Source organism: Campylobacter sp. CNRCH_2016_3089 (assembly GCF_025772505.1).
Lineage (GTDB): Bacteria > Campylobacterota > Campylobacteria > Campylobacterales > Campylobacteraceae > Campylobacter_D > Campylobacter_D lari_D.
On record NZ_JAKMSF010000008.1, the window covers coordinates 1 to 104,681 of the forward strand.

Annotated in this window: 116 protein-coding genes, 3 tRNA genes and 1 pseudogene; 55 read left to right on the forward strand and 65 right to left on the reverse strand. The window is 28.8% G+C overall.

All coding sequences use genetic code 11. The annotated features are described in order from the left end of the window. Positions 1-22: 22 nt before the first annotated feature. The 22 genes and pseudogenes from L8W69_RS06300 to L8W69_RS06405 all read right to left on the reverse strand — a co-directional run bounded on the left by L8W69_RS06300 (position 23) and on the right by L8W69_RS06405 (position 19,200). Positions 23-394, reverse strand: a complete 372-nt coding sequence (locus L8W69_RS06300) for a hypothetical protein (RefSeq protein WP_263666696.1) — start codon at positions 392-394, stop codon at positions 23-25. After that, positions 394-2,139 carry a radical SAM/SPASM domain-containing protein gene (locus L8W69_RS06305; protein WP_263666698.1) on the reverse strand — a complete coding sequence of 582 codons (1,746 nt, stop codon included), beginning with the start codon at positions 2,137-2,139 and terminating at the stop codon, positions 394-396. The genes L8W69_RS06300 and L8W69_RS06305 overlap by 1 nt, the downstream gene beginning before the upstream one ends. Next, on the reverse strand, positions 2,139-2,774 hold the full coding sequence (locus tag L8W69_RS06310; RefSeq protein WP_263666699.1) for a hypothetical protein: 636 nt from the start codon (positions 2,772-2,774) through the stop codon (positions 2,139-2,141). Before L8W69_RS06310 ends, L8W69_RS06305 begins: the two co-directional genes overlap by 1 nt. Before the next feature lie 10 nt (positions 2,775-2,784). Then, positions 2,785-4,851 (reverse strand): hypothetical protein, encoded by a 2,067-nt coding sequence (locus L8W69_RS06315; RefSeq protein WP_263666700.1) that lies wholly within the window; start codon positions 4,849-4,851, stop codon positions 2,785-2,787. A 1-nt stretch (position 4,852) separates the two neighbouring features. Further along, positions 4,853-5,038, reverse strand: a complete 186-nt coding sequence (locus tag L8W69_RS06320; RefSeq protein WP_087685567.1) for a hypothetical protein — start codon at positions 5,036-5,038, stop codon at positions 4,853-4,855. After that, the gene (locus L8W69_RS06325) at positions 5,025-5,423 is read right to left on the reverse strand and encodes a hypothetical protein (protein ID WP_039625773.1); all 399 of its coding nucleotides are present in this window, start codon (positions 5,421-5,423) and stop codon (positions 5,025-5,027) included. The genes L8W69_RS06320 and L8W69_RS06325 overlap by 14 nt, the downstream gene beginning before the upstream one ends. Continuing rightward, positions 5,420-6,436: a DUF5309 domain-containing protein gene (locus L8W69_RS06330; RefSeq protein ID WP_263666701.1), complete on the reverse strand. Its 1,017-nt coding sequence runs from the start codon at positions 6,434-6,436 to the stop codon at positions 5,420-5,422. Before L8W69_RS06330 ends, L8W69_RS06325 begins: the two co-directional genes overlap by 4 nt. 88 nt (positions 6,437-6,524) lie before the next feature. Next, complete coding sequence (locus L8W69_RS06335) at positions 6,525-7,742, reverse strand: hypothetical protein (RefSeq protein WP_263666761.1); 1,218 nt, start codon at positions 7,740-7,742, stop codon at positions 6,525-6,527. A 141-nt stretch (positions 7,743-7,883) separates the two neighbouring features. Continuing rightward, positions 7,884-10,169, reverse strand: a pseudogene (locus L8W69_RS06340) (hypothetical protein); the annotation flags it as partial. Positions 10,170-10,897: 728 nt separating this feature from the next. After that, entirely contained in the window at positions 10,898-11,923 is a 1,026-nt protein-coding gene (locus L8W69_RS06345; RefSeq protein WP_257402304.1) for a hypothetical protein, read from the reverse strand. Between the two features lie 63 nt (positions 11,924-11,986). After that, positions 11,987-12,346: a hypothetical protein gene (locus L8W69_RS06350; protein WP_039625757.1), complete on the reverse strand. Its 360-nt coding sequence runs from the start codon at positions 12,344-12,346 to the stop codon at positions 11,987-11,989. A gap of 13 nt (positions 12,347-12,359) precedes the next feature. Next, positions 12,360-13,001: a hypothetical protein gene (locus L8W69_RS06355; protein WP_263666702.1), complete on the reverse strand. Its 642-nt coding sequence runs from the start codon at positions 12,999-13,001 to the stop codon at positions 12,360-12,362. Continuing rightward, the gene (locus L8W69_RS06360; protein WP_047208152.1) at positions 12,991-13,197 is read right to left on the reverse strand and encodes a hypothetical protein; all 207 of its coding nucleotides are present in this window, start codon (positions 13,195-13,197) and stop codon (positions 12,991-12,993) included. Before L8W69_RS06360 ends, L8W69_RS06355 begins: the two co-directional genes overlap by 11 nt. Next, positions 13,194-14,690, reverse strand: a complete 1,497-nt coding sequence (locus L8W69_RS06365) for a hypothetical protein (protein ID WP_263666703.1) — start codon at positions 14,688-14,690, stop codon at positions 13,194-13,196. The genes L8W69_RS06360 and L8W69_RS06365 overlap by 4 nt, the downstream gene beginning before the upstream one ends. Beyond that, positions 14,680-14,943 (reverse strand): hypothetical protein, encoded by a 264-nt coding sequence (locus L8W69_RS06370; protein WP_039625751.1) that lies wholly within the window; start codon positions 14,941-14,943, stop codon positions 14,680-14,682. The genes L8W69_RS06365 and L8W69_RS06370 overlap by 11 nt, the downstream gene beginning before the upstream one ends. Then, positions 14,933-16,225, reverse strand: coding sequence for a terminase large subunit domain-containing protein (locus tag L8W69_RS06375; protein ID WP_257402308.1), 1,293 nt, complete (start codon positions 16,223-16,225; stop codon positions 14,933-14,935). Before L8W69_RS06375 ends, L8W69_RS06370 begins: the two co-directional genes overlap by 11 nt. Beyond that, the gene (locus L8W69_RS06380) at positions 16,216-16,593 is read right to left on the reverse strand and encodes a DNA-packaging protein (protein ID WP_257402309.1); all 378 of its coding nucleotides are present in this window, start codon (positions 16,591-16,593) and stop codon (positions 16,216-16,218) included. Before L8W69_RS06380 ends, L8W69_RS06375 begins: the two co-directional genes overlap by 10 nt. Next, positions 16,583-16,969, reverse strand: a complete 387-nt coding sequence (locus tag L8W69_RS06385; protein ID WP_263666704.1) for a RusA family crossover junction endodeoxyribonuclease — start codon at positions 16,967-16,969, stop codon at positions 16,583-16,585. The genes L8W69_RS06380 and L8W69_RS06385 overlap by 11 nt, the downstream gene beginning before the upstream one ends. Next, positions 16,966-17,631 carry a hypothetical protein gene (locus tag L8W69_RS06390; protein WP_263666705.1) on the reverse strand — a complete coding sequence of 222 codons (666 nt, stop codon included), beginning with the start codon at positions 17,629-17,631 and terminating at the stop codon, positions 16,966-16,968. Before L8W69_RS06390 ends, L8W69_RS06385 begins: the two co-directional genes overlap by 4 nt. Before the next feature lie 7 nt (positions 17,632-17,638). Next, positions 17,639-18,631, reverse strand: a complete 993-nt coding sequence (locus L8W69_RS06395; protein ID WP_263666707.1) for a hypothetical protein — start codon at positions 18,629-18,631, stop codon at positions 17,639-17,641. Positions 18,632-18,844: 213 nt separating this feature from the next. Next, positions 18,845-18,982, reverse strand: coding sequence for a hypothetical protein (locus L8W69_RS06400; RefSeq protein ID WP_263666709.1), 138 nt, complete (start codon positions 18,980-18,982; stop codon positions 18,845-18,847). Beyond that, positions 18,979-19,200, reverse strand: coding sequence for a hypothetical protein (locus L8W69_RS06405; protein ID WP_220701497.1), 222 nt, complete (start codon positions 19,198-19,200; stop codon positions 18,979-18,981). Before L8W69_RS06405 ends, L8W69_RS06400 begins: the two co-directional genes overlap by 4 nt. 149 nt (positions 19,201-19,349) lie before the next feature. Between L8W69_RS06405 and L8W69_RS06410 the strand changes: the two genes are divergently transcribed. The 6 genes from L8W69_RS06410 to L8W69_RS06435 are packed head-to-tail and all read left to right on the forward strand — an operon-like array spanning position 19,350 to position 23,050. Next, a complete protein-coding gene (locus L8W69_RS06410) occupies positions 19,350-20,051 on the forward strand; it encodes an XRE family transcriptional regulator (RefSeq protein ID WP_263666711.1) in 702 nt (233 codons plus the stop codon). Further along, complete coding sequence (locus tag L8W69_RS06415) at positions 20,048-20,455, forward strand: hypothetical protein (protein ID WP_263666712.1); 408 nt, start codon at positions 20,048-20,050, stop codon at positions 20,453-20,455. Before L8W69_RS06410 ends, L8W69_RS06415 begins: the two co-directional genes overlap by 4 nt. After that, entirely contained in the window at positions 20,437-21,084 is a 648-nt protein-coding gene (locus L8W69_RS06420) for a hypothetical protein (protein WP_257939470.1), read from the forward strand. The genes L8W69_RS06415 and L8W69_RS06420 overlap by 19 nt, the downstream gene beginning before the upstream one ends. 15 nt (positions 21,085-21,099) lie before the next feature. After that, complete coding sequence (locus L8W69_RS06425; RefSeq protein WP_257939471.1) at positions 21,100-21,528, forward strand: protein-export chaperone SecB; 429 nt, start codon at positions 21,100-21,102, stop codon at positions 21,526-21,528. Between the two features lie 6 nt (positions 21,529-21,534). Further along, a complete protein-coding gene (locus L8W69_RS06430) occupies positions 21,535-22,185 on the forward strand; it encodes a DNA/RNA non-specific endonuclease (protein ID WP_263666713.1) in 651 nt (216 codons plus the stop codon). Then, positions 22,178-23,050 carry a hypothetical protein gene (locus tag L8W69_RS06435; RefSeq protein ID WP_263666715.1) on the forward strand — a complete coding sequence of 291 codons (873 nt, stop codon included), beginning with the start codon at positions 22,178-22,180 and terminating at the stop codon, positions 23,048-23,050. Before L8W69_RS06430 ends, L8W69_RS06435 begins: the two co-directional genes overlap by 8 nt. Positions 23,051-23,112: 62 nt before the next feature. Here the strand turns inward: L8W69_RS06435 and L8W69_RS06440 are convergent, their stop codons facing one another. Together L8W69_RS06440 and L8W69_RS06445 are read right to left on the reverse strand one after the other, a co-directional pair. Then, positions 23,113-23,553 carry a hypothetical protein gene (locus L8W69_RS06440; protein WP_263666716.1) on the reverse strand — a complete coding sequence of 147 codons (441 nt, stop codon included), beginning with the start codon at positions 23,551-23,553 and terminating at the stop codon, positions 23,113-23,115. 102 nt (positions 23,554-23,655) lie between these two features. Further along, positions 23,656-23,877, reverse strand: a complete 222-nt coding sequence (locus L8W69_RS06445) for a hypothetical protein (RefSeq protein WP_257402322.1) — start codon at positions 23,875-23,877, stop codon at positions 23,656-23,658. Between the two features lie 162 nt (positions 23,878-24,039). Here L8W69_RS06445 and L8W69_RS06450 point away from each other — a divergent pair, with 162 nt between their 5' ends. The 13 genes from L8W69_RS06450 to L8W69_RS06510 all read left to right on the forward strand — a co-directional run bounded on the left by L8W69_RS06450 (position 24,040) and on the right by L8W69_RS06510 (position 31,438). Then, positions 24,040-24,315 (forward strand): hypothetical protein, encoded by a 276-nt coding sequence (locus tag L8W69_RS06450; protein ID WP_214135326.1) that lies wholly within the window; start codon positions 24,040-24,042, stop codon positions 24,313-24,315. A gap of 603 nt (positions 24,316-24,918) precedes the next feature. Then, entirely contained in the window at positions 24,919-25,122 is a 204-nt protein-coding gene (locus L8W69_RS06455; protein WP_039625728.1) for a hypothetical protein, read from the forward strand. After that, a complete protein-coding gene (locus L8W69_RS06460) occupies positions 25,122-25,373 on the forward strand; it encodes a hypothetical protein (RefSeq protein WP_214115094.1) in 252 nt (83 codons plus the stop codon). Before L8W69_RS06455 ends, L8W69_RS06460 begins: the two co-directional genes overlap by 1 nt. Then, positions 25,363-26,223: a lambda-exonuclease family protein gene (locus L8W69_RS06465; RefSeq protein WP_263666719.1), complete on the forward strand. Its 861-nt coding sequence runs from the start codon at positions 25,363-25,365 to the stop codon at positions 26,221-26,223. Before L8W69_RS06460 ends, L8W69_RS06465 begins: the two co-directional genes overlap by 11 nt. Before the next feature lies 1 nt (position 26,224). Further along, positions 26,225-26,941 (forward strand): hypothetical protein, encoded by a 717-nt coding sequence (locus L8W69_RS06470; protein WP_074692789.1) that lies wholly within the window; start codon positions 26,225-26,227, stop codon positions 26,939-26,941. After that, complete coding sequence (locus L8W69_RS06475; protein ID WP_263666721.1) at positions 26,925-27,620, forward strand: hypothetical protein; 696 nt, start codon at positions 26,925-26,927, stop codon at positions 27,618-27,620. The genes L8W69_RS06470 and L8W69_RS06475 overlap by 17 nt, the downstream gene beginning before the upstream one ends. Positions 27,621-27,631: 11 nt before the next feature. Then, positions 27,632-27,814 carry a hypothetical protein gene (locus L8W69_RS06480; RefSeq protein WP_263666722.1) on the forward strand — a complete coding sequence of 61 codons (183 nt, stop codon included), beginning with the start codon at positions 27,632-27,634 and terminating at the stop codon, positions 27,812-27,814. Continuing rightward, a complete protein-coding gene (locus L8W69_RS06485) occupies positions 27,811-28,485 on the forward strand; it encodes a hypothetical protein (protein WP_263666723.1) in 675 nt (224 codons plus the stop codon). Before L8W69_RS06480 ends, L8W69_RS06485 begins: the two co-directional genes overlap by 4 nt. 671 nt (positions 28,486-29,156) lie before the next feature. Then, complete coding sequence (locus L8W69_RS06490) at positions 29,157-29,597, forward strand: hypothetical protein (protein ID WP_263666724.1); 441 nt, start codon at positions 29,157-29,159, stop codon at positions 29,595-29,597. A 54-nt stretch (positions 29,598-29,651) separates the two neighbouring features. Next, a complete protein-coding gene (locus L8W69_RS06495) occupies positions 29,652-30,131 on the forward strand; it encodes a hypothetical protein (RefSeq protein ID WP_263666725.1) in 480 nt (159 codons plus the stop codon). Beyond that, positions 30,128-30,544: a YopX family protein gene (locus L8W69_RS06500; RefSeq protein ID WP_263666726.1), complete on the forward strand. Its 417-nt coding sequence runs from the start codon at positions 30,128-30,130 to the stop codon at positions 30,542-30,544. The genes L8W69_RS06495 and L8W69_RS06500 overlap by 4 nt, the downstream gene beginning before the upstream one ends. Positions 30,545-30,588: 44 nt before the next feature. Beyond that, the gene (locus tag L8W69_RS06505) at positions 30,589-31,248 is read left to right on the forward strand and encodes a pentapeptide repeat-containing protein (protein WP_263666727.1); all 660 of its coding nucleotides are present in this window, start codon (positions 30,589-30,591) and stop codon (positions 31,246-31,248) included. A 10-nt stretch (positions 31,249-31,258) separates the two neighbouring features. Further along, positions 31,259-31,438, forward strand: coding sequence for a DNA-binding protein (locus tag L8W69_RS06510; RefSeq protein ID WP_039625719.1), 180 nt, complete (start codon positions 31,259-31,261; stop codon positions 31,436-31,438). On the opposite strand, the gene L8W69_RS06515 is transcribed toward L8W69_RS06510, so the two are convergent. From L8W69_RS06515 to L8W69_RS06530, 4 genes are all read right to left on the reverse strand, one after another. After that, on the reverse strand, positions 31,431-32,642 hold the full coding sequence (locus L8W69_RS06515; protein WP_263666728.1) for a tyrosine-type recombinase/integrase: 1,212 nt from the start codon (positions 32,640-32,642) through the stop codon (positions 31,431-31,433). The genes L8W69_RS06510 and L8W69_RS06515 overlap by 8 nt on opposite strands. 182 nt (positions 32,643-32,824) lie before the next feature. After that, positions 32,825-32,901, reverse strand: a tRNA-Arg gene (locus L8W69_RS06520). 42 nt (positions 32,902-32,943) lie between these two features. Then, complete coding sequence (locus L8W69_RS06525) at positions 32,944-33,960, reverse strand: sensor histidine kinase (RefSeq protein WP_263659366.1); 1,017 nt, start codon at positions 33,958-33,960, stop codon at positions 32,944-32,946. Positions 33,961-33,962: 2 nt separating this feature from the next. Next, positions 33,963-34,814, reverse strand: coding sequence for a DUF234 domain-containing protein (locus L8W69_RS06530; protein ID WP_263666729.1), 852 nt, complete (start codon positions 34,812-34,814; stop codon positions 33,963-33,965). Between the two features lie 58 nt (positions 34,815-34,872). Between L8W69_RS06530 and L8W69_RS06535 the strand changes: the two genes are divergently transcribed. Further along, positions 34,873-36,138: an aminotransferase class V-fold PLP-dependent enzyme gene (locus L8W69_RS06535; RefSeq protein ID WP_263666730.1), complete on the forward strand. Its 1,266-nt coding sequence runs from the start codon at positions 34,873-34,875 to the stop codon at positions 36,136-36,138. On the opposite strand, the gene L8W69_RS06540 is transcribed toward L8W69_RS06535, so the two are convergent. The 6 genes from L8W69_RS06540 to L8W69_RS06565 form a co-directional block, all read right to left on the reverse strand. Continuing rightward, positions 36,139-36,897, reverse strand: coding sequence for a basic amino acid ABC transporter substrate-binding protein (locus L8W69_RS06540; RefSeq protein WP_263666731.1), 759 nt, complete (start codon positions 36,895-36,897; stop codon positions 36,139-36,141). Positions 36,898-37,087: 190 nt separating this feature from the next. Continuing rightward, on the reverse strand, positions 37,088-38,251 hold the full coding sequence (gene ftsW, locus L8W69_RS06545; RefSeq protein ID WP_220566762.1) for a putative lipid II flippase FtsW: 1,164 nt from the start codon (positions 38,249-38,251) through the stop codon (positions 37,088-37,090). A gap of 69 nt (positions 38,252-38,320) precedes the next feature. Further along, complete coding sequence (locus L8W69_RS06550) at positions 38,321-39,127, reverse strand: adenylosuccinate lyase (protein WP_133319278.1); 807 nt, start codon at positions 39,125-39,127, stop codon at positions 38,321-38,323. A gap of 18 nt (positions 39,128-39,145) precedes the next feature. Then, positions 39,146-39,865 (reverse strand): arginyltransferase, encoded by a 720-nt coding sequence (locus L8W69_RS06555; protein WP_263666732.1) that lies wholly within the window; start codon positions 39,863-39,865, stop codon positions 39,146-39,148. Next, complete coding sequence (locus tag L8W69_RS06560; protein ID WP_012661304.1) at positions 39,865-40,125, reverse strand: hypothetical protein; 261 nt, start codon at positions 40,123-40,125, stop codon at positions 39,865-39,867. The genes L8W69_RS06555 and L8W69_RS06560 overlap by 1 nt, the downstream gene beginning before the upstream one ends. Further along, positions 40,122-41,564, reverse strand: coding sequence for an acetyl-CoA carboxylase subunit A (locus L8W69_RS06565; RefSeq protein WP_220566761.1), 1,443 nt, complete (start codon positions 41,562-41,564; stop codon positions 40,122-40,124). The genes L8W69_RS06560 and L8W69_RS06565 overlap by 4 nt, the downstream gene beginning before the upstream one ends. Before the next feature lie 118 nt (positions 41,565-41,682). On the opposite strand from L8W69_RS06565, the gene L8W69_RS06570 reads away from it, so the two are divergent. Next, positions 41,683-41,759 (forward strand) — tRNA-Arg (locus L8W69_RS06570). 1 nt (position 41,760) lies between these two features. Here the strand turns inward: L8W69_RS06570 and L8W69_RS06575 are convergent. The 5 genes from L8W69_RS06575 to folD all read right to left on the reverse strand — a co-directional run bounded on the left by L8W69_RS06575 (position 41,761) and on the right by folD (position 46,746). After that, positions 41,761-42,519 (reverse strand): CorA family divalent cation transporter, encoded by a 759-nt coding sequence (locus L8W69_RS06575; protein WP_220566760.1) that lies wholly within the window; start codon positions 42,517-42,519, stop codon positions 41,761-41,763. Further along, positions 42,513-43,634 (reverse strand): tRNA guanosine(34) transglycosylase Tgt, encoded by a 1,122-nt coding sequence (tgt, locus tag L8W69_RS06580; protein ID WP_220566759.1) that lies wholly within the window; start codon positions 43,632-43,634, stop codon positions 42,513-42,515. The genes L8W69_RS06575 and tgt overlap by 7 nt, the downstream gene beginning before the upstream one ends. Before the next feature lie 89 nt (positions 43,635-43,723). Then, positions 43,724-44,890, reverse strand: coding sequence for a pyridoxal phosphate-dependent aminotransferase (locus L8W69_RS06585; protein ID WP_263666733.1), 1,167 nt, complete (start codon positions 44,888-44,890; stop codon positions 43,724-43,726). A gap of 162 nt (positions 44,891-45,052) precedes the next feature. Further along, a complete protein-coding gene (gene lepB, locus L8W69_RS06590; protein WP_220566758.1) occupies positions 45,053-45,901 on the reverse strand; it encodes a signal peptidase I in 849 nt (282 codons plus the stop codon). Further along, positions 45,898-46,746 carry a bifunctional methylenetetrahydrofolate dehydrogenase/methenyltetrahydrofolate cyclohydrolase FolD gene (folD, locus tag L8W69_RS06595; RefSeq protein WP_133319286.1) on the reverse strand — a complete coding sequence of 283 codons (849 nt, stop codon included), beginning with the start codon at positions 46,744-46,746 and terminating at the stop codon, positions 45,898-45,900. The genes lepB and folD overlap by 4 nt, the downstream gene beginning before the upstream one ends. Before the next feature lie 81 nt (positions 46,747-46,827). Here folD and L8W69_RS06600 point away from each other — a divergent pair, with 81 nt between their 5' ends. The 7 genes from L8W69_RS06600 to L8W69_RS06630 are packed head-to-tail and all read left to right on the forward strand — an operon-like array spanning position 46,828 to position 52,672. Next, complete coding sequence (locus L8W69_RS06600) at positions 46,828-47,172, forward strand: c-type cytochrome (RefSeq protein WP_263666734.1); 345 nt, start codon at positions 46,828-46,830, stop codon at positions 47,170-47,172. Continuing rightward, a complete protein-coding gene (gene hemL, locus L8W69_RS06605; protein WP_263666735.1) occupies positions 47,169-48,446 on the forward strand; it encodes a glutamate-1-semialdehyde 2,1-aminomutase in 1,278 nt (425 codons plus the stop codon). The genes L8W69_RS06600 and hemL overlap by 4 nt, the downstream gene beginning before the upstream one ends. Further along, positions 48,443-48,721, forward strand: a complete 279-nt coding sequence (locus tag L8W69_RS06610; protein WP_039641170.1) for an AtpZ/AtpI family protein — start codon at positions 48,443-48,445, stop codon at positions 48,719-48,721. The genes hemL and L8W69_RS06610 overlap by 4 nt, the downstream gene beginning before the upstream one ends. Next, positions 48,705-49,190 (forward strand): hypothetical protein, encoded by a 486-nt coding sequence (locus L8W69_RS06615; protein WP_263664733.1) that lies wholly within the window; start codon positions 48,705-48,707, stop codon positions 49,188-49,190. Before L8W69_RS06610 ends, L8W69_RS06615 begins: the two co-directional genes overlap by 17 nt. Next, the gene (locus L8W69_RS06620; protein ID WP_133319290.1) at positions 49,184-50,380 is read left to right on the forward strand and encodes an MFS transporter; all 1,197 of its coding nucleotides are present in this window, start codon (positions 49,184-49,186) and stop codon (positions 50,378-50,380) included. Before L8W69_RS06615 ends, L8W69_RS06620 begins: the two co-directional genes overlap by 7 nt. After that, positions 50,370-52,379 (forward strand): flagellar hook-length control protein FliK, encoded by a 2,010-nt coding sequence (locus tag L8W69_RS06625; RefSeq protein WP_263666736.1) that lies wholly within the window; start codon positions 50,370-50,372, stop codon positions 52,377-52,379. The genes L8W69_RS06620 and L8W69_RS06625 overlap by 11 nt, the downstream gene beginning before the upstream one ends. 2 nt (positions 52,380-52,381) lie before the next feature. Continuing rightward, positions 52,382-52,672: a FlhB-like flagellar biosynthesis protein gene (locus L8W69_RS06630; RefSeq protein ID WP_133319292.1), complete on the forward strand. Its 291-nt coding sequence runs from the start codon at positions 52,382-52,384 to the stop codon at positions 52,670-52,672. On the opposite strand, the gene L8W69_RS06635 is transcribed toward L8W69_RS06630, so the two are convergent. After that, on the reverse strand, positions 52,647-53,456 hold the full coding sequence (locus L8W69_RS06635) for a phosphatidylserine decarboxylase (protein WP_263660591.1): 810 nt from the start codon (positions 53,454-53,456) through the stop codon (positions 52,647-52,649). The genes L8W69_RS06630 and L8W69_RS06635 overlap by 26 nt on opposite strands. Further along, complete coding sequence (locus L8W69_RS06640) at positions 53,457-54,587, reverse strand: metallophosphoesterase (RefSeq protein ID WP_263666737.1); 1,131 nt, start codon at positions 54,585-54,587, stop codon at positions 53,457-53,459. Between the two features lie 70 nt (positions 54,588-54,657). Here L8W69_RS06640 and abc-f point away from each other — a divergent pair, with 70 nt between their 5' ends. Genes abc-f through L8W69_RS06675 form a run of 7 tightly spaced genes read left to right on the forward strand, consistent with a single transcriptional unit; the run spans position 54,658 to position 61,397 of the window. Further along, entirely contained in the window at positions 54,658-56,595 is a 1,938-nt protein-coding gene (abc-f, locus tag L8W69_RS06645; RefSeq protein ID WP_263666738.1) for a ribosomal protection-like ABC-F family protein, read from the forward strand. Positions 56,596-56,648: 53 nt separating this feature from the next. After that, positions 56,649-57,836: a M48 family metallopeptidase gene (locus tag L8W69_RS06650; RefSeq protein ID WP_263666739.1), complete on the forward strand. Its 1,188-nt coding sequence runs from the start codon at positions 56,649-56,651 to the stop codon at positions 57,834-57,836. Beyond that, positions 57,836-58,636, forward strand: coding sequence for a HemK/PrmC family methyltransferase (locus L8W69_RS06655; protein ID WP_263666762.1), 801 nt, complete (start codon positions 57,836-57,838; stop codon positions 58,634-58,636). The genes L8W69_RS06650 and L8W69_RS06655 overlap by 1 nt, the downstream gene beginning before the upstream one ends. 30 nt (positions 58,637-58,666) lie before the next feature. Next, entirely contained in the window at positions 58,667-59,134 is a 468-nt protein-coding gene (locus L8W69_RS06660; protein ID WP_133319299.1) for a DUF4149 domain-containing protein, read from the forward strand. Between the two features lie 33 nt (positions 59,135-59,167). Next, positions 59,168-59,917, forward strand: coding sequence for a flagellin (locus L8W69_RS06665; RefSeq protein WP_263666740.1), 750 nt, complete (start codon positions 59,168-59,170; stop codon positions 59,915-59,917). Between the two features lie 38 nt (positions 59,918-59,955). Beyond that, positions 59,956-60,831, forward strand: a complete 876-nt coding sequence (cmoB, locus tag L8W69_RS06670; protein WP_220566748.1) for a tRNA 5-methoxyuridine(34)/uridine 5-oxyacetic acid(34) synthase CmoB — start codon at positions 59,956-59,958, stop codon at positions 60,829-60,831. A gap of 2 nt (positions 60,832-60,833) precedes the next feature. Continuing rightward, entirely contained in the window at positions 60,834-61,397 is a 564-nt protein-coding gene (locus L8W69_RS06675) for a hypothetical protein (RefSeq protein WP_318529608.1), read from the forward strand. Here the strand turns inward: L8W69_RS06675 and L8W69_RS06680 are convergent. After that, positions 61,377-61,562: a hypothetical protein gene (locus tag L8W69_RS06680; protein ID WP_263660584.1), complete on the reverse strand. Its 186-nt coding sequence runs from the start codon at positions 61,560-61,562 to the stop codon at positions 61,377-61,379. The two genes, L8W69_RS06675 and L8W69_RS06680, sit on opposite strands and share 21 nt — an antisense overlap. A gap of 8 nt (positions 61,563-61,570) precedes the next feature. Continuing rightward, a complete protein-coding gene (locus L8W69_RS06685) occupies positions 61,571-62,095 on the reverse strand; it encodes a thermonuclease family protein (protein WP_133319304.1) in 525 nt (174 codons plus the stop codon). Positions 62,096-62,148: 53 nt separating this feature from the next. On the opposite strand from L8W69_RS06685, the gene L8W69_RS06690 reads away from it, so the two are divergent. Beyond that, entirely contained in the window at positions 62,149-63,417 is a 1,269-nt protein-coding gene (locus L8W69_RS06690; RefSeq protein ID WP_263666741.1) for a M20/M25/M40 family metallo-hydrolase, read from the forward strand. Positions 63,418-63,550: 133 nt separating this feature from the next. After that, entirely contained in the window at positions 63,551-64,945 is a 1,395-nt protein-coding gene (locus tag L8W69_RS06695) for an anaerobic C4-dicarboxylate transporter (protein WP_263666742.1), read from the forward strand. 33 nt (positions 64,946-64,978) lie between these two features. Here the strand turns inward: L8W69_RS06695 and L8W69_RS06700 are convergent, their stop codons facing one another. The 4 genes from L8W69_RS06700 to L8W69_RS06715 all read right to left on the reverse strand — a co-directional run bounded on the left by L8W69_RS06700 (position 64,979) and on the right by L8W69_RS06715 (position 69,117). Continuing rightward, the gene (locus L8W69_RS06700; RefSeq protein WP_263666743.1) at positions 64,979-66,835 is read right to left on the reverse strand and encodes an aryl-sulfate sulfotransferase; all 1,857 of its coding nucleotides are present in this window, start codon (positions 66,833-66,835) and stop codon (positions 64,979-64,981) included. 21 nt (positions 66,836-66,856) lie between these two features. Then, positions 66,857-67,594 carry a protein-disulfide oxidoreductase DsbI gene (dsbI, locus tag L8W69_RS06705; RefSeq protein WP_263666744.1) on the reverse strand — a complete coding sequence of 246 codons (738 nt, stop codon included), beginning with the start codon at positions 67,592-67,594 and terminating at the stop codon, positions 66,857-66,859. Between the two features lie 13 nt (positions 67,595-67,607). After that, a complete protein-coding gene (locus L8W69_RS06710; protein ID WP_263666745.1) occupies positions 67,608-68,270 on the reverse strand; it encodes a thiol:disulfide interchange protein DsbA/DsbL in 663 nt (220 codons plus the stop codon). Between the two features lie 196 nt (positions 68,271-68,466). Beyond that, positions 68,467-69,117 carry a thiol:disulfide interchange protein DsbA/DsbL gene (locus L8W69_RS06715; protein WP_220566742.1) on the reverse strand — a complete coding sequence of 217 codons (651 nt, stop codon included), beginning with the start codon at positions 69,115-69,117 and terminating at the stop codon, positions 68,467-68,469. Between the two features lie 169 nt (positions 69,118-69,286). On the opposite strand from L8W69_RS06715, the gene L8W69_RS06720 reads away from it, so the two are divergent. Next, positions 69,287-69,667: a YbgC/FadM family acyl-CoA thioesterase gene (locus L8W69_RS06720; protein ID WP_087699453.1), complete on the forward strand. Its 381-nt coding sequence runs from the start codon at positions 69,287-69,289 to the stop codon at positions 69,665-69,667. Here L8W69_RS06720 and L8W69_RS06725 read toward each other — a convergent pair. Genes L8W69_RS06725 through L8W69_RS06735 form a run of 3 tightly spaced genes read right to left on the reverse strand, consistent with a single transcriptional unit; the run spans position 69,645 to position 71,943 of the window. Then, the gene (locus L8W69_RS06725) at positions 69,645-70,862 is read right to left on the reverse strand and encodes a hypothetical protein (RefSeq protein ID WP_263666746.1); all 1,218 of its coding nucleotides are present in this window, start codon (positions 70,860-70,862) and stop codon (positions 69,645-69,647) included. The genes L8W69_RS06720 and L8W69_RS06725 overlap by 23 nt on opposite strands. Beyond that, the gene (locus L8W69_RS06730) at positions 70,859-71,470 is read right to left on the reverse strand and encodes a uracil-DNA glycosylase family protein (RefSeq protein ID WP_133319311.1); all 612 of its coding nucleotides are present in this window, start codon (positions 71,468-71,470) and stop codon (positions 70,859-70,861) included. The genes L8W69_RS06725 and L8W69_RS06730 overlap by 4 nt, the downstream gene beginning before the upstream one ends. Beyond that, a complete protein-coding gene (locus tag L8W69_RS06735) occupies positions 71,470-71,943 on the reverse strand; it encodes a GNAT family N-acetyltransferase (protein ID WP_263660624.1) in 474 nt (157 codons plus the stop codon). Before L8W69_RS06735 ends, L8W69_RS06730 begins: the two co-directional genes overlap by 1 nt. 141 nt (positions 71,944-72,084) lie before the next feature. Between L8W69_RS06735 and rpmH the strand changes: the two genes are divergently transcribed. From rpmH to L8W69_RS06790, 11 genes are read left to right on the forward strand one after another with little or no spacing between them, the layout of a single operon-like run. After that, complete coding sequence (rpmH, locus tag L8W69_RS06740; RefSeq protein WP_012661270.1) at positions 72,085-72,219, forward strand: 50S ribosomal protein L34; 135 nt, start codon at positions 72,085-72,087, stop codon at positions 72,217-72,219. Continuing rightward, a complete protein-coding gene (gene rnpA / locus L8W69_RS06745) occupies positions 72,216-72,542 on the forward strand; it encodes a ribonuclease P protein component (protein WP_082018444.1) in 327 nt (108 codons plus the stop codon). The genes rpmH and rnpA overlap by 4 nt, the downstream gene beginning before the upstream one ends. Continuing rightward, positions 72,530-72,913, forward strand: a complete 384-nt coding sequence (gene yidD / locus L8W69_RS06750; RefSeq protein ID WP_039664776.1) for a membrane protein insertion efficiency factor YidD — start codon at positions 72,530-72,532, stop codon at positions 72,911-72,913. Before rnpA ends, yidD begins: the two co-directional genes overlap by 13 nt. Then, complete coding sequence (gene yidC, locus L8W69_RS06755; protein WP_263666747.1) at positions 72,877-74,460, forward strand: membrane protein insertase YidC; 1,584 nt, start codon at positions 72,877-72,879, stop codon at positions 74,458-74,460. Before yidD ends, yidC begins: the two co-directional genes overlap by 37 nt. Continuing rightward, on the forward strand, positions 74,444-75,289 hold the full coding sequence (locus L8W69_RS06760; protein WP_133319314.1) for a Jag N-terminal domain-containing protein: 846 nt from the start codon (positions 74,444-74,446) through the stop codon (positions 75,287-75,289). Before yidC ends, L8W69_RS06760 begins: the two co-directional genes overlap by 17 nt. Next, on the forward strand, positions 75,286-76,614 hold the full coding sequence (gene mnmE, locus L8W69_RS06765) for a tRNA uridine-5-carboxymethylaminomethyl(34) synthesis GTPase MnmE (RefSeq protein WP_263666748.1): 1,329 nt from the start codon (positions 75,286-75,288) through the stop codon (positions 76,612-76,614). The genes L8W69_RS06760 and mnmE overlap by 4 nt, the downstream gene beginning before the upstream one ends. A gap of 13 nt (positions 76,615-76,627) precedes the next feature. Then, complete coding sequence (gene purL / locus L8W69_RS06770) at positions 76,628-78,805, forward strand: phosphoribosylformylglycinamidine synthase subunit PurL (protein ID WP_263666749.1); 2,178 nt, start codon at positions 76,628-76,630, stop codon at positions 78,803-78,805. A gap of 2 nt (positions 78,806-78,807) precedes the next feature. After that, positions 78,808-79,575 (forward strand): DnaJ domain-containing protein, encoded by a 768-nt coding sequence (locus L8W69_RS06775; protein ID WP_133319317.1) that lies wholly within the window; start codon positions 78,808-78,810, stop codon positions 79,573-79,575. Then, positions 79,575-81,107: a bifunctional phosphoribosylaminoimidazolecarboxamide formyltransferase/IMP cyclohydrolase gene (gene purH / locus L8W69_RS06780; RefSeq protein WP_263666750.1), complete on the forward strand. Its 1,533-nt coding sequence runs from the start codon at positions 79,575-79,577 to the stop codon at positions 81,105-81,107. The genes L8W69_RS06775 and purH overlap by 1 nt, the downstream gene beginning before the upstream one ends. A 15-nt stretch (positions 81,108-81,122) precedes the next feature. Further along, positions 81,123-82,715 carry a methyl-accepting chemotaxis protein gene (locus tag L8W69_RS06785; RefSeq protein ID WP_263665645.1) on the forward strand — a complete coding sequence of 531 codons (1,593 nt, stop codon included), beginning with the start codon at positions 81,123-81,125 and terminating at the stop codon, positions 82,713-82,715. Between the two features lie 17 nt (positions 82,716-82,732). Beyond that, positions 82,733-83,146, forward strand: a complete 414-nt coding sequence (locus L8W69_RS06790) for an META domain-containing protein (RefSeq protein WP_263666751.1) — start codon at positions 82,733-82,735, stop codon at positions 83,144-83,146. A 10-nt stretch (positions 83,147-83,156) separates the two neighbouring features. Here L8W69_RS06790 and pyrF read toward each other — a convergent pair whose 3' ends face one another. Genes pyrF through L8W69_RS06820 form a run of 6 tightly spaced genes read right to left on the reverse strand, consistent with a single transcriptional unit; the run spans position 83,157 to position 87,825 of the window. After that, entirely contained in the window at positions 83,157-83,840 is a 684-nt protein-coding gene (gene pyrF, locus L8W69_RS06795) for an orotidine-5'-phosphate decarboxylase (RefSeq protein ID WP_220566733.1), read from the reverse strand. Next, positions 83,837-84,235 (reverse strand): transcription antitermination factor NusB, encoded by a 399-nt coding sequence (nusB, locus tag L8W69_RS06800; RefSeq protein WP_263664753.1) that lies wholly within the window; start codon positions 84,233-84,235, stop codon positions 83,837-83,839. Before nusB ends, pyrF begins: the two co-directional genes overlap by 4 nt. A 1-nt stretch (position 84,236) precedes the next feature. Continuing rightward, positions 84,237-84,707: a 6,7-dimethyl-8-ribityllumazine synthase gene (gene ribE / locus L8W69_RS06805; protein ID WP_012661257.1), complete on the reverse strand. Its 471-nt coding sequence runs from the start codon at positions 84,705-84,707 to the stop codon at positions 84,237-84,239. A 12-nt stretch (positions 84,708-84,719) separates the two neighbouring features. Next, the gene (gene kdsA / locus L8W69_RS06810; RefSeq protein ID WP_263666752.1) at positions 84,720-85,523 is read right to left on the reverse strand and encodes a 3-deoxy-8-phosphooctulonate synthase; all 804 of its coding nucleotides are present in this window, start codon (positions 85,521-85,523) and stop codon (positions 84,720-84,722) included. A gap of 18 nt (positions 85,524-85,541) precedes the next feature. Next, complete coding sequence (locus L8W69_RS06815; protein ID WP_133319324.1) at positions 85,542-86,903, reverse strand: uracil-xanthine permease family protein; 1,362 nt, start codon at positions 86,901-86,903, stop codon at positions 85,542-85,544. After that, positions 86,893-87,825: a DMT family transporter gene (locus L8W69_RS06820; RefSeq protein ID WP_263665649.1), complete on the reverse strand. Its 933-nt coding sequence runs from the start codon at positions 87,823-87,825 to the stop codon at positions 86,893-86,895. Before L8W69_RS06820 ends, L8W69_RS06815 begins: the two co-directional genes overlap by 11 nt. 99 nt (positions 87,826-87,924) lie before the next feature. Here L8W69_RS06820 and der point away from each other — a divergent pair, with 99 nt between their 5' ends. Genes der through L8W69_RS06845 form a run of 5 tightly spaced genes read left to right on the forward strand, consistent with a single transcriptional unit; the run spans position 87,925 to position 94,405 of the window. Then, a complete protein-coding gene (der, locus tag L8W69_RS06825; protein ID WP_263666753.1) occupies positions 87,925-89,310 on the forward strand; it encodes a ribosome biogenesis GTPase Der in 1,386 nt (461 codons plus the stop codon). Beyond that, positions 89,294-89,791, forward strand: a complete 498-nt coding sequence (locus tag L8W69_RS06830; protein WP_263666754.1) for a shikimate kinase — start codon at positions 89,294-89,296, stop codon at positions 89,789-89,791. The genes der and L8W69_RS06830 overlap by 17 nt, the downstream gene beginning before the upstream one ends. Then, complete coding sequence (gene trpS / locus L8W69_RS06835; RefSeq protein ID WP_263662350.1) at positions 89,788-90,747, forward strand: tryptophan--tRNA ligase; 960 nt, start codon at positions 89,788-89,790, stop codon at positions 90,745-90,747. The genes L8W69_RS06830 and trpS overlap by 4 nt, the downstream gene beginning before the upstream one ends. Before the next feature lie 11 nt (positions 90,748-90,758). Then, entirely contained in the window at positions 90,759-91,994 is a 1,236-nt protein-coding gene (serS, locus tag L8W69_RS06840; protein WP_263666755.1) for a serine--tRNA ligase, read from the forward strand. An 8-nt stretch (positions 91,995-92,002) separates the two neighbouring features. Continuing rightward, positions 92,003-94,405 (forward strand): tetratricopeptide repeat protein, encoded by a 2,403-nt coding sequence (locus L8W69_RS06845; RefSeq protein WP_263661582.1) that lies wholly within the window; start codon positions 92,003-92,005, stop codon positions 94,403-94,405. 102 nt (positions 94,406-94,507) lie between these two features. Here the strand turns inward: L8W69_RS06845 and L8W69_RS06850 are convergent. The 7 genes from L8W69_RS06850 to secA form a co-directional block, all read right to left on the reverse strand. After that, positions 94,508-94,582, reverse strand: a tRNA-Asn gene (locus L8W69_RS06850). Between the two features lie 67 nt (positions 94,583-94,649). Further along, complete coding sequence (locus L8W69_RS06855; RefSeq protein WP_133319331.1) at positions 94,650-95,558, reverse strand: radical SAM protein; 909 nt, start codon at positions 95,556-95,558, stop codon at positions 94,650-94,652. Beyond that, the gene (gene hemE, locus L8W69_RS06860) at positions 95,555-96,577 is read right to left on the reverse strand and encodes a uroporphyrinogen decarboxylase (RefSeq protein WP_263666756.1); all 1,023 of its coding nucleotides are present in this window, start codon (positions 96,575-96,577) and stop codon (positions 95,555-95,557) included. The genes L8W69_RS06855 and hemE overlap by 4 nt, the downstream gene beginning before the upstream one ends. A gap of 14 nt (positions 96,578-96,591) precedes the next feature. After that, the gene (locus L8W69_RS06865; RefSeq protein ID WP_087699510.1) at positions 96,592-97,098 is read right to left on the reverse strand and encodes a YqhA family protein; all 507 of its coding nucleotides are present in this window, start codon (positions 97,096-97,098) and stop codon (positions 96,592-96,594) included. A 10-nt stretch (positions 97,099-97,108) separates the two neighbouring features. Continuing rightward, the gene (locus tag L8W69_RS06870; protein WP_263666757.1) at positions 97,109-98,125 is read right to left on the reverse strand and encodes an aspartate-semialdehyde dehydrogenase; all 1,017 of its coding nucleotides are present in this window, start codon (positions 98,123-98,125) and stop codon (positions 97,109-97,111) included. A 12-nt stretch (positions 98,126-98,137) separates the two neighbouring features. Beyond that, positions 98,138-99,427 (reverse strand): sigma-54-dependent transcriptional regulator, encoded by a 1,290-nt coding sequence (locus L8W69_RS06875; RefSeq protein WP_263666758.1) that lies wholly within the window; start codon positions 99,425-99,427, stop codon positions 98,138-98,140. Between the two features lie 8 nt (positions 99,428-99,435). Beyond that, a complete protein-coding gene (gene secA / locus L8W69_RS06880; protein ID WP_263666759.1) occupies positions 99,436-102,027 on the reverse strand; it encodes a preprotein translocase subunit SecA in 2,592 nt (863 codons plus the stop codon). Between the two features lie 119 nt (positions 102,028-102,146). On the opposite strand from secA, the gene lolA reads away from it, so the two are divergent. Next, complete coding sequence (gene lolA / locus L8W69_RS06885) at positions 102,147-102,653, forward strand: LolA-like outer membrane lipoprotein chaperone (RefSeq protein WP_133319336.1); 507 nt, start codon at positions 102,147-102,149, stop codon at positions 102,651-102,653. Here lolA and L8W69_RS06890 read toward each other — a convergent pair whose 3' ends face one another. Together L8W69_RS06890 and L8W69_RS06895 are read right to left on the reverse strand one after the other, a co-directional pair. Further along, on the reverse strand, positions 102,654-103,304 hold the full coding sequence (locus tag L8W69_RS06890) for a flagellar basal body-associated FliL family protein (protein WP_263659318.1): 651 nt from the start codon (positions 103,302-103,304) through the stop codon (positions 102,654-102,656). Then, a complete protein-coding gene (locus tag L8W69_RS06895) occupies positions 103,301-104,647 on the reverse strand; it encodes an ATP-dependent DNA helicase (RefSeq protein WP_263666760.1) in 1,347 nt (448 codons plus the stop codon). Before L8W69_RS06895 ends, L8W69_RS06890 begins: the two co-directional genes overlap by 4 nt. Positions 104,648-104,681: the final 34 nt, after the last annotated feature.

A 104,681-nucleotide genomic window follows, 5' to 3' on the forward strand; every position in this document is an offset into this window, starting at 1 on the left:
GCCAAAAGGTTTAACTATAACTCTATGCATTATTATTTCCTTTATAAATCTTAGATAATTCATTGTTTCTAATATGTGAGATATGGCTTAGCTTTATATTCATATCCTTAATATCATCTTCAATTTCCAACAATTTCTCATGTGTTTTTTGACAATGACTTTCTATAAATTTCACTAAAATCTCACTTGAAGCTTTTGAAATGTTGATTTGTTCGCTAATTAATTTATTTGTTTCTTTTGATAACAAAATTAGCTCTTTTACTTTTTCTTGATTTTCATGATTTATTTTTTTATATAAATTTATTACTATATAAGCCAAAACTATAACAATAACACCTAGTAAAGCAGGAGTGCTAAGCTGAGCTAATTCAATTCCTTGTTGAGTGTAATTCATCATTCCTCCCAAATAAATTCAAGTCTCAAAAAAGGTAAGTTAATAGCTTGTATGTGATAAAAAGCATTCTTTGCGTGTTTTTCATAGTGATATTCACGCATAGCTTTTGTAGTAAAAAAGATAAAATTTCTTTCATCCTTTTTATAGTTTTTTACATTAGCTCTTAGAAAATAAGAAATATCATAGATGAAATATCCTTCTAATTCTTTAGCTTCATGTGTTAACTTATTCCAATAAACATACTCAGTAGCAATGTGTGGTATTTTTAATCTTTGTTCTTCGCCATATCTTTGTTTATCTCCGCCAATTAAGGCCATCCATACAAAATTATCAATTGCTTCTTTAGAATTAATAAAAAATGCATCTTTTTTGATGAAAAGTTTAATTTCATCATTTTTATTAAGTTTTTTTAAAGAGCAAATATCATCAAGCTCTAAATCAAGCTCAAGTAATTTATCATTAATGCTTAGATAAAAATTACTTTTATCATAGACTTGTTTTAAAATTTCATCTCTTGCTATGATATTTTCTAAAGAATTTTTTCTTTCATATATTTCAGAGCTTAATGTAGGAAGTCTTTTATCAAGATGTTTATATATTTGATTAGCTCTTAAAAAAGTATCTATTTCCATTCTAGCTTTTTGTTTATCAGCTTTGAAAAAATCAGGATTGTTTTTATAAATTTCTTTTTGCAAAGCACAAGTGTAGGATTTTTTAAGTCCTGTATCTTTTCTTTCTATCACGCAACTTGCTTTGCAATAATGAAAATAATCACATTCTAAACAATCTTTACTAAGTTCTAAAGAATTTTCTAATAATTGAATGTTTTTATAAGCATTAAACTCTATTTCTTTAAAACTTTGATTTAAAATATTTCCACTTTTTAATTCTTTCAAAGCTTGCGATCTATGACAAATGAAACTATCGCCATTTTTTTGAATTAAAAGATGATTAGAACAATTTATGCTGTTATTGCAATATCCACCCAAAAACTCTTTAAACCAAAAATGCTCTAGTGCAAAAGCATATTTACTATCTTTTAGCTTTTCTCTTAAGCCTTTATAAAAATTTAACATAGCTTCATCACTAGCCATAGCAAATTCTTTATTTGCATTAGCACTTTGATAAGCAAACATAATATAAAAATCATTTGCCATATCAAAACCTAAGCCTTCAAGCATATAAATATCTTTTATAAACTCATCTACATTTAAATGCTCACTAGTCATAGTCGCTGATATTTGCTTAAAATATGGATAAGTGCTTAAAAGTTCTATCATTTTTAAGGTTTTTTCTAAAGTGCTTTTTCCATTTTTCAATACTCTATATTTTTCATGCATTCTTAAAGGCAAATCCACACTAGCACTAATGCCAACTTGATATTTTTTAAAAAGCTCATAGAATTTATCTAGATTGTAAAGATTAGTTTTTAAATGGACTAAATGATTGATTGTTTTTTCTTTTTCAAAAAGTTTAATATAATGCTTATTTTCTTTAAAATAATCATCAATCGCACTTAATAAATCTTCACTATCTTTTAATGAGCAAGTACTAAATTCAGCTCCATGTAAAAACACTTCTGTGATAATCACTCCATCATCTTTTAATTTTTTAGCTATTTTTTTAAATTGCTCTGCCATATCACTTGTTTTTTCTTTTTGCTCTGTTAATTTTCCAAGATAACAATAATTACATGCAAAATTACAATATGAATTTGGCACAAAAGTTAAACTTTTTCCTATCATTAAAAACCCTTTGCTTTCTTAAAAAGTTCATCTACTTCATCATCACTTAATTTTGCTTGTTGTTGAAAAAATAAAATAAGCTCGTTATTTCTTTCAAATTCTGTTGCATATTCCCAGCTTATTTGAGTTGCCTTAGGAGCACTTTGCATCATAGTTTCTATTGTCTCTAAAAGTCCTACTTCTAAAAGCGCTAATTTAGCTTGTCTTATACTTATCTTTCTTGGCACTCCTTTTTCATCATAATCACTCATTCTTTCTTGCATTAAAGGATGATTGTTAATGAGTGCATCAACTTCTTCTTTTAAAATACTTTGTGCTATTTCTTTTAAACTAGGGATATTAACTTGTTCTTTATCTACCTTTGTGTAGCAAGGTAAAATTTCATCTTCATTCATTTCTTCTATGGGTTTATGCCCCCAAGTTAAAGTATAAATTTGATGCAAGAAAAAATCATATTTATCATCATCTTTTTTTTCTAAGCATTTTTGCAATGAAGCCTTACTTTCGTTTAAGTGTTTGGCTTTGTTGATGCTTTTTTGATCACTAGTGTCATCTAGTGCTAAAAGCTTTTGTTCTATTCTAGCTATAGTAGTTTCAAGTTCTAAAAAATCATTTGCATTTAGATTATAAAACATAGTATTTCCTTTAAAAGTTATTGCCACTAGATGATGGAGCGTAAGTAGAATAAGTTATTGATCCACAAGATTTTCCATTTATATAAAAAGTTGTTGTTTTGTAATAACGACTTGTTGTTGTACTTAAAGTTAATTTTGCTTCTTTAGTTCCAATTAGGTTAGTAAGCTTGGTTTCTAAAGCTTTATCTAAATTAGCAGCAGTGCCTTTTGCTTCTTTAGCATTAATCAAATTAGTAAGTTCTGTTTTTAATGCATCTGTTAGTGATTTTGCTACACCTGTGTTTTCTTTTTTATTAATAAGTGTTGTTAATTCTTGTTTTAATTTAGCATCTAAAGAAGATGCTACGCCGCTGTTTTCTTTAGTTTCTACATTTTCTAAAAGCTCTTCTTTTGTTTGTTCTATTTTTTGAGTATTTGCATTAATAGCGTTTTCTAGCATATCAATCTTAGCATCTTTGTTTACCTTGTCAAACTCTAAAGCCTCAACCCTAGGTTTCAAATTTACAACGTCTTCTTTTATACTCACTATATCATAATCAATAGCCTTTGCATCTATCTCTTCCAAACACTCATCTTTTTTTGCATCAAGTTCGACTTTACATTCTTCTTTTTTTACATCAAGTTCTTGTTTATATTCTTCTTTTTGAGTATGTAAATTTTGCAAATGATTATTTACAAAAACATCAAATTCATTTTTATACCCTTGATAAGTAGTGATAAAAATTTGAGTTAAATTATCAATCAAAGTTTTTGATGTTTCTATATATTCTCTAAAATTACTTTCTCTTTCTTCTATATTGGAAACTATACCTGTTGCATCATCGCACATTTTTTGATAAATATCATCCATAGCTTCGATAGTGCTATCACGCAAAGCTTTTAATTCTGTCTCATAGATTAACTTGTCATTGCCTAGCTCTTTTTTAGCAACTTCGGCTAGTCTCCCCAAATCTTCATTAGCTATTAAAGCTCTTTGATTAAACCTATCATAACTTTGCTCAAAATGTATTTTATATCCTTCACATTTTGCAACAAGCTCATCAAATTTAACAATAGCTTCATTTTTTGCTGTTTCTATGGATGAGATTACTTGTTCACCTTTTGCTTCTAAAGCTTCGTGTAAACCTTGTGCTTTATTTTCTAAATCACTTTCTAAATTCGCAATTTGTTCTTTGAAATTTTTTATAAGCTCTGAATATGATTTAATGTCGTTTTCAAATTCTTTGTATAAAGCAATAACTTCTTTTAACTCTTCTAAACTCTCTTTGGTTTCTAGTAAAAGATTATAAGCTTGTATTATTTCTTTATACTTTATGCCAACATCATATTTTATTTCCTCCAATTTTTTGACACTATCTATCATTTCTTGATTTAATCTTTGATTTTCAAAAAAGATAGTATTTATTTTATTTTTTATAATTTCGCTTGCATCTAAAACTACTTTACTAGCTTGCGATGAAAGCTCGTTTACTTCTTTTTTTATCTGCAAAAGCTCTGGCTTTAGTCCCCTAAGCTCATCAGCACTATAGTTTAACTCTTGCACCAAATCTTTACAATGTTCTAATTCTCTTAAAATATCATCTTTTATTTTTGAGCTTAATTCAAAATATTCTTTTGATAATTTTGTATTATTTGTAGCTTCTGTGATAATGGCTTCTAGATCTATCTTCATACTTTCATATTTAGATAAATCATCTTTTAAGCTTTCAAATACAGGTTTATTTTCTTCTATAAAGCCTTTTATAAGCTCAAGTTCTTCTTTAGAACTTGAAAAATCATTATAAGCTTGCTCTATAAAACTAAAACGCTCTTGCATAATGCTAAATTTTTCATTAACACTAGAAAATTTAGTATCAAAATCTTTTTTATTTTCGCTAAAACTAGTATACATTGTTGAAACTTCTTGTTTTAGTTCTAGTGTTTGTTTATGTAAAGAATTTACGCTCTCTTTTAAACCGACAATTTCATCAAGTCTTGTATTGTCTAAAGCTCTAGCTATAGTATCAATTCTTAATAAAATTTGATTAATTAATTCTAGCTTTTCTTTACCTGTTTTCAATTCAGCTAAACTTACCATTTTACTCCCCTGTATAAAAATCGCTATCTTTTATTCTTCTTTGGCAAAATAACAACAAATCATCCATTGCTTCAAGCCATTTTTTAGTATCCAAATAAGCTATAAAATCTAAGTTTGTAATACTTTTTTCATAATCATCATAACTCTTTGCTCTGATAAATTTTTTATATGTATCACAAGTGTGCATTTTCAAGCTCCTTTCCATCGTTACTAATATAATCATTGATAATTTCATTGCAAAGCTTTAAATACATCACATTTTCGCCTTTGCTCATCAAAAAACATACATAATTAATAACAGCGTAGCAAAGGCTTTCATCTATCATTAAATGTTCTTGTTCATCTTCAAAATTTGGCTCATCAGGGACTATCAAAAATGCATTGTTTCTAGTGTTTCTTAAGACCACTTGGTCATCTTCTCTTATGGTTTTAGTGAGTACGCTAGGCTCGCATTTACCACAAATATAATAAAAAGCCTCCATAATATAGGCTTTTATAAATTTATCATCAACACTAGTTCTTTCTTTGGACATTTTCTTTAAGATAATATCCCTAACTAATACACTTTTCATTTTTTAAGCTTTAAAGCTCCACCTTCTACGCCACTAAGCCCAACACCTATAGCAAATGCATCAGCATTTCTTACTTCTAATGTGCTTTGAGTGTAAATTCTTTTTGCTTTTGCTGTTGCATCAGTAGGTACATCTTCAATAAAAGTGGAAATATAAAGCCCGTGTTTCATAAACTCAAAATCACCCGCTATTAAAACATCGCCTAAACCATATTTAGGGCTTAATAGTCTATGTAAGTGAAAATTGATTGTTCCAAAATCTGTCTCAAGGCTCATAACATTTCCAACTAGATTTTTCTCATTTCCAAAAATCCTAGTAGCGAGTTTATTAATAGCCGGTTTTAAACTAGCCCCTAAAAATACATCTTTAGGTGTAGCACCACTATCCCAAATGCTTTGTAAAATTTGACTTAATTTATCTTCAGTAAGCAAGCTAGGAGTTCCGCTCCAATCTTTTGCTTCATCAAATGCTAATACATTGCCTCTTTTTCCACCACTAAAGCTTGTTTCTCCTTTTGCTATATAGTGAAACAATCCCGCCATTTCTCCACTTACGCCATCTTGCGCTTGAATATAATCTTTAAACACTGATTTTTTAACATCACTATCACGACCTAATCCAAATAAAGCATATTCCATATCTCTTTTATGCTCTTTTGTCTTTTTACCAACTTGATACTCCATCTCATTGCCACCATATTGTTTAGCTTTCATTAAAGCTGTGGTAACTGAAATTTCTGTAATAAAAATTTGTGTTGCATTAGATGTTTTTTGAGTTGTGTTTTTTGTTTCGCCATTAAATTTACTTAATTCCGAATTAGCATTCTTCTTTGGGTCTGCTAATGTGTCTGTAAGCCAAGAATGCAACAGTGGGCTTGTAACACTTGATGTGCCTATTTTGTTTAAAAGTGGTGTCTCGCTTGCACCTATTTGTATAATCTTTTCATATACGCTAGGTTTTAATTTAACATTTTGTGTTGCTGGTGGGGTAAAGTCCATAGATGACAAAGCCATTTTAAAATCTCCTTTGATATTTTTTGGAGATTTTGACAAAAATGGCTATTTCAAAACTAGTATATTTTGAAATAAATTAAAAAATATTTTATTTTTTCATATTATTTTTAATCTTTTTAGTATATTTATCCATAAACTCCTTCCTAGCTTCTTTATCCTCTTTCAACTGAACAAGTATACTTTTTTTATGATTAGATGTTTGCTTTGATATAGTATCTATTGCCTTAGACAACATTTCTTGATATTTGACCGAATTTGATATATTTGTATTTAGCATATTATTTATAATATCATAATTACTCAATTTTACATCCTCAAATAAAGAGTGTGTATTATTTTCATTTATAAATTCAATCGCATTTTTTATTTTTATTTCAAATGCTTCACTAGGATTACTTAAAGTATCATTATATTTTATAATAAAGCCCAAAATATCAGCTTGTAAGTCCTTGTGTGTTGGTATAAAACTATCCTCAAGTTTAAGACTAGGTTGGGCATATTTTGATAAGATTTCATAAAGCTCACTAGAACTTTTATATGCATTACTTTGGTTCATACTCTCTATGGCTCTTTTAAAAAGACTAAAAAAATCTTCATTGTTATTCAATATTTTGTTTTCGTTAAGAGACTGCTTCAAGTGCAATAAATTTAATGCGTTGTTATTCAATATTCTACTAAATTCGCTATCTCCGCCACTTCTTCTCTCCCAAGCTAGCAAAGCATTAGAAATATCAGGCATCATATAGTCTAATAACGCCCTCTTACTTTCCAAGACATCTTTTGAACCCAAAAATAACATTAATTCTTTATCACTATTTATCTTTGCTTTTTCTATATTTTTTAATTTATCTTTATATTTTGCTCCTAAAGCTTGCAATTTTTCACTTTCATCACTAAGCCTTCCATCATTAGACAATTTAGAAAGCCTTATGATGGTTTCATCATCACTCTTGTCTAAAATTCTAACTATCATGGCATTTTTCTCATCAAAACCACTAAAAACATCTCTTCCAAAAACTTTTTTAGCTTGATTTATGTATCTATTTAAGTTATCACCCTTTAAATCTTTTATAGCAGTGCTTCTATGATTTCCTGCTATAACCAGACCATCTTTAGTAATAGTAGGTAAGCCATCAAAATTAGAGCTTTCCTTAAAATGCTCTCTTTCGTTAAATTGTTCTCTTATGTTGTTTATAGTTGAATTAGAGTGTCTATTTCTAAACTGGTTTAAACTTCTCGTTAATGATGTTTTAAGGTCTTTTTTGTTTACTACGGCAAAAACAACATCTTCATCTACATTGAGCAAATCATCTAATATATATCCTTTTTTTATGCTTTTATAGTTTATTTCTTTTGGCTTTTGAGCTTTAAAAATTTCTAATTTATCTTGTAGTCTTTTGATATCTAATAAATCTGTTTTGCTTGTATATAAATCAAAAATATCAAACTTTTTACCATTTTTACTAGCAAAAAAATCATGTATAGATTTTTTTTGCCTGTTCTTATTGTCCTTTAATTTCTCAATTAAGTTTTCTTTAGGCTTATCTTGGGTAGAATTAAAAATATTTGGTAGCCCATTCAATGTATTATCATTTTTGCTACCTGGTTGGATGAAAGTTTGGATAATGCCAACATTTTCCTTAGTATTTTTTTTACTAACTTTTTCAAGTCTTGTTAAATCTTTTTCTTTAACTTTTGTCACATGTCTAACTTCTCCAGTATCTTTGTTTATACCAAGCTTTCCTAGTTTATTATCATTTAATCTTTTTACTATTAAAGCTATATCCATTCTATTGTTTTTATAAAAAAATGTAGGATTTTCTTTAATTTCTTTTATAAGTTTAAATACATCACTAGGCTTTTTAAACATCTCTTTATGTTTGCTAGCTAAATATTCTAAGTCAGCTACAATCTCATCATTCGTAAGCTTTGCTAAATTTCTAACATTTGGAGAGACACTCATTTTTATATTTAAATCACTTTTAGCATACCTAGGATTAGGCTTGTCCATATAAAAATTATCGCCTTTGATAAGCCCTTCTTTTATTAGTGCATCTTTTAATATTTTATTTTGCTCTTTATCTACTTTAATATAATTATCCAAAGCATCTTTAAAGATTTTACTTTGTTCTGGACTTGATATTTTTATGTTTTTGAGATTTTTTATAATTTGCTTGTTGGTTTTAGCAAGTCTTAATGCATCTAATATTTGATTTCTTAACGCTTGCTCCTTAGCACTCTTCATAAAAGGCGCTAAAGCATGTATTCTAGCAAAAACACCGCTTATTAATATTCTATCAAAAACACCACTTATTGTTGTAGCCATTGCAGAATTTGTTTTTTTGCCACTACTAGCTAAAGCCGTCATTATTAAGTCTTTATTGTTTTGATAAATTTTTGCATAAACATTTACTACTTCTTTTGCATATTTTAAGTCTTTACTTACAAATTCTACATTATCCATATCTTTTGCCAGGCTCTTAAAATCATATCCTATATCTTCAATTCTATGTTTTGCTAGTAATGCATTAAAAACATGTTTTTCATTTGCTTTTCGCTCTGCTTCATTCATACCTTCAAAAGCTCTTTTTAAATCCTTATCTTCATTGATATTTCTAGCACCATTAGCTATTCTTTGTGCGAGCGCTTCGGGCGTTTCTTGGTCTTTTATTTTTCCTAGATAACTATTATTAAAATTTTCTTTTAACGCATAGTTTTTATTAGCATCTTCTAAAATCTTCCTTGCTAGTTCTTTATCACTTGCATTTTTTATCATAGTTTCATCTAAAGTATCTTTTACTAGTCTATAAGCTTCTTTAGTATTATATGTCTTGTTTCCTGTGGCTAATTGCTTATTTATAGCACTTCTTAAGTTAAATATTTGCTCAGCACTTAAGTCTTTATCAATAGCATCTTCTAGAAAGCTACTAATATTTGTTTTTATATCTTGCTCTAAAAAATTGTTGTTTTTAAACTCTTCAATCTTTGCTAAATCTTCTTTGCTTAACCTTATTGAGCCGTTGTTAAGCTCATCTATACTTTTTATAGCTTGAGCATATTCATTATTAATTCTTTTTTTATAAGAGCTATTATTTTTTTGCCAAGCCTTAACATCAAACTCCCCACTTAAACCAGTTTTATTCTTAAACATCTCATCTTGTTCTTTAACTATGTTTAAAAAAGAAATGCTAGCATCTTTATCAGCTTTTAAAACATCATCTAAAAAACTACCTATTTCAGGATACGCTTGTGCTGCTTTTAGTAGTATTTCTCTTCTTTGTGTAGTGGGGTAACCCGACAAAGCATTAGAAATATTTTTTAAAATAGCACTTGTTCTTTTAGCACTATCTTGTATAAATTGCGGATTGTTTTTGTTAAGTCCTTGCTCAACAAGGTTTTTTAATATTTCTATTGTAGGTTTTCCATTTTCTAAGTATATTGGGTTTTCTTTTAATATTAATTCATCAATTTGGGCTTTATTTTCCACATTTTTTGTAAGATTGTTAAAAATTGTTTCAGCATTTTGCAAGCCACCATCACTAAACTTGCCAACTATGGGAATATCTTTTTGACTGATTTTATCAATAACTCTATTTCCCTTAAGGGCTATCCCATCTATCATATCTTTGCCAACAGCTGACCCTGTTTTTATACCATCTTTAACTCCTAAAAATGAGTTTTTAACACCACTTAAAGCCTTAGCACCACCTAAAACAGCCAAATCTCCACCAACATTTAAAAGCCCTGCAGTTGCACTATTTGCCAATCTATCATTAAAACTTGGCTCTTTGTTAAATAAAGCAGCATTTCTAGTATAGTCAATATCACTCCCTAACATAGCTCCAATAGTTCCAGCTGTAATCTCATCGGCATACTTTTTAGCACCAGGAAAAGCTTTTAAAATAGGCTTAAATTTACTACCAACTAAACCGCCAGCAAGAGAGCCACCTACTTCAAAAGCATTAGTTTTAACTCCACGCCAAAGGTCCATAAATACATTATCATCAAGCTCTTGGGTTTCTCCAGTATTTGATACAAAATATCTTCTATTATATTCATCTTTACCTATAAAACCCACACCCATTTTCTTTAGCTCTTGGTTCATTGATTTCAATACTTCTTCTTGGGCTTTAGCTCTTGCTCTCTGCGCTTCTTCATCACCCAATAAAGATTTAGCAAAATTATAATTTCCCAAAGAACCACTAGCATTTGATAGTGTTTGCATAATATTTGATTTTATGTTTTTACTTCCATCTTTGTAAATGTTTTCCATAAAAAAAGGCGTGTTTTTATAGACTTCTTCCTTATGTTTATCAATATCCATTCGTTCTATATCATCAGTGCTTTCTTCTTTTAGTCTATTTAGATAATTAATTACTTTTTTATTATCTTCTAAATCAGCTAAGGCGTTTATTGCATATTGATTTTTTAATTCTTGTGCTTGTTCTAGTGTTATCTCTCTCATTCAAAAACTCCCATTTGTTTTAATTCAGCATAACTTGCTTCGTAAAATTTTCCATCTTTTTCTACTAAATAAGTACCATCAACTAATGGAGTGATTATAGGTTGATTGCTATGTTCTTGTGATATATCTACTATTTTTCCAGGATTATTTGGAGTAATACCAAGCCATTTTTTAGTCTCTAGTAATTCTTCATCTATTTTTTTTACATAATTTTTATATTCAGCTATTGCTTCTCTTCTTAACACTGGGTGATTATAAATGCTTGGTTTTAATAGTTTTTCACGTGTTTTATCATAAGCTGCTTTTTTAAGTGTATCTGCTTGAGCTGATTTAAGTTTATAAAATCTATCTAATGGAATTTGATCTCTTATAAATGAAAAACTAGGCAATCCATGAATTCTTTCTATATCTTCTTGTTGCTTGTTTGTAACTTGTGAACCATATTTTGCCCTTGCAAAATCTAACATAGCTTCATTATGCGCGTTATAAAACATTTTGCTATATGTATCTCTATTTTCCTTTCCCGCATAAAAGCCATCTACAAATGTATCTAAAAAACCAATTTCTTTTTTTGGGTTTTTCATTTTTTGCATTAAGTTTTTTTCATTACTAGAAAGCAAATAGGGTTTTTCTATACCAGTATTGTCTTTTAACATACCTTCTATTTCATCTTCGCTAGGCTCTAAAAAACCATATTTTGATTTAAAATTTAATTCATTAGAAAGCTTTAGCTGATTTAATTTTTGCAGTTCTAAATTATTCTTTATTCTATCTTGCTCCATAGCATACTCAAAAGCTCTTTCCTTTTGCAATAAATTATTATTTAAAAAAGCATTATTAATCTCATTTTGTTCTTGTCGAGCTTTTAATTCTTCATCTCTTTGCGCCAAAAGTCTTCTTTTGTTTTCTTCTTCTCTATATTGTTTCATACTATCGTATAAAACTCCACCTACTTTTCCTGCATTTTGAATTACACCAAGACTTGGGTTAAATACTACTTGCTGTGGGTTATAATATGCCATTTTTCAACCTTTATTTGATATCTAAAATAAAGGATTTAAGGTAACCCCTTAAATCCATAAACTTTAACTAGCCCAAACTTCTTTTAAGTTATTTTCTCTATTTTGTCTTCTTCTAAGCTCCTCTTGTGCTAAGTATTTGTTAAAATTGTAAGCATCTTTTTGAAGCTCAAAATTCTTTTTTGCCATTTTCTGCTCTTCATATCCGCCCCAAAGTCCTCCGGCAAGCCCACCAAGATCTATAAGCCTATCAAAATTAGTTCTTGCTCCATTTTTTGCTATTTCTTTATTCCCCCATTTACTAAAATTATCAAAACCTTTGCTTAGAAAATCAGTAAATGAAAAACTATCAACCTTTGGAGCCTGAGCCTTAACTAAGTTTTTTGAAAAATCAAAACCATTATTCATTAATGCTGCGTAATTCATTAAATACCCCTCTTTAAACTAAAGATAATAATTCTTTTCCTAAATCAATATTAGAAATATCATCACCTTTTTTTATTTTTGAGTTAAAATCACTCTCGCCACCTGCGTAATTTGATCTAGGTAGGCTCTCATCTGCCTTTTTACCAATATCTTTTTTATAAACCATAGCCAAAAGTGTTCTCCAGCTTTGTAAATCTCCACTTGCTAATCCACCAAGTTTGTTTGCTAATTCTCCCATAGTTTTTAAGTCAGCATTTGGATACTCTTTTCTAATTGTTCTTTCAACCTCCATGTATTTAGCACGCAAGCTTTCTTCCTCATCTTTTTGCTTAGCTTTTGCTTCTAATTCATCTAGTTTTTTAAGCCTTTCATCAATTCCATCAAGCCCTAATTGCTTTAAATACTCTTTCCTTTCTTCTTCTTCTTTACTTGGCTTATTTTTATTATTAAGTAGTGCTAAGCTTTCTTTTAAGGTTTTAATTTCATTTGCTTGCTCTTTTAAAAGTTTAGATAAATCTTGATTATTTTGTTCATCTTGTTCTACTTGCTCTACTTCTTGTCCTTCCTCTTTGTTTTGAATGGTTTCTTCATTGTCATTAAGTGAGTTTAAAAGTTCATTTAAAGCATCATTTTCATTCATTTGTTCATTCATCATCTTCTTCCTTTAGTAAATTTATTATCGTGTCTAAAAAAGCCATTTGCTCTAAAGCTTTTAGCCTATACTCTGCTGTTTGTTGTTGGTTTTTTGCCATTGCAAAACATTCTTGGTATTTTTTATCTATAAAATCAACTAGCCTCTTACCTCCTTTTGTTTGTTGTATATCAAAATTTAAATCCAATAAAATCTTCATTGCATACCCTTGTTGAAAGCAAATAAAGAATTGACATTTTTTATCCCCAAAATAGGTAAAAGTTCTTTAACTAACTCTTCATTAGCTTTAACAATTCCATATGCACTTTGCATATCCCCTATACTCATATACATTTGATAAAGTTGTGAAAATACTTGCATACTTGCTTGAAGTCCTGCTCTTCTAACTTCTTTATTCATAGCTCCAGTACCTGTTTGTATATTAAATCTAAAACTAGGTATATCCTCTCTTGTAAACCCATTAAAAAATTCATCATTTCCATACTTAAATACTAGTTTTGCAAATCTATCAAACAAAGGCTCTACAAAAGTCTCATTATATGATCTAATATAATCTGCACTTCTTCGACCACCTTCTTGTGCTTTTATGCTAATTTCAGTAGCAGTTTCATTTTGTGCAGTTTGCGCGCCGTTATTTTGTGGGCTAACACCAGTAACCTCTGTGATTTCACTCTCTAAGAGTTCTAAATTAACTCCCGAGCTACTTATATTCGGTGTTGGCAAAAAACCAACACTTGAAGGCTCTGTAAGATATATTGGCTTGCCAACAGTCTCTAAGTCTTCTCTTGAAACTCCGGCAGATTTTTGAAGTATTATTTTTGGGTTTAATGCACTTCTCATTGCATCTATTAAAAGATTTCTTGTGATATTTATTTCTTTTTGCAAAGACAATGCACTTGACATAACAGGTTCGCCATAAGCACACACATATTCTTCATTGTCTATTGTTTTTAATTGTGGAAGCATTGACCCCCAAACAAAAGGCTGTCCATCTTCTAAAACCACATCATCGCGCAACAATTCCTCTTCTAAAAGTGTTGAAACAACCCATTTATCATCATCTTTTTTCACATAAATATCATATAACTTAACCTTTTTAAACTCTTCATTTTTGTCAAAATGCGCATCTATATTTGTCTTTTGATAAAATCCTAATTTTTGCCTTTGCTTAATTTGTGCATGTGAAAGATAAATCTCATTTACGATAAAACTAATATCATCATTATTTAAAGCATTTGGATCAAAATAAACCTCATCTATACCAACTCTTTCAATACGAGGCATACCCTTGTGCCAAGTTACTTTTGCTATTGATGTTCCTGTTGTTAAAACATCTAAAAATAAAGGCTGAAAGAGCTTAAACAAATTAATTTCTCCTGTATAAAAATCTAAAGCTCTTTGCCACATAGCTATAATTTGCTCATCTGAATTAATATAACTTTCAATATCTGCCATTCTCTCACTGTTAAAATACACATCATTTAAAGCAGTTATTAAATATTTAATTTTTGCATTAATCTTTGGTATAAAGATGCAAGATTTGTTTCTTTTTTCATAAATTTCTTTTTTTTCATTTTTTAATAAATATGCATCTTGCAAGGCAGAAAAATAAGGCTTGTATTTTTCATAAGCATTTTTACTTTCACTTATAAGTTTTACTAAATATGTAATTTTTTCTTCTTTATTTTTCATTATTAATTCTCCATATGGTAACTTTACTAAGCTTTGTTAGCTTAGCAATATCATCATCACTCACACCTTTTTCTTTTAAAATTTTCACCATTTCTCTCTTGTATTGCTTTTTAGAAATATTTCTAAAACCCCCAAAAAGATCTAATATCCACTTAGCCAAAATTATTTTTATAACATCATCTTCTTTCTTAGCTAACTCTTTAATTTTAAGCGGATCTATATTCTCATATACCATTAAAAACTCACCAGCCATCATAACTCCAATCTTCACTAGTATTGTTTTTTGGGTGCAATTTTTCAAAGAAAGTTAAAGCTAAAGCATCACTAGTATCAGGGCTTTTTCCGTAATCTTTTTTTATCTGTTCTTTTGCCTTTATCTTTAAAAGCCCCTTATCAGAATACTCATATTCAATCATGCGTAAATCTTTTTTTAGCTCATCATCTTTGATAATTTGCATATGTTTTATGTTTTTAGCCAAAGTAAAATACATTTGCGCTCTTTTGTTTAAGTATTCATTGCTAGTTGCAGAATTTGCAGAATTTGCCTCAAATACAGGCAAGCCATAATCACTCAATATATCATATACACCAACTCCAAGCCCACAAGTATCTATAAAAATACCTCGTGGCTTTTCCTTGTCTTTATTAAATTCTGCTAAAACAACATTTGCTAAAGCACTAATACTAAGCCCACTATATTTTTTAATCTCATCTACAACAAAACCTTTTCTTTTGACCAAAACGCTCTTATCATCTCCATATCTTGCTACATCAAGTCCCCATATATTGTCTCCTTGCATTTTTTGCATATCAAAACTAACAACATTCATACTTTTTTCAATATCACTTAAAGCAAAAAGTTCTGCACTAGAGTTATCTATAAAGTCTCCATAAATTTCTTGTTTAACTACTTCACTATCTTCTCCGCCTACTTCTTCGATTAGCTCTTTGATTTGATCTTTACTCAAAAAAGGATTATCATAACTTGAGAACTGAAAATGTTTCCAATTTTCATCACTTAATTCTTTTTTACAAAGCTCATAAAAAAGATTTTTTCCTTTAGGAACTCCACCTATAATCGCTCTTGATTTAGGATTATCAAGCAACATAGGGCGTATGGCGTTGTACCAAAGATACTCCCCTTTAGAGCCTTTTAAGATAATTCCTGCTTCGTTTAAAATTACCAAATCATAGCCAAAGCCTTCTATATTTTCAGGTCTTTCAGCACTTCTCATATGAAGCACAGCATTATTTAAAATGAGTTTTTTATCTTGAACGCTCCAAGAATAAAATTCTTTTGGGAGTTTTTTTAGCTCAGGCATAAAGTAAAGCTCGAAATAATTCTGTAAGTTGCTTTGAACCGTGTCAACCCAAAGAACATTTAACCCCATTAAAAGATTTTCTATTACATATTTTGCACTTCCTCTTGTAAAACCCAATCTTCTCCCCTTTGCTACAGTTATGAAGCGTGGATTTTTATCATCAAAAACTTTAAGTTGTGCCGGAGTGTAAGAAAAATCAAGTTTTAATTGCATTTAACTTCACTTCTTATGATTTCTATTTTTTGAACACTATCACTAACCACTTCTTGTTTATCTACATAGCCATGATTGTTTTTAAGCAAAAACATGCTTATGCTAGGAGTGTAAGTGCCTATCAAAGAATGATCTATTATAGAGCTAGCGCATCTTTGTTTAGCTATTTGAATTATTTCTCCAAATTCTGCATCTTTCTCCCAAATACTAAGAGTTTTTGTCGTAACACCTAAAAATACAGCTAGACTTTCTATTGTCTTTGGCGCATAAATAGTTTTTTCTTTTGTTTCAGCAAGTGGTGTATTTGTAGCAAAAAACTCATCAACTTTTTGCTCTAACTCATCTTTTGTTAATACTTTATTGCTCATAAGATAATCCTTCCTTAAAATCATATTGGCTAATTTCTAAATCCAAAAAAGCCTTTTTAAAAGCAACAATTTCATATTTCCCTTTTAACACATTCTTATCATTTTCAAATAGTGCATCCAATACAGCCTTTACGATATTATCTGCATCACCATGCTTTTTATTGTTAAAACCTATTTTTAAAGAAAACTCGTATTGCTTTTTAGAGTCAAAAGCTTGATTAGGGCTTATTCCATTTTGCTTCCTAAACTCAATTTGCAAGTATTTTTTAAAATCTAAATACTTAAGATAGTCCTTGCAAACAAACTTAGCCCTTTGAGTTGTTCTTTTATAAGGCACAGGGTTGTTTTTAAGCTCTAATTTTAAAGAATAGCTCATCGTATTACCTTTTCTTTATTTTTGCTTAAATAATTAAAATTGGTGCTGGTTTTTTCTTTTAGTTTTTGAGAAAACTTTTCCAAATTTTGCAAGTGCAATATTTTTTCTTCTTCTTTTGTTTTTTGATGGCAAAGTTCTGTTTTTAATTCTATCTTTTGAATATCCAAGCTCAAATCTTTACCAACTCTATGCTGATTTTTAAACATGAAGTCTATAAGCGCCTCTTTAAAATACCCATCTTCCACCAAAGACCCATCGTGATATGTTAATTCTTTAAAGCCATTTATACATATTAAACAATCATTTGAACTATTTTCAAGTTTTACTTTATTTTTGAAACTATCATAAGCAAAATATTCATATGTAAAATCATTTTTATATAATCTAAAAAAAGCTCTTGACTTGTAATTTCTAAAAAGCCATTTTAAAAAACTTTCTTTATTCTCAAATCGTTCTTTAAACTCAAGTTGTGCTATCTTGCAAACAATTCTAAGTTTTTCATAAGTAGAACCGATGATTTTTTCACTCATACATGTCTCAAAATAATAATCTAAAAAAACATGTATATCTTTGACATCTTTTAAATATCTGCCCACTATATCCACCGCTTGAGCTTGATTAAGCTCTAACAAATTCATTAAAATTTTAACATTTTCTTTCATTTCACCCTCAACTAATACTTACTACATCAATATATTTTTGTTCTTGACTATCTTCAAATCCATAATAATCCATCAAAGAGCTCACCACACAAGCTTCAGCCTCTTTTTTTCTAACTTTAAAAGCATTTTTTCTTAATGCATTTTCCTTTGCATATTTGAGCCAAGTATGTAAGCTACCAGCAACAGAAGCCATTTTTTTGTTGCCTCTCTTCCACTGCCTAACATCCCAATACTCTATAAAGTCTTCAGCCAAACTCTCATCAAAGCAAGTATTGTGTTTTTGATTAAAGTTATTAATCTGCTCCATTAGATCATCTACACTAGGTTTTTTAAATTTACCCATGCTAAACTCCTGTGTTTTTAAAGCTCCAAAATCAACAACAAAAAAAGTTCGCGTAGCGTTATTATTTTTATTTGTATTCTCTTTATTTTCTAAATTTTCTAAATTTATAAATTTATTATTATTTATATTTATATTTATATTATTTTCTTTATACGCGTGCGTGCGTGTTTCTATATATAGGGAATTTTCATTTTTTTCTTTTTCCGTATTCAAATTTCCGACTACGGAAGAAGTATTATTTTTAAATATTTTGCTTGGTTTTTTATCAGCACTTTTAAGCTTATATTCAGTTTTGTTAAAATGCTTAATTATTTCATTGTTTTCATCTTTTAAAATCCACTCATAATTAAATCTATGATGATTTGTTTTTTTAATTTGAAGTAGATTAAAATTGATTAATTCATCTTTAGCAAGTCTTAATCTTTGCAAGCTTATTCTTGTATCTTTTTTGATTAAAATAAGTTCTCTTAAGTAAATTTCACTTACTAAAGTTTTTTCACTCATTCTCTTAAGCTGTAAGTAAAGAGCCAAAGCATCCATACTTAAGCCACCATAAAAAATCGTATTAGCTACTTTTGTAAAACCTCTTCTAGCTCTAAGTGGCTTTTTATCTCCTAAAGCCACTTCTAAACTAGCTTTAAAATGCGGTATACTCATCATTTTTCCTTAATTTATTTCCTCTTGGCTGATTTATATTTATCTTTGAACTTTTGATGTAAAAAATGAGACAAAAAATAAATAAAAACTCCGATTAAAATCCTATACTAAGACCCGAAAGCAAGTAGTTAATCACACTCATAAAACATCCTTAATTTTGTTAAAATTCTAATGTGACAATTAAATGCCACCAGCAACCACAATCGGTTTAACTTAAATGCTATTTTCATAAAAAGCATTCAGCATTTTTAAAATCTTAGCTTGGTCACCTAAGTTATGCTTTCTCATGATTAAAAGTATTTCTTTTAAATCCATAGAAATATCTTCAATTCTTTTGTTTTGCTCTTTCACTCACACTCCTTTTTTGGTTTTCTTCCTCTTTTTGGTATATTTGTAAGATTAGAACGCACATCTACCCAAAACTCATGTGGAATTCCATATAACCTTTTAAACTCTATTTGTTTTTTAAAAGATACTCTTCTCTTATTTATTTTTATATCTCGAGTCATGCTTTCAGAATAATGCTTTTTTAAAATTTTTGTTATTTTGTAATAATCGATTTTTTTCATATCGTAAGAATACATTATGTAATCTTAAAATTATTTTAAATATTAAGGTTAAGTATGCTTTTTGTATTTACAAAATATGATACAATTTGTATAAAAAATAATACTTATTGTCGATATTTTTGTTTTAATTTTATAGATTAGGTAAAGATATGAAAAATGTAGATACTAAAAAATTACAGGACTTACTATACTCCAAATTTTCCAACTATCAAGACTTTATACAAGCATGTTCTAAAAAAGGATACAACCCTTCACTATCTACGGTAAAATCATGGTTTAATAATAATCTGCAAGGCACAAGAAGCCCGAGTATTAATAAGTTACCTATAATAGCAGAGATTTTAAATGTTCCAATTGAAGAGTTGTTATCCTTTACCTCAACAAATAAAAACTACAATCAAATCGAATTTAAATACTATCCTGATGTTTCTGCTTCAGCTGGATATGGAGTTTTAGCACAAGATATAAATTATACTAGTATTTGTGTTGATGGAAGTTTTCTAAAAGAGATTTTAGACATTCCTATAAAAAAAAGCTACGATATTATAAAAATAAATGGCGATAGCATGGAGCCACTTTTAACACATGGAGATTTTGTTGTTATTGATAGAAGCAAAAATACTCTTGGTACTATATCGAGTGCTGATATAGTTATTTTTAGACAAGGCGAAGATCTATATTGTAAAAAAATTAAAAAAGAAGCTTTTTGCGATTTTATTTATTTAGTATCTGAAAACAAAGACTATAAAGAAGTTAAAATTAGCGATTTTGCACAGTGTGAAATCATAGGGGTAGTTGTATCAAAAATGACAGTTGAAACCTTTAAAAATTTTATAGAGTTTGTAAGATGAATACAAAAAACATCATAGAAGAAAACAATAAATTTATTAAAAAACAAAGCAACTTAAAAGAAGTATTTTGTGAAGATAAGTTTAATGAGCTAAACTGGCTTCTTTATTCTATTAATATGACAAAAAAAGAAACAATCAGAGCGCAAAAAATAGATAAAGTAAACAAAGTAAACTATTTAACAAAATTTTGTATTAAAGAAGGATTTTCTTTTTATGTAGTAGATATATCGCAAACAAGTATAACCAAGAGTCAAATTAAAATAGCACTACAAAAATTAGAAAAATATGTTACAATATATCAAGGAGTAGATGAGCTAATCATGGAAAAAGATGAAATAGAAAAAACTCAAATATTTTCAAAAAAAACATATGGAAACTTAACAGAATGGCAAAAAGAAAATTGAATTCTAAAAGAAGATTTAGTATTTTTAAAAAAATACTACTAAAAGAAAACAATCAATATTGGCATAATGTTGTATTATTAGAAAAACTTTGGGAAAAGATACCCCAATGCAATACAAATACTTTAGATGCTAATGAAGTATTTGATATTATTAAAAAAGAAAAAATAAAAATAGATATACGCAGTATTTGTAATTTTTTTAAAATAACATTAAATAAAACCAGTGGTAAAAAATTTGTTACTTTCAATGAAAACAATAACTTAATAATAAATTATTGTAATGAGAACGATATATTTTATTTTTTAGGGCATATTTTTCGTAATTTTTTAGATGGAGCGTATTTTAAATATCCTTTTAAGAAACATGCTTGGGATTTAAAATATCGAGAACAAATGGCCAAAAAATTTGCAAAGCAATTAAAATTGTTGCTTAAAGAACACAAATTTGATTCTATCCTTAAACAGTGTTTTGAAATAATAGATAGAGTTAACAAGCATTCTGAAACAATAGATAGAGTTAAAGAATATATTAGTCAAAAAAATAATTCAATCAAAAGACAATATTCTGATATTAATAAAACGCTAAATGAAAACATAAAATACAACAACTGCTTTTATCAAGCAGCTTAAATACAAGGAACTACAATGAGCAAAATAAAACAAGGTATATTCCAAATTTCATCAATAGAGATAAAAAAATTTAATTTCGAGCAAAACCCAGAAATTAAAAAAGATGATATTGATGAAATTAAGTGTGTAAATACCATAGGTGCTGCTGCACAAAAAAAAGATGATACAGTAAATGATAATTTTTTAGTTCAACTAGATTTAAATATTAAAGCAAATAGTAAAGATAAAAATATTTATCATATATCAACAACAATACTATCATTAATTGCTTTTGAAACTAAAGATGAACAAAATAAAATTCTTCTAAACAATGCCGTTGCAATAATGTTTTCATATTTAAGACCAATGATAGCCCAAATAACAATGCTATCTGGCTTCCCGCCTTATCACCTACAACCTGTTAGCTTTGAGGAATTTGAAGTTAAAATTATAAATGAAAAATAACAACAAATGAAAAAACTTATAATTTTACCACTATTAACAACTCTAGCCTTAGCTGATTACACACAATACAAGCCAAGTAAAGATTTTGCAAAGTATTTTACTAAACAAAACTGCTCTCAAGTTTTAGATAAATTTTATTATATTAATTGCTATGATTATAACTACAAAGGTACTAAAGCAGTAGCTTATAAATTAGAAGCAGATAATCTAAAAGGCGAACAAATCAAAAAACGCCCGCGCTTTGAAGATGATACAAATATACCTAAAAAATATCGTACCACTTGGAGTGATTATAAGAATAGTGGTTATGATAGAGGACATACCCTTTCTAATGCCTCTATGAGAAAAACTACTCAAGCTCAAAGAAGTACATTCTTAATGAGTAATATTACTCCGCAAAATCCACAAATTAATCAAAAAGTATGGAATAAGATTGAAAAAAGAGAAAGGCAAATAGCTTTAAAGCTTGGAGAAATTGAAGTTTTAAATTTGGTTAATTATGATAGCAACCCTCAAAGAATAAAAAATCAAATTGCTATTCCAAACTCTTATATCAAGATTATAAAAGGTAATAATTTTAAAGAATGCTATAAAGTCCCAAATTATGAAGTCGATAATTTAAGTATAAAAAAATATAAGTTTAATTGTGATGGATAATAATTTTTCTTACGAAGAAATTATTGCACAGCTAAATAAATGTGCTGAAAAAAAATTAAAGAAAGAATTATTAAAATATAAGTCAAAAGACTATTTTATAGAGTATCTTAAAGAAATATATTTTTCTATACCAGCTAAACCAAGAAAGGTATTTATATCAAAAGAGATCAAGGAAAGAATTCTAGATAAAAAAATACGGAAGGCAGTCAATAAAATAGAATACAAATTAAAGAAAGGAGAAGATGTTAATCCTTTGCTCAGTAAAAGATTTGATAATAATGATAAAATGTTATCTTCTTTCGGAATTCATCACTTTCATCTAGGAGAATATCTTAAAAATAAACAAGAATATAATAGAACTAGGGAATTATTGTATTGTTTTTTACCATATTATAATGATAATTTAATATATTTTATAGATATATTGCCTCATAAACAATGGTGCAATCAAGAGCTATTTAATATTATACAGAAAAATTGGCCTGATGTTATAGATTATATAAAATCTCCACTGGAAACTGATATTTTATATACTGATAAAAATATTAAAGATCTCAGAGATGTTAATATTAATATTATGCCTTGCCTAAAAACAGGTGAGATTCTTATGCCAAATTTTGGATATGCGATTGATGGGAATCCTATTAATGTATATCATTGCGTAATTCAAATCAAAAAACAAATAAAACTTGTTTACAAAAAAAACCATATCGACATTCATGATATGGAAATAATAGATTTTAAAATTAGCAATAGTTTAATATTGGAAAAAATAATCATTAAAAGTAAAACATCAGGTAACGAAAACGTATATTTTTTTAATCAATACCCCATCAACCTTTTATATCCATCACAGCCAAGTTGATAACCGCCATCACAAGCTAAGCCATAGTATTTTTTTGCTTGTTTAATGATTATCCACGAATATTATTCTATCTTTCCAAACCTTTTCTCATATTCTGCTAATTTTTCTTTTAATTTGTCATTTTCTTTATACATTACATCTATGATATCTTCTCTTTTATCTTCAGCTATTTTATAACTTTCATCTATGCTATGTTCATCATCTGATATTGTTTCAATTAGTTGCTTTAAAGCATCATTGTCTTCACTTCTATCTTTTTCTTCACGCTCTTGAAGTAACAAGCTACAACACTCTTCAAGCAAAAGAATATCTTTTTCTGTTTTTTCTCTTGTTTCATCAAAATCTTTACGAATTTTATATATATTCTCTATAAAGTGAATTTTAAAACTTTCATTTAGTTCATTCAAATTAGCTTTGATTAAAGATATTTCTTTATTTATATCTTCTATTTTTTTCTTTTTTTCTTTATTATTTTCTATTATAAACATAATAATAAAGTACATAATTATAATACCAATAAAAAATATAAAAAAATGCATATGTTTTTTCCATAATATATTTCATTCTTAAAAAATTATATCATAAATACATTTTTAAAATTATTTTTATTCATATTCACCGTAAAAGTCATATTCATATTCACCATATGAACTATCATCATAAATATAACTTGGCGGGTCTATTGGGCTTGGATTGTAAAAACCTTCGTTATCATTTCTATATCTTATATATGGCTGCACCACTTCTCCGTTATCTCTTATATACCCATCAACAATTTCACTTGTGTATGCAAATGCTCCTGTATTTAAAACAAGTAAACTATACAAAACTATCTTTTTCGTCTTTCTTCCTTTTATTTTTATACTCAAAATTATATCATAAAAAATAAAATACATTTTGTATTCTTTTTAATAATTATTTAAGCATACTTTTTGTATTCTTTCTTCATCGAAACAAATGAAACCTAAGAAACAAAAAAAGGATTTAAAATGTTAGATAGTTGCCACCTTGATTTAGAAAAAAGAGAAAGAGAAGCTGATACTCTAGCTAAAGAGCTTATGCATGATGAGAGTATGAGTAGCAAAAATCTTTTTTATCTTAAAGATTTGATAGAAGATTTTATAACAGATCTTGAGTGCAAAATGGAAGATTGGGAGTTTTCAACTTCTTTAGAAACTTACAAAGAAAATGTTGAGTTTGAGATTTGGGATTTAATATCCAAAGTAAAGGAAACGCAAAAAACTTTAAATGCTATTAAAGCTTAACAAAGTCTTTTACTAAAAAGACTTGATTAAGCTTTTGACTGCTTGGAAATTAAGCTTTACTATCGCGTTGATAGTTCTTATAGCAGAAGGGTTAGCAAGTTATCCAAAAACTTGGCTTAGTATAAATGTTTATAGTGCTATTTTATGTTTTCTTGCACTTTAAAAATGACAGAAAACTTAAGGGTTAAGAAATAATTTTGTACAATAACAATTGTATTAAGTATGGCTACTCTTTCGGTTTTTTAGAAAGGGGGTTATTAGTGAGCAAGATAATTGATTTTATAATTCTTATTTTAGAATTAATAAAAGAGATAATTAAGCTCGTTAATTATCTCATCTAAAATCCTTAGAGCATATTATATATATCCACGCTTAGTCTAAGCTTAATACAATTATAACACAATAACCGAAAGAGAGCGTGGCTTTCGGCTTTCTTAAACCCCTTTTTATACTCAAATGAGCGCAAAGATTTTTGTTTTGATTTTACATCACATTCATTAAGTTTTTTTCATTGCGATTACTCCTTAATTATAAACAATAAGACATATTTTTTCCTTTTTGCTTTGCGCTCATTTGAGTATAAAGATTTTGAAAGGAATATCAATGAGAGCAGAAGTAATAAACAAAAAGGCATACGTTCGTTTTGATGATTATGCAAATGAAGTCAGCGAATATAAAAAGAAAATAGTTTTATTAGAAGAAAAACTAAAAGAAGCTAAAGACTTATTTAAAAGTGAAAATAACTTAAGAATGGCTATAGAAGTTGAAAACATTAAACTATTAAGCTTATTAACAAAGGAGCTTTGATGTTGTTGTTTTTCAAAAAAGATGATGATTTAAAAATAAAGCTTTTCAAAGCCCAGTATCATATCAGACTTAAAAACAAGGCAATCAATCAAAGCTTATTAGCTTTAGAAGAAAAAGAAAAAGAGCTTAGAGAACTTCACTCTTTTAAAATAAAAATACTTGATGAGTTAGGACTTATAGCTATGGATAACGCTGAAGAATTAGCAATTAAAAAAATAAAAACACTAAAGGAGAAAACAAATGAAATATAAAATCATAAAATTAGAACAAGGCTCTAAAGAATGGCTTGAGTTTAGAAAAGGAAAAATCACAGCTAGTATAGTCGCTTCTTGCATTGGTGAAAAAGGTGCTTTTTTAAGCAAAGAAAAGGCAAAAGAACTTATACAAGGACTTTTTGAACCATATACCAATAAAGCCATGCAAAAAGGTAGAGAGTATGAGGAATTAATCAGAGCAAAAATGGAATTTATGATAGGAAAAGATATAACTCCTATTGTTATTCAAAGCTTAGAAAATGAGCTTTTTATGGCTTCTTTAGATGGTATAGATGATGAAAAAACAATATACGAGTTTAAATACTCAACTAACAACGAAGAATACGAGCAAGTGTTAAAATTTAAAAAACCTAGCCCAAAATACTACGCTCAAGTCCAATTTCAACTTTTTGTAGGTGGTTTTGAAAAATGTGTTTTTGCAGTCTTAAATGAGAATGATGATTTGACTTATTGTGTGGTTAAAAGCGATAAGGAATATCAAGATTTTATGCTTAGAAAAATAGATGAGTTTATAAAAGATTATCTCGTTAATCAAAAAAGCGACTACAAAGAACTTGATGATACTCATGCAAAAGAATTGGCCTTAGAAATAATTAGACTTGAAAGCACAATGAAGCCTATAAAAGAAAAACTAGAAGCTCTTAAAAAAGAATTTATAGAGTTAGCAAATGGCGAGAAAGTTAAATGCTTGGATATTAGTGTTTATCCGCAAAATAGAACAACGATTGATTATAAAGGCTTTTTAGATTTTACTAAATTAGAAATCCCAAAAGAATATATAAGACAAAGCACTTCAATGTGTTTAAAAATCAAAAAAGGAGCATAAAATGAGTGAATTAGTAGTAGCTGAAAAAACACAAAAAAATAATTTTAACTTTAATCCATATGAATTAGCACTAGTTAAAGGAGATTTATCAAAATTAAGTGATGAAGAAAGAACTTCTTATGTAAAAAGTATTTGCGATAGTTTAGGCATCAATATGCTAACTAAGCCTTTTGAGTACATTGAACTTAATGGCAAATTAACTCTTTATGCAACAAAAACAGCAACAGATCAGTTAAGACAAATCCATAAAGTATCTATCACTAAAACAGAAGCTAATCAAATTGGAGATATTTATATGGTTACGGTTTATGCTAGCACTCCAGATGGTAGAACAGATTGCGACACAGGAGCTTTAAATATTAAAAATTTGGGCGGAGATAACCTAGCAAATGCTTTAATGAAAGCCATAACTAAAGCTAAAAGGCGCGTTACTTTAAGTATTTGCGGTCTTGGAATGTTAGATGAGAGTGAATTAGATACTATCAAAGACTATAACAATACTAAAGCAACGCTAATAAAAGATGAAGCAAATGAGCTAAAAAAACTTGGGCTTGAACTAAGAAAAACATTAGAGGATATGGGTTTAAATAAAGAAGAACAAAATGCATTTATCAAAAACAACAATATCTTTACAAGAGAGAAAATAAAAGAATTGTTAGATGATAAAAATAAAATATTCGAACTTAAACAAGGACTAAAAAATGATACCAACATTTAAAGCAAATTATGAAGTGGCAAATTATCAGCCACTACTTGAATATTTAAACGAAGGTGGTTTATATGGTGGCTATTTTAGAAAAATATTCTTATATGATACTATCGGCAACACAGGCCATACAAATACTTTTGTAAAATGTGAATTTGTATGCCAAAAACACAATAAATTAGCTGATTTTAATTTATTTATTGCAAAGAATGGAGATTTTACATACACAACTTCAAAAGGCGAAAAGGAAAGCTACTTAGGCTTTAGACAACTTAACGCAATAATGCTATTTTTAGGTATAGAAGAACTTGATCTTAGCAAAAAAACAAAAGCAAATATCTACGGAAAAGAAACAGAAGCTACAAGTCTTGATGAGCTAACAAATAAAACTTTGCTTTTGGGTTTTGACACAGAAGAGTTTTTAAATAAAAACAATCAAGTTGAAAATAAAATAGTACTTAGTAGAATTTTTAACTCAAAACTGCAAAGTCTTGATGAATTTAAAAACCAAAAAGAGCCAGTTGTATATAAAAACTTTAAAGCCAAACATAAAAAATTACCACAAGAGCAAAATGAGTTTCAAGTTCAAAGCATTTCATTTGATCCATATGCACAAAATTTTAATCAAAAACCTCAACAAACTAATACTTTAGATGCCACTTTAGAAGATGATGGTGAGCTTCCATTTTAAAGTAAGTAAAAATGTTAAAAGAAAAAATTAACACAGCCATAGAACACGCAAGAGCTTTGGCTTTAATTAACAAAGAATGCTTAGATTTAATTGACTACATGGAAGAGTGCGATGAGGATGATTTAAGATCTAATCTAGATGACTTAAAAAAACTCTTGATAAAAGCAAAAGAATTATTGAAAGGCGAAAAATGACAAGAAAACAATTTAATGAAATCAAAGAAAGATTAGCTAAATATAGAGAAATAAGGCATTTAACCTATGAAAATCAACAAGAAGCATTTTTAGGTAATGCTTTTGAAAAAATTAGCGAGTATTTTAGAGCTAATAATGACTTAGAAAAAATTGACGCTTTGTGTGATATTGTAATATTTTGCTTTAATGCTTTTGATTTTGACTATAATTATTACTACGAATTTAGAAGCAGTAATGAGAGCATAGAAATATATAAACTTACTGATGCTATTAGTGAAGTTTGTTACAGAGAAATTAAAAAATTCTATGCAGAATCATATATACCTTTAATTATATCTTATTGCAGATTTTTAATTAAAAATTTAGGCTTTGATTTCTATAAATGCATGATTGAAACAATTAAAGAAATAGAAAGTAAAAATATAGGCAATTACTGTGAATATGAAAATAAGTTTTATCAAATGCCTGGTGCTTATACCTTAGATGAGGCATACAAATTAGCGTTTTATCGCGAATCAAATGAACCAAGTTTAAATGGAAAAACTAAACCTAAATTACACAAAGAAAATAACATAATGTGGACTTTTAAATACAAAAGCGCATTAGGTGGTGATATGAAATTAAATTTTATCAAATGGTACAAAGCTGATTATGAGGATTGCAAGCTATGATTACAAAAACAATAAGATTTGTTTTAAATGCTCTTTCAAAAGCTTTTAATATTATTATCTCAATATTAGCTTTAACTTTTGCATTTCTTGGGATTTGTGCAATTATCATAGGATTATTTATTCTTGAAATTTTCTCAAAAGATAATCTTAAAAAATGTAAAAGGATTTTTAAATTTAAAAAATAGAACAAGGACTAATATGATTACTTTGCTTTATATACATTCAACAATATTTTTATTATCAATAATAGCCTTAATAGCTTGGGTTGTTTATTTGGTTACTAAGGATTAATATGAATACAGAAAAAAATACTTAACTTTTTAAAAATTCAAACTCATTATTTTTGCGCTTACGAGGCAACGATAAACGATGGAGAAAGAATTAAAGGAAGCTGTATATCTACAGACAAAAGATATTTTTGGGAAACATCTGACCCAAATATTACGCATAGATATGTAGTTAATCATATAAAAGAAAAATTCAATACAGAAAATATCAATTTTACACAATTTCATAAATTATAGAAAAGGTTAAAAAAAATGATACAAATTAAAATTAGTTATGCAGTAGCTTATGCTTTGTATGGGAAAGAATTAGAAAATTTTAACACTAATCAAAGTATTGATGTAAATGGCATGATTAGGGTTTAAATAATTAAAAAAGGTTTGTAAATGAAGATACGAGATTTAATAAAAGATGGAGAGCATAGTATTTATTATGTAGATGGTAAAGTAAGTTCCACAAGAAAGATTTTAAAGAAAAATTTAGCCATTAAGGAAATTAAATCATATATTAATACAAATAAAGATGTGATTATAGATTTAATGAGGGGTATATTTAATAATATTTCTAGCAGTTATAATGTTTATATGAATAATAGTGAAGTTATATTCTCTATAACACTTAATAAAGATATGTCTGATAGCACAAAAGCTTTAGAAAATAAAGCTAAGAATGCTATTATATTTGATATGTCTAGATATTTCTTACCTATGAAAATGTATGTAAATATACCTAATTGTGTCTCATATGAATTTTTAGAAAACATTGTAAGGAGAAGAATTTTTATATTTACTGGAGAGTTTTTAAACTTAAGTTTGCAAAACCAATAAAGAACTAATAAAAAAGTTAACTTTAAAAAACAATACAGCTTAAAGGATTAACAATTGAAAAAAGAAAATATTGATTTACATACATCAGAATATATTTATGATTTTAGTTCTTATTTGGAAACTGTAATAGATAAGTCAAATTATGATTTTAGTAATAAAGTTGAAAAATTTAGATTTTATCTTGATTGCAAAATAGAACTATATAAACTTAGAAAAAGTGATTATGAAAAATATAATCACATACCTATATTTGCTAGTGAAGTATTTAATGATTTTATGGAATTAGAGTTATTAAAATACAACGGCGATAACTTAGATAAAAAGTTAAAAATTATGAGTTTATATAGATGTGGTTGGCAGACTATTAATGCAATATCATCACACCCACATTATGATATTAAAATGACAGAAGATATTAAAATTTTATTTGATTACTTAATTGATTTAAACTATTTTGACTTTCTTTATCAATTATTTGATAAAGAAAATATAGAAAAATATCTAAAACTATACAAGCAAAGGATTGAAAAATGAAATTAAAAGATTTTGATTTTAGGATTTGGGATAATAATTTAAAAGCATATATTATTAAAAACAGAACAATATCTAAATACTCTGATAGTATTGATAGAGAAGACTCTTTAGCTGGATTTATACGAAGAGAAACACATTATGGTGATTTGGTTTTTGATAATTGGAGTTGTGATTGTGAAATCGAACTTTGGACAGGCTTATATGATAAAAATGGTAAAAAGATTTATGAGAATGATATTATAACACTTTGTCATTTTGCACAAAAATGTATAGGTGTTGTAAGGTTTGGAAGAAATGGTTTTGTAATAACATCTAAAGATGAGAATGCAGAACAAGGTGGTGAACTTAGTTATTTTGAAAAGCATTTTTATGATTTTGAAGTTATCGGCAATATCCACGAAAACCACATCTAAACCCACAAAAAAACAATATTAATTCCAAAACAAGAGGAAATAAAATGGCTACAATTTATGACAAAAATGGAAATATTATTATAGAAAAAACTGAATTTAGTTTGAGCGAACTACTTGATTTTTGTAGAAAGCAAAAAATATCTTTAAAAAATGCTAATTTTAAAGAGCAAAATTTAGCAGGCATAGGTTTTAATAGTTTAGATCTAATCGGGGCTGATTTCACTAATGCCATTTTACAATGTTGCGATTTTCAATCAAGCATTATATCAAATGCTGTTTTTACAAATGCTGTTTTAAAAAACGCTTATATGCAAGATGTAATTGCAAATGAAACTAATTTTAAAAATTGCTCGCTACAAAACATTTTTTCAAATTCTGCTAGATTTATAGATTGTGATTTTAGCGGGGCTGATTTAAGAGAAAACAATTTCTTAAAAACAAGAATTACAAATCCATTTTTTAAAAATACTTTAATTTCAAATACCATAGGAGATATGGAAAACATATGCTCATTACAAGTAGAAAAATTTTCCATATCCTTTAATTCTCAAGATATAGCCATAGGTTGCAAACAAGAAAGCATATCATGGTGGAAAAATGTAAAAAATGAAGAGTTAAACGATGGTCGTGAAGATTATACGCAAGTATGGAATGCATACAAAGACATTTTGTTTAAAATCATCAATATAAAATACAATATTTAAAGGAAACCCCATGTCAAATATAGAATTTTTAACACCAAAGCAAGTAGAGCAAATGTATGGATTAAACCCTTTACAACAATTTAGAGCAAGAAGCAATGGCATGCCACACTACAAGATTGATGTTAAAACAATCAGGTACAAAAAAACAGAACTAGATCATTGGTTTAAATCTAAAAAAGTTATCATTTAAAATCAAATGGACACAAGGAATTTAAGTATTCGCCATACCAACTCATAAGCTGTTTCCTTAAATCAATGGCCTTACTTCTATTATAAGCTCTTTCAACTTCACTTCCATTTACATGGTGCAATATCATCTCAGCGATATCTTTGCCTATGCCAAGTTTTATAAGCTCGTTGCTTTTTTCTGTACATATACTCCTAAAAGTACTTCTAAATCCATGTATTGTATGTTTCAAATCATACATTTTGAAAAACTTGCTTGCAAAGTTATCGCTAATGCATTTATCAAAATTAAAAAACACATATTCTTTGTTTATATTAAACATCTTTTGCATTTGTAATATTTTTAAAGCATATTCATTCAATGGGATAATATTTTCACCATTGCTTTTTACCTTCATATCTTCAGCTTGTATAACCCAAAGATTATTATCAAAATCTATCTCACTCCATTTAGCAAATCGTATATTTTTACTTCTTTGTGCTGTCAAAAGCGTAAAATAAATTGCATTTATAATATTCACATTAACCCTAGCTCTTTGCCTATACTCTTTCATACATTCGAGCATAAACTTAACCTCTTTTTCTTCTACCAAAGCTTTAAAATGCTTCACATTGCAATCATCATTGATTAATCTATAGTACTTTTGTAAATCTTTCAAATCTGCAATAATATTAGTTTTTAATTCTCCTCTTTGTCTTGCAAGTTCTAAAATTCTGCAAATAAAAGCAATACTTTTATTTAAAGTTGAATAAATATTTTTTGAATTCATATGATCATAAATAGGAAGAAAGTCTTTCTTTTCTAGCAAATTAATAGGCTTTTCTCCTAGCATAGGCTGTATGTATTTTACAAAAGTCCCCTGCTCCTTTTTGATAGTAAAATATGAAAGTTTTTTTCCTATAGTTTCCATATAATGATCATTTGCCATATTTAATGTAAATTTTTTATTCTTATTATCGATAAAATCCCCGCTTCTTAATTGTTGCAAAATCTTAATCGCTTCTTTTCTAGCTTCTGCAAGACTTAACAATCCTTTTCTAAACTCTCCTATGGTTATATATTTTTTTAATTTTTGTTCTCTAAGTTGAAAAACTTTTCTACCTGTAGGATGAATTTTTAAATAAAGCTCTTTTGGCTCACCGAGCGGAACTAAGTATTGTTTTTCCTTTATTTTTAATGCTTCTATATCACTTTGAGAGAGTGCCATTTTTCGCCCCTTTATACCCAAAAAATACCAAAAATATACCCAATACCTATAAAAAATAACGCTGGGTATAAAATGGGTATTGAAATTATATCAAATAAATGAAATAAAAGAAATAAATAAAATACTACAAATACCTAAAAATAGAGGTTTAAAGAAATGTAAGAAATGCATTTAAATAATAATGGTGTCCCCAGCAAGGTTTGAACTTGCGACCTCAGAATTAGGAATTCTGCGCTCTATCCAGCTGAGCTATGAGGACAAATATTTTTATTATTTTAAGAAAAAATTTATTTTATAGAGCTTAAATTTTAAGCTCTATAAAAAAACATTTTGGATTTTCATCAAAACCTAAAACTCCATTATGCGCATCAATAATTTGTTTTGATAAAGAAAGACCTAAACCATTACCTTTTAATTTAGTTGTTTTAAAAGCCTCAAAAACCATTTTTTTATCTTTGATACTTACACCATTATCATAAACTTTAATAAAAACCCTATCTTCTTTTTGTTCGCACTTAACCTTTATATAACCATCATCATTTTCGCTTTCTTCAATAGCATCTATGGCATTATAAAGTAAATTTTGCAAAACTAAAGCAAGTAAAGATTTATCTGCATTGATTTTTAAATCTAAAAATTCAAATTTAAAATCGATATTAGCTAGATAATTATAAGCTCCAATAGCTTGCTCACACTCATCTTGTAACTCCTGTAAATTAAACTCATTTAAATTAACATGTACTCCTTTTGTAAAAAGTAAAGTAGAATTTACAATACGCTCTACTCTTGAAATTGCTTTTTGGATTTCTAAAACTATATGCTTATTTTTTAACTCACTTCTTTCAAACAAAGTAGAGCTTAATAAAGAAATAGAACCTATAGGATTGCGTATTTCATGTGCTAGGTGTGCTGCAACTGTTCCCATGCTAGCTAACCTTTCATTTCTTTTTTCATCACTAATATCTGTTGCATTTACTATAAGTTTATCAGTATGAGAGGTGATTTTGATTAGATAAAATTTATGATCAAACTCAAGTTCATAATGTGTTTTATCAAGATCAATGCATTCTAAAAGCTTTGGCTTTTGTGTAGCTAGGTTGTTTTGCAAAATAATATTTTTATTTGCGTCTAAAATCCACAAAGCCATAGGCAAAACCTCTATAATCTCACTTACCATTTGTCTTAATGCAGTGTAGTTTTCATTAAGTTGCTTATATTCATTTTCTATAACATAGGTTTGCTCTATTAAGGCTTTTAATCCTTGTTGTAAGTTTTCTTTTTCACTAGAATCTAAACTTTTTAAAATATTCTCATCCACACTTAATCCTTAATTAAAAATTGAAAATCTTCTAAAGTATATAAAAGCAAATTACGCTCCTTATTTAAAATAAGCTCTTTACTAAAGCCACTCTTTGAAAAAAGCACATATAAATTAGGTTGAATTTGCAACTGTTTTGCTTTACTTTTTAAAATATTTAAAACATTTTTACATATTTTTCTTTCTTTAAATTTAACTTCACCTAAAACACAAAAATTGTTTTCATGATAATACAAGTCTATTTCATGATAATAATTCCAAAAACTATACACTTGATTCACTTTAAGTTTTTTTGCTAAAAATTCTTTACATAAAAGTTCAAAAGTAAAACTTTGATATTTTTCCAAATTTTCTTGGATAAGTTCTATTAATTCATTGTATTTTTTCATCGCGATTAAATTAAGTTTAGGATATATAAAATAAAAGAAAAATCTTAATCCTTGATTTTTAAAAACAACCTTATCTTGTATATTATAAGAGCGTAATTCTTTTTTAACTTTCTGTCTTTTGTTTTTTATAATTGGCTTTTCTTGACTTTTTTCTAAGATCAAAATATTTTTCTCTAAAAGTTTATTAATAAGTCCTAGAGCCTGAAAATGCGGAATAGATTTATTAATAGAATAGCGTTTTCTATCGTTTTTACTTAAAACACTCAAAGCTTTTAAAGCATTCTCATCTAAATTTAAAGAAGCTAAAATATCAAAGGATTTCAAAATAAAAACATTTAAGATATTTTCATATAAACTTAATTTCAAATCAAATTCAAACTCATCAAAAATACTATAAAAATCAAAAATACTTTCAAGCTCCAAAGTTTCACAGCGTTTTGAAAAATCACCAAATTTTATAATCACATCCTTAAAATAAATATTTTGTATGTTATAATTTTAACAAAAAATTAGAGGATTTTTTTTGGATATTGAAAAACTAAAACAAGATATTATTTTAAAAAAAGGAATATATTATTTTGATTTTACAGCTAGCGCTTTAGCACTAAAAAGCATAGAAAAAGAAATTAAAAAAATTCTTACTACCTATGCAAATACACATTCAGATAGCTCTTTAAATTCTTTTATCACACAACAGCATTATGAAAACGCAAGAATAAATTTAAAAAAATACCTTGAATTAGATGATAGTTTTGCTCTTATAGCTTGTGGGAGTGGATCTTCAGCAGCTATAAAAAAATTTCAAGAACTTTTAGGTCTATATATACCACCACTTATTAAAGAAAAATATTTTAAAAATACAGGCAAAAATACCTTACCTTTGGTTATAGTTGGACCCTATGAACACCATTCTAATGAACTTTCATTTAGAGAAGCTTTGTGTGAATGCGTTCGAGTGCCCTTAGATAAAAATGGAGAATTAGATTTTAATTTTTTAGAAAAATTATTACAAAAATCCAAAAACAGACAAATCATAGCAAGCTTTAATGCAGCTTCTAATGTTACAGGAATTTTAAGTGATTATAAAAAAATTTACACTTTAGTCAAACAACACAACGGTATAGTTGCTTTTGATATTTCCACTTTAGCTCCTTATGCTAATTTAGATCCTAAATTTTACGATGCAGTGTTTATTAGCTCTCATAAACTACTTGGAGGTGTAGGATCTTGTGGCTTACTTGCTATCAAAAAAAATCTATGTGGCAATACCCCTAGCTTTGCAGCAGGTGGAACTGTGGGCTATGTTTCAAGAACATCTCAACAATATTTATGCGAAGTTGAAAATTTAGAAGAAGGTGGCACACCTGGAATTATTCAGCTTATTAGAGCAAGTTTGGCTTTTAAAATACGCAATGAAATAGGTTTAAAAAATATAGAAAAAAAAGAAAAAGAACTTTGTGAATATTTTTTCAAACAATGTACAAATTTTCCAAAAATGATCTTATATGCAAAAAATATCACTAATAGATTACCTATTTTTGCTTTTAATATAGAAGGAATTTCTCCTTTTGATTTAGCTTATAAACTAAGTAAAACTTATAAGATAGAAACAAGAGCAGGTTGTGCTTGTGCAGGACCTTATGGGCATGATTTACTCAATCTAAAAGACAATCAAGAATTAAAATCTAAACCAGGTTGGCTAAGAGTGGGTTTTCATTATACGCATACAAAAGAAGATATAGAATATTTTTTTAAAGCCTTGAATATAAGCATCAAGGCTTTAAGTTAATTATTGTAAATCGTATTTTTCTACGATTTTTTGGTAAGTACCATCAGCTTTAACTTTTTCTAAACCTGCATTAATTTTTTGAACAAGCTCATTTTGTTTTCCTTTATCAAAAGCTATACAAAACCCTGAACTTCCATCATTTTCTTCTAAAAATGCTTCTAACTCTTCATTAGTTTTTAAATAACCTTTACCAATATCTTTATCCGTTAAAACTGCATCTACTTTGCCAGCTTTTAAAGCTAAAATTGCTGCTAACATTTCTTCGCTTGCAACTACTTGAGCATTTGGAATAGTCTTAGCAGCACTTTCTTGAATAGTTCCAAGTTGAACACCTATTTTTTTACCTTCCAAACTTTGTTTATCGCTAATACTAGAATCTGTTTTTAATTTTAAATATAAATTTTTAGTATTGAAATAAGTATCACTAAAATCCATACTTGCTAATCTTTGAGGAGTTGAACTCATAGCAGAAGCTATCATATCAATCTTTCCAGCTTTTAAGGCAGGAATTAAACCATCAAAACTCATATTTACCCATTCAAGTTTTAAATTTTCTCTTTTAGCAATTTCTTCCAATAAATCAACATCAAAGCCGGTAATTTTTGCATCTTTAATAAAATCAAAAGGAGGATAATTTGCAGCTATACCTACTTTATAAACTTTTTCACTAGAAGCACTAGCTTGATTTTTATCGCTTGAACAAGCACCTAAAGCTAATATACCAAATAACGCTAAAACAACATATAATATTTTTTTCATTTTTTTCCTTTGTTAAAATTAAAATAAAATTGATAAATGATTATAATGTGTTTAAACGCCTGTATTTCTTCATATCCGCCTCCTTTATAATAAATGTGAGCATAATTATAGCAGAAAAAAGTTTTTTGTAAAGAGTTGTTATAGAATATTTTTTATTTAAGTTAATTTTTATATATTTTAATTAATGAGTTTAAATTTTTACCTTCTTACTAATCATTAAAACATAACCTATTCCAAGACAAATAGACCACATAGAACTGCCACCATAACTTAAAAGTGGCACAGCAACTCCTTTTAATGGAGTTAAAGAAATAATTCCAAAAGCATTCATAAAAAATGAAAATAATAAAAGTAAAGCTACACCTGAACAAAATAAAAAATGGACCTTATTTTCACAGCGCCCAGCAATTCTAAAAATTCTAAGTATGACCATCAAATAAATCAAACATATAATGCTCAATCCCAACAATCCTATTTCCTCAGTAATCCCTGATAAAACAAAATCCGTATGCACCTCACTTAAAAATCCCAATTTGAAAGTTCCAAGACCCAACCCTTCTCCAAAAAATCCACCATGAGCTATAGCATTTAAACTATGTGAAATTTGATAAGGTTCTGAGTTATGGCTTACTCTTAAAGCACTTGCTAGCCAATCAGGAAAAAAAGGTAAAAACGCATCTTGGATATTTCCCCACCAAGCAGAAATACGCTGAATTCTTCTTTGATTACTTAAAATCACCAAAACCCCAATCATTCCAACAATAACCACGCCAAAAGCAAAAAGTCTTTTACTAGCTCCTGCAAAAAATGCTAAAGCAAAAACCAAGAAAAAAGAAATAACACTTTGACCTAAATCATTTTGTGTCATATAAATATAGCCAATAACAAAAGCAGCTAAAATAAAATAAGGAATTAAAATTAAAACTTCGTGTTTGATTGCTTTTTTGCTATCATCAATTCTTCTTGTATAAGACCAAGCAAGGAAATAAATCAAACCTATCTTAAAAAATTCAACAGGAGAAATAGATAAAGGGCCAAGCCTGATCCACCTTTTAGCACCACCTGCTGCAGTAGCAAGAAAGGTAGGTAAAAAAGGCAAAATAAGTATAAATAAAAAAGAGATTAACAAAACACTTATCATTAAATAATGTGCCATTTTACTATCAGGATTTAATCTTGAAACAAAATAAATAATAGCTATACCACTAAGTCCAAAAAAAAGCTGTCTGATAAAAAAATGAAATTCATTATATTCTAAATAAAGCACAGTAAAAGCACTTAAAGAATATGAAAAAAGTATCCCTATAGTTATTAGAATGCAACTTAAAAAAAATAATTTTCTATCAGCAACCAAAATTTCTTCCTAGAATTTTATAAAAATTAATTTTAATAAATTGCAACTTAAAATGATGTTATTTGGAGATTATGTATTGTTTTTATATAAAGATTTTAAACTCTCATAAGCAAGCTGAATTTTTTCAAATTCCTCACGACAATAAGCTTGTTCGATTTTGCTTTTACCTTGATGGCGATCAGGATGATAAATTTTAACTAAATTAAGATAATTTTGTCTAATAGTAGCAAAATCATCACTAGAATTACATCCTAAAGTTTGGAAATAATTCTCAAAAAGTTTAGCCAAAGCATTAAATTTCCAATTAGTATTGGCTTTATTTTTCATTTTATTTCTAAATTCTAAAAGCTGAGTTTCATTGATTGTAAAATCCACACAATATTTTAAATGCTCATTTACGCTTGCTAAAATTTCTAAAAGATTTAAAGTATTATCATCTTTGTATTCTACTGAAAAAATACAATTTTTCTCATCATACATGCTTTTATGATCTTTAAAATATTGCTCTAAATATACAGCAAACATTTTTTCATTAGAACTTAAAGTTATTAAGATATTTTTTTGTGCAAAACCTATTTTAGCAAAGATTACAGGCTTTAAAGTATTTGCTTGAGCAAGATTTAATTTAAAGGTCTTATAATGCGCAAAAGCAAGATTATCGATTTGGTTTCCAGTATTTTTTTTATACTTGTGATTAACAAGTTTTAAAAAATATCTTCTTTGAGGAATTTCATTTTCCACAAAAAAAGATAGGGTTTTATTTTTATTACCTATAACTTTAGAAAAATTTTTACGGATAAGATCTTGAAAATATTTAAACATTAAAAAATCATCAGTATTAACACTAACAGATTCTAAAGTTTGCACTACTTGCATAAAATCCTCTCTATAAACCTAACTCCACAAAAATGCCTGTTCATCTAAAGCACTAGTGTGTTTTAAAATTTCATTTGGACTATAATCGGCTTTATACGATAAAGATTGACACCCTTTTACAAAATATCCTAAATAAATATATTTTAATTTTTTTAATTGTGCAAGCTTGATTTCTGTTAAAAGCGAGTATTTTCCAAGACTTAGATGTGAAAAATCAGGATCATAAAAACAATATATACTAGAAATTCCATCTTCTAAAATATCAATCAAATCAACACACACTAACTTATTATCTATATAAAAATCAAGTTCATATCCAAAAGTACCTGCATTATCTACATAAAGATTGTAATATTTTCTAAAATTTAAATCATAAATTTTCCAATTTCTTTTATCTTTTTGATAATGGTGATATTTTTCATAAAGCAGTAAATGCTCATCACTTAAAGAAGGTTTTTGTAAGATTATTTTAGTAGCTATATTTTTTTTTAAAACCCTACGATAGCTTTTACTAAAATGGAAATTTTTTACCAAAATACGCAAATTTTGACATTCATTACAATCATTACATATTGGTCTTGAAAAATATGAACCAAAGCGACGCCAACCTCTTGAAACTAATTCTTGATTTTGTGCTTTGTTAATAAAAGATATATAATTATACTCATTTCTACAATATCTATTTTCAAGATAAGGACATTCTTCTTCTAAAGTACAAAAACCAATAATATTATTCATTAGATCTTTTTAATATCACTATTTTTTACAAATTCCATAAATTCATTAGCTAAACGCTCTTCTTTTAAAAACATATCTTCAAATTCTTGTTCTTGCTTTTTATCTTCATTTTGCTTAGCTAAGTCTTTTTGTATAGCATCTAAGTCAGTATTTTTCATACTAACTCCGCTTTTACTCGCTTTAACCTTTTCTTTTTTTGTTTGACCTTGTTCTTTTTGGAGTGCTTTTTTTATATCTTTTAATTCATCTAAAAAACTCATGATTGCCTACTTTCTTTTATCTTTTGTAAGGCTGCAGCTATAGCAGCAATTACTTCTTCTTTATTTTCTTGGTGTCTATCTTCTGTCTTTTCCAAAAGCTCTTCCATATGTGTTTCTATGAAAGAAGTATCAAAATACCCTCTTCTAAATTCTCTTATTTTGGTAATTGCAATCAAAAATGGAACAGTTGTTCTAATATCATCAATCACAAATTCTTTCAAAGCTCTCTCAAGTCTATTAACTGCACTATCATAACTTGAACCCTTAACAATTAATTTTGCAAGTAAAGAATCATAATAAGGTGGTACAGTATAGTCTTTATATAAATGACTATCCACTCTCACAGATGGCCCTAAAGCTGGAAAATACTCTGTAATTTTGCCTGGACTTGGAATGAAATTTTTCCATACATTTTCTGCTGTAATCCTAGCTTCTATCGCGAAACCTCTTGGTTTTATATCGCTTTGCTCAAGATCTAAAATTTCCCCATTTGCTATACGAATTTGTCTTGTAATAAGGTCAATCCCCGTAATTTCTTCAGTAATTGGGTGTTCTACTTGAATTCTTGTATTCATTTCCATAAAATAAAATCTATTATAATCATCAAGTAAAAACTCAACCGTCCCAACATTCGTATAGCCCACAGCTTTTGCAGCAGCTACTGCAGTAACTCCTATGGTTTTTCTTAGTTTTTCTGAAATACTTGGGCAAGGTGCTATTTCAATGATTTTTTGATGTCTTCTTTGTATTGAGCAATCTCTTTCACAAAGATGAATGATATTACCATAATTATCTGCTAAAATTTGAAATTCAATATGCCTTGGATTAATAACATATTTTTCCATAAAAACTTCATCATTTTTAAAAAAACTTAGTGCTTCTCTTTTGCATGCTTCAAAAGATTTTTCTAAATCCTCTTCTTTATGTACTACGCGTATACCTCTACCGCCACCACCACCACTAGCTTTTAAAATTACAGGATAGCCTATTTTTAAAGCTTGAAGTTTGATTTCTTCTAATGTGCAATGATTTAATTTTTCAGTACCTGGAACTACAGGGATTCCATTTTTTTTCATTAAATATCTTGCTATGTTTTTATTACCCATTTTACGGATAACATCTGATTTTGGACCTATAAAGATAATCCCTGCTTCTTCGCATTCTTTTGCAAATTCATAATTTTCACTTAAAAAACCATACCCAGGATGTATAGCATCAGCTCCACAAGCTTTAGCAATCTCAACTATTCTTTTACCATCTAAATACCCTCTTATGGCATCAGTTCCTATTCTATATGCTTCATCAGCAACTTTTACATGCAAACACTCATAATCAGGTTCAGTATAAACAGCAACACTTTGTATATGCAAATCTCTACAAGCACGGATCACCCTTACTGCAATCTCACCTCTATTGGCTATTAAAATCTTATGTATCATGACTTTGCCTTAAGCTAAAATATTAAAAAGAAGATTAGCATAAAAATATAAAAATTCTATAAAAATATTTATTTTTGCTAATTTTAAGAATTTTTTGATAAAATTACTCTTTATTTTTGCGCCCATAGCTCAGCTGGATAGAGCATTTGATTGCGGTTCAAAAGGTCAGAGGTTCGAATCCTCTTGGGCGTACCACTTACTTCTTTTTTACAGAAAATTCATCCAAATCCAATTCTTTTTTATCTTTAAATTGATACCATAAAAATAAAATAAAAAATATCGTTAAAATCACAGCTAAAATATAGTAAGTTCCGTATTCATTTTCAGATAAAAATAAATTTTTGGTATTCATACCAAAAAATCCAACGATTAAATTTAAAGGTAAAAAAATTGCAGACATAATACTTAAAAAGTAAATATTTTTATTTATTTTTTCATTTCTTGCGGTATTAATATAAGTGTAAATCCCTTCTAATCTTGATATATTTTCTTTAATATTTTTTTCCAAAACAGCTAAATTTAAAATAATTGTTTTTAAACTTTTCTTTATAAAATGATGCTTACTATGACAAATTTTACAAGCCTCTAAAACAGAAGAAACCATGTTATAACTTTTACTAAGCTTGACTTTTAATATAAAATATTTTGTCAAGAAATTCTTTACTTTTTTATTTTCTAAAATCAACTCCTCTCTTTTTTCTATAGAAAGGTTAATGGTATTATTTTTTTCTTTTTCATTTTGCAAAATTTCTTTTAATATAGCTATAAATTCCGTATTAGAAAATAAAATCAAATTTTCATCTTTATACTCAAAAATTTGATTTTCTTTAAAAACAAATACACTTTTAGAATTTTTAGTTATATCTAGAGTGAAAATATCAAAATCATCAAATTCATAATAAGCATTTGATATATTAATATTGCTAATAATTTGTTTTAAAACATCATTTAACACATTCTTTGCCTATAAAATTCTTTTCTAAAATTTTCAAATTCATCTTTAATAATAGCTTCACGCATTTGCTTGACCAAATTTAAATAATAGTGTAAATTATGAATACTTGCAAGTCTAAAAAAGGTTAATTCTTTGGCTTTAAATAAATGATTTAAATAGGCCCTTGAAAAATTCTTACATGTATAGCAAGAACATTTGCCGTCTATAGGGGCATGATCAGTGATAAATTCTGCTTTTTTGATATTAAATTTTCCAAAGCTAGTAAATAAAGTACCATTTCTTGCATTTCTTGTTGGCATCACGCAATCAAACATATCCACACCTCTTGCTACATTTTCTACTAAATCTTCAGGCGTGCCAACTCCCATTAAATATCTAGGGCGATTGTTATCCACATAAGGCATCATAGCTTCAACCGTATCATACATAGCCTCATTTTCTTCTCCCACGCTTAATCCACCTATAGCAAGCCCATCAAAATCCATCTCACAAAGTGCTTGAGAGCAAATTTTTCTAGCTTCAAAATCAGTCCCACCTTGGATAATACCAAAGATATTTTGCCCTATTCCCACACCTTGACTTTGTTTTAACTTATGATAATCAATAGCTTCTTTTGCCCATTTTATAGTGCGTTTTAGAGAAAGTTCTATCCTTTCTTTACTTGCAGGTAAGGCCACTAAATCATCTAAAATCATCATAATATCTGAATTAAAATCATATTGTGCATCTAAAACACTTTGCGGGGTAAAATAGTGCAAACTTCCATCGATATGACTTTTAAATTGAATACCTTTTTCATCAGGTTTTGAATTTTTACTTAAAGAAAAAGCTTGAAAACCTCCACTATCTGTTAAAAAAGAGCCTTCAAATTTACTAAAACCGTGCAGGCCACCCATTTGCTTAATCACTTTAGAACCAGGCCTTAAATACAAATGATAAGTATTTGCTAAAATAATTTTTGCATTTAAAATCTCACTCATATCAACAGCATCTAAACTTTTAATCGCAGCCAAAGTTCCAACGGGCATAAAAATAGGAGTTAAAATTTCACTATGTGTAGTTTTTATACGACAAGCTCTAGCATTTGCACTTTTATATTGAACTTCAAATTCCATTATTTTTCCTATATTTTTTGCATAATCATACCAAAGACTTGCTTATAAGTTTTTTTGAAAGAAAGCCTGTTTTTAACAGGCTTAAGAAATTAGTAGTTTTTTACAAATTCAACGATTTTTTCACAACCTTCAATAATATCTTTTTCATTAGTTGCATAAGAGAGCCTAAAATACCCTTCCATGCCAAAACCAATACCTGGCACCAAAGCTACTTTTTGCTCTTCTAGCAGTCTTTTACAAAATCTCATAGAATCATTATCAACTTCTTTGCAAGATATAAATAAATAAAAAGCTCCTTGTGGAATTTGTTCTAATTTTAGCCTATCACTTTTGGCTAAAATTTCACAAGCTAATTCTCTACGCTTTAAAAAGGCTTGTCTCATCATTTCAATATCATTATCTGCTTTTCCAAGTAAGGCTGGTAAAGCTGCGTGTTGGATGATTGAACAAATATTTGATGTACTTTGCCCTTGTAGTTTTTTAACAGCATTATTAAACTCGCTCATTTTACTTGCCATGTATCCAAAACGCCACCCTGGCATAGCACCACATTTGCTAAGACCATTAATACTTACAGTTCTATTTAAAGCATCTTCACTAACTTGTGCAAAGGCACAAAATTCTCCATCATAAACTAATTTTTCGTAAATTTCATCACTTAAAACTACTATTTTAGTTCCTTCTAAAACCTTAGCTAAAGCACTTATTTCTTCTTTAGAATATATAGCTCCTGTAGGATTTGATGGAGAATTAAACATCAAAACCTTAGTTTTTGAAGTAATAGCTTGTTTTAATTGTTCTGGGGTGATTTTAAATCCATTTTTTGCTTCACCTTCTATAAACACAGGAGTTGCGCCTGCAAATTTTACCATTTCAGGATAACTCACCCAATAAGGACTTGGAATGATAACCTCATCACCTTCTTCGACTAAACACTCAATCGCCATAAACAAAGAATGTTTAGCACCAACATTGGTAATGATTTCACTTGTTTTATAATCTAAATTATTATCATTTTTAAATTTATATTGTATAGCCTCTATAACTTCTTTTATACCCACAACTGGCGTATAAGCTCCACAACCTTTTTCAATAGCTTCAATTGCTGCTTTTTTAATGATTTCTGGAGTATCAAAATCAGGCTCACCTGCCGAAAAACTAATAACTTTCTCACCATTTGCTTTTAAAGTTTTGGCTATATCAGTCATTACTAAAGTTAAGGATTCTCCTAAATTTTGAGATCTTTGGCTTAGCATTTTCTATCCTTTTATCTTATACTAATTTTAATTTTTGTAATTGTTACAACTTGGAGCTTAAAAAATTCTACGAGTAAAATCAAGATTGTATATTTTTAAAAAATTTTGTGTAGAAACTATACATTTTCTACACAAACTATTTTTATTTGTTTCTTTGGGTAATTATTCTAAAGCTTCTATGTCGCTTTCATTATGATGAATAAAGCGTTCATCTTTTTCTATAGTTTCAACTAAACGCCCTACTCTTTCCCATCTAACTTTTTTATTTTCATCCCATGAAAAATAAATAAACCAAGGTTGTCCAACTATATATTTATAATCTACACTTCCCCAAAATCGACTATCGCTAGAATGATCACGGTTATCGCCCATCATAAAATATTCATTTTCAGGTACTTTATAATAATAAGCATTAAAACCATAAATATTATTAGCACCTAATTCATCAAAAGAAGCAGGCTTCATAGCAAATTGCCCCAAATTTAAATAGCGAAAAAATACACTGTCTATATCCACTCTAGAATCATAATGTATCCCTTTTTCCACAAAAGGCTCTTTTACAAAAAGTCTTCCGCCTATGATTTTTGTTTTATTAGGATAATAATCTTTCATATATTCATCACCCTCAACCATACGCACATATAAGGTTTTATTTGCAAAAACTACTTCATCTCCGCCTTTGGCCACACATCTTTTTACATAGTGGATTTTTGGCTCATGCGGATATCTAAATACCACAATATCCCCTCTTTTAGGACCTTCACCACTTACTAAATGTCCATTTTTATTAAAATCAGGTAAAACAGGAATTTCCACCCAAGGAATATGCGGGGTTGGAATACCATAAGAAAATTTTTTTACAAATAAAAAATCTCCTACTAATAAAGTATTTTTCATAGAACCGCTTGGTATAGTAAAAGCTTGTATAAAGAAAAATATAATCAATAAAACAACTACTAAAGTTCCTGTCCAAGATTGTGTAAATTTATAAATTTTCTTCAAAAATTTCATTTTTTTATCCTATTTTTAGCTGATTTTATAGTATTTTCTAAAAGCATAGCAATAGTCATAGGCCCTACTCCACCTGGTACAGGAGTGATATAACTAGCTTTTTTACTAACATTTTCAAAATCGACATCGCCTACTATTTTTCCATCAACTCTATTAATCCCAACATCAATTACCACCACACCTTCTTTAACCATATCTTCTTTTAAAAGATTTGGACAACCTGCTGCTACGATAACAATATCAGCATTTTTTGTATAAGCTTTTAAATCTTTTGTATAAATGTGACAAATACTCACACTAGCATTAGCATTTAACAAAAGAGTAGCCATAGGACGGCCTACTATATTTGAAGCTCCTATTACAACTACACTAGCTCCTTGTAATTTTATATCATAATGTTCTAAAATTTTCATAACGCCTAAAGGTGTACATGGTAAAAAACCACCTTTTAAATTAAGATTTAAATTTCCGACATTAAAGGGGTGAAAGCCGTCTACATCTTTATTAAAGTTAATACTTTCTAAGATTATATCTTTATTAATATGCGATGGCAATGGAAGTTGAACTAAAATTCCATCTATACTATCATCATGATTTAAAGTATTAATCAAAGCCAAAAGCTCATTTTGAGTTGTATTTACATCAAGTTTATAAACTAAAGACTTAATTTCACATTGCTCGCAAGCTTTTGCTTTAGAACCCACATAAGTAGCACTAGCAGGATCCTCGCCTACTAAAATTACAGCCAAACAAGGCTCTATACTTTGAGCTTTAAGTTCTAATACTTCTTGTTTTAAATTTTCTTTTAACTTATCACTTAGCTTTTTACCATCTAAAAGTGTCATTTCTTTCCTTAAATTTTATAGCTTTCTTTAACTTAAAAAATTGTATCATAACAAAACTTCTTTTTTTGTTAAAGGCAATGAATGAAAATTGTATTATTTTTATTTTTTATAATTTATGGTGCTTGGGCTGAAGATTTTATCTCTCCTAAAGAATACCAAGAGTCCCTTTACAAAAATCCAAGAGGCATAAGTTGTGCTAAATGTCATGGCGATGGAGGTCAACAAATACTAGGTTATTACGCTAAAAATGGAGAAAAAATTCCTTTTATTGTGCCAAGTATTAAAAACACTCCTTATACGCGTTTTAGAAAAATTCTAAATCAACCTCAAGAGGCAAAAAGCATTATGCCAACTTACTCGCTAACAGAAGATGAAATAAAATCACTTTATGATTATATTACTAGCAATAAAAGGAGTAAAAAATGAAAAACAATAAAAAAGCCTTTGAGGAAGCTTGTGAGTATATAGCAGGTGGGGTAGATTCCCCAGTGCGTGCTTTTGCAAGTGTAGGTAGCAATCCTTTATTTATCAAACAAGGCAAAGGTGCTTATATTAGCGATATAGAAGAAAATACTTATATAGATTATGTGCAAAGTTGGGGACCTTTACTTTTTGGACATTGTGATGAGGATATTGAAAAAGCTTGTAAAAAAGCATTAGAGCATGGCTCGAGCTTTGGTGCGCCAACTTTAGCTGAAACTAAATTGGCCAAATTTATCTTAAAAGATTGGCCACATTTGGATAAAATCCGTTTTGTAAGTAGTGGCACTGAAGCTACTATGAGTGCTATTCGTCTTGCAAGAGGATTTAGTAAAAAAGATAAAATCATCAAATTTGAAGGATGTTATCATGGGCATTCTGATTCTTTATTGGTAAGCGCTGGAAGCGGTGCAGCTACTTTTAACACCCCAAGCTCACTAGGAGTTTTAACCGATGTAGCTAAAAATACTCTAGTAGCCGTTTATAATGATATTGATAGTGTTAAAAACTTAATCAATAATGATGATAATATAGCTTGTATCATCATAGAGCCAATTGCAGGAAATATGGGTTTAGTACCTGCTAAAATAGAATTTTTACAAGAGTTAAGAAAACTATGTGATGAGCATCAAATTCTTTTAATTTTTGATGAAGTTATGAGTGGCTTTAGAGCTTCATATCTTGGCTCTTTTGGGATTAATAATATAAAAGCTGATATAGTAACTTTTGGTAAGGTTATAGGCGGAGGTATTCCTGCAGCTGCTTTTGCTGCAAGAGCTGAAATCATGGATTTATTAAGTCCTTTGGGCGGGGTATATCAAGCAGGAACACTAAGTGGCAATCCTCTTGCTATGGCTGCAGGTTATGCGAGCTTAAAAAAAGCAAGAAATTATGAAGGCTTATATGAAAAATTAGAAAAACTAGGCAAAAGACTTACTCAAGGCTTTAAAGAAGCTGCAAATGATTGCAAAATTCCTTTGCAAGTTAATTGCGTTGGTTCTATGTTTGGATTTTTCTTTTGTGAAAACCCTGTTAATAATTATAAAGACGCTTTAAAATCAGATACTAAATTATTTGCCAAATTTCATGCGCAGATGCTAAGCAAAGGTGTATATTTAGCACCATCTCAATTTGAAACAGGTTTTATATGTGAATGTATGGATAAAAAAATCATTGATAAAACTATACAAGCAGCACAAGAAAGTTTTAAAGCATTATGAATAAAAGACAAAAAATCATTCGCAAAGGTATAGAAGCTGCAGATGGATTAAGCCTTGGTATATCCATGGTTGTAGCTGTTTTAATCGGAGTTGGTATAGGCTATTTTTTAAAAAACTTAACCGGCATTGTTTGGCTTTTTTGGGTAGGAGTGTTTATAGGAGTAGCTGCGGCGATTTTAAATGTTTACAAAGCCTATAAAGCACAAGTAAAAAGTTACGAAGAATTTAAAGAAGAAAATCGCTATAAAGATTTAAAAAATGATCCTAAAGCCTAAAATTTTATTAAAACTCTTGCTAGGATTAAATTTACTTTTCTTAGCAGGAGTTTTTTTTTACAAAGAATTAAGCTTTAAAACCTTTATAAGCTTTGAATTTGGCTTTTTAGCTCAAAATTTAATCATTCTAATATCTTTTTTAAATTATAAAAATTTTATTTTTAAAGCAGCTAAAAATTATGATTTTATGCAAAGACCTTTACAAATTTTTGCTAAAAAACAATATTCTTTGCCAAAAATTATAAAATTTATCTATATAGATGACGATTTAAAACCAAAATTTAAAAGTATTTTTAAAAACGCGTTAGCTTTTTTTTCTTTATTTAAAATTTTTGCTTATGTGTTTTTAATAGCAGGATTTTTATTTTTAGAGTTTCAAGGTTTAATGAGTATTTTTGCCTTGTTTTGTGCAATGTTTGTCACACCCATAGCGGTATTAATATATAATTTTTTAATAAGAAAATGTTAAGCTCAAAAAGAACGATTAGATCACTAACAGCATTATTTCTTGGTATGATTTTTGTTTTCATAGGAAGTGCTTTAACAGTAAATTCCATAGCTATTATTTTAAAGCATAATAATGTTAGTAATTTTTATATAGGCGTAATAGGAAGTTGTTATTTTCTTGGTGCTATGGTAAGTACAATTAGTGCCCATAGAATAGTTTCTAAAGTAGGACATATAAGATCATTTGGAATTTTTGCTATTATTTTTGGTATAGCCACCATGCTTCATAGTTTAAATTCTAATCTTTATTTTTGGATGTTTTTAAGATTTTTGCTAGGTTTTTGCTATTATGCGCTTTTAATGGTAATAGAATCATGGCTTAATGAAAAAGCAAAAAACACTATTCGCTCAAGAGTGATAGCCTTTTATGAGGTTGTATTTTACTCATCATCAGGTTTTGGAATTTTACTTATGTCTTTTGACTTTCCAAGTAATACAGTATTTATTTTAAGCGCTAGTTTTATTATGTTTGCCTCCATTCCTTTATTTTTAATCCGCATTAAAGAGCCTATTTTGCCACAAAAAACAAAAATTTCCATTCCTAAGGTTTTTGATATAGTGCCTTTAGCCTTAGTAACAAGTTTTATAGCGGGCATGCTTTTAAATGGCTTTTTTTCCATGGCTTCTTTATTTGTACTTATACAAGGATTTGGCGCAAAAGAAGCTTCTATTTTTATTTTCTCTACTATGGTAGGTGGCTTTATTTCGCAACTTTATATCGGAACTCTTTCTGATAAAATTAGCAGAAAATTTGCCATTATATTGTGTGCTTTTATTGCTTTAAGCGCTATGCTTTGCATACTACTTTTAGAATATAATATTTATCTAAAATACTTTTTTGGATTTTTGCTAGGCATGGGCATGTGTTGTTTATACGCTCTTTCTTTAGCAAGAGCAAATGATATGCTTGATAATCCTAGCAAAAGAGTTGAACTTGGCAGAGCAGTTCTTTTTACCTATTCTTTTGGTGCTTTATTTGCACCTGCAGTTTTGGGAACTTTGATGTATTATTTTCAAGCTTATGGCTTTATGTATTTTTATATAGTTTTATTAAGTATTTTGATACTATTTGCCATCGATAAACCAAAATTTAAAAAACTTACCAAATTTAAAAGAAAACCTGGTAATATGGTAATGCTAGATGATAACTAATATCTCTAATAATCAAAATCAGTTTGCAAAAAATGAAACAAATAAAGAAAATAAAAGTGAAAAATCAGACAAAAAAACCTCACTCAATGAAGCGTTAAAAAATCCTTTATTTTCCAAAAGCGATTCTGAAGTTAAATTACCCAAAGATTATGTTAGCAAAATTGATCAAAAACTACAAGAATTACTTAATAAACTTTTAGATCAAATCAAAACCAATAAAGATCCTGATTTGGCAGTATTAAAAAATCATAAAGTTTTAAATTTCGCACCTAATTTTGCCAATGAAGTAAAAAAACTCCAAGCAGAGCTTTCAAAAAATCCTGAATTTGAAAAACTGCTTAAAATTTTAGAAGATTTAGTTAAACCCGCTAAAGATATCAACAATAAAAATCTTTCATCTTTAGTGAAAAATTCAGGCATATTTTTAGAAGCAAAGCTCAATCATTCTTTAAAAGAACAAAATTTACCACAGAGTTTTTTTAATCTTTTAAGTACTATAAAAGGCGCTACAAGTGAAAATTTAAAACACGATATAAGTAATTTAGATCTTAAAAATCTTGATACTACAAGCACCTTAAAAGAACTTATTCACATCTTACAAAATCACAAAAAAGATAATAAAATTTCTTTAGAAAATACAAACTACAAAACACTTTTTAAGCTATTTGATAAAATAGAAAATTTTAAAAATTATATCAATAAAAACCCAAGTTCTATTAGTCAAGAAAAACTCCAAAATATTGCGGATAATTTTATCAAAAATCTTAATAAAAATTTAGCACTTATCAACAAAGAACTAGCTAAACCAGAAAACATAAAAATTCAAAACACTCATATACTAAAAGAGCTTAGCCAAAATATAAAAGATTTTATAATACTTTTAAAAGATATAAAAAATCACAAAAACAAAACCGAAACAACACAAGAAAATTTAAACAAAACTCCACACACTAAAGACATCAAAGAAGAGTTAAAAGAAGAAATAAAAACTCCACAAAAAAGCACAGAGGATAAAAAAGAAACTCAACAAAAACAAGAAAGCATAGCAAAAGATAAAGAAATTCAAAACACAAAAGAAGAAAAAATACCACAAAGTAAAGATATCAAAGAAAATCCCAAAGAAGAGCCAAAAACACCACAAAAAAATACTGAAGATTTAAGTAAAAATGATAGTAAAAGTCAAAATTTACAAACAAATAATACTAAGTTAGAGGATATATTTAAAAGCACTTCGGGTAAAATTTTACTAGAAGATATTTTCAAACAAAATGTAAGCAAAAATCTTAATTTTAGCCAAAATTTACAAGAAGAGCTTTTAAACAATCTAAACAAAGAACTAGGCTTAATAGGAAGAAAACTCAATGAAGTTTTAAAAGCTTTAGATCCTAAAAATTATGAGGCAAAAAATTCTTTAGATGATATAAAAAATATAGAAAAAAAATTAGAACTTTCTATAAAAGATCTTGGAAAAATCACCCAAAAAGATAGCACAGAAATTTCTTCAGAATTACAAAAAGATATTAAATCCACTCTTTTACAAGTTTCCAATCTAGCCAAAAATTTAGACAATGAAAGCATACTAAATCAAGCAAATCGTCTTATAGCTCAGCTTGAATTTAACCAACTTTTATCTTTAGCCAATAATAGCATTCATACTTTTTTACCTTTCTTTTGGGATGATTTAGAAAAATCTAATGTAGTTTTTAAACGCGGTAAAAAAGATAAATTTTATGCACAAATTAATCTTGAATTTGAAAAATTAGGAAAAATCAATGTATTTTTATCTCTAAGTAATGATAAATACATCGATATAAATATGATGATAGAAAATGCTAATTTTAGAAAAAAACTTTATGAAAGAGCACATGAACTAAAAAAAGCCTTAGTTAAAGTAGGACTTCTAAGCTCTAATTTTTTCATCAGCGATATAATTAAAAGTAAATTTCACAATCAAGAAGAATATAATGACTTTAATATGGGTTTTGACACAAGGGCTTAAAAATGGCTAAAAAAACAAAAAAAGCCGTTGCACTAGGCTATAACAAAGAAGAACAAAATGCACCAAAAATCCTAGCTAATGCCAAAGGTGAAAACGCTGCTAAAATCATCTCTTTAGCCAAAGAAAATGGCATACCCATAAAAGAAGACAAAGACTTAGTAGAAGTGCTTAGCAAACTTGATCTAGGCGATGAAATCCCACCTAATATGTATAAAGCAGTGGCTGAAATTTTTGCCTTTTTATATAAAGTTGCTAATGAAGATGAGACTAAGCAAAGTCCGCAATCTTCTTAGAAAATTCAACTTGCTCATAAGCATTTTTACTAAATTTTAAAAACCCTTTTTGAGCGATTAAAACTATAGTTGAACCTAGCTCAAAATTTCCAAGTCTTTGGCCTTTTTTTACAAAAAGATCTTCATAGGTATGAGTAAAATCAAAATTTGCTGCATTAGTTTGTATGCTAGTATCAAAGCTAAAGTGCATTTTACCGACATTTAGCGCACCCACAAATACCATCCAAAGTATAAATTTTCCTTCCACTAAGCACTTTAAAACTACTCTTTCATTTTTAGTATAAAGGTTTATAATTTTAGCTAACTTTGCCTCACTCACACTAAATAAAGCCCCGCTCATATAAGTAGCACTTAAAATTTGCATATTACAAGGTGCATGATAATGATGATAATCTTTTGGAGATAAATAAATATTTGCATAATCTATGCCATTTTCCAATTCTTCTTTACTAGCTGAGTTTTTTAAAAGCTCTTCTATACTATAACTTGAACCTTTAATGCTAAAGGCTAAATTTTCTTTTAAATCATTTTGAAAGCTACTTCCAAGTTCTAAAATTTTACCATCACTTGGACTTATAAAGCCATCTTCTAATTCTCGCTCATTTAATAAAGTTCTTGTAAATAAAGCATTTAAACTCTCATATTCTTCTAAAGGTTTAAATTCACTCATATTGATATTAAAAGCATTTACATAAGCTTTATTAATATTTTTTTGTATAATTTTTGGAAATTTATATTTTGCTATGATTCCAAACATTTTTGAAGCACTATTGCTAAATCCCACTCATTCTCCTTTTAATCTAATCAAAGCTATCTCACTAGGGGCTAAAAATCTCACAGCAGGTCCCCAAAATCCAGCTCCACTACTTACATAAAGCAAACTATCTTTGCTTAATTTATAAAGCCCATACACAAAGCCTTGCTCTAAATATACTAGCAAAGAAAAAGGAAAAATTTGCCCTGCGTGTGTATGTCCTGATAAAATCAAATCAAACCCACTCACATCATAAGTTTTTACATATTTTGGCTGATGCGTGATTAAAATATTAACTTTTTCTTGATTGATTTGCATTTTGATTTTTTCTATATTGCTTTCTTTAAAACCCAAACGTTTAGCAGCCAAATCCAAAGTCCCACTTAAAGTAAAATCCCCAAAATCAATACTTTCATCTTCTAGAACTTTGAAATTCTTAAGCGTTTTAAGCTTTTTGCTTATCGCATTTATATCATTATAATATTCATGATTTCCATAAACAAAATAAGTACCATATTTTGATTTAAAATTTTCTAATAGATTAATATAAGACATACTAGCTATATCTGCATCAATTAAATCCCCAGCTATGATGATTATATCAGCATTTAAAGCATTAACTTCATCGATTAAGGTTTTTAAAAAATCTTCACCTAAATTTTTACCCAAATGCACATCAGAAAGTAAAACTATATTTAAATCTTCTTTTAAATTTTTAATTTTAATATCTACTTCATTAACCCTAGGTGTACTAATAGCATTTACAAAACCTTTAAACACCATACTAACGCTAAGTATAATAAGCCAAGAATCAAAAATTAATTTTAAAAACTTTCTTCTTTGGACACTGAAAATTTGCTCTTTTTTATTTTCGTTAAAGAAAATCCATGAGCCAATTTCAAAAACCACTCCAAAAAGCAAGAAAAAACAGGTAATAGTAGGAAAAATCGCTAAAATATAATAAAGCTTTTCATGCAAAAAATCCCCGCGCATATTTACAAAAAAGATTAATTCACATACAAAAACTATTAAAACAAAAGCTAATACAAACTTCTTATAAGGTTTTAAAAAATCAACCCTACTTAAAAATCTTTTATAAATATACCAATTTGCCAAAGCAAAAAATAAAACTAATAAAGTAAAAAAAACAAACACTCTCATAGTGTAATTTTATTTAAGCAAAATTAATACTTTTTAAAGTAAAATCGTAAAAAACATTTGGGAAAGAAATTTGGCTTTAATAGATTTAATCGATGCAAATAAGAAATTTAATACAAAAATAGTTTTAGAAAATGCAAATTTTAGTGCAAATTTAGGAGAAAAAATCGCCATTATAGGCAAAAATGGCGAAGGAAAATCAAGCTTTTTAAAAGCCCTTATGGGAACTTTAAAACTAGATAGCGGTAGAGTAATTAAACAAAATAACACTAGTATAGGTATGCTAAGCCAACAAGTAAGCTTTGAAAGCACCTTAAGCGTAAGCGAAGTCATCAAAAAAGAACTTGAAGAAATTTATCAAGCCTTGAAGGAATTTGAAAGCTATAATGAAAAACTAGCTTTTGATCCTGAAAATAAAGAATATTTAAAAAAAATAGATGAATTAAGTTTATTTATAGATTCAAAAGACGCATGGAATTTAGACCAAAAAATACAAAGAATATTAGAAGAATTTAAACTATTAGAATACAAAGACAGAACACTTTGCTCTTTAAGTGGGGGCGAAATAAGACGCGTAGGGCTTTGCACACTTTTGCTAAAAAATCCTGATATATTATTGCTTGATGAACCAACTAATCATCTAGATGTATATATGAGTAACTTTTTAGAAGAAAGGTTAAAAACCTCTAAAATGTGTGTTATTTTCATCTCTCATGATAGGTATTTTATCGATGCTATAGCGCAAAAATGCGTAGAAATAGAAGCGGGAAAATTAAGCATTTTTGAGGGTGGATATACGCAATATCTAGAAAAAAAAGCAGCTATTTTAGCTTCCTTAGCTAAAAGCCATGAAACCTTGCTTAAGCAATTAAAAAGTGAGGAAGAATGGCTAAGAAGAGGAGTCAAAGCTAGGCTTAAACGCAACGAAGGACGCAAAGAACGCATTTTTAAAATGCGTGAAGAAGCTAAGAAAAACCCAGGAGCTATCAAACGCTTACAACTTGAAATCAAAAGAGCAAATAAAAATTTTAACCAAACTCAAAGCCAAAACCGCAAAAAAATGCTTTTTGAACTTAAAAATATCTCAAAGTCTATTGCCAACAAGACACTTTTTAAAGACTTTAATGCACGAATTTTACAAGGTGAACGCATAGCCATAGTAGGTAAAAATGGCTGTGGGAAATCTACTTTCTTAAAGATTTTACTTGATCAAATTCCGCTTGATAGCGGAGAGATTAAAAGAGGTGAAGTTAAAATAGGCTATTTTGATCAAAGCAGGAGCTTATTAAATACTGATAAAAAACTTTTAGAAATTTTTTGCCCAAATGGTGGCGATCACATTCAAGTGCGTGGTAAAAATATGCATGTTTATGGGTATTTAAAACAATTTTTATTTCCAAAAGAATTTTTAGAACAAAGTGTGAGTGTGTTAAGTGGGGGCGAGAAAAACAGAGTTGCTCTAGCCTTGCTTTTTACCAAAAAATATGATGTATTAATCTTAGATGAACCAACAAATGATTTAGACATAGCTACGATTAATATCTTAGAAGAATACTTACTTTCTTTTGAAGGTGCGATTTTGCTTGTCTCACATGATAGATATTTTGTTGATAAAATAGCAACTAAACTTTATGCTTTTGAAGATAATGCAAATATTAATATAGAAGTTCTTTCTTATAGTGAATATTTAGAAAATGAAAAAGAATACAAAGACTTTGAAGAATTTTCTAAAAGCTTAGAAACAAACACCACCGCAAGCGTAAAAACAAAAGAAAAATCGAGTAAAAAACTAAGCTATAAAGAAAATGAAATTTTAAACTCATATCCTGATAAAATTCATAAATTAGAAGAAGAAATAAAAGAAATAAAAAATGCTCTAAGTAATCCTACAATCTATCAAGAGCTAGGTATAAACACCCTTTATGAAAAGCTAAATTCCTTAGAAAATGAACTTAGTATTTTAGAAGAGGCTTATTTTGAGGTTTTGGAAAAAAGTGAAAATACTAATTAACTTTATATATTTTAAATAAGATAAAATTACTCAAATTTATTTAAGGAAAAACTATGACTTTGATAACTATTTTATGTATTTATGCAGCTTTTTTGATTTTTATATCTTATGTGCAAATTTCTTTTTTAAAAAAAGAAAGAGAAAAACAAGCAATTATTTTAAATGAACAAGATTATAAAAATGCTGCAAATATCGCTATAGAAAATGAAAAATACAAAATCTTTTCTAATCTTTATAATCTGATGATTAACATTTCTTGGATTAGCTTTGGCTTTTTGTATTTAAAAGAAATTTTTATAAAAGAAAATTCTACCTTAGAAAATACTTTATTTTTGCTTGCATTTTTATTGATTATTAGTATTTTAAATTTACCACTTAGTTATTATGAAAGCTTTATAAAAGATAAAAAACACGGCTTTTCAAATATGACTTTAGCGCTTTTTGTTAAAGACAGCATTAAATCTTTAGCTCTAATGCTTGTTTTTGGCTTTTTAATCATCTATGTCTTAGTATTTTGCTTTGAATTTTTTAACACATACTGGTGGGTAGTGGCTTTTGCTCTAAGTTTTATAATTATACTTATTATAAATCTCATCTACCCTACACTTATTGCACCTATGTTTAACAAAATGAAAAAACTTGAAGATGAAAATTTATTAGAAAAAATCACTAATTTAATGCAAAAATGTGGCTTTAGTGCAAATGGTGTTTATGTTATCGATGCAAGCAAAAGAGATAAAAGATTAAATGCTTATTTTGGTGGCTTATTTAAAAGCAAAAGAGTAGTGCTTTTTGATACACTTTTAAATGCTTTAAAAGAAAAAGAACTCATTGCTGTTTTGGGTCATGAGCTAGGACATTTTGCGCATAAAGATTTGCTAAAAATGTTATTTGCTAGTGCTTTGATGCTTTTTGCTTTATTTTTCATCTTTGCACATTTACCAAGCTTTTTTTATATTGAAAGTCATTTAGATGGAGTGAATGCTGGAGTTTTTGCACTTTTATTGATTTTTGGAAATATTTTTACTTTTATTGTTTCTCCACTGCTTAATAAAATGAGTCAAAAAAATGAATTTAATGCTGACTTACACGGAGCAAAACTAAGCTCTAAAGAAGATATGAAAAATGCTCTCATAGCTTTAGCAAAAGAAAACAAAGCCTTTGTTAAAACAAGTAAAATTTATACTTTCTTTCATCTAAGTCATCCTTGTATTTATGATAGAATCAAAGCTTTGCAATGATTTCAATCAAACAAGCTTTAAAGCAAGCTTACGCAAAAGATCCTACTCACAAAGAATATATACTTTTTATTCTTTGTGAGCTTTTGCAAAAAGATAAAGCTTGGATTTTTTTAAATCCTGAATTTCAAATTGATGAAAAAGTTTTTTTAGAATATATAGATAGATTTTTAAATGGTGAGCCTTTTGAGTATTTATTTCAAAAAACACAATTTTATGGTTTTGATTTTTTTACTAAAAAAGGGGTTTTGATACCGCGTTTTGATAGTGAAATATTACTTGAAAGATGTTTAGAAATTTTAGATCATAACTCTTTTAAAAATATACTTGAAATTGGCTTTGGAAGTGGAATTTTAAGTATTTGCTTAGCAAAGTTAAAACAAATTTTTATACAAGCTTGTGATATCAATCCAAAAGCATTAGAGCTTGCTAAAAAAAATGCAGATTTTCATAATGTTTCAAATTTAATCAATTTTCAACTTTGTGATTTTAAAAATATACAAGGAAATTTTGACTTTATTTTTTCTAATCCTCCTTACATAAAAAATGACTATCCTTTAGATAAATGGGTTCAAAACGAACCACACAATGCTTTATTTGGTGGAGATAAAGGTTGGGAAATTTTACATGAAATTATTCTTTTTGCCAAAAATCACAACACAAAAGTCTTAGTATGTGAGTTTGGCTATGATCAAAAAACAATTTTAAATAAAATTTTAAAAGAAAATGATTTCAAGGCTACTTTTTATCAAGATTATAATGGATTTGATAGAGCCTTTGTTGCATGGAATTTAAAAAATTAGACTATAATTATCTTTATTATAGGAGAAAATATGAAATCAATATATTTATTTTTACTAGCAAGCTTAATTGGGATTGAAATTAGCATAGGTGTGTTTTTAGCTCCGACTATATTTTATCCTGCTAAATTCATAGGTGAAGGGGTTTTAACTCATTTTCAAAGTGGGCTTTTAATGACACACATTTTTGTTCAATTTGGCTATGTTTTGTTAGGTGTGAGTGTTTTGTCTATTTTAATAGAAATTTTTTCATTTAAAGACAAAAATTTAACTTTTAAAATAAATTTTTCAAAATTTATGCTTTCTTTGATCATTTTGGCACTAAGTTTGCTTTTTGTATTTTACTTCACTGCTTATGTTTTAGAAGCACAAAGTTTAGGAGAAGAAGCAACTAAAACTCAAGAATTTATAAAAATTCATGGTGCAAGTGAAGTTGTGATGAAAATTATCATGTTATCACAAGTAATTTTGTTTTTCTTAAATTTTAAAACAAAAAAATGATATAATAAAATAAGTCTTTAAAAGGAGTCAAAGATGAAAATAGGCGATATAGGAACAACTCAACAAAATCACTACTTAAATCAAGCTCAAAAAAGCCAAGAAAAAGCTTTAGAAAACATAGCCACAATCCGTGCTATAGATGGGAGCGATGGAGCAAATTTAGCCATAGCTGATTCTTTAAGAAGTCAATATAGCACTATAGATCAAGGTATTTTAAATGCCTATGATTCCATAGGAGTTTTACAAATTGCTGATTCAACTTTAAATAACATTTCAGCTACTGCAGATAAACTTAATGAACTTTCAGTGCGCTCAAACAATGCCGCTTTAAATGACAGACAAAAAAGTATGCTAAATTCTGAAGCAAACAAACTTGTAACTTCAATCAATGATGCTTTTTCTAATGCGACTTTTAATGGAAAAAATGTATTTCAGAGTATGGATTTTGTTGTTGGTACTGGGGTTGAAAGTATTAATTTAAATCAACCAAGCACAGCAAATTTAAGCCTTGAAAATCAAGACGGAATTCGTGATTTTCAAGATCAAGTAGGTTCTTTACGCGCAGATATTGGTGCTGGAATTAACGCTATCCATTCTAATATCAACTCATCTTTGCAAACTAGTATTAACACTAAAGAAGCTGAAAGCAAATTACAAAATAATGACTTAGCTCAAAATATCAATGATTTTAATGCAAATTACCTAAAAGAAAATGCATTTTTATTTGCAAATGCTCATTCAAATGTAATGTTACAAACTAAACTAGCAAGCCTACTTCAATAATAAAAACTCCCAAATAAGGGAGTTTTTCAAGGAAAAATATGCAAAATAATGCTTTATTTAAGCAAGTTTTAAAACATCCTTTATATGAAAAAATCCAAAAACTTAGTGAAAAAATTCAAAATTCAAATTACCTTATAAATGAAAGTTTTGATATTTTTTGTGATAAAAGTTTAGATGATGAGATCAAGAATATCACTTTAGAATTAAAACCTTGGCGTAAAGGACCTTTTAAAATTAATGATTTATTTATAGATACAGAATGGCAAAGTTTTATCAAATTTAATATTTTAAAGCCTTATATGCAAGAAATAAATGGCAAAATAGTAGCAGATATTGGCTGCAATAATGGTTATTATATGTTTAAAATGCTTGAATTTAATCCTTCAAAGCTCATAGGTTTTGATCCTTCTATTAAGTATTATTTGCAATTTTTACTTTTAAACTCCATTGCAAAAACTCCTATACAATATGAGCTTTTAGGCGTAGCTGATGTACCAAATTATGGCATAAAATTTGATGTGATTTTTTGTCTTGGAGTGATTTATCATCGTAGTGATCCTATAGCCATGCTAAAACAACTCAAACAATCTTTAAATAAAGACGGCATAGTCTTTTTAGACACTATGTATATAGAAGATGAAAGAGAAATAGCACTTATTCCTCAAAAAACTTACTCAAAAATACCAAATATTTTTTTCATTCCGTCGATATTAGGTTTAAGAAATTGGTGTTATAGAGCTGGATTTAGTGAATTTGAAGTTATAACAACTAAACAAACCGATCTTTTAGAACAAAGAAAAACACAATGGATTGATTCTTATTCTTTAGATCAATTTTTAGATAAAAATGATTCAAATTTAACTTGCGAAGGCTATGAAGCACCAAAAAGAGTTTATGTTAAATTAAAGGTGTAAAAATGGCAAGAACAGTAAGTGCTGTTACCATAGAAGAATTAATAGATCCAGAAGAGTTAAATCGTATCAAATCAGAACTTATCACTTGTCCAGGGATAAACAATACTTTAGCAGGAAGTATTTCTCATATAGAAAAAAATTTCGCCAAAGGTATTTTAATCACAACCCATGATATGGCAGTAGATGAACTAGGATTAGTGCATAGTGGCTTTATATTTAATGCAGCAAATTACATAGCACAAGCTGCAATTAATAAAGAATTTAGCGTCTTAATAGGCTCAAGAAGCTTTTTCTATGCTCCTTTAAAAGTGGGAGATATTTTAAATCTTGAAGCAAGTGCTTTATTTAGCGATGACTCAAGAAAAAGAGAGGTTAAAGTAGCTGGTTTTGTAAATGAGATTAAAATTTTTGACGCATCTTTTCAAGTTATTACTACAGATGATCATATATTTAAACTTAAACAAAATCAAGCCGCTACAAATAATAATCAAAATCAGCAAGAAACAACTAAACAAGAATCAATGCAAGAAGAACTTAATGCAGTCTTAAAAGGAATCGGGGGTTAAAGGTAAATCCACCCAATTCTTTGGACATTCTTTATGATAAGTCCCACTTGCATCATAATATTCCTTACAATCATCGTAAAATCGATTTGAGATCCCTCTTTCATTGACAAAACAACCGCTAAAAAATAATGCTAAAAATCCAAACAATAATATTTTTTTAAACATCTTATATCCTATTTTAATCTTATTTGTTTACGCCATTTATAAGGCTCTATAGGATTTTCACTTTCCCATAATCCTTTTTTATTTATCTTGGCATAATTTTGCTCATTTATATACAAATCACTATAATGCTCATATGCCCAAGCAAAACCATTTTTAACCATAACTTGATTAATATCTTTATCATTTAAATATACAATGGCTAAAATTCTACCATATTTATCCTCATCTTTTACATTCAAAACTACTTCTTTATTTAATACAATAGCTTTTAGAAATTGCGTAGCCATCTTTCCATAAGCTTGATCACTCTCAGGTGCATCTATACCAAAAAGTCTGATTTTAAGTTTTTCATTTTCGAATTTAGCCTCAATAGTATCTCCATCTACTACACGACTTACTTTAGCATTGATATATGAACCACTATCATAGTTTAAAACATAAGCAAAAGCAACTAAAAAAAGTGCGATTAAAAATTTCTTCGGATCTTTTAATAAGTTTATAAATAATTTAATTTGTTTCCTAGAAAATTTCATTTAAACCTCATCTATATAAAAATATGCCATAATTACAATAAAAAGGAGAATTTATGCAAGAAATTATACAAAATTTTAAACAAATTACTCAAATACCTCATTGTAGTTTCAAAACCGAAGAATTGAAAAATTTTCTCATTGATTTTGCTAAAAGTCAAAATTGCCAAGTAAGCGTTGATGAAGCAGGTAATATCCACGCACACAAAGGAAATCCTAAAATTTGTTTACAAAGTCATTATGATATGGTTTGCATGGGAGAAGCTCCAAATATACAAATATATGAAGAAAACGGATATTTAAAGGCTAAAAATTCAAGCTTAGGTGCAGATAATGGCATAGGAGTATCACTAATGATGCAAGCTTTAAAAGATTTTGAAAATATAGAATGTCTTTTTACTAATGATGAAGAAGTTGGACTTTGTGGAGCAAACAATCTCACCCATACTTTGATCTCAAGCAAGCTTTTAAATTTAGACCACGAAAGCGATGATGAAGTTGTTATAGGTTGTGCTGGTGGGGTAGATATTTTTGCTAGTTTAAACTTAGAAATAGATGAAAAAGAAGAAGATTGTTATGAGATAGAAGCAATTGATTTTAAAGGTGGGCACTCGGGAATTGATATTGTTAAAAACATTAAATCTTCTATTAAAGAAGTGAGCTATTTTATCACTCAAAATCAAGGGGAACTTTGCGAATTTAAAGCGGGTGAAAGAATAAATTCTATACCAAAACATGCTAAAGTTATAGCATTTTTTAAAAATCCTCCAAAAGAAAATGATCATTTTAAAGTAAATTATATAGGTAAAATCAAAAGAACATATTATAAAAATTCTCAAGTTATTTTAAATCTCATTAATGCTTTTGCACAAGGAGTTAGAACTTTTAATCATCAATTAAATTTAGTTCAAACAAGTATCAATCTTTCATTGGCTTATGAAAAAGATAGCAAATTTCATTTTGAGCTTTTTGCAAGATCTAATGATTTACAAGAACTTAAAAACATAGAATTTGAAACCTTAACTTATTTTAAGATGCAAAACTGCGAAGTTTCAAGTGCAAATTTTTATCCACCGTGGACTAATAAAGATACTAAATTTGGAGAAGAAATTCTAAGTTATTTTAAAAAAGAAAACCCAAACGCCAAGCTTTACACTATACATGCTGGTTTAGAATGTGGCATTATAAGTGAAAAACAACCTTTAGAATGTTGCTCAATAGGACCAAATATCCATAGCCCTCACTCAACAGATGAAAAATGTGAAATAGCTTCTATTGAAAAAATCAGTAAAATTCTTTATATAATCTTAAAATATTATCAATAAATATAAAATAACCAATATTTTGATAAATAAATTCAAAATATTGGTAAATATTTATTTAAATAATAAAAAATTTTATTTACTATTAATAAAACTTGGATTATACTCTCACATATTTCAAAAATAAGGAGAGAGTATGGAAATACTAACTAGCCTTAGCGAAGGTGTTCAATTTAGTATTCAACTAATTGTTGTTCTTATTTGTCTTTTTTATGGGGCAAAAAAAGGCGGTATCACTCTAGGCTTATTAGGCGGTATAGGTTTATTAGTTTTAAGTTTTGGTTTTGCTGTAGCACCTGGAAAACCTTCTATTGATGTTATGCTTACCATTTTAGCTGTTGTTGTTGCTAGTGCAACTTTGCAAGCTAGTGGTGGTTTGGATGTAATGTTGCAAATTGCAGAAAAAGTTCTAAGAAAAAATCCTAAATTCTTAACTATTTTAGCGCCATTTGTAACTTGCATTCTTACCATGCTTTGTGGAACTGGGCATGTTGTCTATACTATGATGCCTATTATTTATGACATTGCTATTAAAAATGGTATTCGCCCAGAAAGACCAATGGCTGCTTCTAGTATTTCTTCACAACTTGGTATTATCGCAAGTCCCGTTTCAGTTGCAGTTGTAAGCTTAACAGCGCTACTTTTAAATCCAGAAATTAATAAACACCCTTTAGCAGGTTTTGATGGTTATGTGGATTTACTTGCTATTACTATACCTTCTACTTTGGTAGGTGTTTTAGCTATAGGAATTTTTTCTTGGTTTAGAGGAAAAGATCTTGATAAAGATGAGGATTTTCAAGCTAAGATTAAAAATCCAGAACAAAGAGAATATATCTATGGCGATAGTAAAACTCTTCTTGGACAAAAACTTCCAACTATCCAATGGGTAGCTATGTGGATTTTCCTAGGTGCTATTGCTATAGTAGCTATACTTGGAGCTTTTCCAGAACTTAGACCGCAATTTACCTCAAAAGGCGTTACCAAACCTATGAATATGGTAGCAACTATTCAAATGTTTATGCTTTTAGCAGGTGCAGCGCTAATCATTTTTACCAAACTTGATGCAAGCAAAATTGCAAAAAATGAAATTTTTAAATCCGGTATGATAGCCTTAGTAGCTGTTTTTGGAATTTCTTGGATGGCAGATACAATGTTTGCAGTGCATACTCCTATGATGAAAGAATCTTTAGGTAATATCGTTATAGAACATCCTTGGACTTATGCTATTATGCTTTTACTTATTTCTAAATTTGTTAATTCTCAAGCAGCAGCAATTGCAGCTTTTGTGCCACTTGCACTAGGAATTGGTGTTGAACCAGGTATTATCATTGCTTTTGCAGCAGCTTGCTATGGATACTACATTTTACCAACTTATCCAAGCGATCTTGCAACTATACAATTTGATAGATCAGGTACTACAAAAATAGGTAAATTTGTTATCAATCATAGCTTTATCTTACCAGGATTAATTGGTGTGATTGTTTCTTGTATAGTAGGTTATTTTTTAGCTTTAGGTGCAGGATATTTATAAAAATTAAAAGGGCTTTAAAAAAGCCCTTTTTTCTTATTTAAATGCTTTTTCTAAATCAATAGGCATAGCTTGATAACCAGTACTTGCTCCGCTAAAGCGAATTTGTACTGAAGGTTCTTTAGCTCCCCATTTAAATTCATCTATTTCAGGTTTTGGCTCACCTACAGCAGCACCCTTGCTTAAGTCAAATGACATTCCAGCAGTAGCACTATAAACCATGATGGAATTTTTATCTTTATGGTATTCTGCTAAAGAAGTGACAGGTGAAAACCATTCATTGCCTCTTTGCTTTCCATACTCCCAAATTTGTTCTACGGTTTTATTTTTTTGATCTATTTTATACACAACTGCTCTTGAGTATTTCATTGAAGCAAAAGCAGGTTGCTCTATACCTCTTGCATCGCCATTATCAAAAGCTGTGATATAAATATATCTTTTGTCAGATTTTTCATCTATTCTAAAAGCAGTATGCTGTGTCCATGTAAAATCAAAACCACCTTCTTCGTTTTCATATCCTGGACATTTACTATACTCATCTTCACAAACTATCTTTTTGCCATTTTTATCAACAGGTTGTAAAAGTGTTTTTTTGTATTTTTCTCCCCAGCCTTTATGTGCTCCTAGTATCCATTTTACTTTTTTATCACGTCCTATTTTTATAATAGCACTTTGATGACGACTTGAAATAATAATACTATCATCACTTGGATCATAATCTACGCTATTTACATGAGCCCAGTTACGCCCTACTCCAGTGCCTGCTATATCGCCAAAAGAATCACTTGCGTCCATTTTAGCTAAATCCTCATCACTTAAAGTAACCCCTGCTTTACTCGCATCAATATTTAAACAAACCGCACCTTGATCTAATGCTTTGATTACATTTGCTCTATATGGATCTAAAATTTCAAACAATCTCCACTCATCTACTACATTACCATTTTTATCAACCTCTACTATCACATCGCGTACTGAACGCACATTTTTACCATCAGGACGCTTAACATTGGCAGAAGCCACCCTTAAAAGATAATTTCCATTTTGCATATTATCCATAGAATGAGAAAAATCTATATAAGAAGAAGGTAAAAGACGATTAAAAATTTCTCTACCCATTAAATCATACTTAACATATCTTTGTCCAAAACCCCAAGTTAAAGCTCCATCAGTATTTTGCCTAAATCCCATCATAATACCACGATTGTAAATATTATTCCAATCCATTAATTTATCATTATCAAAATACCAACGAATTTCACCTTTTGTATCAATGATAAATGCATTTGAATTCTCATCCCATTCCATTGCACCACCTGCTGGGTTATTCCAAACAGATTGAGAGCCTTTTCCACTTTGTTTCCCTGGAGCATTATTAACCAAATACAACCTATCTTCAAAACCTTTATCTACTTTAATCACTTCTACTTTTTCAAAAGGTACACCTCTTTGCATAATACTTCCACTTGGCTCTATATTTACTCCACCAGTTGCTATTTTATATACCTCATCTACTACTTTTTCACTCTTTCCAAAAGCAGTTTTAGTATAACTTACTTTTACTGTATTAAAATATGATGGATAAAGTCCAAAAACAGGAATTCCTCCATAAGTTTTAATTTTATTAGGGCTAACCTTATAAGATATAGTCTGTCCATTTGGCTTTGGAACTATAGTTACGCTTACATCACTTAGTTTGTATCCACCATCCATAATTATAGCACTAAGCGGAGATAGACCATAAGGATTCATCTTTACTGCGCCAATTTTGCCTTGAATTTCCCAATCAATTTTAGCACCACTAGGTCCACCCATAGCCAAAGAAACACTAGGCGCTACCATAACAACACTACCAGCAAGCAAAATACTACTTACAATTTTACTAATCTTCATTTTTTCTCCTTTTTTATATTATTAAGCTATTTGCACACTTGGCTCACCTAAAATTTTTAGCAAAACTACTAATATTAAAACAATCAAAGCATAAAATTTAGCCTTAGAATGTGAAAATGTATAAGAAACAAACATGCTTCCTAAAATCACCAAACAAACAACAAAAGCCAACAAACAACAAATCGCCATATTCATAAATTCCATACTAGGAATCAAATACCAACCATTACTATACAACCCATCTTCAAAATTTGGAGGATTTCCAACAAAAAATTTCTGAAAAGCATTTAAACTACCATAAACATCTTCAGGTACTATAGGTGTATCCATACCACACTCACCTGTTGGTAAAAACCATCCTGGTGCCCATTCATGCAATGGTAAATTAAAAGGATATATAGGAATTTCTCTACACCCATCAACACCAGCAAAAGGATTTTCTGAATGTACTACCTCGTGGATATGATTAAGAGTAATACAATACTCTATACCAAGCCATATACCCCAAAATACAAAAGTATATGCAAAAATTTTCAAATAATCATTTTTAGGATCTATCAAGGCTAAAATACCACCAAAAGCCATAGTTAACATAGCAAATCTTATATAAACACACTGCTCACAAGGCTCCATATAAAGGTATTCTTGAAACAAAAAGTGTGCTATAAAAGTTAAGCCTATCATAGCTATAACCATTATCAACCAAGGAACTCTTGTATTTTGCCAAGTAGTGATTTTACTAATAGGACAAGAACTCATAAAATACCTCAAATCACATCTTGCTTAATTCTTCTGTTATTTCCATCAAAGCTTGTGGAGATGTGATAGCTTGTGGTATGATTTGGTATTTACCATTTACTACAAATGCAGGTGTACCATAGTTTTTAGAGATATCATTAGCATTTTCATAAGATTTTAAAATTTCACTAGCCTCAGGAGTTTTTAAAAAGTTATCTAAATCTTCTTTGCTTGCTGAAATTGCTTTTAATCCTACTTCATAAAACGCTTCAGGATTAGCTCCATTTCCCCATCTTTGTTTTTTCTTAAAATAAGCATTAAAATATGCTTCAGAAGCTTTATGAGTTAAACTATTTTTATCGCTTTGACTTACTTTATTTTGCTCATCTTTAAAAGCAGCAAAAGCAAAAATTTCATTAGCTTGCTTACCATAATCACCCATAGAGCTAACAGGATAAAATTTATAAGTTAATTGTGGTAATTTTTCTTTGACTTTTGACATGGTATTAAACTTATGATGATCATAACAATGCGTGCAACGATAAGAAAATACTTCTATTAAAGAATTTTGTGCATTTGGGATAGGTGTTTTTAAAGTAATATACTCTTTACCCTCACTAAGTGCATTTGCACTCACACCAAGAACAAAAGCAGCTGTCACCATTGCTTTTGACAAATTATTTAAGTTGAATTTCATTTTATTTCTCCTATTTGTATTTTATATATAATAAATATTTGCAATTTATTATAAACATGCTAAAGTTATATTAATATAACTTAAATATTAATTAAACAATAAGAAAAAATTTCAAAATGAAAATATAATTATTAAAAAAATAAAAAATAATAATACTTTATCACAAAAATTACAAAAAGTAATGCTTAAAAAAGCATTACTTGGTAGAAAGTTCTTTAACTATACGGATTAGTTCCTCTAAAGAAGTGATATACTCAGGATTGATTTGATATTTGCCATTTACTACAAAAGCAGGCGTACCATAATTTCTTGAAATTTCATTAGCTACATCATAAGCAACTAAAAGCTCTTTGGCTTCTTTAGTTTGTAAAAATTTTTGCAATTCTTCTTTACTAGCACCAATAGCATTTAAACCTATTTTATAAAATAAATCAAGATTATTTAAATTTATTTTTTTTTCAAAATGACTTACAAAATACACATCAGCAAGCTTATAAGTAAGACTTTTTTCACTAGTAACATCTAAACCTAAAGCTTTTTCTTTAAAAGAAGCTAAAGCAAACATCTCATTTAAAGCACCACCGTACTCGAGCATAGAACTTACCGAGAAAAGATCATATTTTAAATTTGGTAAAGCTTGTTTAACTTTTGCTAGAGTGTGAAATTGATGATGATTATAGCAATGAATACAACGATAAGAAAATACCTCTATTAGAGAATTTTGTGCATTTGGGATAGGTGTTTTTAAAGTAATATACTCTTTACCCTCACTAAGTGCATTTGCACTCACACTAAAAACAAAAGCCATAATAGCTAGCAATTTAAACATTTTTTGCAAAACTTGCATGATTTTCCTTTTTTCAATGATATAAAATACAATTTTAACATAAGATATAAAATCAAGAATATTTTATGCTTTTCTTATGACATTTTAAGTAGAATTTCAACAAATTTATCAATAAAAAAAGTTGATTGTAAGCGATATTTTCCGATCAATATAAAATAAAAGGTCTAAAATGCAAATACGAATTTATTATGAAGATACCGATGCAGGTGGAGTGGTATACCATAGCAACTACTTAAAATTTTGCGAAAGAGCAAGAAGTGAGATATTTTTTCAAAAAAATGCAAAAATTTTTGATAAAAATACAGGACATTTCCTACTTACTAAAGCAAATTGTAACTTTTTAAAACCCGCTAAACTTGGAGATCTTATAGAAGTAAAAACATTTATCACAAAGCTTAAAAAAGCCTCAGTTTGTATAAAACAAGAGATTTATAAAGAAAATACCAAGCTTTTTGAAGCTGAATTTACCCTAGCTTTTTTAAAAAATGAAAAAGTAGCCCCTATAGATGAGACTATAACTAAGGTTTTTACTGATCTTGCAAAGGAGTAAAACCTAAGCCTTGCGAGCGAATGATTTTAACCTTATAGTCAAATTGATTATCATTTAAACCCTCATCAAAAATTCTTTGAGAATCTTTATCTAAAAACTGCGTATAAAAATAATCAAGGCCCACGCTAGTTGCATAAGCTATCCAGTTGTAATTAATATTTTGCGAAAAAAGCTCATTAAGATAGCTTAGAGTTTGATCCTCATTAGAAATGGAATTTGCTAGCAAAAGTTTTTTTCTATCATTAATTTGCGTTAAACTTAGCAAGATAGGATTATAATTAATCTGAGTTGATAATAGCACAAAAGGCTCTATATCATAAGTTCTTATTTGTGAGCTTATGAGTGCTGTTTTAATCAAAGAAGTATTTAAAATAATACTAGAATCTTGAAAACTTCTATTTTGATTTAAAATGCTTCTAAAATCAAATTTAGAACTATTAATAGTATAAATTTTCTCACTACCATTACCTGCGTTTAAAACATTCTCATCTAAGCGATTAGCTAAGGCTGTTCCATCTGAAAAAATAATATTTTTACCATTGGAGTATTCCAAAAGTTTTTGGATTTGTTTTTGATAGTCTATACTTCCAAAATACACATTTTCATTTTGCGTATCAAAATTTCTTTTATGTACAGTAGGAATAAAAACTTTTACATTAGAATCAAGGCTTTCTTTTAATAAATTTTTCACACCTTTATCTGTAAAACCTGCGACAATATAATTAAATTTCTCATCTTGAGCTTGTTTAAAAGCTTTAGTTATCTTGCTCTCATCTTCTGTGCCTATTAAAAACACCTTTACTTTTATTTGCGCTCTTTGTCTTAATAAATACGCTATGCTTGAATTTATAATAGTATTAGAATAACTTTTAATCGTTTGCTCAGGTATAATAATAGCTAGTTTTATGCTAGCATTTTTTTGAATTCTTTTTTCAAAATCTATAATAGAATTTAAAAGTTTGGTATAGATATTGACTAAAAGCTCATTTGCATTATCATTATTAAATCTTGATAAAAAATTAAAATAAAGTCCTGTTTCTAACAAAGTAAATAAACAATCATTATCACAATTTTGAAATTCTAAATTAGGATAAAAAGACTCACTAGGTTCTATAGGTGATGGTTTTTGCTCTTTCGCAAAGACATTTAAAGTTAAAACAAAACTCATCATCAAACAAACTAAACTTTTTCTCATAAATAACCTTTTATTTTTTTAATATCTTCTATAAATTCAGCATAAAAGCTAGGATTTTTACTCAAAAAATTCAAATCATAACTTGGCAAAAGTAAGGCATTATTATAATACATACATTGTCCTTTATATTTTTGAAAATTCTCAAAACCCAAACTTGCAAAAGCTTCTTGGCCAAGACATAAAATAATCTTTGCTTTTATAAAATCAAGCTCATTATAAAAATACGGCAAGCATAATTTTAATGCTTGATCGTCTATTTTAAAATTACTAAAACATTTAAACATATAAGAAAAATATATCTCATCATCTTTTAAATTTAAAAGCTCCTTGCATAATTTCAAAAGTTCTTGTTTATTTTTAGAAGCAAAAAACTTTCCACTTTCATTCTCTTCCTTGTCAATAAAGGCCTGATAAATCAAAATTTTAGCATTTTTGGCTTCTTTTTCCATTAAACTATGCTTTCTTAGTCTAGAAAAATGACAAAGATTGCAGGTTTTTACCCTTTCGTTTAATTCTTTAAAACTTAAATTAAAATGCCTAATTTGTTTTTGCTCGTTAAAATATTCATAACCAAAAGCTTTTAAATAATACAAATTACGCTTATTCATTACATCAATGCTTCTAAATTTTCACCCTCTAAACGATAAGTTCTCCACTCATTCATATGCTTTGCATTTAATTTAGTATAAAACTCAATCCCTAAATCATTATCGTTCAAACATACCCATTCTAATCTTTTAAGATTTTTTTCTTTACAAATTTGTGCTAAATATTTAAAAACAGCTTTTGCATAGCCTTTTTTTCTATGTTTTGCTTGTATATAAATATCTTCTAGATATAACCCACCTAAACCCCAAAAAGACGAAAAAGTAAAATAATACATTGCATAACCTATGATTTTACCATCAACTTTTAGACTTAAAGCCTTAGCATATTTATTTTCAAAAAAAGATTCTTCAAGTTCTTTAGTTGTGCATTTTACATCTTCAAGCATATTTTCATGGATAGCAAGCTCTTTAATTAATTCTAAAATTTTTTCTAAATCTTCTTTTTTACTCTCACAAATTTCAAAACTCATGATTTTTCCTTAAAATACATAAAAATAAAACAAAAATTTAGCAAAAACTTTTAAAATAACTCTTAATTAAAAGCAGATTTAAGTAAGATTTTGATAAAATACACGCTTATTATTTTGTTTTTTATTTTAAGTTAAGGAAAGAATATGAAAAGAACATATCAACCACACAAAACTCCTAAAAAAAGAACTCATGGCTTCCGCGTGCGTATGAAAAGCAAAAATGGTCGTAAGGTGATCAATGCTAGACGCGCTAAAGGTAGAAAAAGATTAGCGGTATAAAAGATTTTCTAAGTATTAACGACTTAGGAGAGTTTGCAACAATTTATAAAGAAGGTAAAAAGTGGCACTGTGAAGGTGTAATCATCTTTTATACTTTAAGTAAAGAAAAAAAATTTGCTGTTGTTGCTAGTAAAAAAGTTGGAAAAGCTGTCGTTAGAAATAGAGCCAAAAGGCTCTTAAGATCAGCTTTTTTTCAGGTTAAAAATCAAGTCGAAAACGGGAAATACATACTTGTAGCTAAGACAAGTATTACTGAAATTCCTTTTTTAAAATTAGAAAAAAACTTGAAATGGGGTTTGAAAAAAATAGGATGTATAAAATAGCTTGTTTAAAACTTATTAGATTTTACCAGCTCTTTATCAGCCCTTTTAAGCCACAATGCTGCAGGTATTATCCAAGTTGTTCTGAATATGCCTTATGGCAATTTAAAAAAAATAATATTTTTAAAGCATTTGGTGCAGTTTTTTTAAGAATTTTAAAATGCAATCCGTTTTTTAAAGGTGGTATTGATTATCCTAAAATACGCAAGAATACTCTAAACTCAGGTGTATGTTTTAAACCTAGTTTTAATGCTTTAAAACAACTCAATTATTTTTATATCCCTTGCAATGATAATCAATTTTTTTTAATTAAGATTATATTTCCAAAGGACAATCCGTGTCAGAAAATTTATCCCAGCAAAAACGCATATTAATTGCCGTTGTATTATCATTTTTATTTTTTGTAGTTTATGATTATTTTTTTATCCCAAAAGCACCACAAAATGAGCAAAATATCACTCATATAGAACAAAACAATTCAGCTCCACAAACTACAACCGCAAATACAAATACACAAGCTCCAAAGACAGAACTTAGTGTTAATCAAAAAGAAGAAATAGCAGTTGTTAAAAGTGAGCATTTTGAAGCACATATTGACTCTTTAGGTAGAATAGCTAAATTTTATCTAAGCGATGAAAAATATAAAGATGAAAATGGTAAAAGCATTAATCTAGTAGATACTTCTTTATCGCCTTTGCCGCTAGAAATAAGATTTAGTGATATAAAGATAAATCAAGAGGCATTCAATACAGTATATACAGCTAGTCAAAAAACTATCAATGTAAATGATGAAAATACAACATTAATTCTTACTCAAAATTTAAATGATCTAATAATAACTAAAAAAATCACTTTTCACAAATATGGAAATTATGATTTAGAAGTAAATCTAAGCAAAGATACAGCTTATTTTATCACTCCAGGTTATCGTCCAAATATAGCAGTTGATAGTTATACAGTACATGGGGTTTTAATCTTAGATAAAGATGATAAAATAACAATGTTAGAAGATGGTGATGTAGAAAATGATGAAAGTTTTTCTAATGTAACCCTTATGGCAGCTTCAGATCGCTATTATAGTGCTTTCTTTTATAATTTTGAAAAACCTTTAAATGCAGTAGTTACTAAAGATAATCACGAAAATTCTATCGTTTTTGCAAGTGCAACTAACAATTTTAAAGCAACCGGATATATAGGTTCAAAAGAGCATGAAATTTTAAGAAGCATTCATGCAGATTTAGATGATGTGGTAGAATATGGTTGGTTTACTTTTATAGCTAAACCTATGTTTGAATTTTTAAATTTCTTACATGGTTATTTGGGTAATTGGGGTTGGGCTATCGTAGTGATGACTTTAATTGTGCGTATTATTCTTTTCCCACTTACTTACAAATCAATGATTTCTATGAATAAACTCAAAGATTTAGCACCAAAAATGAAAGAAATTAGAGAACGCTACAAAGGTGATCCACAAAAAATGAATTTACATATGATGGAACTTTATAAAAAACATGGTGCAAACCCAATGAGCGGATGTTTACCTATACTCATTCAAATTCCAATTTTCTTTGCAATTTATAGAGTTTTACTAAATGCCATAGAACTTAAAGCTGCACCTTGGGCTTTTTGGATTACAGATTTATCTGTGATGGATCCATGGTTTATTTTACCTATATTTATGGGTCTAACTATGTTTATCCAGCAACTTATTACACCAATGGCTATACAAGATCCTATGCAAGAAAAGATTATGAAATTCTTACCATTAATTTTCACTTTCTTTTTCTTAACATTCCCAGCAGGTTTAACTTTGTATTGGTGTGTAAATAATATATGCTCACTTATTCAACAAGTAATTGTTAATAAGCTTTTCAAAAACCACAAAAAAGAGGAAATAGCTAAACATGAACATAGAAGCTAAAGACTTACAAACTGCACTCATAGAAGCCTCAAAACAACTTGAGTGCTCTGTGATTGACTTAGAATACGAAGTTATTCAACATGCTAAAGCAGGATTTTTTGGCCTTTTTAAAAAAAATGCGATAATCTGTATTAAAGGACATAAAAAAACTCAAAAAGTCCATAATGAAAAACCTAAAAAAAATCAAAATGAGAAATTTAACAAATATTCTCAAAAAAATTTTGAAAAAAATGAATATAAAAAAGAATATAAAGAAAATTTTCAAAAACCAATTGAAAATATTGCTCAACCTAAAGAACATTATAAAGTAAAAAATGATGCTATTTTTGATTCTTTCCATAAGGAGTCTTCAGAAGAAAAAAACATTGTTTCTTATATAGATGAGATAAAAATTTCACTAGAAAATTTACTAGCAACTTTTGATTTTGATATTAAAGTTGTGCAAGTTAGTGTTTGGGATGAAACCTGTGTTTTAATTAAACTTGATGGAGAAGATGCAGCCTTACTTATAGGCAAAGAAGCTCACAGATATAAAGCTTTTTCATATTTACTTTATAATTGGCTTAATGCTAAATATAAAATTCAACCAAGACTAGAAATAGCGCAATTTTTGGAAAACCAAACCCAAGCTATTGATAGTTATTTAAAAATTCTCATAGAAAAAGTAGAGAACACTGGAAGAGTTCAAACAAAACCACTAGATGGAATTTGGCTAAAACTTGCTTTAGAAAAATTAAGAGAACGCTTTCCTGATAAGTATGTAGCTATCAAACAAAATGACGATCAAAGATATATCGTTGTGAATGATTTTTTGAAGAAAAATGAATGAATGACACGATAGCTGCTATTGCTACAGCTCACGGAGTGGGCTCTATAAGCATCATTAGAGTAAGTGGAAAAAAAGCTTTAGAACTTGCATTAAAAATTACCCACAAAAAAGAACTCACACCACGCTATGCGCACTTATGCAAACTTTATAAAAACAATAGTGACTTTTTAGACGAGGCCTTAGTAATTTATTTTAAAGCACCCTACTCTTTTACAGGAGAAGATATTGTGGAATTTCAACTTCATGGCGGTTTTTCTTTGAGTGAAATTTTACTCGATGAGCTTGTTTTAGCAGGCGCGCGCCTTGCCAATCCTGGAGAATTTAGCAAAAGAGCTTGCTTAAATGGCAAAATGGATCTTTTAAAAGCTTTAAGCATACAAGATGCTATCATGTCAAAATCAACAAGTGCTGCAAATATCATAGCAAAAAATATTAAAGGTGATTTAAGTAAATTTTTAAACACCATTCGAATAGACCTTGTTCAAACTCTTGCTTTTGTAGAAACTAGCATTGACTATGCAGATGATGATTTACCGCAAGATCTACTTGATCAAATCATTGCTATGTGTGAAAAAAATTCAAAACTTTTAAGCGATATAGTAGATATTTCCTTAAGTAAAAAAGGTCTTATAAATGGCTTTAAAGTTGCTATTATCGGCAAGCCAAATGCCGGAAAAAGTTCATTGTTAAATTCGCTTTTAGCATTTGATAGAGCTATTGTATCTAATATTGCAGGCACCACAAGAGATCGTATCGAGGAAAGTTTAAAAATAGGCTCACATTTAATTAAAATCATCGACACAGCAGGTATAAGAAACGCAGATGATGAGATAGAAAAAATCGGAGTCAACTTAAGTTATGAAAGCATTAAAGAAGCAGATATTATTATAGCTGTTTTTGACGGATCTAAAGAATTTGAAGAAGAAGATAAACATATTTTACAAGCTTTAAAAGATTGTGATAAAAAAATCATTTATGTTTTAAATAAAAGCGATTTGGCTACCAAATTTAAACATGAAATTAGCACTTCTTGTATACGCATTTGCGCCCAAAAAAACACTCAAGCCATTAAGGAAAGTTTAAATGAATACTTAAATACTTTAGATGGCGATGGAATGCTAATTAGCAATACCTTAATACTCAATGCTTGTAAAAATGCTAGTGAAGCTATTTTGCGTGCAAGAGATTTATTAAAGGAAAGTTCTTTAGAGCTTTTTGCTTTTGAATTAAATTTAGCCATAGGAGAAATAGCTCAATTTACCAAAAATTTTGAAAGAGATGAAATTTTAGATGCAATGTTTAGTAATTTTTGTTTAGGAAAATAAAAAGGAGATAATTATGGATAAAGAAGTTATAAAACAACACAAAATTAGCGATGAGGAATATCAAGAAATTTTAAATATACTAGGTAGAGAACCTAATTTATTAGAACTTGGAGTGATTTCTGCAATGTGGAGTGAACATTGCTCATATAAATCAAGTAAAAAATACCTTAATGGCTTTCCAACTAAAGCTCCTTGGGTAATCCAAGGTCCTGGTGAAAATGCTGGAGTAATAGATATAGGCAAAGGAATGGCTGCTGTATTTAAAGTAGAAAGTCATAATCACCCAAGTTTTATAGAGCCATTTGCAGGTGCAGCTACTGGTGTGGGTGGAATTTTACGCGATGTTTTTACCATGGGTGCTAGAGTTGTTGCAGGTATGAATTCTTTAAAATTTGGTAATATCCATGATGAAAAAATAGGCAAACATCAAAAATATTTAGTTAAGGGTGTAGTAAGTGGAATTTCACACTATGGTAATTGTATGGGTGTTCCTACTATAGGTGGAGAATGTGCTTTTGATGAGTGCTTTAATGGAAATATCTTAGTTAATGCTTTTGCACTTGGAACTTGCAAAATCGAAGATATTTTTTATGCAAAGGCTGAAGGTATAGGAAATCCTGTAATTTATGTAGGCTCAAAAACTGGTCGTGATGGACTTGGTGGAGCTGTAATGGCAAGCGATAGTTTTAATGAATCTAGCAAAAGCTTAAGACCAACTGTTCAAATTGGTGATCCATTTGCTGAAAAATTATTAATGGAAGCTTGTTTGGAACTTTTCAAAACTGATTATATAGTTGGAATTCAAGATATGGGTGCAGCAGGACTTACTTCAAGCTCTTTTGAAATGGCGGGACGCAGTGGTAGCGGGATGAAACTTTACCTTGATAAAACTCCTATGAGAGAAGAAGGTATGACTCCTTATGAGTTAATGCTAAGTGAATCTCAAGAAAGAATGCTAATTTGTGCTAAAAAAGGCTATGAAGAAAAAGTTATTGAGATTTTTAATAAGTGGGGGCTTGATGCAGCCATTATAGGCGAAGTTACAGATACTGGCAAAATGGAATTATTTTGGCATGATGAATTAGTTGGTCTAATCCCTATTGAACCACTAAGCGAAAAAGCACCTATACTTGATAGACCTGTGGCTAAGCCAAAATACTTAGATGAAATAAAAAACTATCAATTTAAACTTAGCATTCCCACTCAAGAAGCCTTTGAAAAACTTCTTGCAAATGAAAATATCAGCAATAAAGCTTATATTTATGAGCAGTTTGACTCAAGCGTACAAACTAACACTTTAAAAAGCGATGGGGCTTTAGGTGCAAATAGTATTAGAATTAAAGAAAATAATTGCTTGCTTTCTATGGCCATTGAGTGCAACTCAAGATTAAACTATGTAAATCCAAAAATCGGTGCAGCAGCAGCCGTTGCAAGCGCAGGAAGAAAAATAGCATGCTCGGGAGCTAGACCTTTGGCAATTAGTGATTGTTTAAACTATGGCAACCCACAAAACCCTGAAGTAATGTGGCAATTTGCTCAAGGTTGTGAAGGTATTAAACTAGCTTGTAAAGAACTCAATACCCCTGTGGTAAGCGGAAATGTTTCTTTATATAATGAAACCGATGGAGTAAGTATTTTTCCAAGTCCAACCATAGCTTGCGTTGGTATTCACGAAAAAGCAGAAAATGTTTTAAAATCATACTTTAGTAAAGAAACGCAAGCTATTTATTTAATAGGAGAAAGTAAAGGTAGTTTTGGTGGATCTTTGATTGCTAAAGTACTAGATCAAAAAGTCGCAGGAGAGCTTGAAGATATAGATTTTAAAGCAGAATTAAAACTATGGGATTTCTTACTAAAAGCAAACGAAGCAAAATTACTTGATTGTGCTAATAGCATAGGCATAGGTGGTCTTGCTATGACTTTAGCCAAAATGAGCGCAAAGGCGAATTTAGGTATAAATGTAAAAACAAATTTTGAAAACAGAAGTTTTATTTTTGAAGAAAGTCCAACTAGAGTTGTAATTGGTGTTAAAAATGAAGAAAATTTTATTGAATTTGCAAACAAAATGAAAATTAATTTTGCAAAACTTGGAATTTTAAATGAAAAAGATTTCGTTTTAGATGATATTAAGATATCTTTAGTAAAACTACAAAAAATTTATTTTGATAAATTTAAAGAATATTTAGGATAGAAATGCTTTTTGTTTTATTGGTATTAGCAATTCTTGCATTTTATTGGTATTACAAAACTTGGGGCAAAGATGATCTTTTAGGCTCTTTCAAAAAAGGAGCTAAAAGCTTCTCTCAAGGCTTTAAACAAGGCTATCATGAAGAAAGGATTGATGGCTTTAAAAGGAGATTAAACTATTATGTTATAGCGCTTTTAGCAAAAATAGCAAAAAGTGATGGTAGAGTTAGCGAGAATGAAGCAAACATGATCTCACAAATTCTTGATTATAATGCTAAAGATAAAAAAGAAAGAGATTTTTTAAAACAATGTTTTAATGAACATAAAAACACTTTAAATGATACTTTTGATATAGCCAAAGAGTTTATCAAAGAAGTGCCTTTACCACAACAAGAAAGAATTAATATTTTAAATGTCTTAGTAGCAATGGCTTTGATTGATGGAGAACTTAACAATACCAAAAAAGATGTCTTAAGAGCTATCATTAGAGCTTTTGAACTTGATGTAAATATACTTGAAAAACTTTTAAACTCTATGCAAACACAAAATACAGGTATGAATTTACAAAAGGCTTGTGAAATTTTAGGCTTAAATGAAAATGCAAACTTGCAAGAGCTTAAAAAACGCTATAGAGAACTTGCCAAAAAATACCACCCTGATATTTTAAACGCAAACAATAGCGATGAAGAAAAAATCAAAGAAGGTGTTAAAAAATTTCAAGAAATTAATGAATCATATGAATTTTTAAAACAATATATAGAAAGGAAAAATTAATGAAAGCACTAATTAGTGTGAGCGATAAAGAAGGTGTTGTAGAATTTGCTAGCGAACTTACTAAATTAGGTTATGAGCTTTTATCCACCGGAGGTACTTATAAGCTTTTAAAAGAAAATAATTTACAAGTACAAGAAGTTAGTGAATTTACTCAAAGCCCTGAAATGTTTGAAGGGCGTGTTAAAACATTACACCCAAAAATTCATGGTGGAATTTTATACAAAAGAGAAAATGAAGATCATCAAAAACAAGCCAAAGATTACAACATCGAAAGCATAGACTTACTTTGTGTGAATTTATATCCTTTCAAAAAAACTACAATTTTGACCCAAGATTTTGATGAGATTGTAGAAAATATCGACATTGGTGGTCCTGCTATGATACGCAGTGGTGCAAAAAACTTTAAAAATGTCATTGTCGTTTGTGATATTTTAGACTATGATAAAATCATACAAGCTTTAAAAGATAATACCTTAAATCTTGATTTTAGAAGAGCATTGATGATCAAAGCTTATGAGCATACAGCAAATTATGATGCTTACATAGCAAACTATATGAATGAGCGTTTTAATGGTGGCTTTGGTGCAAGTAAATTTATCGTAGGTCAAAAAGTGTTTGACACAAGATATGGAGAAAACCCTCATCAAAAAGGTGCTTTATATGAATTTGATGACTTTTTCACACACAATTTTACAACCTTAAAAGGTGAAGCAAGTTTTAACAATCTAACCGATATTAACGCGGCTTTAAATTTAGCAAGTGCTTTTGATAAAGCTCCGGCAGTAGCCATAGTCAAACATGCAAATGCTTGCGGATTTGCCATAAAAGAAAACTTACTCCAAAGCTATATCCATGCTCTTAAATGCGATACCTTGAGTGCTTATGGAGGAGTTGTTGCTATCAATGGAACTTTAGATAAAGAATTAGCGCAAAAAATCAATGAAATTTATATAGAAGTAATCATTGCAGCAAATGTAGACGATGATGCTTTGGAAGTTTTTAAAGATAAAAAGCGTATTAAAATCTTTACACAAAAAGCGCCATTTTTAACTAGAGCTTATGATAAATATGATTTTAAACACATAGATGGTGGTTTTGTATATCAAGATAGTGATGAAGTTAAAGAAGATGAATTAAAAAATGCGATTTTAAAAAGCGAAAGAAAAGCTAATGAACAAGAATTAAAAGATCTTGAAATAGCTATGAAAATTGCTGCATTTACTAAATCAAACAATGTAGTTTATGTAAAAAATGGAGCTATGGTAGCCATTGGTATGGGTATGACAAGTCGTATCGATGCAGCTAAAGCAGCTATTAATAAAGCCAAGGAAATGGGGCTTGATCTAAATGGTTGTGTTTTAGCAAGCGAAGCTTTCTTTCCATTTAGAGATAGTATAGATGAGGCTAGCAAAATAGGAGTAAAAGCCATCATTGAACCAGGTGGAAGCATAAGAGATGAGGATATTATTCAAGCTGCTAATGAGTATGGTATTGCATTATACTTTAGCGGCATAAGACACTTTTTACACTAATAAAAGGAGTTTTAAATGTTTAAAAGCATAGGTGCAAAAATATCTTTAGCAATGATTTCTACATTGCTAATTAGTTTTATTATCATGCAGATTATCTTACAAAAAGATTCTCAACAAACTACAGATAGAATCAGCCGTGCACATTTAGATACTTTAAGCACTTCTGTTTTTCAAACATTAAGAATGGCAATGAATTTGGGCGATCCTGCTATTATAGAACAAGCTATAAAAGATGCTGGTGAAATAGAAGGTATAAAAGATATTAAAATTTATCCTTCAAAAAGCACAATTGAGCTCTTTGAAATACAACATTTTACAAAAAGTGATGAGAGTATTATCAACGAGCAATTTAACAAGCCAGAAATTAAAGCCGTTGAAATCAATAACGATCAAGGACATTATCTAAGACTTATACGCCCACTTATCGCCAATAAAGGTTGTCTTGCTTGTCATGCTAATGCTAAAGAAGGCGATGTTTTGGGTGTTATGGATATGTACAATGATTTAAAACATGTAGATGATGATTTGGCAAGTTCAGCTAGAACTTATATTATAATCTTTAGCGTTGCTTTACTTTTTACTGTTTTTGCTGTACTTTATATTTTAAAAATAGTTGTAGGTAATCCTGTTTTAGATCTTTTAAAACATGCTAAAGAACTAGCTAGCGGCGATGGAGATTTACGCGCAAGAATTAATATAAAAAGCACCGATGAAATAGGTAAAGCTTGCACCTACATCAACCAATTTATTGAAAAAATTCAAAATGCAGTAGTTTCTACTAATAAAAACTCTCAAATGGTAGATAAACAATCTAAACTTTTAAATGCTAATGCACTTGATCTAGCAAATAGAACTAAAGAAGGTCATACAAAAACTGATGAATCTTATCATTTAAGTGAGCAAATTCATACAGAATTACAAGATCTTGCTGAACTTTCAAATAACGCAAATAAAGCCAATACAAAATCTTTTGAAGTTTTAAACACCATGCTTGACTCATTAAATCAAGTAGTAGATAAGGTAAAAGTTGTAGCTGAAAATGAAGATATATTATCTCAAAAAGTAGAAGTTATGGAAAAACAAGCAGAAGAGATTAAAAAAGCTTCTGACATGATGGGAGAAATTGCTGATAAAACCAATCTATTATCTTTAAATGCAGGTATTGAAGCTGCGCGTGCTGGAGAATTTGGTCGCGGCTTTTCAGTTATTGCTGAAGATGTAAGAAATCTTGCTCAAAATTCAGAAGAATTTTTAAAAAATATTGCCATCGTAACCAAACAATTAGTAGATAGTATCAATGAAGTTTCTAAAGAGTTAAAACACAATGCTAACGAAATTAACTCTTTAAATCAAGATGCAAAAGAACTTGTAGAAGGAACCAATGAAGTAAAAGTTTGCAATGAAAATGCAAGAGATTTAGCAAATGCTTGCATGCAAAAAATTTCAAGCACACAAGAAACTTTACAATCTTTGCTTGATAAAATGCAAGAAACGGTAAAATTAAGTGATAAAAATGAAGAAATTTCAAAAATTTTATTAGATGTTGCTCATGAGTTAAATATAGTTTGTCAAAATTTAGAGGATGAATTAAAACATTTTCATGTATAAATCAAAGGAGTATAAAAATGAAAAAAATAATCACATTAAGTATAGCGAGCTTAGCTATTTTTAGTGGGTGTTCTGTGGCAAATTTAAGTGTTGATGATTTACAAAATAAAGAATTTACTATAAGTTCTTATGAAGCTAATGGAAAAAATCATGAACTTCCTCAAAATGCTAAAGCAAGCATTAGTTTTGATAATAAAGATAAAAGAGTTTTTGGTGTATCAGGATGTAATAGATTTTTTGGAAACTATAAAGATCAAGGAAGTAGTATCAAAATAGAAGATAATCTTGCTTCGACAAAAATGCTTTGCGATCAAGAATCTATGAAATTTGAAAACGACTTCTTAAGATATTTTAATGGAGAATTTCAAATTATTAGTGATGATGATGGAATTATTTTAGAAAATAAGAAAATGAAAATTTATTTAAAATAAGCCTCTAGGCTTATTTTAAATGCTCTAATATATTCTCACAAACCATTCTAGGTTCTTTTGCCTTATAAATAGGTCTTCCAACCACGATAAAATCTGACAGATTATCCTTAGCACACTGTATATCAGCTACTCTTTTTTGATCATCTAAATTTTCTTTAAAAGGACGAATTCCAGGAGTTAGTGTAATAAAATTTGCATTTGTATTTTCTTTAATCAATAAGCTCTCATATACCGAACAAACCATACCATCAAGACCGCTTTCATAGCTAATTTTAGAAAATTCCTTAACAGCTTGTTTGATATCTTGTTTGTATATACTAAAAAATTCTTGCTCATCAAAACTAGTTAAAGCAGATACAGCAAGCACCAAAGGTCTTTTGCTTAAAACACTTAAACGCTCCATAATCATACACATAGCACTTTTACCTGCACTTGCGTGGATATTAAACATATCCACATCAAGCTTAGCAAGCTCTTCACAAGCATCTGCCATGGTATTTGGTATATCATAAAGCTTTAAATCTAAAAAGATTTTAAAATCATCCACTTTTTTAATCGCCTCTAAAAGCTTTGCTCCATCTCTTAAATATGATCTAAGCCCTATTTTAACCCAAAGATCTAAACCTTTTAATTCTTTAGCCAAACTAATACACTCATCATAACTTGACACATCAAAAGCCACACAAAGTTTCATTGCTTTTCCTTGTTAATTTTATCCAACACCCCGTTGATAAATTTAGGAGCATTATCTCCTGCCATTTCTTTTGCAAGCTCTATAGCCTCGTTAATGATAATCGCTTTTTGTGTAGAAGTAAATAAAATCTCATAAGTACCTAAACGCAAAATGGCCTTTTCTATACTAGCTACTCCATCTAATTTGTGCTCTTTTAAACACTCATTGATTTTCTCATCAAGCAAAGTAAGTTGCTCATTGATACCATCATATAAATCTAGAGTGAATTTTCTTTGGTCATTGCGAATTTTTTTCTCATCTAAAAATTCATTGATAAAATCTTTATTTTCTTGATTTAGCTGTGCTGCATAAAGCAAAGAAACTATACTTTGTCTTACTTGGTGTCTAGTAGCCATTTTAAGCCTTAATTTTTTGGATTAAATTAAGCATTTCAACCACAGTAAGCATAGCTTCAAAGCCCTTATTACCTGCTTTACTACCTGCTCTTTCTATGGCTTGCTCTAAGGTATCAGTTGTTAAAACTCCAAAACTCACAGGCACATTAGCTCCAAGCCCTACACTTGCTATACCTTTAGTAGTTTCAGCTGCTACATAATCAAAATGTGGTGTACTTCCACGAATTACTGCTCCAACACAACAAATTCCATCAAATTTTTTACTCTCACAAGCTTGTTTTAATGCAAAAGGAATTTCAAAAGCACCTGGCACTAAGATAAGACTTAAGTTTTCTTCCTTACCCCCATGTCTTAAAAAAGCATCTTTAGCACCTTCAACTAAACGATCTGTGATGATATGATTAAATCTTGCATTGATAATCGCAATTTTCTCATCACCTTTTAAACTTAAATTTCCCTCTATTATCTTCATAATTTTCCTTTTCTAAATGATTTCTTGAATTTTTAAAAGCGTATTTACGCAGTTTTTAAGTCTTGAAAGATCAAGCATATTTGGTCCATCGCATAAAGCTTTGCAAGGATCAATGTGCGTTTCAAAGAAAAATCCATCTGCGCCTACACTAGCAGCAGCTCTTGCTAATGGCTCTACAAATTCACTTTTGCCTCCACTACTGCCACCATTTGCTCCTGGCATTTGCACACTATGAGTAGCATCAAAAATAACCGGAGCATATTTTCTCATGATAACCAAACTTCTCATATCTACAACCAAATTTCCATAGCCAAAACTCGAACCCCTCTCAGCTACAAAAACTCCATTTTCTTTGGCTATTTCAAAACCTTCTTCATTAATGCCTCTAGTTTGTAAAATTTTAGCTACGCTGTATTTAATATCTTCAGGATTTAAAAATTGCCCTTTTTTTACATTTACCTTGGCTTTTGTTTTAGCAGCAGCTACTAATAAATCAGTTTGTCTGCATAAAAAGGCTGGAATTTGTAAAACATCTACAACCTCAGCCGCAACACTCGCTTGAGAACTCTCATGAATATCAGTAAGAATTTGCATGCCAAATTTATCTTTCACTTTTTGCAAAATTTCCAAGCCTTTTTCAATGCCTGGCCCTCTAAAACTATTAATACTAGTTCTATTTGCTTTATCAAAACTTGATTTAAAATAAAAATCAATTCTATCATCTTTTAAAAAGCATTCAAGCTCTTGTGCAACTTTAAAAACAAGTTCTTCATTTTCTATTACACAGGGACCTGCTATTAGTATCATTTTTTTCATTATTTTTCCTTATTTTTATTATTTTACTTTATTTTTTTCATTTTCTTCAAGCGGAAAAATGCAATTTAAAATAATAGCCGTAATCCCACCTGCTGCAATCCCTGAAGAAAATAAAGTTTTAAACCACATTGGCATAAATTCTAAAATATCAGGATTATTAGAAACTCCAAGTCCTATACCCAAACTCATAGCTATGATGATAATAGAACGACGATTTAGATTTTCCTTAGAAATAATCCTAACTCCCGTTGCAGCTATAGTACCAAACATTACTAAAGTTGCTCCACCTAAAATAGGCTCTGGAATTTGCAAAGTAATATCAGCCACAATAGGAAACAAACCCAAAATCATCAACATAAAAGCTACAATAAATCCAACATATCGACTTGCAACACCTGTTAAAGCTATAACGCCATTATTTTGCCCAAAACATGAATTTGGAAAAGTATTAAAAAAGGCTGAAACAAAGGAATTAAAACCATTAGCCAAAACCCCGCCTTTTAATCTTTTTGCATAAAGTTCGCCTTTAACTGGCTGATTTGAAACTTCACTAGTAGCACTAATATCGCCGATAGTTTCTAAAGAAGTTACCATAAAAACTAAAATCAAAGGTAAAATAAGATTATAATCAATACTCAAACCATAATGTAAAGGATCGGGTAAAAACACTAAAGGTAAATTTTCATTAAAATTAAAACTAAAATTTTCAAAAGTCATAGCTACTAAAAGCCCTATTATCATAGCTATAAATAAAGAAGAAATTCTTATATAGGCATTATTAAAACGATTTAAAACAATAATACTTAAAATCACAACTCCGGCTAATAATAAATTTTGCAAAGAACCAAATTCACCACTTGCCTTAGCCGCAAATCCACCTCCTGCGCTCACAAGGCCAACATTAATCAAACTAAGACCTATAATCATCACAACTATACCTGAAACCAAAGGCGAAATCACTCTTCTAATAAAAGGTAAAATTTGTGAAATAATCATTTCAGTAGTAGAACAAAGCATTAAAGTGCCAAAAATGGCTCCAAGCATTGCTTCTTGCGATAAACCATTATTTTTTAAAACAAGCCCACCTAAAATAATAGGTGCAACAAAATTAAAACTAGTCCCCTGAATAGATAAAAGTCCACTCCCTATAGGACCCCAAGTTTTAATCTGCAAAAGCGAAGCAACGCCTGAAGCAAAAAGCGACATACAAATAATTCTAGCCGTATTAGTATCATCTATTCCAAGTCCTTTGCAAATTAATAAAGCAGGTGTAATCACAGCAACAAACATAGCCATTAAATGCACTAATGCAGCAAAAAATGCCTTAGCAAAAGGTGGTCTATCTTCTAAACCATAAATTAAATCTGTTTTATTTTCCATTTTTCTTTCCTTTTGTTTGCTTACTAACCAAAATAATTCCTCCTAAAATAATGCTAAAAATTCCTATAAAAACCATTAAGCTAGGAAATTCATCTCCTAATAATATGCCCAAAAATAAAGTAAAAACTACATCTATATAGCTAACTCCTGCGACAACTCCTGCCTTTTTTGCTACTCCATAAGCTTTAGTAACATGAATTTGATACATTGCTCCAAAAATTCCCATCAAAACAATAAAAATCCAAGCTTTAAGACTAGGCATAACAAAAGGAGCAATTAAAAAATCAAGCTCTTTTATTTCATAAAAAGAACCTACAATCATAGACATTAAAGGCATCAAAGTACCAATTAAAACAAAAGATAAAGCTATAAATGGCGCTGGGTATGATTTTCTAAGCTCTCTTACGCTAGTTAGCGCCAAGGCTGCACAAAAACCGCTTAAAATTCCTAAAATACTATTTTTAAAATCAAAACCTGAATGCGTAGTGCTATCTGCAAAAGGCTGACAGATTAATAATACTCCTATAAAAGCAATCAAAATCCCAAAACAAGCTTTTAATCCTAAACTTTCTTTAAAAAATAAAAAAGCAATCAAAGCTATAAAAATAGGTGCTGTTTTTTGAAAAGCAAAAGCCCCACCTAATGAAATATTAGAAACATTATAAAAGAAAAGATATAAAGCAATCGTTCCTATAATACCTCTAAAAATAAGCAGTCCAAGATGTCCGCCACTTTTATGAAAATTTAATTTTGAAAGCGCATAAAGCATAAAAGCTGTGCCTATAATATTTCTAAAAAACATAATTTCAATCGATGATAATTCTTCACTAAGAATTTTTGCACAAGCACCTACAAATGCAAATTCTATAGAAGCAATAATCATAAAATATATACCTAAATTCTTTTTAACTATTCTTAACATATAAATTCCATATAAAATTCCTGTTATTTTAGTCTTTTTTGCTTAATTTTAAGGCAATTTTTATATAATCACAAATAAAAATTTAAAAAATGAGTATTAATGCAAAGTATTATTTTAATAGGAAAACCAAATGTTGGCAAATCAAGTCTTTTTAATAGACTTGCAAGAAAGCGCATTGCAATAACTAGTGACATAAGTGGAACTACAAGAGATACTAATAAAATAGAAGTAGAAATTGATGGCAAAAAAGCTTTGTTGATAGATAGCGGCGGGCTTGATGAGAGTAATGAGCTTTTTAAAAATGTCAAAGCAAATTCGCTTAAAGCTGCTAAAAATAGTGATATTATCTTTTATATGGTGGATGGAAAATTTTTACCTGATGATGAAGATAAAGCTTTTTTTTATGAAATGAAAAAACTCAACAAACCCATAGCTTTAGTAATCAATAAAGTCGATAACAAAAAAGATGAGGAAAGATCTTGGGAATTTTCTAATTTTGGAGTAAAAGAAGTTTTTAATATCTCTGTAACACATAATATAGGCATTGATGAGCTTTGTATGTGGGCTAGTAAGTTTTTAGATGAAAGTTATTTAAATGCAGATGAAGAAGAAGACTTTGAAAGTTATTTAGAAAATTTTGATGAAAATAGCGGAGATTTTAAGCTAAAAACTATTAATGAAAATCATATTAAAGTAGGAATTATCGGTAGGGTTAATGTAGGAAAATCAAGTCTTTTAAATGCTTTAGTAAAAGAAGAACGTAGCGTGGTAAGCGATATAGCAGGCACTACAATTGATCCTGTTAATGAAAGCATTATGCATAAAGATAAAATCATCGAATTTGTAGATACTGCGGGTATTAGAAAACGCGGGAAAATACAGGGCTTAGAGCGTTATGCACTTAATAGAACTGAATATGCCCTAGCCAATGCTCAAATTGCACTTTTAGTACTTGACGCAGCTGAAGGTTTTAACGAACTTGATGAGCGTATTGCAGGACTTGCTGCTAAACATTGTTTAGGTGTGATTATCGTACTTAATAAATGGGATAAAAGCGAGCTTGATTTTGATAAAACTTTAAAAGAATTAAAACTAGATCGTTTTAAATTCCTAGCTTATGCGCCCGTTGTAAGCGTATCAGCTTTAAGTGGAAAAAGAATACATGTGCTTTTGGATAAAATTTTAGAAGTTTTTGCAAATTTCATCCAAAAAATTCCAACAGCAAAATTAAATGCTTTGGTAGAAGAAGCCACAAGAGCCCACCCGCTACCACATGATTATGGTAAATTAGTGAAAATTTATTATGCGGTTCAATACGACTTAGCACCTCCAAAAATAGCTCTAATTATGAATAGACCAAAAGCTTTACATTTTAGTTATAAACGATATTTACAAAATCAAATTAGAAAACAATTTAACTTTGAAGGTGTACCTTTAATTTTAGCTTCAAGAAAAAAAGGTAGCAAAGATGAGCAAGAAAACTAACCTCCTTTTTGTAGGATTTATGGGCTGTGGTAAAACAACTATAGCAAGGGCTTATGCAAAAAAATATGATAAATTCTTTTTAGATACAGATGTTTTAATCAAAGAAAAATTTAATCTTGAAATTAGTGAATTTTTTAAAACATATGGAGAAAAAAAATTTCGCAAAGAAGAAAAAAAACTTGTTTCGTTTTTAACTTATGTGCAAAATTGTTCTATTGCAAGCGGTGGTGGCTTCATAGAACAAAAAAAATTAAAAAATATTGGTACTATCGTTTACTTAAAAGCAAGTTTTGATTATCTCTTGAAAAGACTAAATAAAGAAGAATTGGCCACAAGACCCTTATTTTCAAACACAAACAATGCTAAAATACTATTTGATCAAAGAATTAAAAAATATGAAAAAAAAGCAAATATCATTATAAACATTGAAAACAAAAATATCCAAGAAATAATTAAAGAAATCAAAAAAGAGGTAAAATGAGAATTATTACAGGATTACAGCCAAGTGGGGATTTACATATAGGAAATTATTTTGGCTCTATAAAACAAATGCTAAATATGCAAGAAGAAAATCAAATGTATATGTTTATAGCAAACTATCATGCTATGACTTCAAATTTTAATGGAGAAAAACTTAAACAAAATTCACTCAAAGCTGCGGCAGCTTTTTTAAGTTTAGGAATTGATCCACAAAAAAGCGTATTTTGGTTACAAAGTGATGTAAAAGAAGTGATGGAGCTTTATTGGATTCTTTCTCAATTTACCCCAATGGGACTTTTAGAAAGAGCACATAGCTATAAAGATAAAATTGCCAAAGGTTTAAATGCCAACCATGGGCTTTTTTCTTACCCTGTTTTAATGGCTGCAGATATTTTACTTTTTAATGCTCAAATAGTTCCTGTAGGTAAAGATCAAATTCAGCATGTTGAAATAGCAAGAGATATAGCCTTAAAAGTAAATAATGAATGGGGTGAAATTTTTACCCTACCTCAAGCTAAAGTTAATGATGAAGTTGCAGTAGTGCCTGGTACTGATGGAGCTAAAATGAGCAAGTCTTATCAAAACACAATCGATATTTTTAATACACCAAAAGCTATTAAAAAACAAATTTCTTCCATTATCACAGATAGTACAGCTTTAGAAGATCCAAAAGATTGGCAAAATTGTAATGTATTTAAAATCGCAAAATTGTTTTTAGACAAAACAAAACAAGAAACTTTAAAAAGCCGTTATGAAAAAGGTGGCGAAGGTTATGGGCATTTTAAAATGTATTTAAATGAAATCATTAGTGAGTATTTTGCCTCGGCTAAGGAAGAATATGAAAAATTACTAGCTAATCCTTCTAAAATCGATGAGATTTTAGAATTTGGAGCAAGCAAAGCAAAAAAACAAGCCCGAGAAACAATGGAAAAAATTTATGCTAAAATAGGACTATAAAAGGAGTTAGAATGTTAGATTTAAAACTTTTGCAAAATAATTTTGATGAAATTGCGCAAAAACTAAAAGCTAAAAAAGTAGATGAAAATTTACTCAAAGAACTTAGCGACTTATTTATAAATTTAAAAAAAGAAAAAGCACTTTTGGAAGAATTTCAAGCTTTTCAAAATAAATTTAGTAAAGAGCTTGCAACAGCACAAGATAAAGAAAGCTTAAAAGTACAACTAAGCCAAAATAAAGAAAAAATCAATACTCAGTCAAAAATCGTTAGCACGCTAGAAGAAAAACTAGAACAAATTGCCCTAGCAATACCAAATATCCCTGATGATTGCGTGCCTTTTGGAGAAGATGAAGATGAAAATGTAGAATTAAAAAAAGTTCTAACACCTCCTAGTTTTGATTTTGAAATCAAAGAACATCATGATTTGGGAGAAAAATTAAACTGGCTTGATTTTACAAGAGGGGTTAAAATCTCACAAAGTCGTTTTTGTGTGCTTAAAAATGAAGGAGCTTTACTAAGTAGAGCCTTGGTAAATTATATGATTGATTTTAATAGAAGTAGAGGTTTTGAGCTAGTCAATGTACCATTTTTAGTAAATAGCGCAACCATGTATGGCACAGGACAGCTTCCTAAATTTAAAGATGATATGTATAAGGTAGAAAATGATGATTTATATCTCATCTCAACTTCTGAAATTCCTGTAACTAATCTTTATTCTAATGAAATTTTAACTCAAGAAGAATTACCCTTAAAAATGACCTGCTATAGTGCTTGTTTTAGACAAGAAGCAGGAAGTGCGGGTAGAGACACAAGAGGTATTATAAGACAACATCAATTTGAAAAAGTAGAGCTTGTTAGTATATGCAAACCTGATCAAAGTGAATTGATGTTTGAAGAAATGTTAAATTGCGCCAGTGATTTACTAAGCTCTTTGGGTCTAGCACATAGGCATTTAATGCTTTGTACGGGAGATTTGGGCTTTTCTGCTGCTAAAACAGTAGACTTAGAAGTATGGCTTCCATCGCAAAACAAATACCGTGAAATTAGCTCTGTGTCAAATTGTAAAGATTTTCAAGCAAGACGTGCAAAGATCCGTTTTAAAAACGATAAGGGCAAAAATGAATTAGTTCACACACTTAATGGTTCTTCACTAGCTGTTGGTAGAACCTTAGTAGCTATTATGGAAAATTATCAAGAAAAAGATGGAAATATAAGAATTCCTGATGTATTAAGAAAATACTTTTAAGAGAAAACATGGCCGAAGAAGTAACACCTAAAGAACAAGATAATCAAGAAAAAGCTTTTTCAGAGATTGATGAAAATCCAGGAGTAGAAGAACAAACTATCCCTCCTGGCACAATACCTCCTGAATTAGAGGAAGAAGAAAGTACTTTTCAAAGAGTAGAGGAAGAACCTCAAGCATCACAACCTGAAGAAAAGAAAAAGCTTTTTGATAAAAAATTTCTTATTTTGATTTCAACGCTTGGTGCTCTTGCTCTAATTTTACTTATTATTTTAGTTTTACTTCTTGTTTTTAAGGAAGATAAAAAAGTAATCACAAATAATCCAATTTTAGAAGATAATGTTAGTACAAGTATCACAAAGGTGAAACAATCTGCTTTAGATCTTGTAGTACAAAAGGCAAATTTATTATATGAAAAAGGTGATATAGAAAGTGCTTTAGAGCTTTATAATAATATTAATATTTTCAATCAATCTTTATCAAGTTATAATCTTGGTGTAGCTCAAATGAAACAAAAAGATTATATTAGTGCTGTTGAGAATTTCAAACAATCTTTAGAATTAGAAGAACACAAAGTTGCAGCAGCTATTAATATAGCTGTGTGTTATTTTAATCTGGGCGATAAAGAGAAATTTAAATATTATCTTGATTTAGCAAGAGTACATTTACCACAAGATTCTAAATCTTCTTTGTATGATTATTATCTAGGATTAATTAATTACTATCAAGGATTTTATCCAGAGGCTTTACAAATGTTCATGCGTTCAAGTAATATCAACAGCTATCAAGGAGAGTCTTATTACCTTGGGGCAAAAATTTACGCATTATTAAAATCTGATCAAAACGCCATTAATCTTCTGCAAAAGCAACAAGATTATGAAGCAAGCTTACCCTTAGGTTTATTATATGCAAAACTGGGAGAATATAAAAAAGCTAAAGAATATCTTGAAAAAGCATCAAAAATAGAAAATCAAGCCATAAGAAGCAAAATGGCTCTAGCTTTAGTAGAATTAAAAACAGGTCAATTTGACAATGGTGCACAAATTTTAAAAACTTTATATGTAAAAGATAGAGCTATTGGCTCAAAATACTATAACATAAAAACAAGACTAAAAAGAAATTTTTCAAATATTGATATAGCGCAGCAACATTTTGCCAAAAGTTTAATCACAGGAAAACAACAAATTTATGATTTACTTTTTTATTTTTCACCTTATCGCGTTTTTGATATAAAACAAAGCATGGAGCTCATCACAAAAGCTGATTTGGGAAATTTCATACAAGGGTATGAGTATGAAAACGAATTGCTTGTTAAAAGCAAAGCTTTATCAGGCGTTAATGTGGAATTATCTCATGCTATCAATCTAGCTTTTAATTTTCATCTAAGAGAAGCAAATCAAGAATTTAAAAATTTAAGTGAAATTTATCATGCTCACGATGTAATTCATTATAATCTTGCTTTAACTTATGCACAACTGCAAGATTATAATAATGCATATAAACATTTTTCAACTGCTTATCATTTAAATCCAAAAAATTATATTGCAGGTATTTTTGCCATATATTGCATGGATTTAGTAAAAAAAGATTATACCAAACTTGCTAATGAACTTTTGGAAAATTTACAAGCAGATAATAATATCGATCAAAATCATAATATCTATAAATATTTACTACATCTAGTTAAAAGTGACTTTACTGCTATGATTCCTTATTTAGATAACCTTTCAAATAGCAAAAATACTCCTTTAGAATTAATGTTTGCTATAGTAGCTGCTAATGGCAATAATCTTGAAATTTTAAGAAATCAAAAAATAAAAGAATTAAAAGATTTGCTCGGTGAGGATATTATTAGCAATATTTTATATTTTAATTCTAAAAACACAAATCTTGATATTAAAGAGTATGCCAAACAAGCACAAATGTATTTTTTAACAACCAAGCTTGATTATAATTCTTTATTTGGTGGAGCTGGTATAGTTAAAGACAGCTATGTGACACTTATGCAAATTACCGGCTTGTTAAATCATGTTAGAAATGACATAAAAAAAAGACTTGCTATGAGTAATAAAAATTCCATCGGACTGATTTTTGCTCTAGCTTATGTTGATATTTTTGCTAAAGAATACCAAGAAGCATATACACTTTACAATATCTTAATAGATGATTATAAAATCAAAGATGCACAAACTTTATTTTTAGCCGCAGTAGCAGCGATAGGTTCTAATAATCCAAATTCAGCCATAGCTTTACTAGAGCTTGCAAAATTAGAAAATGAAGAAACCTTAGAAGCAAGACTTGCACTAGGACTATTATATCATGAAGTCCAAAATTTAGAACCTGCTATGTTTCAATATGAAAAAGTAGGAAATAATTTTGAAAGTAAATTTTTTACTTTTGATATTAAAAATTAGTATTTTCATAAAATAAGAAAATACTAATTAACTATCAAAAAATATAATTATAAATTACAAATTAGATTATTATAAAATATACATGATGTTAACTTTATGAAGTGGCTCCGGATGTAGGATTCGAACCTACGACCAATCGGTTAACAGCCGACTACTCTACCGCTGAGCTAATCCGGAACATCAATAAATAAGAAATGATATTATATAAGAAAAAAACTTTTTTGTCAAGATTTTTTATAAAAAATTACGCTTTTTTGTAAAATTTTACTCCTGCTAAATTTTCTACAACAATTTTTCGTTCTTTAATTAATTTTTCTAATATATCTTTACTATGCTGACTAAATTTGTTTTCTATGTCAAATTCACTTTGTGCTCTAAGCTGCAGCATCTTCAAGAGCTCTTGGATATTAAAATCAATTTTTTCACCTTTGTAATAATGTTTAGCAAGCACAACAGGCACACTAGTAATATACATACTTAATTCTTCCAACTTTTCCAAAGATATACCTTTAACAGGATACGCAGGCGGTCTATCTATAGTGCTAAAATCCACTCTTGATGGTCTTATCTTGTCAAATGCCTCATTTAAAGCCAACATCTCATCTTTGTTATCATTCAATCCCTTGACAATTAAAACTTCCATAACAAGCTCACCCAAAAATTTCTCTCTAAAGGCGATCATTTGTTCTATCATTGTTTCAAGTTTTATTTGCTTTAAAGCCCTATCAACTCTATAAAAAGTTTTTTCCATTGCACTATCAAGACTAAATTTAACTACATCAATATACATTAAAGCATCAAAAATATCCGAATTTAAAACTCCACTACCATTGCTTAGGATTAAGAGTTTTTTATCTTGTTTTATTTTATTTAACTCATAAACTAATTCTTTTAAATGAGGATATAAAGTAGGCTCACCATTTGCAGTTAATGTTAAAAAGTCAAATTGCACATTACCTTTCAATACACTTTGTACTTCATCGATAATATTTTTTATTTTAGGATAAATTAAAGATTTTTCCAAAGGTTTTGCAGCTTGTAATTCACAATAAACGCAGTCAAAATTACATTGTTTTTGATTTGGACTTAAATCAATTCCCAATGAAAGTCCAAATCTTCTTGAACTTATAGGCCCAAAAGTTATTTTACTCACTTTTTAGATTTCTCTTGAACTAGCTTGATAAAATATTTAGCATTATCAACAGGAATATCAGGTAAAATTCCATGTCCGAGATTAAAAATATGTGCACTATCTTGCATAATATTTAAAATTTTATCCACACCTTGTTCAATAGCTTTTTTATCATAGAGTCTGCAAGGCTCCATATTACCCTGCAAAGTATATTTAGCGCCTAGTTTTTCCTTAGCCAACTCTAAAGGGGTACTCCAATCTACTCCAAAGACATCAAAATTTCCATTTATATCATCTAAGAACCCACTTACCCCTTTAGGAAATAAAATCACAGGAATATGCGGATATTTTTCCTTTATAAAATCAGCAATTTCAAGCATATATTTAAAAGAAAACTCAAAAAACATTTCTTTTTCTAAAGCACTTGCCCAACTATCAAATATCTGTATAGCATTAGCACCTGCTCTAATTTGCTCTTGAATATAATACTTTAAAACAAAAGTAAGTTTAGATAAAATTTGATGTAAAAATTCAGGATTTTGATAGACTAATTTTTTACACTTTGCATAATTTTTACTACTACCACCCTCTATCATATAAGTAGCAATAGTCCAAGGACTTCCACAAAAACCAATCAAAGCTTTATCTTGTGTAAGTTTTTCTCTAGTAAATGCTAGTGCATCATAAACATAAGAAAGATTTTTAATGCTTTTTTCAACATCTAATCTTTCCAATTCTTCTTTTGTTTTAATAGGATTTGAAAATATAGGGCCCTCGCCTTTTTCAAATTTTAAATCCATACCCATTTCTAAAGGTACTACCAAAATATCTGAAAAAATAATAGCTGCATCAACACCCAAAATATCTACTGGTTGTAAGGTAACTTCACTCGCTTTTTTATAATCTTTACAAAGTGATAAAAAATCTCCAGCACTTGCTCTAACCTGCATATATTCAGGTAAATATCTTCCTGCTTGGCGCATCATCCAAACTGGAGTATAAGAGGTTGACTTTTTAAAACATGCATCAATAAAAATCATTTTTATTCCTTATTTTAATGATCACTTTTGTGTAAAAAATAAAGTCCTATACAAAGAGCTAAAATAGAACCTGCAAGATAAGTCATATCCAAAACCGTATTTAGTTGCATTTGTAAAATTCTTTGGAAAAAATTTACAACTAAGACCATAATAATAACTTTTGCAAGTTTATCTTTTAGTTGATCTAAACTGTGCACTTCTAAAACTTTTGATTGTTTAGTTTGTTTAAATTCTTCTATTTCACTAATAAAAAGTTCATAAATTCCAAAAGAAAATATAAATAAAACTAAAGCCATTAAATATAAATCTACAGCCCCTATAATCAAACCAACAATATCTTCATGCAAATCCACCGTAGAATTAGGCAACATAAAATACTCAAATACATATTTTAAAACTTTAATCACATCATAACTTGCAATAAAAAATAAAACAAAAGCTCCTATAAGGCCAAAAATTACAGGCAAAATAGTGACTAAACGACTCTTAACCAATAAATTCTCAAAAAATCTTTCTAGCATTCTTCTCCTTTTAAACTAACTCTAGCCATTTTTGTGCAATACGCACTGCATTTGTAGCAGCTCCTACACGAATTTGATCAGCCACGCACCATAAGTGTAAAATATTTTTATGATTAATATCGCGTCTAATTCTTCCTACATAAGTTTCATTAGTATCGCTTGTAAAAAGTGGCATAGGATATTTTTTATTTTCTACATCATCAATCACAACAACACTTGGTGCTTTAGAAAGTATTTCTCTAACCTTAACAACATCAACATCTTTTTCAAAATGCATAGTAATAGCTTCACTATGACTTCTAAGCACAGGAACTCTTACGCAAGTTGCTGAAATTTCAAGTTTTTTATGCAATATTTTTTGCGTTTCATTTACCATTTTTAATTCTTCTTTAGTGTAGCCATTTTCACTAAAAACATCAATTTGAGGAATTAAATTTAAAGCTAAGGTATATGGAAAAGTTTTTGCCTCAAATTCATCTAATTTAAAAGCAAAAAAACTTTGCATTCCTTGAACTAATTCTTCCATACCTTCTTTACCTGCACCACTTGCTGCTTGATAAGTACTTACATCTACTCTTTTTAGATTAAATACATCATCAAGTGGTTTTAAAACATGCACCATTTGTATAGTAGAGCAATTTGGATTAGCAATAATTCCTGTTTTTTCCCAATCTTTAATATCTTCGCTATTGCATTCAGGAACTACCAAAGGAATATTTTCATCCATTCTAAAATGACTAGTATTATCAATCACTACAGCACCACACTCTACTGCGTATTTTGCATACTCAGCACTTATGTTTCCTCCGGCACTAAAAAAAGCAATATCTACAGGATTTTCTTTAAAAACATTTGGAGTTAATTCTTTTACTTTGTAACTTTTTCCTCTAAATTCTACTTCACTACCTGCGCTTTTTGCACTTGCTAATGGTAAAATACTTTCAACCGGGAAATCAAGCTCATCTAAAACATTTAAAAGCTCTTCTCCGACTGCTCCAGTTGCACCTACAATGGCTATTTTTTTCATCATCCATCCTTTTTAAGTAATATTGTATTTTTTCATTTTTTCACTAAAAATTTTCTCACTCATCCCTATAAGCTTAGCTGCTTCTGCAATATCTTGCGAATTTTTTAAAGCTTCTAAAATCAATTCTTTTTCAAGATTTTTAATATCTTTACTTTTTCTACTTTCTAAGAATAAATCTTGAGCGCTAATCTCATCATTTTCACTTAAAATACAAGCTCTTTGTATAATAGAAATTAACTCCCTAATATTACCTGGAAAATCATAAGCTAATAGAGCACATTGTGCTTCTTGACTTAAAGTTTTTTCATTAAAATCGTATTCTTTACATGTATCAAGTAATACCTTTTGTGCAATTTGCAAAATTTCTTCTTGACGCTCTCTTAGTGGTGGTATATTAATAGGAATAGTATTAAGCCTATAATATAAATCTTGTCTGAATTCATTATCTGCAATCTTTTTTTCTATATGAGCATTAGTTGCACTAATAATTCTTACATCAATCTTTATACTCTTAGTACTTCCTAATCTTGTAATTTCTTTTTCTTGCAAGGCTCTTAATAATTTTGCTTGAATTTCATAAGGCATTTCACCTATTTCATCTAAAAACAAAGTGCCTTCATTAGCGAGCTCAAACAACCCTATTTTAGTAGTATTAGCATCGGTAAATGCACCTTTTTCAAAACCAAAAAGCTCACTTTCTATCAAATTTGATGGAATTGCTGCCATATTAATAGCCACAAAAGGTTTTTGTGCTCTTTTTGAATTTTTATGCACAAAATTTGCAAAAACTTCTTTACCTACCCCACTTTCTCCAAAAAAAAGCACACTTGCATCTGTCTTAGCAGCCTTAGTAGCCAATTTTAAACAATCTTCCAAAGCTTTAGAAGTGCCATAAAAATCTTGATTTTCTTCTTTTTTGATAATCTTTTTGTTTGTTTTTTTAGAAGTCTTTTCTTGAATTATTTTTGCGCGTTTTATCGCAGTTACTAAAGTATTAATATCAAATGGTTTTACTAGAAAATCTTTTACTCCAAGTCTTACTGCTTCTATGGCACGATTTAGCGTTGCATTACCTGTAATAATAATAAAATCATATTTATTCTCACAAGCTTGCACAAATTCAATACCATCCATACCCGGCATATTAATATCTGTAATAATCAAATCAACATCATCATTTAGTTTTTTTAAAGCTTCAGTTGCTGATTTATAAGATTTTATAGTAAATTCCTCATACTCACTCAAAGCAATTTCGAGTGATTTTCTCATATTTATATCATCTTCGACTATAACTAAATTCATTTCAAACCTTAAGCTAAAATACCTTTTTTGGGACCACTTTTACCATGGCATTCTTTATATTTTTTACCACTACCGCAAGGACAAGGTGAATTTCTAGGTACTTTAGTAATTTGTGCTTCACCATTTTCATCAACACCACTTTCTGTGGTATTAGCTAAAAACTGCTCATTTTGTTCATGGCTTTTTTCTTCAAAATTTTGTGCTTCTTTTTGAGTGAAAACTACATTAAATAGTAATTTCAAACTATCAAATTTAACACGCTCAACAAGCTCCATAAAAAGATTATAGCTTTCTTTTTTATATTCTACCAAAGGATCTTTTTGATTATAACTTCTTAAACCTATACCAGTTTTTAAAATATCCATTTGGTATAAATGTTCTCTCCATAGATTATCTAAAATTTGAAGGTATAAAATTCTTTCAATTCTTCTAGCTTCCTTATCATCAATAATATTCATTTTATCTTTGTAAGCTTTTTCTAAAATTTCACTTAATTTATTTTCTACTTCAATTACACCTAAATCTTTAAAATCAGCTTCGCTAAGATCAAGATTACACTCATAACTTACTTTTTGTTTTAAACTTTCAAAATGCTTAACATCATCTTCAAGCTCTGCATTTAGATAAATTTGACTTACCAAATGATTACTATATTCAGCAATATTTTTTAAAATTTTATCTTGCAAGTCAAATTCTTCATCTAATAATTCATTTCTATAATTATAAATAGTCTTTCTTTGTTCATTTGCCACATCATCATATTCAAGCAAATGTTTTCTGCTCTCAAAATGCAAGCTTTCAACTTTTTTTTGCGCATTCTCAACAGCTCTTGTAACAATACGACTTTCTATATGTTCGCCCTCTTCTATACCTAATCTTTCCATGATATTTTTTATGCGATCACCACCAAAAATTCTCAAAAGATTATCCTCTAAACTTAAGTAAAATCTACTTACACCAGGATCACCTTGACGCCCTGCACGACCACGAAGTTGATTATCTATTCTTCTGCTTTCATGGCGCTCAGTTCCTATAATATAAAGCCCGCCTAAAGCTCTTATTTCATCATCTATTTTTATATCAACCCCACGACCTGCCATATTAGTAGCTATAGTTACTGCGCCTTTTTTACCCGCATCTTGGATAATCAAAGCTTCTTGCTCGTGATTTTTAGCATTAAGCACATGATGAGGAATGCGTTCTTTTACAAGCATATTATGAAATACTTCACTTCTTTCAATACTTGCAGTTCCCACTAAAACTGGCTGACCCTTTGCATTTGCTTTTTTTATCTCTTCAATAACTGCTTTAAATTTTTCTTCTTGAGTTTTATAAATCAAATCATCTTTATCTATTCTTGCAATTGGTATATTTGTAGGTATAGAAACTACATCTAAATTATAAATTTGAGAAAATTCCGTTGCCTCAGTTTGTGCAGTACCTGTCATGCCTGCTAACTTTTTATACATTCTAAAATAATTTTGGAAAGTAATATCTGCTAAAGTTTGACTTTCTTCCTGAATTTTTACCCCTTCTTTAGCTTCTAATGCTTGGTGTAAACCATCACTAAAGCGTCTTCCCTCGCTTAATCTTCCCGTGAATTCATCAACAATTACAACTTCTTTATCTCTTAATACATAATGCACATCTTTTTCAAATAAATTATGCGCTTTTAAAGCCTGGTCAAGCTGATGGGCCAATATTGCATTATCTAAGCTATATAAATTTTCTACTCCAAATAATTTTTCAGCCTTAGAAATTCCAGCCTCTGTAATCATAATAGTTCTATTTTTCTCATCGACAACAAAATCACCACTTGGCAATTCTTGAGGAGTAGTAGCTGCTTGGCCTTTTTGCATTTGTTTTGCTACTTCATTTGCTTTAACATAGCCGTCTAAAGTTCTATTTGTAGGCCCACTTATAATAAGCGGAGTTCTTGCTTCATCTATTAAAATACTATCTACTTCATCAACTATAACAAAATTATGCTCTCTTTGTACTTTTTCAAGCTTTGAAAATTTCATGTTATCGCGTAAATAATCAAAGCCAAATTCATTATTTGTACCATAAGTTATATCACACTCATAAGCTTTTTTATGTGCCTCATCACTATTTTGTTCTGAAAGTATCACACCTACACTAAAACCTAAAAAATTATAAATAGCACTCATTTGCTCTGCATCTCTTTTAGCCAAATAATCATTTACGGTAACCACATGCACACCCTTACCACTCATAGCATTTAATACAACAGGTAAAGTTGCAACCAAGGTTTTACCTTCCCCAGTTTTCATTTCAGCAATTTTTCCATCATGTAAAACCATGCCACCGATTAATTGCACATCAAAATGACGCATATTAAGAGTTCTTTTTCCTACTTCTCTAACTATCGCAAAAACATCATTCAATATTTGGTCTAAAGTTTGTTTTTCTTTTTGAATTTGTGTTTTAAATTCTATAAATACTTGTTTTAATTCATCATCGCTTAAATTTTGGTATTTTGATTCTAAAGCATTAATTTGCACAACCCTCTTTAAATATTTTTTTACTTCTCGATCATTTTTTGTGCCAAATATTGCTTTAAATACACTAGAAAACATTTTTTTACCTTTAATTACAAAAATATATGCTAGATTATACCTTGAATTTAATTAGAACTATATAAAAAGTTTTGTTTGGATAAATTTTATATAATTTACAAAATTTTTAAAGGATAATTATGAGATATTTTATATTTTTAATGTTATTTGTTTGTAGTATTTTTGCTTTTGATATAAATTTTAAAAATTTTAGTAGTAATTTTGAACAAAAGGTACAAAGCAATAATTCTTCGCTAAATTATAAAGGAAATTTTATCATTACTCAAAATAAAGCCTTTTGGAATTATACTAAACCAAATAAAAAACAAATTTATATCAATCACAAAGAAGTTATTATCATAGAGCCTGAGTTAGAACAAGCTATTTATACTCAATTGCAAAATTTACCAAATCTTCAAGAAATTTTTAAAAATGCAAAATTAATATCTCATGAAAATTATGAAGCAAAATACGAAAATATCACATATAATATCAAACTAAAAAATGATAATCTTAGTAATATTTCTTATAAAGATGAGTTGGGAAACTTAGTTAGTATTTATTTTTATAATCAGAAATTTGATCAAAATATCAACGAAAATATTTTTATACCAAAAATCCCAAGCCATTTTGATATTATTCAATAATCAAAATGGTATTTCATTAAACAAATCTTGCTGTTCTTTACTTGGAGCTAACATTTGCATTTGAGTTTTTTCCATGGTTTTTAAAATCATATCCATAGCCTCTTTACTTGTATTAGTATCTTGATTAAAACTTTTATTATCATCTTTATCATTGTTGTTTATTTGATCGGTATTTATATCTTTTGATTGAGTATTATTTTGATCCGTATTTTTTGCAACTTTGGAATTATCTTGAATTTCCTTTTGTTTGATAGTTTTTATTGTATTGTCATCTTTTTTTTCCAAATCATTTATAAAACGCTTAAATTCTTCCAAGTCAAACTTAGCTACCGAATTAATTTTTAAAATATAAATATTTTTAATTTGAGTTTTATATTTTTTATTACTAAATTTAAGCAAGGTTTCTTTAAAATTATTTTTACCAACTTCTGTAAATAAATCTTCATAAAAATAACTAGATACAATGGTGTTTAAAGCATCTATAATTTTCTTTTGATCTAAATTTTCTCCCTCAAAATCTAAATTCATTTCAATTTTTTTTAAAGTATTATTTCCAACCTTTGAATATAAATCAGTTCTAAAATTTTCTATACTCAAGGAACTAGCATGGATATTAAAAAACATTAAAAGCAAAACTATAATCCATTTCATATTATCTCCTCGTCTTCTTCTAAATCTATAAATTTTTCTTGTAAATAAAATTTTTTCACTTCTTTATCGGTTTTTAAAATTCTTAAAAAATAATCCTCAAAAGGTATTTTATAATTATATATGATTTTTAAATTACAAGGATTAATGGCTCTTGATAAACATACATATAATTGTCCTTTTTCAAAAATTCCATCAATATCACATATGAGCTTATTTATACTCATACCTTGAGATTTATGGATTGTTATAGCATAAGCTAGTTTTATAGGAAATTGAACAAATTTAGCTTTTATCTTAACTTCTAGTTTTTCATCTTTGTCTAACTCATACTCTTCTAAGGTATATTCATATGGTTTTAATTTCAATCTTTCACCATTATTTTTCTCTATCAGAATATATTCTTGCTCTTTATCTTTTATAAAATCTAAAATAATTCCTTGTTCTCCATTGTAATAATTTTCCTCTTTATTATTTACACAAAAAATAATCTTAGAACCTATTTTTAATTTTAACTCCTCTAAAGAATTTAATCCTTTAATCCACTGCTCATAAATTTTATCATCTAAAGTATGATCTAATTTTTCCATTCTTGATTTAAATATTTTTTCTTTACCTTGCAAAAGATTTAATTTTTTAGCATTTATACAATTAGCTTTTTTATTTGTAGCACACAATAGGGTATATTCGTCCATATACTCAAGCAAATCTTTTGGATAAATTAACATTTTTTTAAAAAAACTTAGTATTTCTTGATTTACTTTGCCAATTCTAAGAAAAAATAAATATTCATAAAATTGTTTATCTAAAGTTCTTTTAGTAATACTAAGCTTTAAATTGACAAATTTTAAATCATTCCAAGCTTGAGAAGAAAAAGCATATAGAGTATTTTGAAATAAAGTGTTTTGATTCTCTTTGTAGTTTATTACAGGTGGAAGTTGAAAAAAATCACCGACTAATAAAATTTTACCACTAAAGTCACTTCTTGTTAATCTATAATAAATCATTTCCATCAAAGATGCACTTATCATAGAAATTTCATCAATAATTAATAAATCACATTGCTTTAAAATTCTCTTTAATTTTTCTAGTTTATCCCTTTGCTTTCTATCTTCATAATATAACTCATCATAATTTTGACATCTTTTAAAAGCAAAAAAACTATGTAAAGTAACTCCTCCTATATTAAATGCACTTAATCCAGTAGAACCTAATACAACAACAATTCTACCTTGTTTTCTATATAATTTAACAAGTTCTGTAGTTAAGAATGATTTACCAACTCCAGCAGAACCACTTAGAAATATATTATTATCTTTTAAGAAAAAATCTAATTTATTTAACATCATCCTAATATTATATTATAATCTACTAAAACTC

Excerpts from the sequence above, each read along its gene's own strand:
- L8W69_RS06815 (WP_133319324.1), bottom strand. The coding sequence starts at position 86,903 with ATGGAAAATAAAACAGATTTAATTTATGGTTTAGAAGATAGACCACCT.
- L8W69_RS06470 (WP_074692789.1), top strand. The coding sequence starts at position 26,225 with ATGAGTGAATTAGTAGTAGCTGAAAAAACACAAAAAAATAATTTTAAC.
- L8W69_RS06830 (WP_263666754.1), top strand. The coding sequence starts at position 89,294 with ATGAGCAAGAAAACTAACCTCCTTTTTGTAGGATTTATGGGCTGTGGT.
- L8W69_RS06870 (WP_263666757.1), bottom strand. The coding sequence starts at position 98,125 with ATGAAAAAAATAGCCATTGTAGGTGCAACTGGAGCAGTCGGAGAAGAG.
- L8W69_RS06405 (WP_220701497.1), bottom strand. The coding sequence starts at position 19,200 with ATGAAAAAAATCGATTATTACAAAATAACAAAAATTTTAAAAAAGCAT.
- L8W69_RS06515 (WP_263666728.1), bottom strand. The coding sequence starts at position 32,642 with ATGGCACTCTCTCAAAGTGATATAGAAGCATTAAAAATAAAGGAAAAA.
- L8W69_RS06480 (WP_263666722.1), top strand. The coding sequence starts at position 27,632 with ATGTTAAAAGAAAAAATTAACACAGCCATAGAACACGCAAGAGCTTTG.
- L8W69_RS06350 (WP_039625757.1), bottom strand. The coding sequence starts at position 12,346 with ATGAATTACGCAGCATTAATGAATAATGGTTTTGATTTTTCAAAAAAC.
- L8W69_RS06760 (WP_133319314.1), top strand. The coding sequence starts at position 74,444 with ATGAACATAGAAGCTAAAGACTTACAAACTGCACTCATAGAAGCCTCA.
- L8W69_RS06775 (WP_133319317.1), top strand. The coding sequence starts at position 78,808 with ATGCTTTTTGTTTTATTGGTATTAGCAATTCTTGCATTTTATTGGTAT.
- L8W69_RS06385 (WP_263666704.1), bottom strand. The coding sequence starts at position 16,969 with ATGAGCTATTCTTTAAAATTAGAGCTTAAAAACAACCCTGTGCCTTAT.
- L8W69_RS06715 (WP_220566742.1), bottom strand. The coding sequence starts at position 69,117 with ATGCAAGTTTTGCAAAAAATGTTTAAATTGCTAGCTATTATGGCTTTT.
- L8W69_RS06330 (WP_263666701.1), bottom strand. The coding sequence starts at position 6,436 with ATGGCTTTGTCATCTATGGACTTTACCCCACCAGCAACACAAAATGTT.
- L8W69_RS06380 (WP_257402309.1), bottom strand. The coding sequence starts at position 16,593 with ATGAGCAATAAAGTATTAACAAAAGATGAGTTAGAGCAAAAAGTTGAT.
- L8W69_RS06510 (WP_039625719.1), top strand. The coding sequence starts at position 31,259 with ATGTCAAATATAGAATTTTTAACACCAAAGCAAGTAGAGCAAATGTAT.
- L8W69_RS06390 (WP_263666705.1), bottom strand. The coding sequence starts at position 17,631 with ATGAAAGAAAATGTTAAAATTTTAATGAATTTGTTAGAGCTTAATCAA.
- L8W69_RS06700 (WP_263666743.1), bottom strand. The coding sequence starts at position 66,835 with ATGAAGATTAGTAAAATTGTAAGTAGTATTTTGCTTGCTGGTAGTGTT.
- L8W69_RS06305 (WP_263666698.1), bottom strand. The coding sequence starts at position 2,139 with ATGATAGGAAAAAGTTTAACTTTTGTGCCAAATTCATATTGTAATTTT.
- L8W69_RS06360 (WP_047208152.1), bottom strand. The coding sequence starts at position 13,197 with ATGAAGATTTTATTGGATTTAAATTTTGATATACAACAAACAAAAGGA.
- L8W69_RS06615 (WP_263664733.1), top strand. The coding sequence starts at position 48,705 with ATGATCCTAAAGCCTAAAATTTTATTAAAACTCTTGCTAGGATTAAAT.
- L8W69_RS06425 (WP_257939471.1), top strand. The coding sequence starts at position 21,100 with ATGAGCAAAATAAAACAAGGTATATTCCAAATTTCATCAATAGAGATA.
- L8W69_RS06435 (WP_263666715.1), top strand. The coding sequence starts at position 22,178 with ATGGATAATAATTTTTCTTACGAAGAAATTATTGCACAGCTAAATAAA.
- L8W69_RS06685 (WP_133319304.1), bottom strand. The coding sequence starts at position 62,095 with ATGAAATTTTCTAGGAAACAAATTAAATTATTTATAAACTTATTAAAA.
- L8W69_RS06625 (WP_263666736.1), top strand. The coding sequence starts at position 50,370 with ATGATAACTAATATCTCTAATAATCAAAATCAGTTTGCAAAAAATGAA.
- mnmE (WP_263666748.1), top strand. The coding sequence starts at position 75,286 with ATGAATGACACGATAGCTGCTATTGCTACAGCTCACGGAGTGGGCTCT.
- der (WP_263666753.1), top strand. The coding sequence starts at position 87,925 with ATGCAAAGTATTATTTTAATAGGAAAACCAAATGTTGGCAAATCAAGT.
- L8W69_RS06310 (WP_263666699.1), bottom strand. The coding sequence starts at position 2,774 with ATGTTTTATAATCTAAATGCAAATGATTTTTTAGAACTTGAAACTACT.
- L8W69_RS06695 (WP_263666742.1), top strand. The coding sequence starts at position 63,551 with ATGGAAATACTAACTAGCCTTAGCGAAGGTGTTCAATTTAGTATTCAA.
- L8W69_RS06820 (WP_263665649.1), bottom strand. The coding sequence starts at position 87,825 with ATGTTAAGAATAGTTAAAAAGAATTTAGGTATATATTTTATGATTATT.
- L8W69_RS06865 (WP_087699510.1), bottom strand. The coding sequence starts at position 97,098 with ATGCTAGAAAGATTTTTTGAGAATTTATTGGTTAAGAGTCGTTTAGTC.
- L8W69_RS06845 (WP_263661582.1), top strand. The coding sequence starts at position 92,003 with ATGGCCGAAGAAGTAACACCTAAAGAACAAGATAATCAAGAAAAAGCT.
- ribE (WP_012661257.1), bottom strand. The coding sequence starts at position 84,707 with ATGAAGATAATAGAGGGAAATTTAAGTTTAAAAGGTGATGAGAAAATT.
- L8W69_RS06600 (WP_263666734.1), top strand. The coding sequence starts at position 46,828 with ATGAAAATTGTATTATTTTTATTTTTTATAATTTATGGTGCTTGGGCT.
- L8W69_RS06690 (WP_263666741.1), top strand. The coding sequence starts at position 62,149 with ATGCAAGAAATTATACAAAATTTTAAACAAATTACTCAAATACCTCAT.
- tgt (WP_220566759.1), bottom strand. The coding sequence starts at position 43,634 with ATGGAATTTGAAGTTCAATATAAAAGTGCAAATGCTAGAGCTTGTCGT.
- pyrF (WP_220566733.1), bottom strand. The coding sequence starts at position 83,840 with ATGAAACTTTGTGTGGCTTTTGATGTGTCAAGTTATGATGAGTGTATT.
- L8W69_RS06660 (WP_133319299.1), top strand. The coding sequence starts at position 58,667 with ATGAAATCAATATATTTATTTTTACTAGCAAGCTTAATTGGGATTGAA.
- L8W69_RS06650 (WP_263666739.1), top strand. The coding sequence starts at position 56,649 with ATGACTTTGATAACTATTTTATGTATTTATGCAGCTTTTTTGATTTTT.
- secA (WP_263666759.1), bottom strand. The coding sequence starts at position 102,027 with ATGTTTTCTAGTGTATTTAAAGCAATATTTGGCACAAAAAATGATCGA.
- L8W69_RS06465 (WP_263666719.1), top strand. The coding sequence starts at position 25,363 with ATGAAATATAAAATCATAAAATTAGAACAAGGCTCTAAAGAATGGCTT.
- L8W69_RS06450 (WP_214135326.1), top strand. The coding sequence starts at position 24,040 with ATGTTAGATAGTTGCCACCTTGATTTAGAAAAAAGAGAAAGAGAAGCT.
- L8W69_RS06610 (WP_039641170.1), top strand. The coding sequence starts at position 48,443 with ATGAATAAAAGACAAAAAATCATTCGCAAAGGTATAGAAGCTGCAGAT.
- rpmH (WP_012661270.1), top strand. The coding sequence starts at position 72,085 with ATGAAAAGAACATATCAACCACACAAAACTCCTAAAAAAAGAACTCAT.
- kdsA (WP_263666752.1), bottom strand. The coding sequence starts at position 85,523 with ATGAAAAAAATGATACTAATAGCAGGTCCCTGTGTAATAGAAAATGAA.
- lolA (WP_133319336.1), top strand. The coding sequence starts at position 102,147 with ATGAGATATTTTATATTTTTAATGTTATTTGTTTGTAGTATTTTTGCT.
- L8W69_RS06415 (WP_263666712.1), top strand. The coding sequence starts at position 20,048 with ATGAATACAAAAAACATCATAGAAGAAAACAATAAATTTATTAAAAAA.
- L8W69_RS06585 (WP_263666733.1), bottom strand. The coding sequence starts at position 44,890 with ATGCTAAGCCAAAGATCTCAAAATTTAGGAGAATCCTTAACTTTAGTA.
- L8W69_RS06410 (WP_263666711.1), top strand. The coding sequence starts at position 19,350 with ATGAAAAATGTAGATACTAAAAAATTACAGGACTTACTATACTCCAAA.
- L8W69_RS06720 (WP_087699453.1), top strand. The coding sequence starts at position 69,287 with ATGCAAATACGAATTTATTATGAAGATACCGATGCAGGTGGAGTGGTA.
- L8W69_RS06895 (WP_263666760.1), bottom strand. The coding sequence starts at position 104,647 with ATGTTAAATAAATTAGATTTTTTCTTAAAAGATAATAATATATTTCTA.
- yidD (WP_039664776.1), top strand. The coding sequence starts at position 72,530 with ATGTATAAAATAGCTTGTTTAAAACTTATTAGATTTTACCAGCTCTTT.
- L8W69_RS06790 (WP_263666751.1), top strand. The coding sequence starts at position 82,733 with ATGAAAAAAATAATCACATTAAGTATAGCGAGCTTAGCTATTTTTAGT.
- L8W69_RS06725 (WP_263666746.1), bottom strand. The coding sequence starts at position 70,862 with ATGAGAAAAAGTTTAGTTTGTTTGATGATGAGTTTTGTTTTAACTTTA.
- L8W69_RS06710 (WP_263666745.1), bottom strand. The coding sequence starts at position 68,270 with ATGAAATTCAACTTAAATAATTTGTCAAAAGCAATGGTGACAGCTGCT.
- L8W69_RS06345 (WP_257402304.1), bottom strand. The coding sequence starts at position 11,923 with ATGGCATATTATAACCCACAGCAAGTAGTATTTAACCCAAGTCTTGGT.
- L8W69_RS06395 (WP_263666707.1), bottom strand. The coding sequence starts at position 18,631 with ATGAGTATACCGCATTTTAAAGCTAGTTTAGAAGTGGCTTTAGGAGAT.
- L8W69_RS06540 (WP_263666731.1), bottom strand. The coding sequence starts at position 36,897 with ATGAAAAAAATATTATATGTTGTTTTAGCGTTATTTGGTATATTAGCT.
- L8W69_RS06475 (WP_263666721.1), top strand. The coding sequence starts at position 26,925 with ATGATACCAACATTTAAAGCAAATTATGAAGTGGCAAATTATCAGCCA.
- serS (WP_263666755.1), top strand. The coding sequence starts at position 90,759 with ATGTTAGATTTAAAACTTTTGCAAAATAATTTTGATGAAATTGCGCAA.
- L8W69_RS06680 (WP_263660584.1), bottom strand. The coding sequence starts at position 61,562 with ATGTTTAAAAAAATATTATTGTTTGGATTTTTAGCATTATTTTTTAGC.
- L8W69_RS06365 (WP_263666703.1), bottom strand. The coding sequence starts at position 14,690 with ATGAAAAATAAAGAAGAAAAAATTACATATTTAGTAAAACTTATAAGT.
- L8W69_RS06560 (WP_012661304.1), bottom strand. The coding sequence starts at position 40,125 with ATGAGTTTTTTAGATGAATTAAAAGATATAAAAAAAGCACTCCAAAAA.
- L8W69_RS06420 (WP_257939470.1), top strand. The coding sequence starts at position 20,437 with ATGGCAAAAAGAAAATTGAATTCTAAAAGAAGATTTAGTATTTTTAAA.
- L8W69_RS06500 (WP_263666726.1), top strand. The coding sequence starts at position 30,128 with ATGAAATTAAAAGATTTTGATTTTAGGATTTGGGATAATAATTTAAAA.
- trpS (WP_263662350.1), top strand. The coding sequence starts at position 89,788 with ATGAGAATTATTACAGGATTACAGCCAAGTGGGGATTTACATATAGGA.
- L8W69_RS06565 (WP_220566761.1), bottom strand. The coding sequence starts at position 41,564 with ATGATACATAAGATTTTAATAGCCAATAGAGGTGAGATTGCAGTAAGG.
- cmoB (WP_220566748.1), top strand. The coding sequence starts at position 59,956 with ATGCAAAATAATGCTTTATTTAAGCAAGTTTTAAAACATCCTTTATAT.
- hemL (WP_263666735.1), top strand. The coding sequence starts at position 47,169 with ATGAAAAACAATAAAAAAGCCTTTGAGGAAGCTTGTGAGTATATAGCA.
- L8W69_RS06550 (WP_133319278.1), bottom strand. The coding sequence starts at position 39,127 with ATGCAAGTAGTGCAAACTTTAGAATCTGTTAGTGTTAATACTGATGAT.
- L8W69_RS06315 (WP_263666700.1), bottom strand. The coding sequence starts at position 4,851 with ATGGTAAGTTTAGCTGAATTGAAAACAGGTAAAGAAAAGCTAGAATTA.
- L8W69_RS06455 (WP_039625728.1), top strand. The coding sequence starts at position 24,919 with ATGAGAGCAGAAGTAATAAACAAAAAGGCATACGTTCGTTTTGATGAT.
- purH (WP_263666750.1), top strand. The coding sequence starts at position 79,575 with ATGAAAGCACTAATTAGTGTGAGCGATAAAGAAGGTGTTGTAGAATTT.
- L8W69_RS06730 (WP_133319311.1), bottom strand. The coding sequence starts at position 71,470 with ATGAATAAGCGTAATTTGTATTATTTAAAAGCTTTTGGTTATGAATAT.
- hemE (WP_263666756.1), bottom strand. The coding sequence starts at position 96,577 with ATGATTTTTATTGATGCATGTTTTAAAAAGTCAACCTCTTATACTCCA.
- L8W69_RS06375 (WP_257402308.1), bottom strand. The coding sequence starts at position 16,225 with ATGCAATTAAAACTTGATTTTTCTTACACTCCGGCACAACTTAAAGTT.
- L8W69_RS06630 (WP_133319292.1), top strand. The coding sequence starts at position 52,382 with ATGGCTAAAAAAACAAAAAAAGCCGTTGCACTAGGCTATAACAAAGAA.
- L8W69_RS06325 (WP_039625773.1), bottom strand. The coding sequence starts at position 5,423 with ATGAAAAGTGTATTAGTTAGGGATATTATCTTAAAGAAAATGTCCAAA.
- L8W69_RS06620 (WP_133319290.1), top strand. The coding sequence starts at position 49,184 with ATGTTAAGCTCAAAAAGAACGATTAGATCACTAACAGCATTATTTCTT.
- L8W69_RS06370 (WP_039625751.1), bottom strand. The coding sequence starts at position 14,943 with ATGGCTGGTGAGTTTTTAATGGTATATGAGAATATAGATCCGCTTAAA.
- L8W69_RS06460 (WP_214115094.1), top strand. The coding sequence starts at position 25,122 with ATGTTGTTGTTTTTCAAAAAAGATGATGATTTAAAAATAAAGCTTTTC.
- L8W69_RS06490 (WP_263666724.1), top strand. The coding sequence starts at position 29,157 with ATGAAGATACGAGATTTAATAAAAGATGGAGAGCATAGTATTTATTAT.
- L8W69_RS06430 (WP_263666713.1), top strand. The coding sequence starts at position 21,535 with ATGAAAAAACTTATAATTTTACCACTATTAACAACTCTAGCCTTAGCT.
- dsbI (WP_263666744.1), bottom strand. The coding sequence starts at position 67,594 with ATGAGTTCTTGTCCTATTAGTAAAATCACTACTTGGCAAAATACAAGA.
- nusB (WP_263664753.1), bottom strand. The coding sequence starts at position 84,235 with ATGGCTACTAGACACCAAGTAAGACAAAGTATAGTTTCTTTGCTTTAT.
- L8W69_RS06320 (WP_087685567.1), bottom strand. The coding sequence starts at position 5,038 with ATGCACACTTGTGATACATATAAAAAATTTATCAGAGCAAAGAGTTAT.
- L8W69_RS06665 (WP_263666740.1), top strand. The coding sequence starts at position 59,168 with ATGAAAATAGGCGATATAGGAACAACTCAACAAAATCACTACTTAAAT.
- L8W69_RS06785 (WP_263665645.1), top strand. The coding sequence starts at position 81,123 with ATGTTTAAAAGCATAGGTGCAAAAATATCTTTAGCAATGATTTCTACA.
- L8W69_RS06555 (WP_263666732.1), bottom strand. The coding sequence starts at position 39,865 with ATGAATAATATTATTGGTTTTTGTACTTTAGAAGAAGAATGTCCTTAT.
- folD (WP_133319286.1), bottom strand. The coding sequence starts at position 46,746 with ATGACACTTTTAGATGGTAAAAAGCTAAGTGATAAGTTAAAAGAAAAT.
- L8W69_RS06640 (WP_263666737.1), bottom strand. The coding sequence starts at position 54,587 with ATGAGAGTGTTTGTTTTTTTTACTTTATTAGTTTTATTTTTTGCTTTG.
- L8W69_RS06355 (WP_263666702.1), bottom strand. The coding sequence starts at position 13,001 with ATGATGAATGAACAAATGAATGAAAATGATGCTTTAAATGAACTTTTA.
- L8W69_RS06440 (WP_263666716.1), bottom strand. The coding sequence starts at position 23,553 with ATGTACTTTATTATTATGTTTATAATAGAAAATAATAAAGAAAAAAAG.
- lepB (WP_220566758.1), bottom strand. The coding sequence starts at position 45,901 with ATGAAATTTTTGAAGAAAATTTATAAATTTACACAATCTTGGACAGGA.
- L8W69_RS06675 (WP_318529608.1), top strand. The coding sequence starts at position 60,834 with ATGGCAAGAACAGTAAGTGCTGTTACCATAGAAGAATTAATAGATCCA.
- L8W69_RS06875 (WP_263666758.1), bottom strand. The coding sequence starts at position 99,427 with ATGAATTTAGTTATAGTCGAAGATGATATAAATATGAGAAAATCACTC.
- L8W69_RS06505 (WP_263666727.1), top strand. The coding sequence starts at position 30,589 with ATGGCTACAATTTATGACAAAAATGGAAATATTATTATAGAAAAAACT.
- L8W69_RS06300 (WP_263666696.1), bottom strand. The coding sequence starts at position 394 with ATGAATTACACTCAACAAGGAATTGAATTAGCTCAGCTTAGCACTCCT.
- purL (WP_263666749.1), top strand. The coding sequence starts at position 76,628 with ATGGATAAAGAAGTTATAAAACAACACAAAATTAGCGATGAGGAATAT.
- L8W69_RS06485 (WP_263666723.1), top strand. The coding sequence starts at position 27,811 with ATGACAAGAAAACAATTTAATGAAATCAAAGAAAGATTAGCTAAATAT.
- L8W69_RS06890 (WP_263659318.1), bottom strand. The coding sequence starts at position 103,304 with ATGAAATGGATTATAGTTTTGCTTTTAATGTTTTTTAATATCCATGCT.